The sequence below is a fragment of the Streptomyces sp. NPDC028314 genome (assembly GCF_055565795.1).
On record NZ_JBVHTP010000011.1, the window covers coordinates 1 to 112,394 of the forward strand.

Below are 112,394 nucleotides of genomic sequence, written 5' to 3' on the forward strand. Positions count from 1 at the left end.
ACCTTGGACGGGTCCTTGCCCGAGAAGGCGCCGCCGCCGTGACGGGCCATGCCGCCGTAGGTGTCGATGATGATCTTGCGGCCGGTGAGGCCGGCGTCGCCCATCGGGCCGCCGATCTCGAAGCGGCCGGTCGGGTTCACCAGCAGCCGGTAGCCCTCGGTGTCCAGCTTGATGCCGTCCTCGGCGAGCCGGTTCAGGACGTGCTCGACGACGAAGGTCCGGATGTCCGGCTCCAGCAGCGACTCCAGGTCGAACTCGGTGCCCAGGCCGATGTCGGGCGCGTGCTGCGAGGAGACCACCACCGTGTCGAGGCGCACGGGCCGCTCGTCCTCGTACTCGATGGTCACCTGGGTCTTGCCGTCGGGGCGCAGGTACGGGATCGTCCCGTTCTTGCGGACCTCGGTGAGGCGGGCCGACAGCTTGTGCGCGACGTGGATCGGGAGCGGCATCAGCTCGGGCGTCTCGTCGCAGGCGTAGCCGAACATCAGGCCCTGGTCGCCGGCGCCCTGCTTGTCGAGCTCGTCCCCTTCCTCATCCGCGGCGGCCCCCTCGACCCGCTTCTCGTACGCGGTGTCGACACCCTGCGCGATGTCGGGGGACTGCGCGCCGATGGACACCGACACGCCGCAGGAGGCGCCGTCGAAACCCTTCTTCGAGGAGTCGTAGCCGATCTCGGTGATCTTCCGTCGGATCAGCTGGGCGACCGGCACGTAGGCGGTGGTCGTCACCTCACCCGCGACGTGCACCAGACCTGTGGTGATCAGGGTCTCCACGGCGACGCGGGACGCCGGGTCCTGGGTCAGCATCGCGTCGAGGAGGGTGTCGCTGATCTGGTCGGCGATCTTGTCGGGGTGGCCCTCGGTCACGGACTCGGAGGTGAACAGGCGGCGTGACATGGTGTGTTCGCTCATTTCTGGGTGGTGGTCCGGTCATGGACGAGCGCGGCGAGGCGGGCCATGCCGAGATGGATCCGGTCGGGGTCCAGGACGCTGAAGGAGAGCCGGATCTGGTGGCTGCCGGCGGCGCCCGCGTAGAAGTGGCGCATCGGCGTCCACAGGACCCCGAAGCGGGAGGCGGAGTACTCCAGCATCGCGTCGTCGGCCTCGAAGGGCAGGGTGAGGACGACGAACATGCCGCCGCCGGGTACGTTCCACGTCACCGCCGCGCCGGGGCCGGGGAAGTGGCGGTCCAGGCCGTCGAGTACGGCCCGCAGGTTGCGGGCGTACACCGCGGCCTCGCGGCGGGTGGCGGCGGCCATGCTGTGGTGGTGTTCGAGGAGCCGGCCCCCGATGACCGCCTGCGAGACGGTCGAGGTGTTGAGGGTGAGGAAGCTCTTGAGCTTGGCGAGCTGGTCGCAGAGCAGGCCCCCGTCCGTGCCCGTCGCCCCGTCCACGGGCTGGTCGGCGACGATGTAGCCGACCCGGGCGCCGGGGAAGGCGGTCTTGGCGAACGAGCCGATGTAGACGACGTTGCGGTGCCGGTCCAGGGACTTCAGGGTCGGCGGCCGCTCGGCGCCCGCGCCGAAGAGGGAGTACGGGTTGTCCTCGATGACCAGGACTTCCTCGGCGGCGGCGGCCTCCAGCAGCCGCTCCCGGTCGGCCCGGCTCATGCTCAGGCCGCTGGGGTTGGCGAAGTCGGGCACCACGTAGCAGGCGCGCGGCCGCAGCCCCTCGGCCCGCGCCGCGCGGATCTGCGCGACGAGGTCGTCCACGTCCATGCCGCCGTCGCCCTCGCGGACGGGACGCACCGGCATGTCCATCAGCCGGGCGGCGCCGAGGAACCCCACGTAGGTGGGGGCGGGGGCGAGGACGACGTCCCGCTCGTCGGTGCGCAGGGCGCGCAGCAGCAGGACCATCGCCTCCTGCGCGCCGGTGGTGACGAGCACGGCGTCGGGGTCCGCGGTGATGCCCTCGTCGACGGCCAGGTAGCGGACCAGCAGGTCGGTCAGCAGGCCCTTGGTGTGCCCGTACTGGAAGAGGGCGGTGCGGATCTGCGCCGGGGTGCGGCCGAGGTCCTGCTCCAGGTGGCGGGTGAAGCGGGCCAGGTGGTCGTGGAGCTGGTCCAGGTCGTAGAAGTCCTCGTACGGGCGGCCCGCCGCGAACGAGACGGCGTCGGGATAGCGGCCGGCGATCTCGTTGAGCTGGGTCATCGAGCCGAGCACCGGGTCCGCCAGCGAGGCGTGCATCTCGTCGAGCCGCAGCCCGGCCGCGGGCGGTACGGGTGGCGGTACGGCCGGCGTTACGGGTGGGGGTACGACGACCGGGGCGGCCGACGGCAGTACGTACGGCAGGGTTTCGGTCATGGGGCAGCCCCTTCAGCTGAGGTCGACAGGGACAGGCCGGGCGCGGCGGGCGGCTGCGCCGCGGCCGGGTGGAGGCCGAGCACCAAGGGCACCGCGAGCAGGTTCAGCGCGCCCAGCACCAGCCAGGGCCAGGCCGGCCCCTGGGCGAGGAGCAGGGTGAGCAGGGCCGGCGCGAGGGCGTTGCCGAGGGTCCAGGACAGCTGGAAGGCGCCGAGGTAACGGCCCTGGATGTGCGCCGGGGCGAGCGAGACGCTGAGCTCGTTGCTGGGCGGCAGGCTGAGCATCTCGGCGACCGTGAAGATCACCATCGCCAGCATCAGCCCGGCCGCGACCATCCAGCCGGGCAGCGCGAGCAGCGATCCGAAGACGGCGAAAGCGGCGGCGTTGACCACCCCGGCGAGGGCCAGGACCCGGGCGGGCCTGTGGCGTTCGGCCCAGCGGGCCACCAGGGTCTGGGCCACCGCGACGAGGACCATGTTGCCGACGACGCAGATGCCGATCAGCCAGGCGCCCGCGCCGAGCACCTCGGTGGTGTAGACGGCCAGGAGCACCGGGAGCACGCTCGCGGCGAGCACGAAGGCCAGGTTCGCGACGACCAGCCGCAGGTAGCGGCCGTCCCGCAGGACCTGCGCGTAGCCGCCGCGGCCGCGGCCCCCCGCGGCGGCCTTCGGAGCAGGCGCGGCGGGGCCCGCGGCCCCGGCGGCGGGCGCCGGGGCCGGCCGCCACCTCGCGATCAGCCAGGCGGCGACCACGAAGGTCAGGGCGTTGACGAGCACCAGGGCCCGCACCCCGGTTCCGCTGCCGAGGGCGACCGCGACGGACGCGACGGCGGAGCCGAAGCCCGCGCCGATGTTGCGCAGGGCGCCGATGAAGCCGAACCAGCGGGCCTGGTCGCCCTGGCGGGCGGCCGCCAGCATGACCAGGGCCCGGCTGGACGTCCAGTACACGCTGGAGCCGGCCTGGACGACCAGCTGTACCAGCACGATCGACCACGCCGCGTCGGCGAACAGGAAGCCGGTGAACCCCAGGGCCGAGACGACATTGGCACCGAGCACCACCCGGCGCGGCCCGAGCCGGTCGATGAGCGAGCCCGCGAGGACCGGGGTGGGCAGCGCGAGCAGCTGGCCGAGGGAGAGCGCGGCGCCGATCACGCCGAGCGAGAGGGAGGTCGTCGCGGTGAAGTAGACGACGGTGAAGGCGAGGACCAGCCCGTTGCCGAGGCTGTCGAGGACGTTCGCGCCGACGAACCGGCCGTTCCCGGTGACGTCCGGCAGGCCCCAGCGCGTCAGCAGGCGCCGGGCGTTCACGGCCGCTCGAGACTGCCGTGGAAGCAGGTGCCCATGGCGGCCCCGTTCGCCTGGCTGATCACGCCGCCCTGGAGGTCGGTCGTCCCCCGGATGAAGGCGCCGCCGTAGCCGTACCCGGCCAGGAAGACGCCCCAGTTGAGCACCATGGGGACCGTCGTCGCGGTGCCGTCGCCGGCCGGGAACTCCTCGACGACCGGCCTGACCCTGCGCTGCACGATGTACGGGCCGCCCGCGCAGGAGTCCACGGTGTGCTCCCACTGTGCCCGGCCCGTTTCCCAGCCGGGCACCACGTCGAGTCCGCCGTGCGAGCCGGTGGCCTTGATGACGAGCTCCTCGCGGTGCTCCTTCGCGTACGGCACCAGATCGACGAGGGCGCCGTCGACGTGCACCTTCTCGTCGCGCAGGATCCGCGTCCAGGGCAGGAAGCGGTCGATGGTGTCCAGTTCCGCCGCTGTGAACGCGGCCCGGTTGCGCTCGTTGCTGAGGACGGCGAAGCATCCCTTGCTGCCGTACACCTCGGGTTCGAGCGGGGTGAACAGCAGCGTCCTGCCCGCCGCGGCCGCGTCGTGGATCGGCTGGAGGAGCGCCGCGTCCTCGGCGGTGACCACGTCGTCGATGCAGTAGAACCGGTGCACGGCATCGAGCCGGCGCCCGTTCACCCACAGTCCGTCGGGGCGGGAGTCGACCTGGCCCGCGTGGCAGGGGATCGCGTCGATGCCGTAGGGCCGCAGCAGTTCGGCCATGGCCGTCAGCCGGTCCCGCAGGTACGGGAAGCTCCCGGGCCAGTCGACCAGCCCGATCACCGGGCCGTTGCCGGAGACGGGGGCGGCGTCCGTGCCGAGGCCGAGGGCGGGCAGGGTCTCCTGGAGCATCTTGACGAGGACCCAGGTGGTGTCGGTGGTGTCGAGCCGGTGCTCCTGCGCGAACGCGGCGACGTACGGGTCCGCGAGCAGCACGTCGTCGATGAGCGGGGTGTCGAAACCGCCCAGCGGGCTCCCGACGTTCAGCTCCAGGATCCGGAAGCCGGACTCCTCCATGTAGAGGTCGGAGCGGGCGAACCGGGGGACCGGGCGCGCGGTGCCGTCCGGGCTCAGGGCCGTGGCGATCTGCAGCTCGGACCAGCCCACGGCGCGGCCGAAGGCCCGGATGTCCCCGTCGAACAGCCGGCCGGGCAGGGAGAGCAGCAGGTCGAAGAGTTCGCTGAGGCGGCGCCCCGCTTCCCGGGCCTGGGCGGCCTCCAGGAAGACGGGACGGCTCAGGAAGCGCTCCCCGAGGGCGGTGCGCAGCAGCGGCGACTCGGCGCAGGCCCGGGCGAGGGCGCCGCCGGGCCGGGCCCCGGCGAGATAGGCCCGGGTGGGTGCGTTCGGCATCAGCTGACCTCCACCGTCACCCGGGCCATGACGGCTTCGGCGGCGGCGTTGACCTGGCCGGCATCGTCCGCGATGAGCAGGGCGTGCCCGGCCCGCGCGTCGTTGCCCTTGTCGCGGACGCTGCCGACCGCGGCGCCGATCTTGGCGGTGACGGCCTCGACCAGGTACGGCGAGGTGCCGAGGCCGGTCAGCCCGCGGAAGGTGCCGGCCTCGTAGGAGGTGAAGAAGCGGATGGCGGCGGCCCGGTCGAGGAGCGGGAGCGTCTGCGGCTCGGCGCCGGTGGCGGCCTGGATGTAGGCGCGGGCCTCGTCGATGCCGCGTGCCTCCTTCATCAGGCGGACCACGTGGTCGCCGGGGAGCCGGGCGCCGACCTCGATGATCCGGGCGCTGCCGTCGGGCTGGATCTTCAGCTCGATGTGGGCGACGCCGTTGTGCACGCCGAGGGCGCGCAGCGCCTGCTCGGAGGTGTCGCGGATGGTGTCCAGGACGGATTCCGGCAGGACCGCGGGCACCGTGTGCCCGGTCTCCACCCGGTAGGAGTCCTGCGTGGTGAACTTCTCCGTGACCGGCAGCATCGTGACCCGGCCCCGGGAGACGATCGCCTCCACGCTGTACTCCACGCCGCCGACGTACTCCTGGACGATCACCGTGGTGTCGAGGGCGATGTAGTGCGGAGTCTCCACCGGCCAGGACTGGGCCAGCTCGAAGGCGGCGGCGAGCTGCTCGGGAGCGCGTACGACCGACACCCCCCAGGAGGCGGACTGCTCGGCCGGTTTGACGACGAGCGGGTAGCCCTGGCCGCGGGCGGAGATCTGCTCGACCGCCGAGTCGTAGGTGGTGGCGCGGATGGTGCGCGGCGAGGGCACGTCGTGCTCGTCGAAGAGCTCGGCCATGACCCTCTTGTTGCGACAGCCCAGGGCCCGCGCGGGGTCGTTGCCGGGGAGGTCCAGCGCGGCGGCGAGTTCCGCGACGAGGGGGCTGAGGAACTCCCAGCCGCAGAGCACCCCGGAGACCTGGTGGGCGCGGCCGTACGCGGCGAGCTGCTCGCGGCAGGCGTCGGGGTCGGAGAAGTCGGTGAAGAGGACGTCCGCGCCGATGAGCTCCTTCAGTTCCGGCGCGTAGAACTTCTCGTAGATGTCCTCGTGCGTGACGACGGTGACCTTCAGACCGAGGCCGGCGGCGGCCCGGATCAGGTACGCCCCGGTATTGCCCATGGCCTCCAGCAGCAGGAGCCTGCTCATGCCGCCACCCGGCCCTGCTCTGCGCCGGCCTGCGAGGGGACCCGCGCCGGGAAGAAGTCGACGAGCATCATGTCGCGGACCGCGGAGGGCATGGCCGGACCGGGTTCGACGGCCGAGACGCCGTGGAAGACCCGGCGGTCGTCGATGACGACCGCCTCGAACGGCTCCGTGAGCAAGGTGCTGAAGATGGGGTTCCGGTCGCGGTCGTAGAGCTGGGAGTGGCCTCCCTCGACGTTGTCGCGACGGATCAGCACCTGCGCGACGAAGTGGTGGCCGTCCTCGTGGACGCCCTCCGGGGCGGGCTGGCCGGCGGCGTCCCGGGTCGCGGTGATCCGTATCTGGTGGATCCCGACGGCGCCGCCGGCCAGGTCGAAGCTGCCGGGCAGCCGGTCGGCCAGCGCCCGGACCAGCGAGGCCAGCACGGGCGAGGACGCCACGGCCTCCTCGACGGGCTCGAACTCCCTGGCCACGCCGCCGTGCAGCGGGTTCACGTCGAGCGACTGGTGGAAGGCACCATGCGCGCTGCGTACGAGGCCTTCGCGGGTCAGCCGGAACTCGCTGTAGCGGCGACGGCGGTAGTCGGCGCCGTCCGCGAGGTAGGCGTCGACGGGCAGGTCGTGCCAGGACTCTCGGAGCAGCTTCAGCTCGCTCTCGGCGTGCTCACCGAGCGCGCCGAGGACTTCCGCCGCGGGCAGATGGACGTACGGCTGGGACATGGTGGATCGACCTTTCACTTGCGCGGGGTATCGGTGCGCGGGGACGGGCCGCCCGCGCCGGGCGTCAGCGGACGGCCTGCGCGGCCGGGCTGGTCAGCAGCTGCTTGAGCTGCTGGGTCATGTCCTGCGAGAGCACGTCGTACCGGGCGTTCAGCGAGACCATGGACTCCAGGAAGGCGGACTCGGAGCCGAACTCGCACGTCGCGATCATCAGACCGCCGTACTCCCTGCCGTCGACCACGAGGTTCGGCGTCACCTGGACCACGTCCACCCGCTCCGAGACGGCGGCGACGAACGCGTCGGTGACGTTGTTCACCGGGAACTCCAGGGACCAGCGGCGCCGTTCCAGGACCGGCTCCGGCTGGGGCTCCCACTTGCCGAGCAGGATCTCGGTCATGCACAGATAGGTGTTGCGCCCGGAGGCGGCCACTCCCAGCGCGGTGGCTCCCGAGACGCGCGGGTTGATCTCCAGCACGTAGTAGGTGCCGCCGCTGTAGATGATGTCCAGGTTGATCACGCCGGTGATGCCCACGGTCGCGCACAGCTTCTTCAGCTTCTCGGCGACCGGCAGGAACGCCGCGTCGTCGGCCGCGCGCGGGGCGGAGGAGCGCAGCTCCCAGAATGCGAACGTCGGCTCGCCGCCGGTCGGTCCGGTGAAGCACAGCGGCTGTACGGCGTACTCGCCGTCCGAGCCGACCAGCTCCACGGTGCACAGCTCGCCCGTGATGCACTGCTCCATCACGAAGTTGCCCTCGTCGGGGTCGGCCAGGTACTCCTCCAGGCCGGCCCGGTCCCGGATGAAGCGGATGCCGTTGCCGGAGCTGCCCCACACCGCCTTGGTCAGCAGCGGGTAGCCGATCTGCTCGGCCTTCCAGCGGATGATGTCGGCGTACACGGGGACGTCCGCGCCGCCGTTCTTCAGCAGCGTGCCGTCGATGAGCATGCCGTCCGGGGTGTCCAGGCCGTGGTCGGCGAGGATCTTCTTGGTCTCCCACTTGTCGGCGAGCAGCCGGCCCGGCTCCAGCCCGTTGGTGACCATCGGGATGCCGTGCCCGGCCAGCTTCTCCTTGACCACCGCGTCGCGCAGCCCCGCTTCGTCGGGGAAGGACAGGGAGACCACGCCGTCGGCGCCCCAGGCCAGGATCCGCTCGACGATCTGGTCGGGCCGGGCGTCCTCGGGGAGCTTCTCCCAGCTGCCGCCGGGGAAGTCCTCGGGGCCGCAGTCGCCGTCGGTGAAGAAGATCCGCGCCTCGGTGCCGTCGGCGGTGACGGTGCGGGCCAGCTCGGGGATGTACGGTCCGGCGCGCGAGATCGGGATCGACCGGATGTACGCGATGCGCTTGATGTCCGACTCGGTCATGTGACTACTCCAGTTCGACGGTGAGGTTGGCGACGGCGGCGTCGGCGGCCTGGTTGACCTTCCCGGGGGTGCGGGCGCGGAGCATCACGTAGCCGACGCGGCCGTCGTTGTCGCCCGGACCGCGCACCTCGTCGTGCGGGTTCGGGTAGACGGCGATGCGGTGCACCTGCGGGGACCGGACCAGACCGTCGATGCTCTTGAAACGGCCCGCCCGGGGCGGCACGAAGAAGCGGATGGCGGCGGCCTCGTCCTTGGTCGGCGTCAGGTCGGGGGTGATGCCGAGGGCGACCTGGATGAACGCCCGCGCCTCGTCCACGCCGCGGGCCAGCCGGATCAGCTCGGGGACCCGGTCGCCGGGCAACCGGGCACCGACCTCGATGATCTTCGCGCCGCCCTCCGGCAGCAGCTTCAGCTCGGTGTGCGCGACACCGTCGGTGATGCCGAGCGCGGTGACCGCGGCGATCGTGGTGTCGTACAGGGTCCGGGTGTCCTCGTCACCGAGGGCGGCGGGCACCGTCTGGCCGGTCTCGGCCCGGAACGCTCCGTCGGTGGTGAACTTCTGCACCACTGTCAGGGGGGTGACCCGGCCCCGGTGCACCACGCTCTCCACGCTGTACTCGACGCCGCCCACGTACTCCTGGATCAGGACGGTGGTGTCCAGCGGGAAGCCGTGCGGGGACTCGAACGGCCAGCCCTGCGCCCCGGCGAAGGCCTCCGGCAGCTCGTCCGGCCCGCCGACGACCGACACGCCCCAGGAACCGGCCTGTTCGGCGGGCTTGACGACGACCGGGTACTGAAGCCCGCTCGTGGCGATCGCGGAGACGGCCGACTCCAGGTCCGTGGCCAGCAGGGTGCGTGGCGCCGGGACGCCGTGTTCCTCGAACAGGCCCGCCATCACCCTCTTGTTGCGGCAGCCCGCGGCGCGCGCCGGGTCGTTGCCCGGCAGGCCCAGCTCGGCCGCGAGCCGCGCGGCGAGCGGGGTCAGGAACTCCCAGCAGCCCACCACCCCTTCGATGCCCTCCGCACGGGCGTAGGCGGCCAGTTCCTTCAGGGCGCGGTCCTGGTCGGAGAAGTCGGTGAAGACCGTCCCGGCGATCTTCTGCTTCACGGCCTCGGAGTACCCCTCGTAGATCTCGCGGTGCGTGGCGACGACGACCTCCACACCGAGTTCGAGGCCGGCGTCGAGGAGGTCCTCCGCGGACCCCATCGCCTCGATGAGCAGTACTTTCGTCATGCCTGTCCTCCTGTGGTCAGGTCGTGCGCGCGACGGTCGCCCAGGGCGATGTCGTGCGGGCGAAGGGGGATGCGGGTCAGGGCCAGTCCGGTGGCGGCCCGGACCGCCGCGACGATGGCGGGGGTGGCCGAGAGGGTGGGCGCCTCGCCCGCGCCCCGGACCCCGTACGGGGAGTGCGGGTCGGGGTGCTCGACGATGTCGAGCTTCATCCGGGGCACGTCCAAGGCGGTGGGGATCAGGTAGTCGGTGAAGGACGCGTTGCGGACCAGCCCGCCCTCGACGACGATCTCCTCCATCAGCGCCAGGCCCAGGCCCTGTACGGAGCCGCCGTGCATCTGCCCTTCCAGCCCGACCCGGTTGATGATCCGGCCGACGTCCTGCACCGCGTCGAGGGCCACCACGCGGACCAGCCCGAGCTCGACGTCCACGTCGACGACCGCCCGGTGCAGGCACATGATCAGCTGGACGTGCGAGTCCCCGAGGCCGGTGAGCGGGTCCACCGCACTGGTGGGGCGGTGGTGGTACTCCCGCGTGACGTCGACCCGCTCCCCGTCGAGAACGTCCGCGAGGGTCGCCAGTACACCGTCCTGCTCGGAGAGCAGCTTGCCGTCGGTCACGGAGAGGTCCCCGGCCGGCCGCGGCCCCAGGCCCAGGCGCCGGACCGCCAGGCCGAACAGCCCCTCCCGGGCCGCCTCGCAGGCGGTCTTCACCGCACCGCCGGTCATGTACGTCTGGCGGGAGGCCGAGCTGCCGCCCGAGTCCCCGACACTGGTGTCCGCGGGCAGCAGCACGATCCGCTCGATGCCGAGCTCGGAGCGGGCGATCTGCGCCTCGACGGTGTTGAGGCCCTGCCCGACCTCCGCGGCGGAGGTGTGGACGTACGCCGTCGGCTCGCCGTCGGTCAGCGTCACGATGACGCGGGCCGTGGAGTAGTCGTCGTCACCGCCCGAGAAGCAGGCGTTCTTCATCCCGGCGCCGTAGCCGACGCCCCGTACGACGCTGTCGGCGCGGGTGGAACCGGAGAGCCCGCCGGGCAGGTCCCGCGGATCGGCCTGCGCCGGCAGCGGCGCGGGCAGCGGGATCGTCTCGATCCGGTCGAGCAGCTCCCGGAACGGCTGAGGCCCGTCGACCACCTGGCCGTTGGCGATCCGCGAGCCCGGTCCGATGGCGTTGATCCGCCGGATCTCCAGCGGGGACAGGCCGAGCTCGGCGGCGAGCCGGTCCATCATCGACTCGTACGCGAAACAGCCCTGCACCCCGCCGAAGCCGCGCATCGCCCCGCACGGCGGGTTGTTGGTGTAGACCCCGTACACGTCGACGGCGATGTTCGGGAACTCGTACGGACCGAGGCACAGGGACGACCCGATGCCGACCACTCCGGGGGTGGCGGAGGTGTAGGCGCCGCCGTCGAAGACGATGTCCACGTCCGCGTAGACGAGCTTGCCGTCGCGGGTGGCCCCGTACTCGTAGCGCAGCTGCGCGGGATGCCGGTGGACGTGGCCGACGAACGACTCGTCCCGCCGGTACGACATCTTCACCGGCCGGCCGGTGGCCAGCGCCAGCAGCGCCATGTGGATCTGTACGGAAATGTCCTCGCGGCCTCCGAAGGCCCCGCCCACCCCGGCCAGGACCAGTCGCACCCGGTCCTCGGGCAGGCCCAGCACGGGCACCACCTGCCGCTTGTCGTGGTGCAGCCACTGCGTTGAGACGTACAGGTCGAGGCCCCCGTCCCCGTCGGGCACCGCCATGCCGGACTCGGGCCCGAGGAAGGCCTGGTCCTGCATGCCGATCTCGAACTCGGCCCGGATGACGACGAGGTCGTCCCGGACGCGGGCGCTGCCGGTGTCGCCGAGCCGGATCGGCTGGTGACGGACCAGGTTGCCCTCGGGGTGCAGACGCGGCCGGCTCGTGTCGAAGGCCGCGAGGCGGGGGTCGGTGAGCGGCTCGCGCACCTCGAAGTCCACCTCGATCAGGGCCAGCGCGCGGCGGGCCGTCTCGGGGTGGTCCGCGGCCACCAGCGCGATGGGCTCGCCCTCGTAGCGCACCTCGTCGATGGCCAGGACGGGCTGGTCACGGCGCTCCAGGCCGTAGTACTTGCGGCCCGGCACGTCCTCGTGGGTCAGGACGGCGGTGACGCCGGGCAGGGCCCGGGCCCGCGTGGTGTCGAGGGCGCGGATCCGGGCGCTGGGGTGCGGGCTGCGCAGTGTGGCGCCCCAGAGCATGCCGTCGGCGGTCAGGTCGGAGGAGTACGCGAAGGTCCCGTCGACCTTCTGGGCGCCGTCCGGGCGTCGGGTGCGGCCGCCGATGCCGACGGTCTGGCGCACGGTGACCGCGTCGGGGGCGCCCGCGGGAGTGGGACTCATGGAATACCTCATCCACGGAGTTGGCGGCTCGGATCTGCGCATGGCTGCGCCCACCTCACGGGCATGCGGTGCCCGGAGGGGAAGGGAGGGATCAGAGCCGGTGCTCGGAGTTGATCAGCCGGACGGTGCCGGTCTTCGCGCGCATCACGAGGGACTGGGTCCTGGCGGTGCCGGCGCCGAAGCGCACACCGTCGAGCAGTTCGCCCCGGGTGATGCCGGTGGCGGCGACGAACACGTTGTCGCTCCTGACCAGGTCGTGCGTGGTGAGGACGCGCTCCAGGTCGTGGCCGGCGTCCAGGGCGCGCCGGCGCTCGGCGGCGCTCATCGGGTGCAGCCGGGTCTGGATGACGCCGCCGAGGCACTTGACGGCGCAGGCGGCGATGATGCCTTCGGGGGAGCCCCCGGTGCCCAGCAGCAGATCGGCGCCGGAGCCCTCGCGGGCGGCCAGCATCGCTCCGGCCACGTCCCCGTCGGAGATGAGTCTGACGCGGGCGCCGGTCTCGCGGATCTTGCGGATGAGGCCCTGGTGGCGGGGCCGGTCCAGCACGACGACGGTGAGCTGTTCCGCGGTGCGGCCCTTGGCGCGGGCGACACGGCGGATGTTGACCGCGACGGGTGCGCTGATGTCGACGAACTCGGCGGCCTCGGGGCCGGTGACGAGCTTGTCCATGTAGAACACGGCGGAAGCGTCGAACATCGCACCGCGGTCGGTGATCGTCAGGACCGACAGGGCGTCGCCCATGCCCATCGCCGTCAGGGAGGTGCCGTCGACCGGGTCGACCGCCACATCGCATTCGGGACCGGTGCCGTCGCCGACGCGCTCGCCGTTGTGGAGCATGGGGGCGGCGTCCTTCTCGCCTTCGCCGATGGCGACGACGCCGTCCATCGAGACGGTCGCGAGCAGGGACCGCATGGCCTGCACGGCAGCGGCGTCCGCGCCGTTCTTGTCACCGCGGCCGGCCCAGCGGGCGGCCGCCATGGCACCCGCCTCGGTGGCACGTACCAGTTCAAGTGCCAGATTTCTGCCCACAGTTGATGGACTGTCGGATGGGCGCTCGGATGGGCCGTCAGATGGGCTGGAGGCATGCGGTTGCGGATGCGCCGGAGGGGTGTGCCGCCGTCCGGGCATGGCTGTGCTGTTCATGTGCTGTGTGGCTCTCTTCTGTGCCGGCCGGGCGAACTCGGCCGCGCCCCTGTGGGGCAGTACCGGCGGGTCGCATGGGTCGGTCACGGAGTGACTGATCATCAGCGGCGCGGGCGCGCACCGCTGGGACGGGTTCATCCGCCGCGTGTGGCCCCTGCGAGTGCGGGGCGGTCGGGTGCGGCGGACCCGGGCAGGTGTCTAGCGCGGGAATCCGGTTCGGCCGGGTCTTCCGTCGGTGGGCCGGCCCGTCCGGGTGCCGGTCGGAAGCGGCACTCCTCGGAAGAGCTGACGGTGCATCAAAACGGAACAAGGCATGCCGGTTGACACTTCATTGCTCACTTGAACCCCCCGTGGTTCTGGTGCATGAGCCGATGACGCTAGCCGCATGAGCCGTCTTGAGCGGGTCTCGAGGGGGGCGATCTCAGTCATCAAGACAGGACTGGGGGATCCTCCAAGCGATCTCGGAGCGTGGTCTTCGACTTTGTGGCTTCCGGGCCTGTTGCCCGGCGTCGAATTACCCATCTACTTAATGGAGCATCCATCCCGGGTCACGTTTTCGCGCCGCTGTAGTGCGAATGACCCAGGGGACCATCTATGGATCGCTTGCCATGAGGGGTATCGGCCCGGGGGCATGGCCACTCCGTTCTCACTTTCTCGGTCCAGGTCCGGCAGGACGTCCTGTCGGAGCCGTCCCTTGGATGCGCCGCGTCCCGACCTCGCACGCTGTAGTAAAGGAAGAGCACGTGAGCGCAATTCGCGATGAACTCGCCAGCCACATCCGGCAGGGAGTTATTCCGCCATTCAACTACGCGTATCCTTCGCGCAGTGCCTACCGCCCTCTGAATGGGGCGTGGAACATCAAGGACATCTGGGATGAGGACCTGAAACGTCATCCCGTGCCGGAGCTCAACCTCTACCTGCACGTCCCGTTCTGTCGGTACAAGTGCGGTTTCTGCAACCTCTACACCGTGATCTCCGAGGACATGGATGTCTACGACGCGTACATGGACGCGCTGTGCACCCAGATCCGCGACCACGCCGAGATCATCCAGGCCCGTCGGCTGCGCACCATCTACATCGGCGGCGGCACGCCCAGCCTGCTGAGCCTGAAGCACTTCGAGAAGCTCTTCGCCACCCTCGACGAGGTGTACCCGAACTGGCGCTCGACAGTGGAGGAGGTGGCCATCGAGGCCACTCCCGACTCCATCGTCAAGGAGCCGGGCACCCTGGAGGGGCTCATCGCGATGGGTCTCACCCGCGCGAACATCGGCATCCAGTCGCTGGTCCCGGCGGAGATCCGCGAGGCCGGCCGCGGCCAGGCCAACGAGCAGGTGATCCGCAAGGCCATCGAGATCACCCGCGAGAAGCAGCTGCCGAACCTCAGCACCGACCTGATCATGGGATTCGCCGGCCAGAGCCCGGAGAGCTGGCGGCACTCGGTGGACGAGCTGACGGCCCTCGCTCCCGAGACGATCAGCACGTACTTCCTCACCGTGCGGCCCGACGCCTGGTTCTCCAAGACCGGTTCGTACCAGTACATGTGGAATCCGGACCTCTACGAGCGCTACGACTACGCGAACGCCACGTTCCGCGAGGCGGGCTACATCCAGGAGTCGAACGTCCGCTACAAGAAGCTGGGCCGCGGCGGCTACCAGCAGAAGGTGCTCACCTTCCACGGCGTGCCGCTGCTCGGCCTGGGCGCCGGCGCCCGCAGCTACACCAGCTCGGTCGACTACATGGTCGGCAGCGTCAAGCCCAGCCTCACCGAGGTGGCGGACTACATCCAGAAGGCCCGCAACCACGAGCTGACCCCCCAGACCGGCTTCGTCCTGGACGACGAGGAGATCATCCGCAAGCGCCTGGTCCTCGACACCTTCGACCTGGACCTGCACGAGCTGGACCGGTTCGGCTACCAGGAGAAGGCGCACCTCTTCGAGCCCGTACTGGCCGCCGGAGAGGAGCTCGGCCTGCTGCGCCGGCTGCCGACCGACCGCATCCAGCTCACCGCGGACGGTTTCAAGTACCGCGACATCCTTTCCTGGATGTTCTTCTCCAAGAACGTCATCGAACTCGACCGCGAGTACTACGAAAAGCTGCACCAGCAGAACAAGCGCGCCCAGAAGCACATGGGCGGCGAGCCGATCCGTATCTCCGGACTGAAGACGGCCGCGGTCTGATCCCGCCCGCCTGATCACGCAACCCCCGATCCACCACTGCCCCAGGTCCACTCCGGTATCCGATTTCCGGGGCCCGCCGGGGCAGTGGTGGCTCACGCGTGCCCGCAGGGGCCCGCATTCCGCTTCCCACTCACGCACGACGACGGACCAGGTAATTCCATGCGATTTCTCTCCGACCGCCCGATACCGCACGAGCTGACGTACAACGATCTCTTCATGGTTCCGAGCCATTCGGCCGTGGGTTCGCGCATGTCGGTCGACCTAGCGAGTTCCGACGGAACCGGAACGACGATTCCGCTCGTTGTCGCCAATATGACGGCGGTGGCCGGCCGGCGAATGGCGGAAACCGTGGCGCGGCGCGGCGGAATCTGTGTGATACCGCAGGACATTCCCGCCGAGTACGTGGCCGAGGTCGTCCGGTGGGTCAAGAGCCGCCACCTCGTGCACGACACCCCGGTGGCCCTCACCCCCGAGGCCACCGTGGCCGAGGCGCTGTCGCTGCTCCCCAAGCGCGCCCACGGCGCCGTCGTCGTCGTCGAGGCCGACCGGCCGGTGGGCATCGCCACCGAATCCGACCTCCAGGGCGTCGACCGGTTCACCCAGTTGCGCGAGGTGATGTCCACCGAACTCCTCACGCTGCCCGAGGACATCGAGCCCCGCGACGCGTTCAACCTGCTCCACGAGGGCCGCCACCGGCTGGCCCCGGTGACCGACGGCGACGGCCGGCTCAGCGGCATCCTCACCCGCTCGGGCGCGCTGCGCGCCACCGCCTACCGGCCCGCGGTCGACGGCAGCGGCCGGCTTCGGATCGCCGCCGCCGTCGGGATCAACGGCGATGTGGCCCTGAAGGCCAAGCGGCTGCTGGAGGCGGGGGTGGACGTACTCGTCGTCGACACGGCCCACGGCCACCAGGACAAGACCCTCGACGCGCTCCGCACGGTCCGGGCCCTCGACCCGCAGGTGCCCGTCGTCGCGGGCAACGTGGTGACGGCCGCCGGCGTCCGCGACCTCGTCGCGGCCGGCGCCGACATCGTCAAGGTCGGCGTGGGCCCCGGTGCGATGTGCACCACCAGGATGATGACGGGCGTCGGCCGGCCCCAGTTCTCCGCCGTCCTCGAATGCGCCGAGCAGGCCCGCGAGCTCGGTAAGCACGTGTGGGCGGACGGTGGCGTGCGCCACCCCCGGGACATCGCCCTCGCCCTCGCCGCCGGCGCCTCCAACGTGATGATCGGCTCGTGGTTCGCCGGTACGCACGAGTCGCCGGGGGACATCCACCTCGACCTGGACGGTCGCCGCTACAAGGAGAACTTCGGGATGGCCTCGGCGCGGGCGGTGGGCCACCGTACCGCCGAGGAGTCCTCCTTCGACCGCGCCCGCAAGGCGCTGTTCGACGAGGGCATCTCCACTTCCCGCATGTACCTCGACCCGCAGCGTCCCGGGGTCGAGGACATCATCGACGAGATCGTGGCCGGGGTCCGCAGCTCCTGCACCTACGCGGGCGCGGCCACGCTCGACGAATTCCGCGAGCGCGCCGTCGTCGGCGTCCAGGGCGCGGCCGGCTACGCGGAGGGCAAGCCCCTGCATACCAGTTGGTAGGCAGGCAAGCCGGCTGACCCGGCCGGCTGTGTCTTCCGGAAGGAGATCGCTTTGTTGAGTGCGCTTGGCCTCGACAGCGAGGCCGAAACCGTCTATCGCACGATGTTGTCCCACCCGGGCCTGGGCGTTTCGGGCATCGCATCGGAACTGGGAGTTCCGGTCGATCGGATCCGTCGGGTGCTCGATGAGCTCGCCCGCATGGCACTGATCGCCCAGGGCGGCAGTGGAGGGTCCAGCGGCTACGCGGTGAGTCCTGATGTCGGCCTGACCAGCCTGTTGGCCAAGCAGGAAGAAGAACTGGCGGAACGCCAGAGAGAGATGGCGGTCACCAAGGCGGCCGTCGCGCGGCTCCTCGCCGACTGGGATCAGCTGCAGACCACCCGGCGCCGTCCGGACGTCGACCAGCTGAACGGGATCGAGGAGATCCGGTACCGGATCGGCGAGCTGGCCCGCGTGTGCAAGGGGGAGCTGATGGCCTTCGCCAACGGCGGCCCGCAGACCGTACAGACCATGGAGGCCAGCAAGCCACTGGACCGGGAGCACCTGGAGCGCGGTGTACAGATGCGCACCGTCTACCTCGCCAGCATCATCAACTCGGCTCCGACCGTGGAGTACGCACGATGGCTGGTGACGATGGGCGGGTCCGTGCGGACCAGCACCTCGCTCCCGATGCGGATGACGATCTACGACCGGCAGACCGCCGTCGTGCCGACGGACCCCGACAACGCCACGGTCGGGGCACTCGTCCTGCGCGGATCAGGTCTGGTGGCCGCGCTGTGCGCACTGTTCGAACACGTCTGGCAGGAAGCCATCCCGCTGGACGCACACAGCCAGAAGCACTCCGGTTCCGGGCTGTCGAGCCAGGCCCACGCCGTACTCGGACTGCTGGCCCAGGGGCACACGGATGACGTGGTCGCCCGCAAGCTGGGGGTTTCCGTACGGACCGCCCGGCGGATCACCGCCGAGCTCATGGACCACCTGGGCGCCCGGAGCAGGTTCCAGGCGGGAGTCATCGCCGGTGAGCGCGGCTGGCTTCAGGGAGGGAACGAACCGGCACACCGCTGAGAGCAACAAGAGCAGTAGGGCCGACGAGGCCAACAAGGCCGACAAGGCCGACAAGGCCGACAAGGCCAACAACGACAACAGCTGAATCGACTCGTGCCTGTGGCCGGACACCGCGTCCGGTCGCGGGCACGTTTTCGTCTGTCCGCGAGGACCCGGCAGCCGTCATCGGCCCGGGGTCACACCGGGAGTCAGCAGCACGCGCTCGGCCAGTGCGGGGACCAGGTCCACACCGCAGCGCCGGACGTGCCAGCCGGCCAGTTGCCGCGCGCCGTTCAGGCAGCGCCGCGCGAGCCGTTCGGCCGCGACCTCCGCCAGCGCGAGCCGGGGCTTGAGGAGGAACATCACCACGTCCGCGCCCTGGGTGTCGCACGAGGAGTAGACGTGTTCCAGACCGTCCTGCGGGTCGGCATGCGCCCAGAAGAGGTCCGAGAGCAGGGCCGCGTCCATCGGCGGCGTCGCGGAGCTGCCACCGGAGTCGAAGCGCGCGGTGACGATGTACACGGCTCAGCCCCAGCCGTTGGTGAGGGTGGAGACGGTCGCCGGGGTCGAGGCCGGGGCCTCGGTGGCCTGGGCGGTGCCCACGGAGAGGGTGACCGAGGCGACCAGCGCGAGCAGGGAGGCGGAGAGGGTGCGGCGGGCGGCGAAAGCGGTGTTCTTGCTCATCGGAATTCCCTTTCGATGCGGAGGACGAGAAGCAGCATCTGCTGCTCTGTTCGCGTTTCGGTCGGGCTTTTCACCGGCCCTCCCTGATGCATTGAATTCTTCCCCGCCGGGGTCTCCGTGTCAGCAATCTGAGCTGTCAGGGTCCTGCAATGGCAGTGTTATGCCTCGTTCCGCTTCCGCGCCACAAGCCCATGGAACCCACATCTTCGCAGGTCAGGTCCTGTATCTGCGTGGCAGCAGACTGCATCGGACCGCTCCGCTCCGAGCCCTGGCGCGGGCTCCGCAGGGCGTCGACCGCGGCCCCGGAGTGCAGGGTCCTGCCAGGGCAGGACCCTGACAGCGGCGCCCGTCGACTTTCCCCCATCTCACAGACAAGACTCGTCGGCATCGGAACAACACGGCCTCGAATTACCGGAGCCGGCGTACTCGGACCATTTGCCAGGGGGAAAAGCCATGACTCAGCTTCTGATTGCGGCGGGCGGCGGCGGCGACGTCATCGGCACGACGCTCGTGCACAGCGCGCTCCACGGCGACGAGCCGGCCGTGGTGCTCAGCTACTCGTGGGAGCGGCTGGTGGTCGACCCGATCCCCGGCCCGCGCTCGGACCGCGACTTCTCCGGACTGCGCGCCCTGACCCCGCACCTCGCGGAGATCACCGCGCAGAGCGCCCCGATCGCCCCGGCCGGCTCCACGCTCCCCCGGCTGGCCGGTGAACTCCCCATCACCCTCGGCCTGTTGAACCCGTACGGCGGAGTGCGGGGGCTCGCCCGGCAGATCGCGGAAGCGGCGCAGCGCTACGGGGCCGACGAGGTGAAGGTGGTCGACATCGGCGGCGACGTCTTCGCCCGGGGCGACGAGCCCACGCTGCTCAGCCCCCTCCCGGACGCCCTGGTGATGGCGGCCTGCGCCACCGCCGGCGTCAACGCCAACCTGTACCTCGCCGGCCCCGGCCTGGACTGCGAGATCCCCGAGCGGGACCTGCTGCCCGACATGGGCCACGACTGGTTCGCACTGACCGACGCGGACACCCGGAGCGTCGACCACGTCTTCGACTGGCACCCCTCCGAAGCCAGCGCCCTGCTGGCCGCCGCCGCACGCGGCCTGCGCGGCAGCTGCGTCGTCCGCGACACCGGACTGCCGGTGGAGCTCTCCGACGCCAGCGCCCGGGTCTACCGGATCAGCACCGAGCGGGTCCTCCGGCGCAACCGACTGGCCCGCGAGCTGTACCTGTCGGGCAACGCGAGCCTGGACGCCGCCGAGCGCATCAGCCTCGACGTCTGCGGCTTCTCCGAGCTCCAGCGGGAGCGCGACCGCGCGCTGCGACTGCACGAGGCGGGTTCCCCGGACGGCTCGGTCGAAGAAGCCCTGCGCCACATCGACGCCTGGCTGGAGCGCCTCCAGGAGCAGCACCAGCAGGCCCGCTACGTCACCTACCGGGCCGCCGCCGAGGGCCTCGGCCTCACCGGCGGAGCGGCGCGGCGCCTGCGCAACCGGCTGATCGTCGAGCGCCCCGCCCAGTACGCGGCGCCCCTCCTGTCCCTCGCGGCCTGACCCGCCGCCGAGGGCTACCCGAGGGCGCTGCCGGGGTCATCGCCCTGGGTCCAGCAGATCCGGATCTCCTGGCGCTTCAGCAGCCAGCCGCCGGAGCCCCTGACGAACTCCCAGTCGTAGGCACCGCCCATCGCGTACGGAGCGTTGGTCTGCCCGGGGCGGGTGACGGCGACGAACCACATGTAGCCGACGCCGGTCGCCCGGTCACCCGCCACGGTGAAGTGCATGTTCAGGATGTGGTGCTGCATGCCCGGATACGGGGACTCCGCCTCCTCCACCTTCGCACGGACGGCCTCCCTGCCGTGGACCCGCCCCCAGGGGGCGAATTCCAGCACGGCGTCCTCGGTCCAGCACTCGATCCAGGTCCGCCAGTCCTTGCGGTCCAGCGCCCTCCAGCCGTGCACCATGAGGGCGCGCAGGGCTTCCTTGTCCTCCAGGTCCCGCAGCCGTCGCAGCAGCGTGCCGTACTCCACGGCGCTCACTGGGCGCTCGCGGCGGGCCGGACGACGATCTCGTTCACGTCGACCTGTGGAGGCTGCGCGAGCGCGTAGGCGATGGCGTCCGCGACGGCCGAGGCGGGCAGCGCGACGGAGCGGTAGGTCTTCATCGCGGCCCTGGCCGCGAGGTCGGAGATGGAGTCGGCGAGTTCGGACTCGGTGACACCGGGGGAGACGACGGTGACCCGGATGTCGCCGCGCGACTCCTGGCGCAGCCCCTCGGAGAGGGCGCGGACGGCGAACTTGGTGGCGCAGTAGACGGCGGCCGTGGGTGAGACCTCGTACGCCCCGACCGAGGCGATGTTCACGAAGTGCCCGCCACCACCCTGGGCTCGCATCACCGGGAGAGCGGCCGCGATCCCGTGCAGGACGCCGCGTACGTTCACGTCGATCATGCGGTCCCACTCATCGGTCAGCAGGGCCTCCAGCGGGGAAAGGGGCATCACCCCCGCGTTGTTCACCAGGACGTCGACCCGCCCGAACTCACGCCGAGCGGCATCGACGAAGGCCCTCACGTCCGCCGCGTCGGTGACGTCCAGCTCCTTGAAAGCCGCGGCGCCGCCCTCCCGGGTGATCTCGTCGACCAGCTTCTCCAGCAGCTGGGTGCGGCGGGCGCCGAGAAAGACCCGGTGTCCCTCGGCGGCGAGGCGGCGAGCGGTCGCCTCCCCGATCCCGCTGCTGGCCCCAGTGATCGCTACGGCCTTGATGGTTCGCGTCATGCCTGTTCTCCCTACGGATGTGTCGCCGGTGGCAGTCCTGAACTCTGTCCGGCGGCAACGGCTCGGACCAGGACGGGCTCTGCCTGGGCACAGCACACCCAGGCTCGCCGTCGCGCCCGCCCGTAGGCTGCGTGCGTGACCGTCAACGACCTCGGAGACTTCCTGCGCGCACACCGCGCGCGCCTGCGGCCCGACGACGTCGGACTTGCCTCCCACGGCCGGCGCCGGGTGGCAGGACTGCGGCGGGAGGAGGTGGCCGTCCTGGCCGGCATGAACTCGGACTACTACGCCCGCCTGGAACAGGGCCGTGAACGCAGCCCCTCACCCCAGGTCCTCGAATCGCTCGGCCGGACCCTGCGCATGGACGACGAGGCGCGCGGCCACCTGTACCGCCTGGCGAACGCGGTGCCGGAGGACCACGCGGCGCAGCCGGACGAAACGGCCGCCCCGATGCTGCGTCAGCTGCTGGACGGCTACGCGCACACGCCGGCGTTCGTCCTCAACCCCGCCCTGGACGTCCTGGCGGCGAACCCGCTGGCCGACGCCCTATTCTCCCCGTTCGAGCAGGCGGACAACCTGGCCCGCATGACCTTCCTCGACCCGGCGGCCGCAAGCTTCTACGCCCAGTGGCACAGGGCGGCCGAGGCGGTCGTCGCCGCCCTCCACCGGGCCACCGGCCTGGACCCGCACTACCCCCGCCTGCGCGAACTGGTCCGCACCCTCACCGCGGCGAGCGGGGAATTCGCCGCCCTGCGCTCCTCGCACAGCGTCTACGCAAAGACCAGCGGCACCAAACACTTCGTCCACCCCGACGTCGGACCCCTCGCCCTGACCTACCAGTCCTTCGACGTGCGCGGGGCCCACGGCCAGGAACTCGTGATCTACCACGCCGAACCGGACAGCCCCACCGCGCAGGCCCTCACCCTCCTCGGCTCCCTCCACGCCCCGCGGCCACGCGGACACGGAAGGGCGGGACCTCCCCGCCCGACGGGGGAGGGCGGGGAGGTCCACCCGATGGGATTCCGGAGCTAGCCTTGCGTAGGGTTGCTACTGGGAATGATGTGACAAGTGTGAGGGGGAACGCGTGGGTTCGTTCGAGGACGAGTGGGCTCGCCTCAAGGGCGGCCCTTCGGGTGCGCCCGACATGCGGCTGGCGGGCGCCGGGGACGGTGGCGGCGAAGAGGACATCAAGACCAGCAAATCCGCGTGGACGGCGGCGGGCACCGCGGTCGGAGGCCTCGCCGGCGACGTGAAGAAGGCGCTGAGCTCCCTCGAAACCGGCCAGGAAGGCCTCGCGGCCGGCGGCGGGGTGGAGACCGCGGGGGCGCAGTCCGAGGTGTACCAGAGCTGGAAGACGTACCTGGACAGCCTGTCCGGTCGGTGCACCGCCCTGCAGGGAAGGCTGCAGCGCGCGGGGAACGACCTGCTCCTCACCGACGAGTACCTCAAGGGCCTCTTCACGGAGCTGGGCAAGCAGTACCAGGACACGCCCGCCGCCGGTGGCCAGGGGAAGTGACCTGAGCCATGGACATCAAAGCACTGAAGACGCTCAAGCTGAACGAGTTCGAGGAAGCGGCGACCGGGTACCGCTCGGCCAGTGACGCGGCCAGCCAGGCGAAGGACGCGCTGGAGCAGCGGATCACCGCCCAGATGCAGAAGTCGCTCAAGGGGGTGGCGGTCGACGCCGCGGTCATCGAACTGCGCGAGGTGGCGAAGGACTTCCACTACGTCCAGGTCGAGTGCGGTCTGGTGGGCACGGCCCTGAACGCCTTCGCGGCCGACGTCCGCCCGGCGCAGAAGAAGCTGGAGCGGGCGCTGTCGGAGGCGGCCGAGCACAAGTTCACGGTGGGCGACGACGGGTCGGTGTCCTATCCGGCCGCGGGGGAGAACCCGGGCGGGTCCCCGCCGAAGCCCGGTTCGGCGAGCGGCACCATGTCCGAGCAGGCCCGCGCCCTCCAGCGGCAGGCGGGCAACTTCGACCCGAACCCGAACTACGCGATAGCCCAGGACATCGCCAACCGCATCGCGGAGGCCGTGAAGGAGGCCGGCGACGCGGACCAGAAGTGGGCGCCGCAGCTGCGCAAGCTCAAGGCGGACGACGACCTGGTCGTCTCCGACGGGGACTGGGCGGACGTCGACAAGGACGCGGAGGGCGTGCGCGGCGCGGGCCAGCACTACCTGGACTCCCTCCCGCAGCCCCCGAAGGACGGCAGCCCCCAGGCCAACGCGGACTGGTGGAAGGGGCTGGACGCCGAACAGCAGGCGGCCTGGCTCTCGCTGCGGCCGGACACCGTCGGCGGACTCGACGGCCTGCCCGCCACGGCGCGGGACGAGGCCAACCGCGCCGTCTTCGACGAGAAGCGGGGTACCTACCAGATGACGCTGAACGGCATCCCGAAGCCGCCCGCCAACGAGTGGACGTGGATCACCGCCGGCATGTACCCCTCCAAGGTGCACACCGACGAGTGGATGGCGTGGGACAAGAAGTACGGTGACCAGTACCGGCACCTCACGTCCTCCCTCAAGGGGATGGAGAGCATCCAGAAGCGCTTCGACGCGACGGGACAGAACAAGTTGCCCGAGGCGTACCTGCTCGGTTTCAGCCCGGAGGGCAACGGCCGCGCGATCGTCGCCAACGGAAACCCGGACACGGCCGCGCACCAGGCCGTCTACGTGCCGGGCACGACCGCGAACCTGGAGAAGATCGGCGGGGACATCGGGCGCATGGAGAGCGTCTGGCGCTCGGCCACCGACGCGGCGGACGGCAAGCCGGTCTCCACGATCACCTGGCTCGGCTACGACGCCCCGCAGGACATCGTCAAGGACTCGCCGTTCAGCCACTACGCCAATGACGGGGCCCCGGCCTTCAACCGGTTCATGGACGGCCTCGACGCGTCGCACACCGGCGACTCGGACCCGCACCGCACCGCGATCGGACACTCGTACGGTACGACCCTCATCGGGTCGGCGGCCCGACAGGGCACCCTGAACGCGGACGACGTCATCACCGCGGGCAGCCCCGGTGTCCAGGTTCCCAAGGCGGAACAGATGGACGTGCCCAAGGGACACGTCTGGAACCAGGAGGCCGACGGGGACCCGGTGCCCGACATCGGTCGCTTCGGCCACGGCGGCACCGACTGGGACGGTCCCTGGCGGATCCCCAGCGACGAGGTGTTCGGGGCCAATCAGATGACCACCGGCAGCAACGTCTCCGGCCACAGCGAATACTGGAAGGAGGGGTCGGAGAGCCTGCGGAACCAGGGTTTCATCGTGGCGGGCCGCAGCGACGAGGTGACCTTGAAGCCGCCGCCGCAGCACTGGGAGCACATGAGGTAGAGGTAACAGCCGTAAGCAGCCCTTCCCTGGCCCGAACGACGATTGAGACCCACTGACTTGAAGATCAGACCGGGCGCTCCGGCGCTCTTCCTGTCCCTCGCCCTCATCACCCTCACTGGATGCAGCATGAATGACTCCGCAGGCTCGGACGAAATCCCCGTCGTGGGCACCAGCACCTCGCGCGATGCCGCCGACGCGGTGGAGAAGGTGTCGAGCGGGCTCTACGACCTGATCGGAGTCAAGGGGAAGGCGTCCGATACCCGTTCCGGCGTCACGGAATGCGGGGGCAGGGACCCGGCCAAGTACTTCCAGGTCTTCCACCCGTGGAGCTTCTACCCCGACTCTGCCGACCAGCTCGACGAGGCGATGGAGCGGCTCAAGGCCGAACTCCCCAAGCACGGCTGGAAGATCGTCCGGTACGAGCCCGACACGAGCAAGTCCAAGAACCTCAACCTCACCGCCGACAACAGCGAGAAGAAGTACAGCGTCAGCATCGTCCAGATGAAGAAGAACGACCCGCCGAAGCTGAGCCTGACCGTCGTCTCCGGCTGCTACCAGGCCCCGGACGGCAAGGAAGTCGACAGGTTCTGACCCCGAGGGTCCTCGCACCGCGGCCGGGCTCGCCGGAGCCCGGCCGCCGGCGGGTCATGGCCATGACCCGGGGCCGGACGGGCGGGCTCCGTCTTTGGGCATCGCGCTGCGTCCCACTGGTCCCCCCATGCTCGGCGTCCTCGGACGGCCACACACTATCGGCGGCCCTGCCCGGTCTCCCGGGCGCAGGGCACCTCCTCAGCAGCCCGGGCCGACCGGTGGAGACGATGTCAGGGCGAGCGCGGCGGTCCGCAGCTCGGCCGCCCACGTCCGCTGGTCGAGCCCCAACGTGTACGTGATGCAGCACCCGCATTGCGGGATCAGCGAGACGAACGACCGCTCCTCCGCCGTTTCGGCCTGCGTCTCCCACCAGTCGTCCGTCGCCAGGTCGGCGGGGGCGATCTCCCCGTCGAGGAGCCTCGCCGCCAGCCGGCGCAGAGCGTGGCGCCGCGCCAGGCCCCGATCGGGCAACGCGACCCCGGACTCGGAGAGTGCCTGCTCGAACGCATCGCGGATGTCGCGGGTATCCGCGGTGCGCGGCAGGCCGGCGAGCTCGCACAGCGTCGGGGTGTCCACCCCGGCCGCGAGCGCCTCGGCGGCGATCATCGGCAGATCCTCCGGGAGGATCTCGTCCGCCTGATAGCGGCACGCCACCTCACCCAGAGACGTGAAGCCGCGCCGGGCCCGGGCATCCGGTTCCGGTGTCGTTCCCGCTGTTCCCATGGCTCCTACGATGCCAGCCCCCCGGCACCGACCGGACACGGCCTGATATCAAGATCCGAACTCGCCCCCACGGCGTGGCAGTTGATGGTTGCATGGACCCTCCATCGTCGCGGTGAAGGAGTCGAGAATGAGTGGAATGGCGCCCACGGATCCGGGTGGAGGACCTCCCGCGTCGACGGATCCCGGCAGGGGCCGGTCGAGTCGTGCCGGGGAGCTCGCCGCCCTGATCTCCGCGGCCACCGGCGTCGTCGGCCTGCTGCTGGGCTTCTTCGGACTTCCGACCTTCGTGAACTCGCCCACGGCCCGCGCCGTACAGCCCACGGTCACGGCGACCGTCACCGTGACCGCCGCCGCCCCGTCGAGCGGTTCCGCGGGGCAGGCGCCCAGTGCGGCGCCCTCCACGGGCCAAGGCACCCCGGTGACCAAGACCAACATACAGATGACGGACGGCTACGCGATCCTGCTCTCGGACGACTCCCTCACCCCGAAGAAGGGGGTCAAGGAGGGGCTGGGGTACAGCTACAACTGGGGGCTGATGTCCGACGGCGGAGGCGAACAGCTGTCCAGGCTGGACCCCGGTCAAGCCGGCTCTCTCGACGTGTGCCGCGCCGAGACCCGCCTCAGCGACAAGATCGACGAGGAGAAGCTGACCAAGGGGACCCAGATCTGCGTCCGCAAGAGCGGACACGTGGCGCTCGCCACCATCCAGGCGGCGCCGCAGCAACGCGACGGAAGCCACTACATCACCCTGGACCTGACCGTCTGGCCGTAGGAGCCCCTCTCATCGGACGAGCCGAGCAGTCCTGGGCTGTCGAGGATCACCGTCGCGGCGGACCCTCGCAGCGCGGGCGGCTCAGAAGCTGGATGTCGTCGTTTGGCGCATCCGTGGTTTAAGTGGCGCCCGTCTTGTCGTTGATCTGGAAGGTGATGACGTCGACTTCGTCGGTTCCCGCCAGATCCGGGTAGTGGCCCTTGAGGCCTTCCCGGAGTTCGGCTGCGGTCGTCAGCCCCTCGGCTTGGGCGTCCTGGTCGGTGAGGTCGCTGACCAGGCAGTGCCTGATGCCGGTCACCTCTGCCGACAGGACGACTTCGGGGTCGCTCTCGAACACCAGCCGTGCCGGCCCGAGCTGGGCCGGGTCACGGAAGCGGGTGGTCTTGGTCTTGGCGCCGGAGCGGACGACTTCGAGGTAGCGGGGGTTGAACCGAATGATCGGGGGACCGGCCGTCTCGGGGTCTTGGCAGAGCGATGGGTCGAGACCGTTCATGCCCGCCTCCGGGGTCCATCGCTGAGCCAGCGGCATCAGCTCGGCGGCGAGGACGGACCTGAGCCCCGCGGGCGTGGGCACGATGACGCGCATGGTCGGGTAGTAGTCCACGAAGACCTGCCGATCGCGCCCGCACGGGCCGATGACCCCGCGTCCGTGGTTTCCCATGGCGACGATGCAGCGCATCTGGCGGGCGCCCTGGGCTCGCGCGGCCGCCAGAGCCACGAGTTCGGCGCAGGGTCCGCCGGTGAAGTGGTAGAGGTTCACGCCGGCGAACATCCGGTAGTCGGCGGCCATGACCGCGGCGCCCACCGTGTGGATCCCGTCTTCGTCGGGCCCGGCGTCGGTATGCGCGTCTATGGTGCGGCGTGCCAGATCCACGAGCTCACGCTCGTCATCATCGAGAGCTCGGGCAGATGACGGGACGTACACCTTTTTGACCTTCCCTTCCGTCAGCAGTCGCCCAAGATCATTCCACGCCATGCAGGTGGACTCCACAGGGTTTCGACCTACCTTGGCCGGACCCCTGTGGCGGTCCCGTGGGCAGGGATGGAGCGCCCCGGCTGAGGCTGCGCGGTCCGCCACCCGCTACGACGCCGGGAACCCCCGCGGGAGCCCTGGGCATGGACCGCTCAGGTCACCCTCGCCACCGGAACCGAATCTGCCCTGCCGGACTCCGAAGGTTGAATCGCAAGCTCAGGCCTTCAGGTCCAGCAGGAGCGCCATCACCCCGACCAGGGTCGCGCTGCTGACGATCTCCCGTCGGGTGATCATGCCGGGGAGGTCGGCCAGCGGGATCCACTCCAGCCGGTCCGACTCGTTGCGTTCCGTGGGCTCACCGACGCGCCGCGCCCCCTCCGCGCGGAACACGAAGTGCCGGGAGTCGGTGATACCGGCCGCCGGCTCCGCGTAGATCAGCTCCCGCATGGCCTCCGGACGCCACCCGGTCTCTTCCTCCAGCTCCCGGGCGCCTGCCGCCTCGGGGCTCTCGCCGTCCTCGACCAGGCCCATGGGCAGCTCCCAGGCCCAGGTGTCCGTGACGAAGCGGTGGCGCCACATCATCAGCACCCGCTGCCGCTCGTCCACGGCCGCCGCCACGGCGAGGTCCCGCAGGCGTACGACGTCGTAGGCGATACGGGCGCCGTCCGGCTGCTCCACGTCCAGCGAACGCAGCCGCACCCAGGGGGTGTCGAGAATCGTCCGCTCGCCGTGAACGGTCCATCGCATGTCGTGCCTGCTCTCGGTCGGGGCAACGGGTCCGGCACCCGTAGCCTCGCAGCCTGCGCGGCATTCCGTGAAACCTGTCGCGGAGGGGGTCACCGCCGGCCGACCGGTTGTTTTGACCCGCGGGTGTGCCGCGCGCTTAGATCTTGCCGGTCGGCCTTCGGCTGTCCGGACGAGAGAACGAGGGTGTGCCGATCATGGTGGCTGGGCGGTCGCTGGGTCGGCAGTTCGGGTGGCTCTGGGCGGCGTACGCGATCAGTACGCTCGGCACGTGGCTCGCCTTCGACGCGTTCCCCTTGATTGCGATCCTCGTACTGCACGCCGGGACGGCCGAGGTGTCGGCGCTGGCGGCCGCGGGGCTGGCGATCGGCGTGGTGGTGGCGCTGCCGCTCGGCCCGTGGGTGGAGTTCCGCCGCAAGAGGCCGGTGATGGTCGCGATGGACCTGGTCCGGTTCGCGGCGCTGATGACCGTGCCCGTCGCGTACGCGCTCGGCCGGCTGAGCTTCACCCAGCTCCTGGTCGTGTCGGTCGTCGTCGGCGCGGCCGACATCGCCTTCACGGCGGCCAGCGGCGCATGCCTCAAGGCGCTCGTGCGGCCTGAGGACCTGCTCGTGGCCAACGGACGGTTCGAGTCCACGACCTGGACCGCCACCATGCTCGGACCCCCGCTCGGCGGGGCCGCGATCGGACTGTTCGGCCCGGTGATGACCGTGGCGGCCAACGCGGTGAGCTTCCTGCTCTCGGCGATGGGGATCCGCGCGATCGGCGGGCGCGAGCCGCACCCCGCGCCCGCCAAAGCACCGCCACGGCTGCGGGTCGGCGACCTGTTCGAAGGATGGCGGTACATCCTGAGCGACTCCGCGCTGCGCCCGCTGTTCCTCAACACGGTCCTGGTCAGCGGCCTGGTCATGGCGACCGTGCCGGTGCTCGCCGTCCTCATGCTCGGCCGCCTCGGCTTCGCGCCCTGGCAGTACGGCCTCGCCTTCGCCGTACCCTGCGTCGGCGGCCTGATCGGCTCACGGCTGGCCCCCCGGCTCGTCGCGCGGTTCGGGCGCCACCGGGTCATGCTCACCGCCGGGGCGCTGCGGGCGTGCTGGTCGCTCGGGCTGGCCTTCGTCGGCCCGGGCACGGCCGGGCTCGTGCTCGTCATGGCCGTGGAGCTCGGGCTGATCACCTGCATGGGCGTGTTCAACCCGGTGTTCGCCACGTACCGCCTCGAGCGGACCCCGGCGGACCGCGTCGCCCGCACCCTGTCCGCGTGGTCGGTCACCAGCAAGTCCACCATCGCCGCGCTGACCGCCCTGTGGGGCCTGCTGGCCGGCGTCACCAGCCCCCGCATCGCGATCGCCATCGCCGGTCTCCTCCTCATGGCGACCCCGCTCCTGCTTCCGCGACGGGACCGCACGCCGCAGCAGGAGCGGGAGGAGGCCCGCGACCACACCCCGAAGTCGGACCGCGGCTGATACGCCCGTCCGTCCGCATCCCGTCCGATCAGCCGGTCCGCCCACCGGAAGGAACCCGCCCGTGCCCGTCCCGCAGTTCCCCACCATCACGCAGTACGCCAGCCCGGACCTGATCACCGCGTTCATCTACGAGGGCCGCGACTGCGGGGACGATCCCCGCTGGGCCGAGACCGGCGCCCCCGACCTCGACACGTACCGCCGGTGGTGCGGCCACATGTGCGGCATCGCCTGCCTGCGCATGGCGCTCCTCGCCCGCGGCGGCGACGCGCCCACCATGTTCGAGCTGCTCGACGGAGCCCGGAAGTACGGGGCCTACACCGAAGACCCCGACACCGGAGAGATCCACGGCCTGATCTACGCCCCGTTCGCCCGGTACGTCGCAGACGTCCACACCCTGGCCCCGGAGGTGCACCCGCGTCTGACGGTGCCCGGACTCCTCGCCCTGCTCGACGCCGGGCGGCTCGTGATGGCCTCCGTGCACAAGGAGATCCGCCGCCCCGAGAACCCCGCCCCCGGCCAGGGCGGGCACCTCGTGCTCGTCACCGGCCGCCGAGGCGACACGGTGCACTTCCGCAACCCGTCCGGCCACACCGGTCAGGCCCGCACCGCGAGCCTGGCCGTGGCCGGGTTCGCCGAGTTCTTCGCCGGCCGAGGGGTGTCGCTGGCCTGACACCGCCGGGCGCCGCTCCGGCCGCCACCGGGCCGTTGCGGGCGTGGGGGGCTGGACCTCAACCGAGGCGGTCATCCCCTGTGATGCCGGTTTGGAGGGGTGTCATGGCGATTTGAGTTTATTCCGAGGCGGAATTGTGGCTTCCGTCACAGCGTGGTGCGCGTGGGGATGGTGAGGTGAGGGGTGATCAGCCGGTCGCCCGGACAACCTTCTGACCAGAGGGTTCGCGCACCGGCAGCATGTTCTTGAACGGGGGTTGTCGTGCAGCGCAGGGGGATCATGCGGGAGGTCGGCGGTTCAGGGGACCACGTCACGGCGGATCGCCTTGACGGCATGAGACACCTCGACGCCGTGTAGCGCTGCACAGGGCTGTTCGCCTGCGGTCCGGCGGGACGCCCGCCGGGCTCGGCGGGGGTGACCTGCCGAGGGCCCGCCGAGGCGCCGACCGTCCTGCCCGGCCCGGCACCTGTCGCTCCGTGGACCCGTTTCGCGCCCGGGCCCGGAGCCGGTGCCCCCACTGCCGCCGCCACCTTCACCGGCCTACCCGGTCCCGGAAGGTGTGCGGCGGCAACGAATGCTCCCCGAGAACGGCCGGTGCGCCGACCCGTGTGGTCCGGCGCCGGTGAGTTCCTGCAACACCGTGCCAGAGGAATGACCCTTGCGTTCGTTATCGTTCAAACTGTTGGGGCCGCTCACGGTGGAAGTGGACGGCGATCCCGTCCCCCTCGGTGGGCCCCGGCAGCGTACTGTCCTGGCGACCCTGCTGCTGTCGCCGGGAACCCCCGTGCCCGTGGACGTCCTGATCGAAACGGTGTGGGACGGTGCGCCGCCCGCCACCGCCCGCAACCAGATCGCGGTGTGCATCAACTCGCTCCGGCGGATCTTCCGTGACGCGGCCGGTGACGACCGGCTCATCGTGACCGGCCACCGCAGCTACGCTCTCGTTCCCGGGCAGCACGGGGTCGACGTCCGCGTGCTCGACGAGCTGGTTTCCGGAGCCCGGAAACTGGCGAGAGCCGATGAGTACACCGAGGCGGCCGAGTGCTTCCGGCAGGCGCTGGCGCTGTGGAACGGCACGGCACTCGAAGGGCTGTCCGGCGGCTGCCTGGACGCCGCGCGGGCCCGGCTCACGGAACTGTGGCTCGACGTGAGCGAAGAACACGCCGGCCTCCTGCTCCGGCTGGGGCAGCACCGGCCGGTGGTGGCCCAGATGACCACCGTGGTGGAGAAGTGGCCGCTGCGGGAACAGGCGCGGTTCCACCTGATGGCCGCCCTGCGCAGATCCGGCCGCAGGGCGAGCGCGCTGGAGGTCTACCGGTCCGGACGCAGGATCTTCATCGAGGAGATCGGCGCGGAGCCCGGCCCCGCGCTCCAGGAACTGCACCAGTCCATACTGCGGGACCTGGCCGCGGCCGAGCCCGCCGAACGCGGCGCCCCGTCACCCTCTCAGGCGACCTCCCCCGCGGCAGCCGCGCTCCCCGCCCAACTCCCGGCGCCCGCAGCCGCCTTCACCGGTCGCACCGCGGAGGTCGCGCGGCTCGACCGGCTGCTCGACGCCGCGAAGGGCGACGTGCCCCTGGCCGTCGCGGCGATCTCGGGTACCAGCGGGGTGGGCAAGACGGCGCTGGCCGTGTACTGGAGCAACCGCGTCGCCGGCAACTTCCCCGACGGGCAGCTCTTCGTCGACATGCGCGGCCACGACGGCCACGAGCCTCCGCTCACGCCGATGCGGGCGCTGGACCGCTGCCTGCGGGCCCTGGGCGTTCCCAGCGAGGACATCCCCGACGACCTGGACGGGCGCTCCGCGCTGTACCGCAGCGTGCTCGACGGAAAGAGGGTGCTGGTCCTGCTGGACAACGTCCGCTCGGTGTCCCAGGTCCTCCCGCTCATCCCGGGGGAGGGCCTGTCCTGCGTCGTGATCACCGGCCGCGATTCCTTCGACCGCCTGGCGGGCGACTACGCGACGATGAAGCTCGCCCTCCAGCCGCTCGATCCCGAACACTCCGGCCGGATGCTGGCCGCTGTCGCCGGACGCGCGTACACCGAGGCACATCCGGACCACGCGGCGCGGCTGGTGGAGCTGTGCGGCGGGCTGCCGCTCGCCCTGCGCATCGTCGGTGCCTCTCTGATCACCAAACCCTTCGGCTCCGTCGAGCTGGTGGTCAGGCGCCTGGAGGACAGGCGCCGCCGGCTGGACGTGCTCAGCCCCCACGAGGGCGGGGTGCGCGGCGGGATCTGGAACAGCTACCGGGAGCTTCCGGCCGAGGCGGCACGGCTGTTCCGCCTGCTGGGGCTGCTGCCCGTGGAGGACTTCGCCGCCTGGGTGGGCGCCGCCCTGCTGGACGTGAGCCCGGAGCGTGCCGAGGATCTGCTGGAACGGCTGGTGGAGGCACAGCTGCTGGACGTCAGGCCGGGCGCGTCCGGGATGCCGCCGCGCTTCGGCCTCCACAGCCTGCTGCGTCTGTTCGCATGGGAACGCGGCATGGCCGAGGAGCACCCGGAGGAACGACAGGCCGTGCTGGGGCGGGCCTTCAGGGCATGGCTCACCCTGGCCGACCGTGCGCACGAGCAGCTGCGCGGCCCGGGCCATGTCGCGGCGCTCCGGACGTGGGCGGGGAAGAAGCAGCCCCTGTGGCTCACGGCCGAGGAGCCCTGGTCCGATCCGATGGCGTGGTTCGAGTCCGAGCGGCAGGCCACGGCGGACCTGATCGGCCACTGGCGGGACGCGAACCAGCAGGGGCATCCCTGGGAACTGGTGGTCCGCATGGTGCCGTTGTTCGAAACGCACAGCCACCTGGACGCATGGCGGGCCGTCGCCGACACCGCGCTGGAGGCCGCCCGTGCGACCGGTGACACCGAAGGCGTCGGGGCGATGCTGAGCTCCCTGGGCACGCTGGAGATCTACCAGCGCAACTATCCGCAGGCCCGGTCCCTGCTCCTGGAAGCGAAGTCCGTGCTGGAGGGCGGCGGGAACGCCCGTACGCGGGCCACCGTGCTGCGCAACCTCGCGCTGTGCGCCCGGTTCTCCGGTGAACTCGACGAGGCAGGCCTGCTGTGCCGTCAGGCGATCGACTGCTTCCAACAGGACGGTGACCACACGGGGCGCTCCCATGCGATCGGGCTGCTGGCCCAGATCGAACTGGAGCGGGGCGAGAACACGCTGGGCATCGCGCTGATCAGGGAGGCCATCACCGCCGGCCGGGGCAGCAGCTCGCTGCGCGTCGAGGCCCAGAACCTCTATCGGCTCGCGGAGGCGCTGCTGCGGGAGGGGGAGGCCCACGAGGCCGAGCAGACCGGCCACGACGTGGTCGTGCTCTCCCGGGCCGAGGCCGACCGCCTCGGGGAGGCACACGGGTTGCGCGTGTGCGGGGAAGCCCAGTGGCGCCAGCAGCGGACGGACCGGGCCCAGGCGTCGTTGGACCAGGCCTTCCGGGCGGCCGTAGAGGTAGGCGATACGTTTCTGCAAGCCCGCGTCCACCTCGATCTGGCCTGCGCCGCAGCACTGCGGCAGGCCCCCGCGGAGGCGCGCGCGTACGCCGAGTCCGCCCTTTCCCGGCTCCGGGGCCTGGCCAGCCCCCACTGGGAGCAGCGCGCCGAGCGGCTCTACCGGTTCCTGGGCTGGATCAAACCGGACACCCCCGTCTCGCCGGCCGAGCTCGTAGGACTGCTCGACGGCTCGGCCGCGCCCGACGGCCGCGCCACCCCCTGACGACGGGCGGGCGGCACGGCGCGTCGGGCCGGGGCCGGCGCTACTTGGCGGACACCCCCTCGTACGACGTCACCGGGTCCAGGGCAGGTCGCCGAGGTCAGGGGGTGTGTCGGTCTCGTCCGTAGGCCCCTCGGCGCCGTGCTCCGAGGCGCCGACGGACGGGGCCGGCGCCGCCAGGGAGAGGGAGGCCCCCGACCCGGCCGGGTACGCCGTCGTGATTCCCAGCCCCACCGTCAGAGCCGCGGCAGCGGCAAGGGACCAGGCGGTCAGTTTTTCGGGCATGCGCACGGAGCTCTCCTCATGTTTCTCGCACAACTGCCGCCGATCCTAAGCGGAGCGCGATTTCCTGGAGGTTCTGCTTTTGTTCTCACGCCCCACGCGACGGAAAAGGGTGGGAAACACCCGGTCGTTACGCTGCCCGCAGATGGTTGGTTTTAGGACGTCCGCGGGCGGGACCGCTCCGCCGGCGGACGTCTCCGTCACATGGGGGAATCATGCAAGACGACCTGGCCGTGCTGGAGCAGCGACTTGAGAAGTGTCCGGTAAAAGACGTTCCCATCGACGCGCTGAAGCTCGCGGATTCTCCGCGGGTCGTCGGCGAGGACGACGCCCACATCCGCGCGCTCGCCGAATCGGAAGAGGAGTTCCCGCCGATCGTCGTGGACGCCGACACGATGAAGGTGATAGACGGGGCTCACCGCGTACGGGCCGCCGCCCTGCGCGGCTGGCGGGAGATCCGCGCCCGCCTCTGCTCGACGGCCGGGGAGGAAGCGTTCGTCCTCTCCGTGCTGCTGAACTCCCGTCACGGACTTCCGCTCACGACGGCCGACCGCAGGGCCGCGGCGACACGGATCATGGCCGGCTGCCCGCAGTGGTCCGACCGGCGGATCGCCCGCCTCGCCGGCCTGTCTCCCGCCACCGTCGCGGGACTGCGCGGCCGTTCGACCGTCCGGAATGAACAGTCGGACACCCGTGTCGGCGCGGACGGCCGCACCCGGCCCGTCAGCGGGGCCGCGGGCCGGCTCCAGGCACGCGAACTCATGCTCAGCAGGCCCGAACTGTCCTTGCGGGAGGTCGCCAAGGCAGCCGGCATCTCCCCGTCGACCGCAGCCGATGTGCGCGCCCGCCTCAAGGCGGGCGACGACCCGCTGCCGCCGCGCCAGCGCCGGAGCGCGCCCGCTCCCCGCCGGATCGGCAGCGCCGACGCCGATGCCCCCGCGCCCGCACCGCACCCCGGACCACACGCCGCACCGCACGCGTCACCGCACCCCGCGCCGCGCGAACGGGCGGTGCTGCTGCAACGGCTGCGCAGCGACCCCTCGCTCCGGTTCAACGAGAGCGGGCGCAGCCTGCTGCGCTGGCTCAGCCAGCACCCCGCCCACTCCGCCGACCTGGAGACGATCGCCGAGCACGTTCCCGCGCACTGCGCCTCGGCGGCGGCAGCGCTGATCCGGGCGAACCTCGCGGTCTGGGCCGAGTACGCGGAGGAACTCCAGCGCCGGGCGGATTCGACCGCCGGCTCCGGCGGCGTGCTGTGTGTGAGTTGAGTTTGCCGATCGTTGACCTCCCATCCGAACTGCCATAAGTTCACAACCAATTCGGGAGGCGCCGCAGAGAGGCGCAAGGGAAACTGTCGGGGGGCGAAGTGAGTCATCAAAAAGAAGTGGACGTCGAGTTCATTCCGGTGCTCACCGAAATGGACGAGAGACTTCTTGACGAAGCGCTCTCCCAGGTGTTCTCCTACGTTTCGACGGACGGACCGGTATGGCGGACCGCCGCACAGCGCCAGCGCATCGTGCGGGACGAGCGGAAATCCCACCTCGTGGTCCGGAATTCCGGCCGCACCGTGGGAGCGATCAGCTGGTGGGCAGGCCAGACCCCTGGTTTCTTCCAGCTGAGCGTCTCCTCCAGTGACGACCGGGAATGGACGGTCCAGCTGGTGGACGACTCCCTGCGGGAGGCGGTTTCCCTGCTGACCCGCTCGTCCGAGGTGAAGCGTGTCGAACTCCTCGTTCCCACCTATAGTGAAGTTCTCGTCGAATACCTCACGGAACGCGATTACTTCGAGGTGGAAGGCGTTCTCCGGAATCGCTTCTTCATCGACGGGGAGTACTGGCCGGCGGTCATCTGCTGTGCGTACCTCCCGGCATTCCCCGCTCGTGACCGAAGGCAGCCCGGCGACCGCCAGGAACTGCTCGCCGCGCTGCGGAAAAAGACGCTGGAGGATCTGACCAGCGCACACGACGGTACGTCGTGGAGCGCGTGAACCCGGATTCTCGCGTCACCCCCATGAACCATCGCCGGTAACGGCGGTGTTCCCACCCGTGTCTAGCTTTCGAGAGGAGGAAAAACCATGGACCTCACCAATGTGATCGACCTTCAGGGCACCGAGATCATCGCCGACGGCGTTGAGATGCCCGTCAGCACCAACAGCGACGGCTGCTGAATCGGTGGTGCGGGCCGGCTGCCCGAAGAGGATCGCTCTCGGGCAGCCGGCCCGCCGGCCTCCCCGCGCCATTCCATCCGGTCAACCAAAGTGAGAGGGGACCACTGTGCCGACGTGGGAACTCGCCCCGGTCAGCCTGCGGAGCGTGGGTCTGGCCCTGCCCGAGAGGGTGGTTTCGAACGCCGAACTCTGCGAGAAGCTGGACACCACTCCGGAGTGGATCGAGGAAAAGACCGGAATTCGCGAGCGCCGCTTCCTCGCCGCCGACGAGACCGTGACGAATCTGGCGGTCCAGGCCGCGGAGAAAGCCGTGCGGCTCGCGGGAATCGAAGCGCGCGACATCGACGTGCTCATCGTCACGAGCAGCTCGCCCGAGTGGATCGTCCCGTCCCTGGGGGTCATCGTCGCGGAGCGGCTCGGGATCGAGACGCCCCGCATCCTGGATCTGGCCCAGCACGCCTGCGCCTCGATCGTCTACGCCCTGCACACCGCCTCCTGCATGCTGCAGGAGCCGGGTCTGCGGAACGCCCTGGTGGTGTGCGCCGAAGGCGCCTCCCGGCTTCCCGATCCGCTCGACCGCACCGTGAGCATCTTCTTCGGTGACGCGGCGGGCGCCACGGTGCTGAGCAGGACGCAAGGCCCGGGCGGTCTTCTCGCCTACGACCTGGGCAACGCCTATTCGCCGGCCGTCGCGCTGGCGGGGCCGAGCCTGCTGAACCACGCGCGCAACACACCGGGCCACGAGGCGGTCGACCCCTACTTGCAGATGGACGGCCGCGTGGTGTGGCAGGAAGCCACCACCCGCCTGCCCAAGTCCGTCAGCGAGACGCTCGCGGCCGCCGGTGTCGAGGCGTCCGAGGTCAACGGGTTCGCCCTCCACCAGGCCAACGTCCGGCTCCTGCGCTACATCGCCCGCACCATGGGCGTGGCCCCCGAGAAGGTGCCCATCACCGCCGACGTCCTCGGCAACACCGGTGCGGCATCGGCGATGACCGCACTGTGGCGCCTCGCGGCCGACGGGCGGGCCAAGGCCGGCGACGTGATCGTCCTCGGAGCCATCGGAGCCGGGTTCCTGTGGGGCTCGATGTGCTTCCAACTGCCGAACGACATCAAAACGGAGGAGTGACCCGTGGACGAACTGCGCAAGGTGTTCTTGGAACTGTTCGCGGACAGGTTCGACGGCGAGTTTCCGGACGACGAGGCCGTCGTCTTCGGCTCGGGCAACAAGTACGGTCTGGAATCGATGGACACCATGCGGTTCGCCTCGGCTCTCCTGCAGCCCTTCGGCGACAAGGTGTACGACCTCAAGGTCGAGAACTTCACCACGCTGCGGGGTATCCACGAGCAGCTCCAGAACGGATAGCGACCGGCTTGTGAAGGGTCTGCTCTGCCACATCCTGCCCGTCTCGGAGGAATCTCTCGGAGCCGTGGCCAAATGGCTCAGCGCAACGGAATGCGAGACCCTGTTGCGCGGGACGTCGAGCCGGCTGGTCCGTGAGTCCCAGTACGCCTCCCTGGAGAACGAACACAATCGCGCGGCCCTGATCGCGGACTCCCACGGCAACGTCATCGGCCTGGCGCACTTCTGGCGGCTGAGCGAAGGGGTCTACGAGCTCGGGGGCGCCGTCGGGGACGCGAAACTGTGGCGCTCCGGTATCGGCCTGGAGGCGGCTCTGCTCCTGATCGACTACCTCTTCGAGGTCCTGAACTGCCAGCGCGTGCAGTTCACGACGGGAGTCCACAACGAAGCCACGGTGAAGCTGGGGCTGGCCGACGACATGTCGTTCGAAGCGGTCTGCCGGGACTATCTCCAGACGCCCGACGGCACCGTCCCGGCGCTGATGTCTTCGCTCACCCGGGCGGAGTTCTACCAGCCCTATCCCCACTACCAGCCCCGTGTGGGGCGGCGCACCGACAGACAACGTCTGACGGTGCTCAACAAGAAACTGGCACAACGCATCGACATGAGCGCGATCGCGGGTCATCTGGGCGGAGGGCAGTGATGAGCGGAACCCACACGCCGGGCTACCGGAACGTCCTGGTCATCGGCGGCACCGGCGGCCTGGGCCAGGCGGTGGCCCTTGAGTTCGCGCGGCACGCGAAAACGGTTCACCTGACCTACCACGGCCGTCGGGCCGCGGCGCAGGAGACCGCGGCGGCGATCACCGAACGCGGCGGTACGGCCGAGATCCACCAGCTCACCCTGCCCGACCCGGACCCCAAGGGCCCGTCCATCCGCAAGCTGCTCATGCAGGTCACCCCCTGCGACGTCGTCGTGAACTGCGCCGTGGCCGGCCAGGCGGCCGTGGCCACAGTGTCCAATGCCGAGACGTTCAAGTCGATCATCGACGCCAACGTCTTCGGGGCCTACCAGGTCAACTCGATCAGCGCGCAGACCATGGCGGGCACCGGCGGCGGCAGCGTCGTCAACATCTCGTCGGTCATCACCAGGCGCTACATCGTGGGCGCGGTGGGGTACGTCGCCGGCAAGGCGGCGCTGGAGGCGATGACGCGCGGCTTCGCACGCGAGTGGGGTGCCGCGGGCGTGCGCTTCAACACGGTCTCCCCGGGCCCGATCCGGGACACCCAGCTGCTGGACATGGTTCCCGCACGCGTGCTGGACGGCATGACGGCCCCCGGCTCCGAGGAACAGGCGGTGCCGGCGCAACAGGTGGCCTCGGTGATCCGGCTCGTCGCCGGCGCCGATTTCGCGGCCATGAACGGTGAAGTAGTCGTCGTCGACGGAGGATTCTCGCTGTGAGCAGGACCGGGGCATACATCTTTCCCTCCCAGGTGCACGTGGACGACGAGCTCCGCCGACGCGGTCTGTCGAAGTCGATGGACGTCCTGCTGGACCTGGCGAGCGACACCCTGGCGATGGACTTCAGGTCCATCCTGAAGAACGGCACCGAGGAGGAGGTCAACGACCCCCGCTTCCGGCGTCCGCTGATCAACATCATGGGAGTCGCCGGCTGGCAGCAGGACCTGCACACCCGGGACGTCCAGCCGGTCTGCGTGGCCGGGATGAGCCTGGGATACCTCTCGGCCGCCGCGGCCCTCGGCTGGGTGTCCCTGGAGGACATGGTGCGCATGTCCAACCTCATGGCCGCCATCGAGACCGAGGTCTTCGCGGAGACGGACTACGTCAGCGTCTTCTTCTACAACTGTGACCCCGGCAGGGTGTTCGAAGAGCTGCGCGCCCAGGGCCTGGACTCCCTGCTGCACCTCGCCGCCAAGGTGTCGAGCAACCAGTTCCTCGGAGCCTGCCGCCTGTCGGACCTCGACGCCATGAAGCCCGCGCTGATGAAGGCCGGCGCCTTCTACCGGGCGATTCCCCACAGCTTCCCCGGGCACTGCGCCCTGATGGAGACCGTACAGAAGCGTTTCGCCGACGAATGGGAGTTCCACGCCCCCTACGGCAACACCTCCCTCCCGCTGGTCAGCATCAACGACTGCCGCCCGTACACCAGCGGTGAGACGATCTGGAAGCACATGATCGACCAGTTCACCACGGTCCTCGACTGGCGCGGGATCATCGGCTACCTGGCAGGCCTCCAGCTGGACACCTATGTCGTACTGGAGCCCTCGGCCTTCGTGGTCAAGTCGATGACCCTCGATCCGGAGTGCGCACTGGCTCCCGTCACGGGCGGCGTCACCGGTGACCTCTGACCGAGCGCTCGTCGTACCGGGGCTGCTCCCGCTGACCGAGGCCGAGCTCACGGCGATCCTGCGCGTACAGGACGAACACCTGCGACGGGCCGCGCGGATCTGCCGGTTCGACCCGGCCGGGGTCGACCCGGCCCAGGGCAGTTCCGGGCTGCTCTCCACGGTGCACGAGGCGCTGCTGGCCGTCGGCCTCATCAGGCGGCTGGCGGACGAACCCGCCGGCTGGCGGGCGTACGGCGGGCTCAGCGCCGGCTGTCTGACCGCCCTGCTCTTCGCCGGTGTGATCACCGAGGAGACCTGCTTCCGGCTGATCCGGGAGACCAACACCCGCCAGATCGAGGCCAACGCGGCCCGCCGGAGCGGAACGTTTCTCTCCGTGCTGCCCTCGTCGGAGGGCGACGCCTACCGCCTCGTCGACGTGCTGCGCGCATTCGACCCGCAGCCGTGGCTCTCCGTCGACCTCGGGGCCGGCGTGATCGCCATCAGCATCACCGGCAGCGACACCGAAGCGGTGCGACGCGTCCTGACCAGGCTCGGCGTCGCCGTCCTGGACGTGCTCGACCGGGCCGAACACTGCCCCTACGCCGCCCCCGGCCGGGCCGCCTTCCAGGACATGCTGGCCGACGTCGAGTTCCTGCCCGCGACCGCGGCCGTCATCTCCCCGTGCACCGGCAAGCGGGTGGACGACACCCCGCAGGCGTACCGGGACATGCTGACGGAGCAGTGGTTCGACACGGCGAGCCTGCCCCTGCTGATCGACGGCCTGTGCGCCGTGGACGAGGTCGCCGCCGTCGATCTGGCCGGGCCGGCCAAGTCGTTCCTGGTGACCCGGGTGCGCGAGCTGCTCGACGGCCGGGCCGGTCACCGGCACCTGGCCGCCCCGAACCCCGTCGCCGACCGAAACAGAAGGAAAGCTCATGCGGACAGTCGCTGATACCCCCGTGGTCAACGCGTGGAACGAGTGGGACACCCTGCGCGAAATGGTCGTCGGCACCGCGGCCGGCGCGGCCTTCGAACCGACCGAGCCCGGCAACAGGCCGCAGATCCGCGGCCGGGCCGGAGCGCCCTTCCCGACCGGCCCCAAGCCGGCCGAGGCCGTGGCCCGCGCCGAGGAGGAACTCGACGGCCTGGCCGCCCTCCTGGAGGCCCAGGGGGTGACGGTCCGCCGCCCCACGGTGCCCGACTTCTCCCAGCCGCTGCGGACGCCCCACTTCGAGGTCGAGAACCAGTACTGCGCGGTGTGCCCGCGGGACGTGATGATCACGCTCGGCAACGAGATCGTCGAGGCGACCATGTCCCGCCGGGCCCGCTACTTCGAGTACGAGCCGTACCGCAAGCTCGTGTACGAGTACTGGGAGGCGGACCCCCGCGTGTCGTGGACCGTCGCCCCCAAGCCGACCATGGGCGACGGCATGTACCGGGAGGACTTCTGGGCATGGCCGCTCGAAGAGCGCCACGCCCGGATGCACGCCTCGGAGTTCTGCATCACCCAGGACGAGATCGTCTTCGACGCCGCGGACATGAGCCGGCTGGGGCGCGACATCCTGGTGCAGGAGTCCATGACCACCAACCGCGCCGGAATCCGCTGGCTGAAGCGGACCCTGGAGCCCAAGGGGTTCCGGGTCCACCCGGTCCACTTCCCGCTGGACTACTTCCCCTCCCACATCGACTGCACCTTCGTCCCGCTGCGGCCCGGGCTGATCCTGACGAACCCGGACCGGCCCCTTCGCGACGACGAGCTGCCGATGTTCGTCAGGAACGGCTGGAAGCTGATCGAGGCTCCCGAGCCGATGCTGTCCAACGACGAGATGCCCGACTACTGCCAGTCGTCCAAGTGGCTCTCCATGAACGTGCTGAGCCTCTCCCCGGACAAGGTCGTCTGCGAGGAGCAGGAGAAGCCCCTGCAGGACCTCCTGTCCAGCCTCGGCTTCGAGGTCCTCACGGTCCCCTTCCGCAATGTCTTCGAGTACGGCGGCTCCCTGCACTGCGCCACCTGGGACATCCGCCGGGACGGAGCCAAGGAGGACTACTTCCCCTCCGTCTCGTACCAGCCGGTGGGCTGAGGACGGCCGGGCGTACGGACCAGGGCGCGAGCCGAACACGAAGAGGAACGATGCCGAACCAGCTTTCCGAGGATCCGGCGACCGGAGTGCACCACCTGGTCGCCCGGCACGGCCGGGGCCCGCACGCCGACACCACCGCCGTGGTCCACGGCGCCCGCGAGGTCAGCTACCGCCGGCTCGACGAGATGACGGCGCGGGTGGCCGCCGCGGTGCGGCACGCGGGCGTCCGTCACGGCGACTTCGTCGGGGTACGCATGGCACGCGGCCCCGAGGCCGTGGCGGCCATGCTCGGCATCATGCGGGCGGGCGCGGCCTACGTACCGATCGATCCGGCCGATCCGGCCGAGCGGACCCGCCACGTGATCGACACGGCCGGCATCTCCCTGGTCGTCACCGACCGCACGGCCCTGCCGTCCGGCCCGTCCACCGCGGTCCTCGCCCTCGACGAGGACTGCCGGCCGCTGCCGGGCGCGCCGGTGCAGGCCGCGGCCGGCACGTCCGACGAGCCCGGACCGCACGACACCGGAGCGGACGACACCGGACCGCACGACACCGGACCGCACGACACCGCAGCGGACATCCCCGACGCCCCCGCGTACGCGATCTTCACCTCCGGCTCGACCGGGGTGCCCAAGGGCGCCGTGATGACCCATGCCGCGCTGCTCAACCTCCTGCACTGGCACGACCGCACCCGTCCGGGCAGCTGCCGCATGCGCACCGCCCAACTCTGCGCCGTGAGCTTCGACTTCTCCTTCCACGAGATCTTCTCCACCCTCTGCTTCGGCGGCACGCTCGTCGTCGCCGACGACGAGGTGCGGCGCAACCCGTTCGCCCTCGTCGCATTCCTCCGCGAAGAGCGCATCGAGCGCCTCTTCCTGCCCGTCACGCTGCTGGAACACCTCGCACGGGCGGCCGCGGAGACACCGGAAGGGCTCCACCTGCGCGAGGTCGTCACGACCGGCGAGCAGCTGCGGATCGGCCCCCACATCCGAGGATTCTTCTCCCGCACGGGCGCGCGCCTGCACAACCACTACGGTGCGACGGAGTTCCAGGACGCCACCTCCCACACGCTGGACGGCGATCCCGGCAACTGGCCCGCGACCGCCCCGATCGGGCGGCCCATCGACGGAGTACGGGTCCACATCCTCGACCAGGACCTTCTGGAGGTGCCCGAGGGCGCGGAGGGCGAACTCTGCGTCGCGGGCGCGGGGGTGTCCGCGGGCTACCTCGGCAGGCCCGAGCTGACCGCCCGGAAGTTCGTGGACGATCCGTTCGGTGACGGCCGGCTCTACCGGACCGGGGACCTGGGCCGTCGCCTGCCGGACGGCACGATCGAACACCTCGGCCGGATCGACACGCAGGTCAAGGCCCATGGCGTACGCGTCGAGACGGGCGAGATCGAGACGCTGCTGCTGGAACACCCCGGTGTGCGGGCCGCGGTGGCCGTCGCCCACGAGATCGACGGCCACCGCCGCCTCGTCGCCCACATCGTCCCCGGCCCCTCCCTCGAACCCGAGGGCGCCGCACGCGTGCTGCACGCGTACCTCGTCACGAAGCTGCCCCCGCTCATGCTCCCCGAGGCGTACAGCCTGCTGCCCGAGCTGCCCCTGACCACGAGCGGCAAGACCGACCGCGCCCGGCTGCTGCCGCCCGCCACCTTCGAGCGGCTGTCGCCCCGGGCGACGGCCGCGGCCCGCACCGCCACCGAGCGGCTCCTCGCCGATGTGTGGCGCGCCGTGCTGCGCCTCGACGAGGTGTCCGCCGACGACCGGTTCTTCGACCTCGGCGGCACGTCCCTGATGCTGGTCGAGGTACGGGCGGAACTCGTCCGCAGGCTGGGCCGCGACGTATCGATGACCGACCTGCTGCGCCATCCGACGATCAGGGCCTACGCGGCCCACCTCGACCGGGGCGGCCGGGCGCCGGACGAGGGCGCGCCGCGCACCACCCCCGCCCCCCGGCGCCGGCGCCCGCGCGGCGGCGGCGGCTCCGAGGACATCGCGATCATCGGGATGGCGGGCCGCTTCCCCGGCGCCCCGGACATCGAGACCTTCTGGAACAACCTCCTCCAGGGCGTGGAGTCGGCGGGCAGACTGCCGGGTACCGGCGAGGGCCAGCGCGACCGCGGCATCGCCACGCACCCGGACTTCGTTCCGGCGGGCGCGGTGCTGGCGGACATCGACCGGTTCGACGCCTCGTTCTTCGGCATCGGAACCAGGGAGGCCGAACTCCTCGACCCGCAGCAGCGGCTCTTCCTGGAGTGCGCCTGGGAGGCACTGGAGCACGCGGGGCACGCTCCCGGCGACGACCGGGACGGGCGCGTCGGGGTCTTCGCCGGCGCCGGCATGAGCACGTACCTGCTCAACAACCTGATCCCGCACTTCGGCTACGGACCTGCCAAGGCCCTGACCGAGTCCGACCTGGAACAGTTCCAGCTCCAGCTCGGCAACGACGGCGGCTACCTCGCCACCAGGGTGTCGTACGCCCTCGACCTGCGCGGTCCGAGCGTGGGGGTCCAGACGGCGTGCTCGACCTCCCTGGTCGCCGTCCACCTGGCCTGCCGGAGCCTGCTGGAAGGGGACAGCGACCTCGCGCTGGCCGGCGGGGTGCACATCGTGGTGCCGCAGGAGGCCGGCTACCTCTACGAAGAGGGCATGATCATGTCCGCCGACGGCCGTACCAGGGCCTTCGACGCCGACGGGACCGGAACCCTCTTCGGCAACGGCTGCGGCATCGTCGTACTGAAACGGCTCGACGAGGCGGTCGAGGACGACGACCGGATCATCGCCGTGGTCAAGGGCTCGGCCATCAACAACGACGGCGCCGAGAAGGCCAGCTTCACCGCCCCGAGTCCGGCGCGCCAGGCCGAGGTCGTCCGGGAGGCGCTGGAGGCCGCCGGAGTCGACCCCCGGGACGTGGGATACGTCGAGGCACACGGCACCGGAACCGTCCTGGGCGACCCGATCGAGCTGACCGCCCTCACCGAGGTGTTCGGATCCGCGGCGGAACGCGGCGACACCTGCGCCATCGGCTCGGTGAAGACCAACGTCGGGCACCTGGACGAGGCAGCCGGAATCGTCGGCCTCATCAAGACGGCGCTGTGCGTCGAGCGCGGCACGCTCGTGCCCAGCCTGCACTTCACCACGCCCAACCCCGAGATCGACTTCGCCCGCTCCCCCTTCCGGGTCAGCACCGGCACCACACCGTGGACCACCGACGGACGTCCCCGCACGGCCGGTGTCACCTCGCTCGGCGTGGGCGGCACCAACGCCCATGTGGTGCTCCAGGAAGCTCCCCCGCGGGCTGCGGCCCATTCGGAGCCCGGCGGGGCCGCCGCGGAGCAGGACGCGCAGGTCCTCGCACTGAGCGCCCGCAGCGAACGGGCCCTGGCCGACCTCACCCGCCGCTATGCCGACTTCCTCGCCGCGGCCCCGGACACCACCCGCTTCGCCGACATCTGCTTCACGGCCGGCGCCGGCCGCCGCCACTTCCCGCACCGCCGCGCCGTGGTCGCCGCGACCGCCCCGGAGGCCCGGGAGAAGCTGCTGGCGGAGCCCGGCGCGGGGACCGCCCCCGCACCCGGCCGGCTCGCGTTCCTCTTCGCCGGCCAGGGTTCCCAGTACGCGGGCATGGGCCGGGAGCTGTACCAGCGGCAGCCCGTGTTCAAAGCCGCCCTGGACCGGTGCGCCGAACTGCTCGGAGCGCGCTTCGGCCTGCCCCTGCTGTCCGTGCTCTTCCCCGCGCCGGATGAGCCGTCCCCCATCGACGAGACCAGCCACGCGCAGCCCGCGCTGTTCGCCTTCGAGTACGCCCTGGCGAAGCTGTGGGAGTCCTGGGGGGTACGCCCCGACGTCATGGTCGGACACAGCCTCGGGGAGTACGTCGCGGCGTGCCTCGCCGGAGTCTTCTCCCTGGAGGACGCGCTGACCCTGGTGCACACCCGCAGCCGGCTCATGCGGGACCGTACCGAGGCGGGAACGATGGTCACGGTCGCCGCCGACGAGGCGACCCTCCTTCCGCTGCTGCGCCCGAACACGTCCATCGCCGCCGTCAACAGCTCCACGTCCACGGTGATCTCCGGCCGCACCGGCGAGATCGAGGAGATCCGCGCCCGGCTGACCGCCCGGGGCATCCGGCACCGCACGCTGGAGATCTCCGTCGCCTGCCACTCGCCCCTGATGCGACCGACCCTCGCCGAGTTCGAGGCCGTCGCCCGGACCGTCACCTACCACCAGCCCCGCGTGGAGATCATCTCCACCGTGACCGGCAAGGACATCGGCCCGGAACTCGCCCACTGGCGCTACTGGGTCGAGCAGACGACCCGCCCCGTGCGCTTCCTCGACGCGGCCTCGACCCTGCGGGGGACCGGTGTCCGCACCCTGCTGGAGATCGCCCCGAAGCCGACACTGCTGCAACTCGTCGAGGAGGTCTTCGACGAGCCCGGTACGGAACTGGTCCCCAGCACGCGGCCGGACCACCAGTGGACCTCGCTCCTCGACGCGGTCCGCCGCCTCTACGAGAGCGGCATCGACCTCGACTGGCACGCTCTCAGCGCGGAGCCGGCCCGGCGACGGCTGCCGCTGCCCACCTATCCGTGGCAGCGCGAGCGGTACTGGATCCCCGCCCCCGGCCCGGCGACGGCGGCCGCCGCCCCGCACACGGCACCGCTGCTGGGACGGCGGCTCGACCTCGCCGACGAGGGCGGCGTCCGCTTCGACTCGGTCGCCGGGGTGGACACCCTGCCGTGGCTGCGCCACCACCGCGTCTTCGACTCCCTGGTGATGCCCGGCGTCGCGTACACGGAGATGGCGTTCGCCGCGGCCCGCGAGGTCTTCGGGCCGGTCCCCGCCGAACTGCGGGACTTCCACATCCACCACGCCATGGCCTTCCCGGACGAGGACGCCCCGCGCCAGACGCAGATCGCCCTCAAGCCGGAGGAAGAGGGGGCCTACGCCTTCGAGGTCCACTCCCGCCCCCTGGCCACGGGTCAGGAACCCCGGCGCGCCCACCACGGCTGGACGCTGCACGCCTCCGGCAGCCTGGCGGCGGCCGCTCCCGGCACCACCCGGTCGTACGGAGCCGCACGGCTGACCGCGGAACGGAACGCACTGGAGGGCCACGAGCTGCGGCCGGAGGAGATCTACCGGCGCGAGCGCGAACGGCAGATCGACCTCGGCCCGCTGTTCCAGGTCACCGAACAGCTCTGGGCGCACGGCCCGAACGCCCTGTCGAAGGTGCGCCTCGGCCCGGAGCTGCGCTCCGAAGCGGCTCGCCACCGGGCCCATCCCGTACTCATCGAGGCGTGCTTCCTCGCGCTGACGGTGACCTACCCGGAGAAGCTGGGCCGCAGAACGTACGTACCCCTCGGAGCGGACCGCATCCGCATCGAGAGCACGGCCGCGGGAACCGAGGCCTGGTGCCACGCACGACTGCGTCCGACCGACGAGGAGGACCCGGAGGTACTGCGCGCCGACATCGACCTGATCGCGCCGGACGGAACCCTGGTCCTGGCCCTGGACGGCGTCCTGCTCAAGCGCGCCGCGCGGGAGACGATGATCCCGGCACGCCGCGAGCGCTGGAGGGAATGGCTCTACTCGACCCACTGGACCCCCACCGCGCTGCCGGAACCGGCCACTGCCGCGGCCCACCGGTGGCTGGTGATCGCCGACGGCCCCCTGGGCGGCGAGGTCGCCGCCATCGCCCGGCTGCACGGAGTCACCTGCGAGGTCGCCGACGGCTACGCGCAGGACGTGGACCTCGCACCGTACGACCTGGTCGCCGTGTGCCGCAGCGGCCACGGGGGCCCGGACGACGCCGGCGCCGAGGCCCTGGCGGAAGGCGGCCGGATGCTCCGCCTCACCCAGCGGCTCGCCATGCTCGACGCGGCCGCGCCCCGGCTCTGCCTGGTCACCAGCGGCGCCCAGCCCGTGGCCGGACGACCCGTCGACTGGCCTGCGGGCGCCGGGCTGTGGGGCCTGGGGCGGGTGACGGCCGGCGAACACCCGGAGCTGTGCATCACCCAGATCGACCTCGATCCCCGCACCGACATCCCGAGCAGGGCCGCCCTGCTGTACGCGGAACTCGCCCTGCTCAGCGGCACGGTCCAGCAGCCCGAGCAGCACCGCGTCGGCTACGAGGGCCACCGCAGGCACGTCGAGGTCCTCGGCCGCACGCAGCCGCCCGGCGCGCCGGGCGCCGCGCTGCCGATCGAGCACCCGGTACGCCCCGACGCCACCTACCTGATCACCGGCGGACTCGGCGGACTCGGTCTGGAGGCGGCACGGATGCTGTGCGACGCCGGAGCGCGCCACCTCGTACTGCTCGGCCGGACCCCTCCGGGGGAGCCCGCGCGCCAGGTGATCGAGCGGCTGCGCGCCGACGGCGCCACGGTGACGGCGTTCACCGTCGACGTCGCGGACCACGACGCGCTGTCGGAGGTGTTCGCGCGGATCGACGCCGATCCGGCGCTTCCCCCGCTGGGCGGGCTGCTGCACCTGGCCGGCGTCCTGGACGACGGGGTCCTGCTGTTGCAGTCACCCGAGCGGTTCGCACGGGTCATGGCGCCCAAGGCCCAGGGGGCCTGGCATCTGCACACCCTGACGGCCGGCCGGCCGCTGGACTTCTTCGTCCTGTTCTCCTCGGCGTCGTCCCTGCTCGGCACACCGGGCCAGGCCACCTACGCGGCGGCGAACGCGTTCCTCGACGGCCTGGCCTCCCACCGGCGCGGCCTGGGACTGCCGGGGCTCGCGATCCAGTGGGGATCGTGGGGGGAGACGGGCATGAGCGCGCGGGCGGGCCTGAACGCCCTTCTCGTCGGCAAGGGCGAGCACGTCATCGCGACTTCCGACGGCCTGGCCGCCCTGCGGCGCCTGCTCCGCGCGGCGGGCCCCGATGCCGGTCCCGATTCCGTCGTCGCCGTACTGCCGGCCGACTGGCACCGGTTCGAGGACCGCAACGCACCCGCGCTGCGCGGCCTCCTGGCCGACATGCCGGGCGGCCGGCGTGCCGAGGCCGAGGCCGGGAAGGGCGTACGGGCCGTACTCGACGGGTCCCCGCCGGAAACCCGCCGGGCCCTGCTGCTCTCCCACGTACGGGACCAGGTGGTGCGCGTACTCGGGGACGGCACCGGCGGTCTGACGGACGAACACGATCTCTTCGCCCACGGCCTGGATTCGCTCAGGGCCATCGAACTGAGAAGTCATATACAGCGGACTCTCGAATGCAAGGTGCCGCCGTCGATCGTGTTCGACAACCCGGCCATCGGCGCCCTTTCGGATCGGCTGTTCGACGTGCTGAGCAGCGGGGGAGGTGTGCGGTGACGAAACTGCTGTGCCTCCATCACGCGGGCGGGAACGCCTCGGTGTTCCGCCCGTGGGCCCGGTACGCGCCGCCAGGACTGGAAGTCGTACCGGTCGCCATTCCGGTGCGTCCGGACTCGGGCCGCAGACTCCACCGCAGCACCGAAGAGCTGATTCCGGCGCTCGCCGCCGAACTGGAGCCGCATACGGGCGATGATTTCGTGTTGTTCGGAAAGAGCATGGGCGGGCTCCTTGCCTATCTCCTCACCCGGCACTTCGAGCAGCACGGCGAGCGGCGGCCCAAAGCCCTGGCGGTTGCCGCGTTCGGCGCCCCGCACATGGCGTGGGGGAGCTTCACGGCCGAGGACGACGAAGACGCGCTGCTGGCCCGCCTCCAGGCCATCGGCGGCCTTCCCGACTGGCTGGTCCGGCATCCCGCCTGGGTCCGGCCCTTTCTCGGCCTGCTGCAGGACGACACGCGCATGTGCGCCGAGTACCGCCACCGACCGCAGGAGCGCCCGCTGTCCGTGCCGGTCAGGGTCTTCGCCGGTGATCGGGATCCGCTCGTCCCCAGGGACGCATTCGCCGGATGGAAGGATCTCGGCGAGGACGTGGACGTGAGTTTCATTCCTGGCGGGCATTACCTGGTATCGCAAGATTTCGGCCTGCTCAGACGGGCGGTTTTCGGCCTCGCTCTGCACGATCCATCTCAGGCATGTAAAATTCCGGCCGTCAACTGACAAGCTGTGCGGCCCGGTTCGGTTCGGAATCCGGTTGCGACGGGCAGAGGAAGGGTCGGTCGATTGTGTCGACAAATCTGAAGAGGGTTCTCGGGATTGCCCTGATCGTGGCGGGCGTGGTGCTCCTCGCCGCCTTCCCGGACACCAAGTTCATCTGGTTCGAAGGCAGGCCTTTCGGTATTGCACTGGTCCTCTTCGGAGGTCTTGAATTCTTCGAGAGTTATCGGCGCACCAAGCCCCGGGGAATCGTCGAGGAATTGCGCAGTGACTTCGGCCTGAAGTCCGCGGAGGACCGCCGGAGGGACGAGGACCGCAGGCGGGACGACGACCGCCGGCGGGAGGACGACCGGTGGCGCGAGGAGGACCGCAGGTACGGCGACGACCGCCGACGGGACGACGACCGCAGGTACGGCGAGGACCGCGGCCGGGACGACGGCCACCGGCGGGACGACGACCGCCGGTACGGCGACGACCGCAGCCGGGACGAGGACCGCCGGTGGGACGAGGGCGGCAAGCGGCGCTGGGACTCGCGCGACGACTGACCGCAGCAACGCAAGCAAGGGAAGGAACGTGAAAACGATGCCCCGGCTCGACACGAGTGAGGCGGCGAAGGCGCGACGGGCCAACCTGTTCCTCGTCGCCACCGGCACACTCTCCACCGCACACCTGCCGTTCTGGCTCAACTGGCTGTCGGCCAACCGCCCCCACTACAAGGTGACCGTGGGGCTGACCGACTCGGCGGAGTACTTCGTGAGCGCGTCGGCCCTCGCCGCGATGACGCAGACCCCGGTCGTCTCCAACACCTGGGAAACGGCCACCGGCCGACGGGAGCCGGTGCACACCCGGATCGCGGCCGACTACGACGGCATCATCGTCTTCCCCGCGAGCGTCGCCTTCCTGTCGGGGCTGGCATCGGGCGCCGGCACCTCGCCCTTCTTCCTCGCCGCCCTCGGCACCCGTGCCCCCGTGGTGATCGCCCCGTCCTTCCCGCCCGGGGTCGCACAGAACCCGATCATCGCCGACGTGCTGGGCCGCCTCACCGGCGTCCCGAACTATCACCTCGTCGATCCCCAGAAGGGCACGAGCCGTTCCACGGGCGCCGACACGGAGGTGACCGCTCCCTTCTGGGACGTGATCGCCACCTTCGAGGAGGCCACCACAGTGGCGCCGGATACACAGACCGCAACCGAACCCGTGAACGCGTAAAGAGGCCGGGCATGGAGCACTTCTTCTACACCTTCGCCGACCCCGACTCGTACGACGAGATCGCCCGCTGGAAGGCCGACCCCGACGACACCAGGTTCCGGGAGATACGGCGCGGGCTGGTGCCGGTCGTCCACGCCGACGGATGGCAGTACGCCCAGCACGGGATCTGGACCGTCTGCCGGCCCGGCGGCGAACCCGTCACCGGCCAGGGGTGGAAGATCCACATCGCCGTCACGCCCGACACCTTCGAGGCACTCCGGGAGAAGGTCTCGGCGTTCTGCTTCGCGCGGGACGTCCCCTTCAAGTTCCTGGCACGGTACGAGTACGCGTGGCTGATCAACGCCAAGTACGCGCCCCGGCAGGTCAGCGGCAAGGGGTTCGTCCTCTACCCGGCGACCGAGGAGCAGTCCACAGCCCTGTCCCGCGAGCTGGTCGGCCTGCTCGCCGATGCGCAGGGCCCGCGCATCCTGTCCGATCTCCAGGTCGACCGGAGCGTCGTCCACGTCCGGTACGGCGCCTACACCCGCCGGTACTGCCGAACCGGCGAGGGCAAGCCGATCCTCGCCCTGGAGCACCCCGACGGACACCTCGTCCCCGACCGCAGGTCCGTGCCCTTCAAGGCGCCCTCGTTCGTGGACATCCCCGACGCGTTCAAGCCGGCGGCGCCCACCGCGGACGGACCGGTACCGCCCTACCGCATCGACAAGACGCTGCACTTCTCCAACGGCGGCGGCGTCTACCTCGCCACCGACGGGAACACCGGCCGGCAGCTGGTGCTCAAGGAGGCCCGGCCCTTCGCCGGGTACGACCTGTTGGGCGGCGACTCGGTCGCCCGGGCCGCCAAGGAGTACGAGGCGATGCGGACCCTGTCCGCACTGCCCGGGATCCCCGAGGCGTACGACCAGTTCAGCTGGCAGTCGCACGTCTTCACCGCGATGGAATACATCGAGGGGACCACCCTCCAGGAATGGTGCGCCGCCCGGGTGCCCTTCCTCGTCCGCCCCGACCCCTTCGAACCGCCCACCCCCGAGGACATCAGGGCCTACCGCGAGGACGTCGAGGCCATCCTGGCGAAGGTCCGTGCCGCGCTGGACGCGATCTGGGACCGCGGCTACGTCTTCGGAGACCTCCACTCGGGGAACGTCATGGTCACCCCCGGCCTCGACATCAAACTCATCGACCTGGAAACCTGCCTCCCACAAGACGCTCCCCGGCCCTTCCCCGGCGCCCCCGGCTTCACCGACCTGACCAGGACCGGGCGGGCCGCGGACGAGTACGCCCTGTGCATGCTCGAACTCTCCTGCTACATGCCCCTCACCCACCTGATCCGCATGGACGGCACCAAGCTGCGCCAGATGGTCGAGACCTGCCGGACGTGGTACGACCTGTCCGAGGAGTGGGCGCAGCGGATGCTGAGCGCCGCCCGCCGCGCGGACACCGCACCCGACGGCCCGGTGGGGATCGCCTCCGGCCACCTCGACGACGCGCTCGGATTCGAGACCTGGGCGTCGCAGATCGTGACCGGGCTGCGGGCCACCATGGACCAGGACCGGACCGACCGCCTCTTCCGGGGGGATTTCACCGGGTTCTCCCTCTCCCCGGTCTCCCTGGCCACGGGAGCCTCCGGAGTGCTCTGGTCGCTGCTGGGCACCCGGGGCCTCGCCGCACCCCGGCTCACGGAGCAGGTGGCCGACTGGATCGCCGTCCGCGGCCGGGCATCGGCCGCCAGGCTCGAATGCGGCCTGTACGACAGCGAGCTGGGCGCCGGCTACGCCCTGTGGCAGGCCGGGCTGCACGACCACGCCGGGTGGCTGGTGGAGACGGCCCTGGCGAAGGACCGCCGCGGCATCGGGCTGAGCATCTTCAGCGGCCTCGCCGGCGTCTTCCTGGCGGCGTCCGAGATGGCGTCCGGTCCCGACCCGCTGGTGCCGGAGGGACTCGCGCAGGAACTCGGCGCCGAACTCACCCGGCGGGCACGGGCCCACCTCGACCGCCTCGGGAAGAGCGGCCAGCCGGACGTGTCCCACTTCGGCCTGATGCACGGCGCGGGGGGCATCGCCCTGGCCGTCCACCGCCACGGTCTGCGCACCGGCGACGCCGCCGCCGTGGAACTCGCCCGGGAACTACTGGAGTTCGAGCTCTCCGGCTACGTCCGGTGCGCGGACGGCTCCCTCCAGTTCAACGAGGCCGGACGCAGAAGCCTCGGCTACGTCGAGGTGGGGTCCTGCGGCGCCGCCCTCGTCCTGGCCGAGCTCACCCGCCACGAGGGCTGGACCTCCGCCCAGGCCTCGGTGCTGGACCTGGTACGGGCGACCGGACCCGAACTCATGGTGCAGAGCGGCCTGTTCCGCGGCCGCGCGGGCTTCGTCGCCGCTCTGGCCACACTCGCCCGGGACGGGATCGTCGAAGAGCAGGCCCGCGCGTTCATCGCCCGGCACACGCAACAGCTCGGCCTGCACGAGATCCGGCCGCGCGAGGGTGAGCTGCACTTCCCGGGCTCGCGCAACTTCAAGTTGTCGAGCGATCTGCGCACGGGCAGCGCGGGTGTCCTCACCGGCATCGCCTTCGCCGCCGGCCGCCGCGACAGCTGGCTCCCCGGGGTCTTCTAGTGGGTGTACTGGGCCACATCATTCCGCTGGCCTTGATGGACACCCTGAGCGTGTCCACCCTGGCCATCCCGGTCTGGTTCCTGCTGACCCCGCGTGCGCTGCGCATGGCGAACGTCTTCGGCTACCTGCTGATCGTCGCCGTCGGCTATCTGGCGCTGGGCCTCTTGATGCTGAGCGCGCTGTCGGCCGTACGCGAGCCCTTGCGCTCCGCACTGGACTCGCCGGCCGGGGACGCGGTGACGGCGGCGAGCGGCGTGGTGCTCATCCTCATCGGGCTCTGGTACGGCCTGCTGCGACGCGACAAGCCGGGGGAGGGGCGCTTCACCCGGTGGCGGGAGGCGGCGGTCGGCGCGTCGGCCACGGCCCGCGGTGTGATCGCCGTGGCGCTGATGGCCGTCGCGCTGGAGATCGCCACGATGTTCCCGTACCTCGCGGCGATCGACGCCCTCGACCGCTCGGGGCTCCCGTGGTTCGCGCAAGCCGGCCTGCTGGCGTTGTACTGCCTGGTCATGATCGCCCCCGCCGGGCTGATGGCGCTCGGCCGGCTCGTCTCCCAACGGGCCGTACAGCCCGCCCTGCGCCGGATCGACCACTGGCTCAGGGTCAACGCGCGGGAGAACACGGCGTGGCTGTTCGGGCTCGTGGGCTTCCTGCTCCTGTCCGGCACCACTGTCTACGAGCGGGGCATGGACCTCCTCACCGGTTAGGTCCGGCTCCCACCACCTCCGGAACACGACCACCAGGTGCTCCCGAACACGACCACCGGGTGCTCCGGAACACGACCAACAGGTGCTGCGTCACATGACCACCACCCAGACACACGGGAAGGACAGCGACATTGATCGAGCCGCGACCCACCACGAGCCGGGGCCCGGTATGAGCCGCACCGCCGTACTGGTCGGCCTCGGTGCCATGGTGCCCCCGCGCGTGGTCGGCAACGAAGAGCTGGCGCACCGGCTCGGCACCGACGACCAGTGGATACGCACCCGGACCGGCATCACCCAGCGGCACTGGGCCGACCCCGGCACCGCCACGAGCGACCTCGCGGTGACCGCGGCCCAACGCGCCCTGAGTTCCGCCGGATCCGGCCGGGTCGACATGGTCATCGTGGCCACCAGCACCCCCGACCACCCCATGCCGGCCACCGCCCCGGACGTCGCCGCACGCCTCGGCCTCGGGCCCGTCCCCGCCTTCGACATCTCGGTCGCCTGCGCCGGCTTCGTCTACGCCCTCGCCTCGGCCGCCGGTGCCATCGCCGCGGGGATCGCCGAGCGCGTCCTGGTCATCGGCGCCGACCTCTGGTCCACCCGGCTCAACCCGCAGGACCGCAGTACGGCGATCATCTTCGGTGACGGCGCGGGCGCGGCGGTCCTGCGGGCCGGCGAGCCCTCCGAGCCCGGCGCGCTCGCCGGCTTCGACCTCGGCGGCGACGGCACGCTCAAGGACCTGGCCGTCGTCCCCGGCGGAGGCTCGCGCCAGCGCTCCGCCCCCGAGGCCGGGAGCGAGACGGACGAGTACCTCGCCATGCGGGGCAAGGAGATCTTCACGCACGCCGTGCACCGCATGGGCGAGTCCTCGGCCAAGCTGCTCGGGCAGATCGGCTGGTCCGCCGCCGACGTCGACCGGGTCGCGGGACACCAGGCCAACGTCCGGATCCTCCACACCCTCGCCGACCTCCTGGAGGTCGACCGGGACCGGGTGCTCGTCCACCTCGATCGCGTGGGCAACACCTCCGCCGCCTCCGTCCCCCTGGCCCTCACCGACGCGGCGGCCAACGGACGCCTCGGCCCGGGGGACCGCGTGCTCATGACCTCCTTCGGCGGCGGCCTCAGCTGGGGCTCCGCCGCCCTGACCTGGCCGCCGATCCAGGTGTCCGACGTCCTCGCCTGACCTTCCACCCGCCCTCACGCGAAAGGCACCACACCATGACCGCCGACGCCCTCAAGGACCAGCTCGTCACCCTTCTCACCGACAAGCTCGAGGTCAAGGGAGAGATCACGCCCGAGACCCCCTTCGGCGAACTCGAACTCGACTCCCTCGTCATGCTCGAGTTCTCGGTGCTCCTCGAGCAGCGCTACGGCGTCGAGATCCCCGAGGAAGACCTCCTCGACGCCGGCGACGCCGCCGGGGTCGCCACCCTCGTCCTCGCGCGGCAGGGCTCAGCGACGACCCCGGCGTAACCGCCCCACCAGGGGCGCAACGCCCCCGGACACACCCCCCCCACCACCGGCCGTTTCCCTGTACCGGCCCCCTGGACCGGCCCGCCCACGCGCGGCCACCCGACCGCCGGAGCCCATCGCCACCCCCGTCTGCGGTGGGCTCCGGCCGCCCCGCTCCCCGAACACCCGCACCAGCTGAGAAATGGAGTGGCCGCCATGGAGACGGCAATATCGGCGGAGGGTCTCCGCAAGTGCTACGGCGACCACCAGGCGCTCAGCCGCGTCGACCTCTGCGTCCCGGCGGGCACGATCCTCGCCGTCCTCGGCCCCAACGGAGCGGGCAAGACCACCACCGTGCGGATACTCACCACGCTCCTGGAGCCGGACGAGGGGCGCGCCACCGTGGCCGGGTACGACCTGGCCACCCAGGCCCGTGAGGTGCGCGCCAGCATCGGTCTGGCCGGCCAGTACGCGGCGGTGGACGAGCGGCTCACCGGACGCGAGAACCTCCGGCTGATCGGGGTACTGCTGCACCTCGGGCGGCGCGCGGCAAAGGCCAGGGCCGGCGAACTCCTGCGGCAGTTCGGCCTCGTGGACGCGGCCGACCGGCCGGCGAAGACGTACTCGGGCGGCATGCGCCGGCGCCTCGATCTCGCCGCGAGCCTCGTCGGCCGGCCGCCGGTGCTCTTCCTCGACGAGCCGACGACCGGCCTCGACCTCACCGGCCGGCGCACGCTCTGGGACATGATCCGGAACCAGGTGGCCGAGGGGGTGACCGTGCTGCTGACCACCCAGTACCTGGAGGAGGCCGACCAGTTGGCCGACCGGGTCGCGGTCATCGACCGAGGCGCCGTGATCGCGGAAGGCACCCCCGACCAGCTCAAGCGGAAGGTCGGCGGCGAGCGGCTCGAAGTGTCGGTGGCCTGCGCCGCCGACCTGGCGGCCGCGGCGCGGACCCTGTCCGGTCTCTCGCCGGAGGAAGCGGTGACGGATCCGGAAACCCGGACCGTCTCGATACCGCTGACCGACGGTGTGAGCACCATCGCCGCGGCGGCGAACGGGCTCGAACTGCTCGGGATCGAGCCGCAGGACTTCGCCGTACGCAGGTCCACCCTCGACGACGTGTTCCTCGCCCTGACCGGACAACAGGGCCGGCCCGCGCGCGAGCCGGCGGCGGCCGGTGCCCCCGCCGCGTCCGAGGAGAAGCAGCCGGCATGATCGAGGCAGTCAGCGACTCGCTCGCACTCGTCGGCCGCCGGATGCGGCACATCCGCCGCATGCCCGAACACCTGCTCGGCGTCACCGTGATGCCGGTGGCCTCCGTCATCGTCCTCGGCTACCTCTTCGGCAGCGCCATGCGGGCACCCGGCCCGGGCGGCTACCAGGAATACATCATGGCGGGCATCTTCGCGCAGGTGATGCTCACCAACATCACCACCACCGGGGTCGGCGTGGTCAGCGATCTCGACAACGGCCTGGTGGACCGGTTCCGTGTGCTGCCCATCTCCGGTCCCTCCGTCCTGGTGGGGCGGACCGTGGCGGACGGCGTGCTCGTCGCCTGGAGCTGCGCGGTGATGACAGCCGTCGGATACGCCATCGGCTGGCGCGCGCACAACGGCCCGCTCCGGACGCTGGCCGCCTTCGGGCTGCTGCTCCTGATGGGCTTCGCGATGTCCTGGCTCGGCGCCCTGCTGGGACTCGTGCTGCGCAACGTGGAGACGGTGAGCGCGGTTTCCGGCGTCATCATGATGCCCCTCGCGTTCCTGTCCAACGCGTTCGTGCCGCTGGACGGGCTGCCGGGGTGGGTGCGCGTACTCGCCGAGTGGAACCCGGTCAGTGCGGTCGTCTCGGCGAGCCGGGACCTGTTCGGCAACGAACGGGGCCCGACCAGCGGGGCGTTCCCCGCGGAGCACCCCCTTCCCACCGCGCTGGCGGTGCTCGTGGCCCTGCTGGCCGTGGTGGTTCCGCTGGCCGGACGGGCGTACCGGAAGGCGGCCGCGCGGCGCTGACGCGGGCGGAGCGCGCCGGACCGGCGAACGAGACGGGACCGCGGCCGGTGACCGGCCACACCTCAGGGAAAAGGAGAGCACCGCGGATGGGACACCTCGGCAGCCGACTGCCCGGCACCGGAGCCGTCCACGTGTGGCACGGCCGTTCCCCGGCCGTGCTGGACCCGGCCGACCTCACCGTCCTGGACGGCGACGAGCTCCGCCGCGTGCACGGCAGACTCGCCCCCGTCCGCTCGTCCTAGGCCCACCCGCACGCCATGCTCCGCCGCATCCTGGCCGGCTCCTACCTCGGCGGACGGCCGCAGGCGATCCGGAGGCGGTGCTGAAGGCGGTCGGCGTCGGTCTCGCCGGGGATCTGAGAGAGCTGGAGGTCCGGCCGTCCCGTGGTGCTGCGCACCGCCCGGGCCGACGGGTCCGGGGCGCTCAGCGCATAGGCCGTCGCCCACGCGGGGGTCCTGCCACTTCCGGCCCGTCGAGACGGTCGCGGAGGTGCGCCACGGCCTCTTCCGGCCGGCCTTGGCGCACGAGGTGCTCGGCGTGCGCGATGGCACCCTTCAGCGTCCCGTCATGGGCCTCGTCGCCGGCGCGGTCGACGGGTCCGGCGCGGCGAAGTTCGGCCGCGGCCTCTTCGGGGCGCCCGCGGTAGGCGTGGACTTCCGCCCGTTCCAGGAGCCGCTCTTGAGGTGTGCCGCCGTGGCGGGCGTAGAAATCGTCGATGTAGGCGAGGGCTTCGTCGCAACGGCCCTCGTCGACGAGGAAGCGGCACAGGGGGCGCATGATCCACTCCGGATCACCGCCCATGGTGTGCGGGACCGGGCGCAGGACCTCGACGGCCTCGATGCGACGGCCGTGACGGGCCAGGAGCTCAGCCAGGTGAAGAGCCGCGTGGGGATTGCCCTGCCCGGCGGCCGGGCGCAGGGCGTCGGCGGCCTCGTCGACCCCGTGCCGCTGCTCCAGGCAGTCGGCCAGGGCCGTCAGGGCGTACTCCTCGCCTCCGTCCGCGGCGAACGCCCGCAGTTCGGCCTCGCGCCCGTGGCGGGCGAGGAGGCGGGCGAGCTGATCCGCGTGGTCGGCGTACATCACACCCTCGACGCATACGTGACGGCGCAGCAGGCCGACGGCCTCGTCGACGCGGCCCTGGCGTTCCAGCAGGGTGGCGTGCAGCGGGACGGTGTCCCAATCGTCCAAGGCCCATGGCTCGAAGGAATACATCGGGCCGAGGCCGACGGTGGGGAGCAGCTCCGCGATCTCCGCGTCGCGGCCGTGGCCGGCCGTCAGCTCCACCAGGCTCTCGGCCAGCGCCTGGTCGGCGGCACGCGGTCCCAGGAGGGCGATGACCTCGTCCACCCGTCCCTGGCGGGCGAGCAGGGGCGCCAGCTGACGGACGGCCTCCCGGTGCCCGGAGTCGGCGAGCGGGCGGACCAGGGTGATGGCTTCGCCGACGCGATCCCATGCGGCGAGCAGCCCGGCGACCGTACCGACCGCCTGCCTCCAGCCCGTGGCGACGAACGGTTCGAGGAGCGCCAGCGCCGCCTCCTGGCCCGCAGGCCCGGGGTCGTCCGCGACCGCGGCCTGCGCGAGCTGATGCGCGCAGAACCAGTCTCCTCCGTCGGCCTGCTCACGCAGAATGCCGAAGTGGCCCTGTTCGATGAGCAACGAGGCGACGGTGGGCGGTATCCAGCCGTCGTAGGTGCGGTGGCGGCGGTCCAGATCAACGGCGTCCATGATCGCGAAATTTAGCGCGGCCTCTGGATCAGGCTCTGGCCGGGTTCGACCGTCAGCCTCCCGCCGCTCGTCCTTCCTGGTTCCGGGCCGTTCGAGGCCGCCGTTCTCCGCGAGGAGCTGATCGGCGCCCTCGACAGCGCCGGCTGCCGCCATGTGGTCAACAGCCGCCTCACCTTCGACGAGCAGTCCGGCATCCTCACCCGGCCCGCCGACGTCTGCGCGGTCTTCGGCCTGCCCGGACGCGACAACCACGTACCGCACCGCGACCGGCACTACCTCGACGTGATCCACAAGCACACGGCGTGAGGTCCCCGACGCGCCGCTCCGGGCCGCCCCCCGTACCCGATCTGATCGGGCACAGGATGTCGGGTCCGGCAGGGTGCCTGCCGCCTAGCGTGGTGATCGCGAAAGAGGAAGGAGACCGGGAGTGCTGGAACGGCTCAATCAGTCCCTGGAGTACATCGAGCGCCGCCTCGACCGGACCATCGACGTGGGCGAGATGGCGCGCATCGCGGCCACCTCGGAGTACCACCTGCGCCGGATGTTCTCCGCGCTCGCGGGCATGCCGCTGTCGGAGTACGTCCGGCGCCGTCGGCTCACCGTCGCGGGAGCCGAGGTGCTCGCGGGGGACGGGCCGCTGCTGGAGATCGCGGTGCGTTACGGGTACGGCTCGGGCGAGGCCTTCGCCCGGGCGTTCCGTACCGTGCACGGCGTCGGGCCGGGCGAGGCCCGGCGCAACGGGACCGCGCTCGTCTCCCAGCCCCGGCTGTCCTTCCGCCTCACCGTCGAAGGGAGCAGCAGTATGCGTTACCGCGTCGTGGATCGGCCGGCCTTCACCGTCGTCGGCTTCAAGGCCCGGGTGCCGCTGGTGTACGAGGGACCCAACCAGCCGATGATCGACTTCATCCGGGGCATCGAGCCCCAGGCCCGGGAGCGCCTGGGCACGTTGTCGGACCAGGAGCCGCAAGGCATCGTCGCCGTCTGCGACGACCTGGACCCGAACCGGGCCGAGGGCAGCGAACTCGACTACTACCACGGGGTGATCACGTCCGCGGCGCCGCCGGAGGGCACGACGGCCCTTGCCGTCCCGGCCGGCACCTGGGCGGTCTTCACCACCTCCGGGCCGGTACCGCAGGCCATCCAGTACCTGTGGCGGGACGTGTTCACGCAGTGGTTCCCCGCCAACCCGTACCGCAGCCGCCCCGGCCCCGAGATCCTGAGCACCCGCCCGTCGAAGGACGGCACCGAAGCCGACGCGGAGCTGTGGCTGCCGGTGGAGCGTGAGCAGAGCTGAACACGCCCGGTCGTCCGGGCGGCGCGTGCCGTGCCCCGGTGGATGGCAGTCGGCGCCGCCCGCGCGGGCTGCGGCCGCCAAGGGCGGGAAACCGTTCGCGGGGGCTCCGGTGCGGCCGTGATAATCCGGGACGGAACCGGGGAGGGGGCCTTCTTGACCGATGTGTTCGTATGCGCGCGTTGTGACGCCGAGCTGACCGTGCCGCTGTCGCGGGTCGCGCTTCCGGTACACGCGCACCAGCGCTACGGGAACGGCGTGTCGATGCCCGTGCTGATGGAGCAGGGGACGTACGCCGTCGAGCCGGAGCCGAGCGGCCCGCCGTGGCAGCGCTGGGACGAGGTGGGGGAGGCCGCCGCCGAGGCCCGGGGGGTGTACGGCTGGCAGTACAGCCTCTCGTCCGGGCCGGCCGGCGCGGTGCTCATGGCACCGGGAGACGTGTGTGGGACGGCCCTCATCCCGGCGCGGTGCGAGGGCTACTGCTGCGGTCTGGACGGCCACGGCGGGCCCAACCTGGCCTGCGAGGGCTGCGGGGAGCCGGTGGCGACGCGGGTCGACGACTGCTCGCTGTGGCAGGCGGTGTGGCTGTACCCGCCGGCCGTCCGCCGGGTGGCCGGGCCGGAGCGGTCCGAGGACCGGATCGCGGACTGGGACGCGCTGGTCCGGGCCGGGAAGACGCTGCCGCCGGTGGACCAGCGGGGCCGGTGGAGCCCGGTGTGGGAGGGGGCTGCGGGGGCCGCGCTGGCCCATCTGCTGACGGCTTCAGGGGGTCGTCCGGTGGCCCTGCCCGGCGGGATGACCGGCCAGCTCTTCCGGGGTTCCCTCGGCTGGCTGTGGGAGCCGGGCGGCCGACCGCTCGTCCTGGCCGGGCCCGCGCTTCCCGGACCGGGTCCGGCGGACGCCATCCTCCTGGTGCCCCGCCATCCGCAGACCGGGCGGCCCTGGCAACCGGCCACAGGCAACCGGCCGTTGGTCCCGCTGGCGGTCGAGGTGTGGATGCACCTGGCGCTCCCCTCCGAGCGCACGACCCTGCCCGTGACCGGAGGCCTGCCCGCCGGGGTCGAGCGGGACGATCCACTGCCGCTGCGCCCCGGATGGGGCTTCAGTCTCGACGGGAGCGTCTTCCTGCACACCCTGGTCCGCCTGCCGGCCGTCCGGGAGCCGTGGCTGGCGGACCTCCATGACGCGATGACCCCCGACCGACGGGGGCCCGGCTAGGACTCCCCGCCACCAGGTCCGTCGCCGGCCGCATCCAGGTGCTGGAGGGGTTGGCGGTCGTCCGGAAGCGGCCCGGGATGTACGCCGACTCGACGGGAGAAAGCGGCCTGCACCAGCTGGTGTTCGAGGTCGCCGGCCGGCGAACGAGGGTCGGGCCGGCCGCGCCGGCTCCGTCGACGTCACCCTCACGCCTGACGGCGGCGTACGTGTCGCCGACGACGGGCCGCTGCCTCGAGCCGCCTCGGCGGCGGCCAGACTGTTCCCGGGGAGTGGGTCGGCGAGGGGGCGGGGTGGGCGGTACCCCGGCCTCCTCGCAAGGCCGGCCCCCTCGGCGCGGGTGCGTCGAGGGGGCCGGATCGTTCCGCCGGTCCCGGTCCGGTGTCGCTTACGCGGCTACGCGCTTACGCGGTTACGCGGTCGGGCGGTTACGCGGTCGGGCGGCGACGGCGGCCCGTGCCCGCCGCGAGGGCGACACCCATGGCGAGTGCCACGCCGGAGGCGCCGAGGGCCCAGCTGGTGGCCGAGTCGGCGCCGGTCTGGGCCAGCTGGCCACCGGTGCCGGTCGTGCCGGTCGTGCCCGTGGTCGTGCCGGTCGTGGTGCCGGTGGTGGTGTCGACCGGCTTGGCGCCGCCGTCCGGGGTCGGCTTGTTGCCGCCCCCGGTGCCCGTGCCCGTGCCGGTACCCGTGCCGCCGCCCGTGCCCGCGGCGTGCACCGACGTGGACTTGACGACCATGTCCGACTCGACCGGGTGCTCCGAGCCGTTGCTGTCCGCGTACAGGATGACGGCGATCGGGCTGTCCGGGGTGTCGGCCGCGGCCCGGACCCGGAGCTTGATGTCGAACTTCGCGTCCTTGCCGACGGCCCAGTCGAAGACGGCCAGCGGGGTGTGGCCGATCGGGTCCTTGGCGAGGGGTACCCACGCCGTGCCGTTCCAGGCCTCGATGTCGAAGTGCTTCGCCCGCAGCACGTCCTTGCCGTCGGGGAACAGGAAGAAGTAGAAGGTGTACTCGTCGATCGCCTCCCTGCCGGAGTTGTCGACGTGCAGCGCGAGCTGCTGCCAGTCGCCACCGGCCACGAAGCCGCCCTGGGGCAGGCCGTCGAGCCCGAGCTTCGGGCCCTGGCGGCCCGTCTGCCGATCGGCCGCGGCGAGGTTCGTGCTGTGCTTGACGCGCGGCGCACTGCCGCCCTCGGCCGTCGTGTCCAGGGAGAGGCGCGTGGCCGGAGCGTCCTTGGCGAACTTCATCCGCAGCTTGAGGTCGAAGACCTCGTTCGGGTCGACGTCGACCTCGGCGAGCGAGAAGCTCCAGGCCTCCTCCGAGCCGTACGCCTCGACCTTGTGCCAGCCCCAGGTCCCCCCGGCGCCCGGTGCGTACACCTCCAGTTGGGCGTCGCCGTCCTTGAAACCGGTGGTGTCGAGCGTCCACATGGCGATTTCGAGGTTGTAGTTGTCGATGCGCGAGCGGCCCGAGTTGTCCACGTGGAGGGAGAACTCGCTCCAGTCGGCCCCGGCCTTGAAGCCCTTCTTCGGCAGGCCGTCGAGGGTCAGCTTGGGCACGCCGGCCGTGGTGCCGTCGCCGCCACCGGTCTGGTCGTGCGTGACCTTCGAGGCGTACGAGGCCACCTTCGAGTCGACGTCCCGGTGGTCCGTACCGCTGACGTGGACCTTGATGGCCGCCGCGGGTGCCTGGGCCGTGGCGCGCATCCGCACCTTGAGGTCGGTGACCGAGCCCGCTCCGTACGACAGGCCCGGCGTCGCGTCGTACACCGGGGCATCGAGGCCGGGCATCGGCGGCGCGTCGTGCCAGGCGCCGGCGTAGAACACCTCGACGTCGAAGTACGAGGCGTGCAGGTTGCTTCCCGTGACGCGGAGTTCGAGGGCGTAGTCGGCGACCGACGCGCCGCCGCTGTTGTCCACCTTGAGCGAGAACTCGCTCCAGTCCGCTCCGGCGGCGAAACCGGCAGCGGGCAGGTTCGCCAGCGAGAGCGCGGGCCCCCAGGGGCGCTCCTGGCCCGCCTGGCTCGCCCGGGCGGCCTGCGGCTGGGCGGCCTGCGGCTGGGCGGTGTCGTCCTGCGGCGCCGCGTCCGGGGTGGTCACCGCCGGGTTCTTGACCTCGTCGGCCATCGCCGGCGTGGCCATCAGGACCGTCGGGCCGACCACGGCGGCCGCAGCCACGACGGCAATGCGCTTGAGCTTCACTGAAAAATCCCCCTCCATGTGGCCCCGCCGTGTGCGATCACGGGCGCGGCCACCCCCCTACATGATTTTGAACATGATCAGATTAACCGGACGCGATCACCAATATCGACTCGGCAGGTCACGAATTGACACCGACCGGGTCCCGGATGAGGGCGACCTGCCGCCCGACGCATCGTGCGGGCCACGATCCGCCGGCAGACGCACCAGTCGGGTTCGAGCGGTACGAGGTGGCCGGTCGTCGAGCGGAGGTCGCCCGGGAGTCCGGCGCGGGCGCGCAGGGCCGGGAAGTGCGCTGCGAGGTAGCGCTCGTGGGCGGCACGGCCGGACCGGAGGGTGGCGACCAGGTTCCGGTGCGGGTCGAGCCGGGTGACGACGCCCGCGAGCATGCCGCCGGCCGCGGCCATCCCGGGCGCGGTGTAGCCGTCCCCTTGGCGGCTCTCGGCGCACACCTCGTCGTGCCGCTCGCGCGTGAAGCGCCCGTACGCCTCGGCGTCGCTCCACAGGCCCAGGACCCGGGCGCGCCCGGTGTCGGCTTCCCAGCCGTCACCCGTCGGCCCCTGCGGGAGTCGACCGGTCCGAGGAATCAGAGCGCGCCGACCGAGGCGCAGGCCACCGCGCCCAGCGGTACGGCTGGACCGGCACGGGGTGTCTGACCAGCGATAATGACCCCGACACGCCGGGCGAGAAGACCACCGGGGCAGCTCCCGACCGCTGCCGTACGGCCTCGTCGGGCCCGGGCAGGGCGATCGGAACACCAGGAACAGGGGCACATCGTGCGGGGGCGGAACGCGGAACGGGACCGGATCGAACAGTTGCTCGCCGACGCCCGTCAGGGGACGAGCGGCGCCCTGCTGGTGCACGGCGAGGCCGGGATCGGCAAGACCGCGTTGCTCGACTACGCCGCCGCACGGGCGGACGGCGCGCGCGTGCTGCGCGTCGAGGGCATCGAGTCGGAGATGGAGCTGGCCTTCGGCGGCCTCCACCAGCTGTTCCTGCCCGTACTGGACCTCATCGACGCCCTGCCGGAACCGCAGGCCGCGGCCATGCGGGCGGTCTTCGGGCTGACCGGCGACGGCGTGCGCGACCGCTTCACCGTCGGCCTCGCGGTCCTCACGATGCTGTCGGAGGCCGCGGCCGACGGCCCGCTGCTGTGCCTGGTCGATGACGCGCAATGGCTCGACCAGCCGTCGGTGGACATGCTGACGTTCGCCGCGCGCCGACTGCGCGCGGAGGGCGTCGTGATGCTCTTCGCGGTCCGCGACGGGGCGCCCGGCGCCGCCGTGAAGGGACTTCCCCGGCTGCTCGTCGAAGGCCTCGACCGCGCGGCCGCCGCCGAATTGGTGCCGGGCCTGCCGCCCTACGTCGCGGACCGGATCATCGAGGAGGCCCGCGGAAACCCGCTGGCCCTGGTCGAGCTGTCGGCCGCGCTCACCCCGGCCCAGCGCGCCGGACGGATGGGCCTGCTGGCGCTCCCCGAGGCCGCCGCCGGGCTGCCGAGCCGGATCCAGGACGGCTTCCTGGAGCAGATACGGCGGCTTCCCGAACCCGCCCAGGCGGTACTGCTGGTGGCCGCCGCCGACGACACCGGGGACCTCACCGTGGTGCTGCGGGCAGCGCAGCCGCTCGGCGGAGCGGTCGAGGACCTCGAACCCGCGGAACGCTCCGGATTCGTGCTCCTGTCCGGGGCGGTGCTGCGCTTCCGGCATCCGCTGGTGCGGTACGCCGCCTACCAGGGCGCCCCGCTCGCCCGGCGCATCGCCGCGCACCGGGCACTGGCGGAGGCGCTGGGCGCCGCCGGCCAGGCGCACCGGCGGGCCTGGCATCTGGCCGCCGCGTCGACGGGCCCGGACGAGCAGGTCGCCGAGGAGCTGGAACGGGTCGCCGAGTGGGCCGGGAGCCGGCAGGCGATGGCGTCCGCGTCCGCCGCCTACGAGCGCGCCGCGCAGCTCACCGCGGATCCTCAGATGCGCGCGCGCCGCCTGGTCCGGGCGGCGCAGAAGGCCGCCGACGCGGGGCAGGACGAGCGGTGCGAGGCGCTGGCCGACCAGGTGCCGCTGCCGCTGGAGGACCCGGGCGTGGCGGCGGACTTCGCGCGCGCCCGGGCGGTGGTCGAGCTGGGCTACCGCAGGCCGGAGACGGCCGCCCGGATCCTGGCCGACAGCGCGGACCTGACCGGAGACGCCCGCCCGGACACGATGGCCTCGCTGCTCACCGACGCGGTCCACGCGGCCTTCTCCGCAGGGAACGCCACGCTGATCGAGGAGATCGCGTCCCGCGCCCCGGACCTGCCCGTACTGGCCGTGCCCGCCCGGCTGTTCGGCGGTGACGTGCCCGGCACGCTCGACGTGCCCGGCACGCTCGACGCGCTGCGCGCTCTCGTGGAGAGCGGCCGGGACCCCGCCACCGGTGTCATGGACCGGCTGATGACCGGGATCTACTGCCAGCTGACCGGCCACCACGAGGCCGCGCGGCAGGCCGCCGCCGGAGCGGTCGCCCACTGCCGCGACCAGGGCATCAGCGGATGGCTGCCCACCACGCTCCACCTGCTGGCCCAGACCGAACTGGCACTCGGCCGCCATGACGAGGCGTCCGCGCACGCCGCCGAGGGGCTCCAGCTGGCCGAGTACCACGACCTGGCCCACCGGGCCGCCCATCTGCGCGCCGCCCTGGCGATGCTGGCGGGCGTCCGGGGACAGCAGGAGCAGGGCCGCGCCCTGGCCGGCGAAGCCCTGGAGTACACGCGACCGCGCGGAGTGGGACGGGGCACGGCGGACGCCCTGTGGGCGCTGGGCCTGCTCGAACTCGGCCTGGGCCGGGCGGAGGCGGCGCTGGAAGCACTGGAGTCGGCGCGGCGCGAGGCGGCCCACCCGCTGCTCTCCCTGCCCCTGCTGCCCGACCTCGTCGAGGCGGCGGGACGCGCCGGGCGCCCGGAGCGGGCGGCGGAACCGGCACGGCTGCTCGGGGAATGGGCCGCCGTACTGGGGCAGCCCGGCCTCTCCGCCCTGGCCCGCCGATGCCAGGCCCTGACCGGCTCCGACAGTGCGGCCGAGGAACACTTCACCGCGGCACTGGCCCTGCACGAGGGCGGCAGCGACTACGACCGGGCGCGCACCGCGCTGCTCTACGGGGAATGGCTGCGCCGCCTGCGGCGCAAGATCGACGCCCGGGACCGGCTGCGCGCCGCACTGGAGGCCTTCGAGCGGCTCGGCGCCCGGCCCTGGGCCGACCGCGCCCGGGCGGAACTGGGAGCCGCGGGCGGGGAAACCGGTCTGACCGTCCGCCACGACGGGCCGATCAGCCTGCTGAGCCCGCAGGAACGCGAGGTCGTACGGCTGGCGGCGACCGGTGCGAGCAACCGGGAGATCGCAACCCAGCTGTTCCTGAGCCCCCGCACGGTCGGGCACCACCTCTACCGCGCCTTCCCCAAGCTGGGCGTCAGCTCCCGCACCGAACTCGCCACGCTGCTGGCTTCATGAGGCCGGAGCCTGCGCCACCGGCGCGGTCTCCGGCACCGAGTAGATCATCCGCGTCTGGGCGGTCCGGTAGCCGGCCCGCGCGAAGGCGGCGGCCATCGGGGCGTTTTCGGTGTCCGTGGTGGCCGTGATCAGCTCGGCGCCCGCCTCCACCTGCACCCGGGTGATCTCGGCGAGCACGTCGTCGATGTACCCCTGTCCGCGCAGCTCGGGGACGATACCCAGGTAGCCGACGTTGCGGTTGTACGGGGTCGCCGACGGGAGGGCCAGCCCGGCGACCTGCCCGTCGGGAGTTCGGGCCAGACGCCACCACGAGCGCTCGCCCGGGCAGCCGAGGTAGAAGTCCACCTCCTCCTGGGCGGCGGCCTCGGCTCCCATGGTCGCCACGTTCCGGCGCGTCTCGCCGTCCAGGCTGCCCACCGCGATCCGCCGGAAGACGTCGAGGAACTCCTCGTCCGAGCCCTCGGTGAAGGTCAGGCGCCCGCTGGAGGCCGGGAGTCCGGCGTCGGGGGTCCACTCCAGGCGCAGCCGTTCCACCTCGTCGGTGAGCCCGGCCGCCCGTGCGGCCTCCTGCCGCCAGTTCAGGGCGTCGACGACGGCCGGGTCCTCGCGCCAGCCGTTCGGCAGCGTCACGTTGTACAGCGGGAGCTTGGTCGCGCCCTGCTCGGCGAAGGCCCGGAGGCCCGCGGTGATCAGCCCGGTCGCGACCGCCGCCCGGTCGGCGACCGAGGGGTCGACGTACAGACAGTCCAGTGCGACCGGGTGCTCGCTGGAAGCCTGTCCCCACCACAGGGCGCGGGCCACGACCCGGCCGCCGTCCTCGGCGATCCAGGTCCACTCCGGCCGGTACATCCCCTCCTTCAGTTCTTCGCGGTAGCGGTCGGCGTCGATCCAGCTGACGGGCTCGTCGACCGTCACGGCGGTGACGCGGTCGAGGTCGGTCTCGGTCGTGGAACGGAACAGCATGTGCATGCTCATTTCTGGTGCGTCGCGTAGGTGGTGATGGTCGCGCCGGTGTTGAAGACGCGGGAGTCGGTCAGCTCGAACCTCGCCGGGAGGAAGGGCGCCTTGAAGAGCGGGATCCCGGAGCCGATGACGACCGGGTAGCGCTTGATGACGAGTTCGTCGATCTCTTCCAGCAGCTGGCCGGCGAGATCCGCCCCGCCGCACAGCCAGATGCCCGCCCCGTCCTGCTGCTTGAGGTCGCGGACGAACGCCACCGGGTCTGCGGAGACGATCTCCACGGCGGGGTCGAGCTGCTCCATGGTGCGGGAGAAGACGTACTGGCTGAGGTGCGGATAGGGGCTGGTGACGCCGACCGACAGACCGGGCTCGTAGGTGCCGCGGCCCATCAGGACGGTGTCGAACCTCAGGTTGGCGGCCCCGTCGAGGCCCAACGGCCCGCGGCCGTGGGCCGGGATGGTCTCGGGGTACTCGGCCACCAGCGCGGCGGCGAGGTCGCCCTCGAAGGGGAAGAAGTCGAACTGGCCGTCGGGACCCGCGATGAAGCCGTCGAGGCTGGTGCCGACGTAATAAGTGAGCTGACGCACACGGACCTGCTTTTTCGTTCGGATGAAGCGGGGTGACGTCATTGACGGTAGGCGGGCGGCCACCGGGTCGGCATCAGTCATCCCGACGTAACGTGACCGGTCATCGGCTGCCGGGCATGGGTCGCGCGCCGGCAGGGCATCCCGGTCGACGGCGAAGGCGGCGGGCTCTCCGGTCGGCGATCCATACTCTGGTGCAGCGTGTGGGGGCACCTGGGCACCTGGGCGCCTGGGGCGTCGGGCGTTGGAACCGTCGAAGGGAGCGATCTCGTTGGACACACCGCACTACCCGAGCGATGAGGAGGACCCGATGAGCACGGCCGACGAGGGACACCGGTGGCCGGACGAGGTCAGTGTCGACAACGCGAGGACGACACTGCTGCAGCTCCTCGCGCGGGCGGGGGTCCCTTCCGGTGACGCGCGGCAACTGATCGGGCTCCTGGAGGCGGGAGCGCTGGCTCTCGCACACGAGGAGCTGAGCGGCGGCGGCCGCAGCGCGCCGGGCGACAAGGGCGAGGCGTACGAGTCGGGCTGGCTCGACGGCGCCGGGGTCCTCCTGGAGGAGCTCGGCGCGGTCGCCGAGCGGACCCTGCTCCAGGTGGTGGGGGCGGACGGGCAGCAGGGCCCGGCCGGGGAGCGCCCGCGGGCCGGACGCATGGAGGTGGAGCGGGCGCGGGTGGCGCTCACCCCTCTGTACCTGTCGTTCACCACGGACTCGGAGCTGGATCCGGAGGTGACCGAGGAGGTGCTCACCGCGGTCCTCGGCACGATGAGCCCCCGGCAGCGGGCCGGGTACGCCGGGCGGCTGACGGAGTTCGCCCGTACCCACCGCGCCCGGCTGGAGCGGCTGTTCGCGGCGTTCGGGCCGGGCAGCGCCATCACGGTGCACGGCCGCTATTCGCTCGTCCACTCCGCCACGAGCATCGCCGTACTGGAGCGGCTCGTCGCCGCGCCGCAGGAGCTGCGGGAAGAGTGGGACGCCGCGGAGCTGCCGCCCGCGTGGCTGGACGGCCTGACGACGGCCTGGAGCGCCCCGCGCGGTTAGCATGCGGGAATGGAGATCCGAGTGGGCCGGGTGGCGGTCCACTGCGTGGAGCACGGGACCGGTCGGCCCGTGCTGGTGCTCCACGGCGCCGGCGTCGACCACCGCGAGGCCGAGGCTTGCTTCGAGCCCGTGTTCGACGGCGTCGCGGGGCTGCGGCGGGTCTACCCCGACCTCCCCGGAATGGGCCGGACCATCGCTCCCGCGACACTGCGCAGCGCCGACGACGTCCTCGACACGCTGCTCGACTTCGCCGACGAGGTCACCGGCGGGACCGCGTACCTCCTCGTCGGCCACTCGGCGGGCGCGTACTTCGCGCGGGCGATGGCCGCGAGGCGCCCGGCGCAGGTCGCCGGCCTGGCGCTCGTCTGCCCGTTGTCGCCGGGACTGCGCGACGTCCCGGCGCACCGCGTCGTCACCGGATCGGGCGAGATCGGTGACGAGGTCTTCCGGAGCTACTTCGTGATCCAGACGCCGGAGATGCTCGAACGGTACGAACGCCACGTCGCCCCCGCCGCCGAGCTCGTCGACCAGGCGGCGATCGAGCGGATCGGCGAACGGTGGGCGCTCACTCCCGATCACGCGCCGGCCTACGCGGGACCGACAGTGGTCGTGGCGGGGCGGCTGGACTCCACGGTCGGGTATGCCGCCGCCACCGACCTCGTCGACCACTACCCGCACGCCACGCTCGCCGTGCTCGACGACGCGGGACACGCCCTGCCCCACGAGCAGCCGGAACTGCTGCGCGCCCTCCTCACCGAGTGGCTCGCGCGCGTCGAGCGGTCGAGCTGACCCGCATCGGGCTCGGCCGGCGGTGGTGGGTCGTGCTGTTCCGCTGTCGTTGCTTTACGTGCTGCTGTACGGTCGTGGTATGTCGAAGACGGTGACGATCCGGGTCGAGGAGCAGCTGCACGCGCTCCTGAAGGAACGCGCGGAGGCGGAGGGCACCACGGTGACCGCGCTGATCACGCAGGCCGCCCAGGACGCGGTCCGTGACCCGCGCCTGGAAGAGGCCGGCGAGGTGTTCCGGGCCTTCCTCACCGACCAGGCGAACGCGTTCGACTCGGCGTTCCCCGACGACACCCCGTCCCGCCAGGACGCGTCGGGCCGGGCAGCCTGAGCCGTGGAGCTGTACGTCGACATCCGCTGGCTCCTCGAGCGCCAGGCCGAGGTCCTGCCCAAGCAGCCGTCCATCCACGACTTCTCCGCCCTGGTCGCCGCCGTCGGCCGCCACCGCGTCAACACCCCGCAGATCGGCGCCACCGTCGACAGCGCCTGGCGCGCCGCCGCCCTCATGCACGCCGTCATCCGCCTGCGCCCCCTCCCGGCGCGCAACGCCCTGTTCGGCGCGGGCCTGGTGGTGGCGTACATGCACGCCGCGGGAGAGGGCATCGACGCGCCTTACGGGGCGCTGGTCGACCTGGCCGGCGACATCGACTCGGGCCGCAGCGACGCCTACGACGCGGCAGACCGGATCCGGTCCTGGCGCATCTGAACGCGCGCCCCGGGAGGGGCGGAACCGCGGCCGGAAGCCGCCGTCGGAGCCGCCGCCGCGGTCAGCCGAGCGCCCCGGCCAGCCCGCCCTCGGACGCCCCCACGGGCACGGGGACGGGCACGGGCACGCGCACGGGCGCGGCCGTGCGGCCGAAGTACGCCGACAGGGCGAGCGCCAGGCCGTCGCCTCCCGGCGCCCAGGCGACGTAGCCGTCGGGCCGGACCAACAGGGCGTCGCAGGGCAGGTCCTGGCTGGGCAGGGCGTGGACCACCCGCAGGGTCCCCGCCCACTCCCGCGCCTCGTCCGCGTACCCCGCTCCCTTCTCGCCGAACAGCAGCAGCAGGGGACGGCCCTCCCGCAGGAGCCCGGTCACATCGGTGCTGCCCGCCTCCGTGGTGAGCGCCAGGTTCCGCAGAAACGTTCCTTCCCAAGGAGAAGGACGCCCGGTGTACGCCGGGAGCACCGTGTCCTGGGCGCTGACCAGACCCCCGAGGTACCCGTCGGTGCCGTCCGCGGCCAGCATCCCGGTGAACACCGCACGCAGCGCGTCGGATTCGGCCCCCTCCCGCATCAGGGCCAGCTGGGCCTGCGTGTTGTCGACGACGCGCCGGGCCGCGGGCCGCCGCTCCAGGTCGTAGGTGTCCAGCAGCTCCGCGCCCGCCGCGCCGTGCACCGCGAGGGCCAGCTTCCAGCCCAGGTTGAGCGCGTCCAGCACCCCCGTGCTCAGCCCCTGCCCGCCGATCGGGAAGTGCACGTGCGCCGCGTCCCCGACGAGGAACACCCGCCCCGCGCGGAAGTTCCGGGCCAGCCGTGTGAAGTCGCTGAACCGGCTGAGCCAGCGCGGATCCTCCATCGCGATCTCGCGCCCCGCGATCCAGGACACCTCCCGGCGCAGTTCCTCCAAGGTGGGCGGCCTGTGCCGGTCGGCGTGCGCGCCCGTGCAGTTGACCGTCCGGATGTGCGTACGGCCCGCGGAGCCGGCCTTGGCGACGATCCATCCCCGGGGGGTGCGGTGCCAGCCCGCGGCCAGCACACCCGGCTCCGGGAGCGTGACGGTACCCGCCATCGCCGCGACCGACGCCGGGTACGTCTCGGAGGCGATGCCCGCCTGCGCGCGCACCGTGCTGCGCGCACCGTCCGCGCCCACCGCGTATCCGGCGGCGCAGGTGACCGGCCCGTGCGGCCCCTCGGCCGTGATCCGCACCCCGTCCCGCTCCTGCACGACCCCGGTCACCCGGTGCTCGCGCAGGATCCGGGCGCCGGCCCGCAGGGCCCGTTCCTCGAAGCACCGCTCCAGCTCGGCCTGGGGGCGCTTGAGGATCGGCTCCGGTTCGCCCTCGGGAGCCGTGATCACCAGTCCGGGCAGACCGCCGAAGTGGAAGGCGCTCGCGCCACCGGCGTACGGGGACACCCCTGCCGGCAAGTGGCCGCGCCGGGCCAGGCACTGCACCGCCCGGGCGTGCAGCGTGGTCGCCTTGGGCTGCTCGCCGACGGTGGCCGCCGCCTCGATGACGACGGTGTCGACGGCGCGGGAGGCCAGTTCGGCCGCGACGAGCAGGCCGACCGGCCCTCCCCCGACCACGACCACCTGCGCCCGGATCCCGCCGTCCCCCGCCGCGACAGCACTCTGCACAGTGATGGCCTTCCCCCCGGTCCGACGCCTCTGACGAACGACGGCAGAAATATACCGTCCGGGCCGTTCTTTTTCCGGGCGGGGCGGGAATCCGCCCGGTCGGGAGCGCACCAGGACGCGACGCCCTCCCGGCCATCTCCGGCAAGGGCTCGGCCATATCGCCCGTGCGCGTTGCAATGCCGCGATCCCGCTGGCCATGTTGGGCAGGCAAACGCGGGCTGTCCGAGTGGGGGGTTCATGGCGTTCACCGAGTTCAACACGGCGTCCTTACCGAAGGAGCAGCGCTTCGACTGGTGGCGCGAGGTCGTCGGCCGGGGCGTGGCTCCCACCCGGATCACCAGCGACGAGGCCTCGGACTTCACGGGGAGCACGGGGTCCCTCGGCCTCGGACGCCTCCAGCTGACGACCATGGCCTTCCCCGCGCTGCGGTCGGAGCGCACCGCGGAACTCGTCCGCCGCGGGGACCCGGAGACCTATGAGCTGACCTTGGTCCTGGGCGGGGCCATGGAAGTGTCCCAAGGCCGCAACAGCACCGCCCTGTCCGCGGGCGACTTCGCCCTCTGGACGTCCTCGCGGCCCTACAGCGGCCGGGCCGTCAGCGGGCCGGGGACCGGCGCCTCGCGGGCGATCATCCTGCACCTGCCGAGAACGCTCGTCCCCGTACCCGAGGCCGAACTGGACCGGCTGTTCGCCTGCGCCCTGCCCGCCAGGTCCGGGATGGGCCGGATCCTCGCCGACCACCTGATCTCGGTCGCCCGGGAGGCACCCGGACTGGACGAGCCGGAGAGCGAACGGCTCGGCCTGGCGAGCCTGGACCTGGCCGCGGGGCTGCTCGCCGCCCGGGCCGGCGCGCAGGACCGCGTGCCCCCGGAGACGCGGCACCAGGTGCTGCTCGCCCGTATCGACGTCTTCATCCGGGACCACCTGGCCGATCCTCAGCTCGGACCAGGCGCCATCGCGGCCCACCACCACATCTCCGTACGGCTCCTGCACCAGCTCTTTCGCACCCGGGGTGAGACGGTGTCGGCCGCGATCCGCCGGCGCCGCCTGGAGCGCTGCCGCGGGGACCTCACCGACCTGCGGCTGCTGACCCTCCCGGTGCACGCGATCGGCGCGCGGTGGGGCCTGACCAGCCCCGACCGATTCAGCCGCGCGTTCCGCGCCGCGTACGGCGTCCCGCCGGGCGAGTACCGCCGTACGGCGCTCGGCGCAGGTGGCGGGCGGGCCGTGCATCCGTCCGCCGACTGACGACGGATTCCCCGCCCGTGCACTCAGGGACAAGCCTTCCTGCGTCGCGGGGCAATGACGTACGCACCGGCCGGCGGCCAGACTCGTCGAGCGGGCGACGGGCCGGAACAGCGCGCCGCCCACACGGCGGCAACGGGGGGCTGCCGGCCCGCCGACCCCTCTCGGACGCGATGCGTCCCGGTCCGAGGAGTTGACGGTGCGCCACGTTCGGAAGCTCTGCCGCGACGTCGTGACGTCACGACGCCGCGACGCGCTCACACACGAGGGGAATCATGAACAAGACCATCAGGTTCCAGACGTTCGCCGCAGCGGCGGTGATCGCTTTCTCTTCTCTCGGCCTGGTATCGGCCCCTTCCGCCCAGGCGTCCACGGAGGGGGCGTCCACCTGCCGGAACATCGATGCGCGCCGCACCGCCGAGGGGTACGGCGACGGCCGGGTGTGCGACGGGTACATCACCGGCACGGTGCACGACACCAAGGCCGACGGCCGCTGCCCCTACATCACCGTGTACTTCACGGAGGGTTCATGGGACTCGCCGTGGGCCGGGGGGAACGGCAAGGCCGTCAACTTCAGCGGTTTCCACCCGGGCGAATACACGGGGGCGAAGGTGAACTACATCTCCTGCTGAGAACGCGAGCCTCCGCCAACAGCTGAAAGGGATGAGGATGAAGAAGAAAATGATCGCGGTGGCCGGCGTGCTGGGGGCTCTCTGTTCCCTCGGCCTGACATCGGCCCCCATGGCTCAGGCGTCCACTGACGGAGTGCTCACCTGCGACGTCTTCGACACGGGCGGCCCCGGGTCACGCCCGGAGGGGTACGGCGACGGCCGGGTGTGCGACGGGTACATCACGGGCACGGTCCACGACACCAAGGCCGACGGGCGGTGCCCCTACGTACGCATCTTCTTCAGCGACGGGGGCTGGTGGGAGTCGCCCTGGGCCGGGGGCAAGGGCAAGGCCGTCGACTTCAGCGGTTTCCATGCCGGTCGACGGACCTCGGCAGTGCTGGACTACATCTCCTGCTGAGGGCACGGCTCCGGGGCCGGCCGAGTCCGGCCGCCGGAGCCCGCACGCTCGTCGTCATCGAGGCGCGGTACCACCGCCCGCGCCTGTCCGGCGCTCCCCGGAGGACCGGCAGCGGTCGTCACACGTCACGGCGCCGTACGACGACCACCGCGAGTGCGACGGCGACCAGCGGCCAGAGCCCGTACACGGCCCAGGAGCCGGAGACCGTGGCGTCGCGGACGGGACTGCCGGGGAGATCCCCCCAGCTCTGGACCAGGCGCTTCCATGCGCCGACCACCATCATGTGGTTGACGTCGGCGGACCACTGCCTGGACTGGGAGAAGAGCGGCGGCAGCATCAGCAGGGTGAAGAGGGAGGCGACCAAGCTGGCCGCGGTGTGCCTGATCAGCGCTCCGAGGCCCAGGCCGACCAGTGCGCAGACCGGGGCCACCAGCGCGGCCGCCAGCACGGCCCGGGCCACTCCGGGGTGCGTGATCGAAACCCCGGCCTGCCGCTCGCTCAGGATCGCCTGGGAGACGAGGAACGCACCGATGGAAATGACCGCGCCGACGACCGTCCAGAGCGCCGCGACGACGACCGCCTTGGCCAGTACGACCGCGTGGCGTGCGGGAACGGCCACGGTGGTGGTGCGGATGAGGCCGCTGCTGTACTCGCCGGCGACGGTGAGGGCGCCGATGCTGCCGGCGACGAGGATCAGCGTCATGTAGCCGGCCGCCGGAAAGGCGTCCCAGCTCGCGAACTGGCGGACCTGCGAGGCGTCCGGGCCGGATTTCCCGAGGTTGTCGAGGTCCGCCAGCGACGCCACCGCCGACGAGCCGATGACGAACAGGGCGGTGACTGCGAGCGTCCACGTGGTCGAACGCAGGGACCGGATCTTGATCCACTCGGAGGCGAGCAGGTCGCCGAAGCGGGCGGGCGGCTCGGTCGTGGCGGCGGGCTCGGCCGAGGTGGTCGGGGGGACGGAGCTGAGTGTGGTCATCGGGGCTGTCCTGCCAGGTATTCGACGCTGTCGGCGGTGAGTTCCATGAAGGCCTCCTCCAGCGAGGCGGTCCGGGTGGCCAGTTCGTTCAGCAGGATCCGGTTCTCGAAGGCGAGCGCTGCGATCCGGTCCGCAGGCAGCCCGGTCACGGTGAGCTTCTCGGCGCCCGCCGATCCCTGCGGCTCGACCGACGCGCCCGCCGCGGTCAGTACCGCTGTCAGCTCGGCGGCCTGCCGCGTGCCCACCACGACGCTGCGGCGGGTGCCGCGGGCCGCGAAGTCCTGTACCGACTCGGCGGCGATGAGCCGGCCCCGGCCGATGACGACGAGTTGGTCGGCGGTGTTCTCCATCTCCGACATCAGGTGGCTGGAGAGGAAGACCGTACGGCCCTCGGCGGCCAGACGCCGGAAGAGGCGGCGCATCCAGAGCACGCCTTCGGGGTCCATGCCGTTGACCGGCTCGTCGAACATCAGCACGGGCGGGTCGCCGAGGAGCGCGGTGGCGATCCCGAGCCGCTGCTTCATGCCGAGCGAGAATCCGCCGATGCGTCGGGAGACCGCATCGGCCAGCCCCACCTCCTGCAGCACCTCCTCCACCCGGCGCCGCGGGATGCTGTTGCTGCGGGCGAGGGCGGACAGGTGGGCCAGGGCGGTGCGTCCGCCGTGGACCTGGCCGGCGTCGAGGAGGGCGCCGACGTGCCGCAGTCCACGCGGGTGGCTGCGGAAGGGGACGCCGCTGACGGTGGCGGTGCCGCCGGTGGGCGCGTCCAGGCCGAGGATCATGCGCAGGGTGGTGGTCTTGCCGGCTCCGTTGGGGCCGAGGAACCCGGTGACCCGGCCCGGCCGCACGGTGAAGGACAGATGGTCGACGACGGTCCTGCCGCCGTAGCGCTTGGTGAGTTCGTTGACTTCGATCACAAGGGCAACCCTGCCGGGAGGGCCGCTGCCGGTCATGGGGCCGTGGACGGCAATCGCGCGGCCGGGCCCACCCAGGGGCGTACGTCCCCGGGCCAATGCCGCGCGTGCAGCCGCAGGTTAGTCTCGCGGCATGGACGCCACACCGACCACCCCGTTGCCTGCGCGCCCTTCGCGTGCCGGCCGCCCGCTCGAAAGGGCACACCGCCGATGACGAGAACGAAGGTCATGGCCTGGTCCGGGGGCGTCCTGTACCTCTTCGCGTCGGTTCTGCTGGTCTACGGCGCGCCCCGGGCTTCGGGCACGGCCCACGCCCTCGGATCGCTCCTGGCGGTGACCCTGCTCGCCGGTGTGCTGCGGCGGTCGCCGCTGACGGCGCTGGCCATGACGCTCCTCGTATCCACCATCGTGGTGGGGGGCCGGCAGAGTTCCGGCCCGCCGAGCCTGTCGGTTCCGTACCAGGGCGAGTTCCTGTCGTACCTGGCGGTGGACCTCGTCCTGTGCTTCATCGTCGCCACTCGCACGCGGCGGGCTTCGATCGTCGCCGTGGCCGTGTCCCTCGTCATGGAGCTCCTGGCGATCGGCGCCTTCGCCGACGGGGACAACCTGACCGTCAACGTCGTCATCGCCGTCCTGGCGATGGCCGCGTCCTGCACGGTCGGTCTGCTGAGCCGCGAGCGCCGCGAACACGCGGTGGCGCTGCGTTCGCAGGAGGTGGCCGAGGCCGTGACCGCCGAACGGCTGCGGATCGCACGGGAGTTGCACGACATGGTCGCGCACAGCATCGGCATCATCGCCATCCAGGCCGGGGCGGGCAGCCGGGTCATCCGGACACAGCCCGCGCAGGCCGCGGAGGCGCTGCGGGCCATCGAGGCCACCAGCAGAGAGACCCTGTCAGGCCTTCGGCGCACACTGGTGGCGCTCCGTCAGGCCGATCCGGACGCGCCGGCCCCGGGGCGGACACCGAGCGCGCCCTCGCCCGGCCTGGCGGACATCGAACGGCTGGCGGCAGCCACGGCCGACGCGGGAGTACGCGTCCACCTGCGCCTCAGCGGGGAGCAGCGTCCCCTGCCCGCCGACATCGACCTTTCCGCCTACCGGATCGTGCAGGAGGCGCTGACCAACGTGGTCCGCCATGCGGGCACCCGGAGTTGCCGGGTGACCATCGACTACGGGGACGAGGAGCTGTCCGTGGAGGTCGTCGACGACGGGCGCGGCGCCACCGGGAGCCGCTCGGCCCACGGCTTCGGTCTCGTGGGCATGCAGGAGCGCGTCGGCCTGCTCCACGGGCACCTCAGCGCCGGACCGCGCCCCGAGGGCGGCTTCCGGGTGACGGCCCGAATACCGCTGCCCGAACCGGTCGGAGTCCCGGTGATGGCCCGATGACCGACGGCCCCGTACGCGTCCTGCTCGTCGACGACCAGCCCCTGGTGCGGTCGGGCCTGCGCATGATCATGACCGATCACCCCGACCTGGAGGTCGTCGGTGAAGCCGCCACGGGCATCGAGGCGGTCCAACTGGTCAGGGACATCAGCCCCGACGTGGTGGTGATGGACATCCGGATGCCCGGCATGGACGGGATCGAGGCAACCCGCCTGATCACCGCCGGGCCGGCCACGGCCCGCGTCCTCGTCCTGACCACCTTCGACGAGGACGACCACGTCTACGGCGCGCTCCGGGCCGGCGCGAGCGGCTTCGTGGTCAAGGACATGGCGCTGGACGACATCCTCACGGCGATCCGCGTGGTCGCCGCCGGCGACGCCCTGATCGCGCCGGGTGTCACGCGCCGCCTGATCGCCGACTTCGCCCGGCGCCCCGGCACGGCCCCGGAGCGCTCACCCCGGTCCGTCGAGGGCATCACCGAACGGGAACAGGAAGTCCTGACCCTCATCGGGCGCGGCCGGTCGAACACCGAGATCGCGGAGGACCTCTACATCACGGTGGCCACCGCCAAGTCGCACGTGTCACGCCTGCTCACCAAACTGGGCGCCCGGGACCGGGTGCAGCTCGTGATCACCGCCTATGAGGCGGGGCTCGTCACGCTCCCCCGCTGAGCCGACGGCCCGCCCCGGCGGTCGCCGCGGTTGCCGCGGTGCGCGGCCTCGGGGCCAGTGCCGCCCGCAGCGCCGGGGTGAGGACGTGGCGCGTCTCGGCCCGGGTGAGGGCGGCGGGGGTGGGCAGGGGGTTGAGGTAGCGGGTGTAGATCAGGCCGCCGAGGATCGTCACCACCGCGGTGGCCCGGGCGGTCGCGTCCCGGCCGCCGAGAAATTCAACAAGCCGGGCCAGCAGCTCGTGTTCCAGGTACTCGCGGAGCACCTCGGCGGCCTCGTCGCCCTGGGTGGTGAGCTGGAGGAAGTCGGCGTCCTCCCACAGGTCGGTCACCGCGTCGATCAGGCGGTCGGGGAGGGTGACCGGGTCGCCGCCGAGGACCTCGTCCACCGCCAGTGCGTTGGCGCACTGGAACTGCATGACGTCCGCGAACAGGCCCTTCTTCGAGCCGAAGTGGTACGCGATCAGCGCAGGGTCCACTCCGGCTGCTCCGGCCACCGCGCGCACGGTGGTGCGCCGGTAGCCGCGTTCCAGGAACAGGGCACGGGCCGCCGAGACGATCGACTCGCGGGTCGGCGGCTTGCCGCGGGGACGGCCCCGGGTGCGGGCGGAGGCGGGGGAGGGCGAGGGGGCGGCGGATGGGGCGGCGTTATTCATCAGCGTTGAGCCTGCGTTTCGTGATCGGCACAGTCAAGGGCGTTCCGGGAACCACACGAAGGGATGACCCGACACCATGCGTATCGCAGTCTTCGGCGCCAACGGACCGACCGGCCGCCACCTCACCGACCAGGCCCTCGCGACCGGCCACGAGGTCGTAGCCGTGACCCGCCGCCCCGGCTCCCTCCCCGCACGGCCCGGTCTCACCGTCGCCGTCGCCGACGCCACCGACCCGGCCGCCGTCGACGCCGCGATCGACGGCACGGACGCGGTCCTCTCCGCGCTGGGCGCGCGCTTCAGCAAGGAGACCGTCACCACGTACTCGGCGAGCGCCACCGCCATCACCGGGGCCATGGCCCGCCACGGCATCGAGCGGCTGCTCACCGTCAGCTCCAGCATCGCCGACCCGAACTGGCGCCCCACCGGCGCCCACTTCTTCAACCACGTCCTCGACCCGCTGGTGAACCGGCGCCTCGGCCGCACCCTCCACGAGGACATGCGCCGTATGGAGGCCGTGGTCCGTCGTACGGACCTCGACTGGACCCTCGTCCGGCCCTCGGGCCTCTTCGAGTACCCCGTCGTCACGGACTACCGGACGGCCGAAGCCAGCGCGGACGGCGTATTCACCGCCCGGGCCGACCTCGCCGCGAGCATGCTGCGCGAACTGGGGGAGCGGCGGTACGTCCGTCAGGCCATGGGCGTCATCACCACGGCTGTGAAGCCGAACATCGCCAAGCTGATCTGGAACGAGGGCGTGAAGAAGAAGTGAGCGGGGCGACCGTCGAACTCGACACCGCCGTACGGGCGTTCCTCGCCCGCCCCCGGACGGCCACCCTCACCACCCTCCGCCCCGACGGAACCCCGCACGTCACGCCCGTCCGCTTCACCTTCGACGCGTCCACCGGCCTGGCCCGGGTGACCACCCGGGCGGGGGCCCGCAAGGCCCGGAACGTGGCGGCCGGCGCCCCGGCGGCCCGGGTCGCGCTCTGCCAGGCGGACGGCTTCCGCTGGGTCACCCTCGAAGGCCGGGCCGCCGTCACCGACGACCCCGCGCGCCTGGCCGAGGCGGTCCGCCGCTACACCGCCCGCTACAGCGCCGCCCCGCCCGCCCCGCTGGACCTGGTCGTCGTCGAGATCGCCGTCGACCGCGTCCTGAGCCTCAACCTCTGAAACCCCCGCAAAAACCCCGCCGGATCCCCCGCCGAACCCCCCGTACCGAAAGCGACGTGACACCGCGATGCCCACCCTTGCCGTCCTCGACTCCACCCTCCACTACCGCGAGTCCGGCGACCCCGACGGGCTGCCGTTCGTCTTCCTGCACGGCAACCCCACCTCCTCCCACCTGTGGCGCAACGTCCTGCCGGGCGTCGCCGCGCCCGGCCGCCGCCTGCTGGCCCCCGACCTCATCGGCATGGGCGACTCCGGCAAACCCGACCTCGCCTACTCCTTCGACGACCACGCCCGCTACCTCGACGCCTGGTTCGACGCCCTCGGCCTTGACGAGGCCGTCCTCGTCGGCCACGACTGGGGCGGCGCCCTCGCCTTCGACCGCGCCGCACGCCTGCCGGGCACCGTCCGGGGCCTCGCCTTCACCGAGACGATCATCAAACCGCTGGTCGGCGACGAATTCCCGGCGGCCGGGCGGGAGTTGTTCACCCTGCTGCGCACTCCCGGAGTGGGCGAGGAGATGATCCTGGAGAAGTCCCTGTTCATCGAGGGCCTCCCGGACACGCTCGCCACCCCGCTCGACCCCGCCGACCTCGAGGTCTACCGCCGCCCGTTCCCGACCCCGCGCAGCCGCCGCCCGGTACTGGCGTGGACGCGCATGATGCCGCTGGACGCCGAGCCCGCCGATGTCGTGGCCCGCATCGAGCGCTACGACGCCTGGCTGGCCGCCAGTCCCGAAGTCCCCAAGCTGCTCGCCGCGTTCGAGCCGGGCCCGGGTGCGATGACCGACCGCGGGGCGGTGGCCTGGTGCGAGGAGAACATCGCGGGCCTGGAGGTCTCCCACCACGGCCCGGCCGGCCACCACTCCCCGGAGGACCGCCCCGAGGAACTGGCCGCGGCGATCAACGCCTGGGCCGACCGCCACGGGCTGGCCCGCCGACGGTCACAGCTTGCTTGACCCTACCCAGAGCCACCTCTAAATTTAGAGCACTCTCTAAGTTTTGGCGAAGGGGTGTGCGCGTATGCAGACGGTCGAAGGGGGGCTGCGTGAGCAGCACAAGGCCCGGCGACGACTCCGGATCCTCGACGCGACGCGCGAGCTCCTGCGGGACGCCCCGGAATCGGTGCTCAGTACCGAGCGGATCGCCGAGCGGGCGGAGGTCGCCCCGGCCACCGTGTACAACCTGATCGGACCGCGCGAGAAGATCTGGGAGGCGCTCGCCGCCGGGTTCACGGACGAGCTCGACCGCCGCCTGGCGGTGCTGGGAGCCGGTGACCCGCGGGAGGTCGTCAGCTCGACCGTCCAGCTGTTCGTGGGCGACCCGGTCGTGTCGCGTCGCATGGTGCGCGGGTGGGAGGAGAGCGGCCTCGTACTCGACCGCAGTCCGCTCACCCAGCTCCGCCGGGCGATGGCGGATGCACGGATACGAGGCTTCCTGCGCGCCGACATCGACACCGACGCGTTGGCCGCCGTGGTCGCCGCCTCGTGCGTGGGTGCGCTGCATCAGTGGGTCGCCACCCTGATCGACGACGACCGGTTCCTCGCGCGTGCTCTGTTCGCGGTGGACGTCGCGCTCGCCGCGGCGGCTGCGGATCCCTACCGCGACCAGTTCCTGGCGCCGCTGCGAACCCGAGGCGCGGTATGACGGGCGGCGGCGCACCGCCGCGAACCCGCAGCTTCGTGGGCCTCGGCGGAATCCGGCTCACGGCGGACGTGTGGGGCGAGGAGTCCTCGCCACCTCTCGTCCTGCTGCACGGCGGCGGCCAGACACGACGCGCCTGGGATCGGACCGGCCCCCGACTGGCCGCGCTGGGGTGGCGGGTCATCGCCCCGGACCTGCGTGGGCACGGCGCCAGCGAATGGTCAGCCGACGGTGACTACGACCTCGGCCTGTTCGCGGAGGACGTCCGGGCGCTCGTCACCGAACTCGGCGACAGGCCGGTGCTCATCGGTGCCTCGCTCGGGGGCCTGAGTTCGCTGCTCGCCGCCGGGGAGGCACCCAAGGCGGCGGTCCGCGCTCTGGTGCTGGTCGACGTAGCCCACCGACCGGATCCCGGCGGGGTGCGCCGGATCGTCGAGTTCATGCGCCGCCATCCCGACGGGCCCTGGGACCCCCGGATCCTGGACAGCTTCGCGGGCCGGATGGACCCGCCCGGCATGGCGGAGCGTCTCCTCGACGCCGCGCGCCACGCCGACGTACCGATCCTGCTCGTCCGCGGCGGGATCAGCGACGTGGTGCGCGAAGACATCGCCGAGCAGTTCTGTGACCGGGTTCCCCTCGCGCGGCGCGTGGTTGTGGCCGGGGCGGGGCACATGGTGGCCGGCGATCGGAACGAGCACTTCATCGATGCCGTCGTCCCGTTCCTGGAAGGCGGACTGTCACCCGGCGCAGGCGCTGGCGAGGTCTGAGGTGATGTTGAGGACCGTATCGGTGCCGGTCACCTCGAAGAGCCTCGCCATCTGGGCCGAGAGGGGGCCGGCCAGGACGAGATGCTGCCGGCGGTGGGCGACGATCAGTGTGTTGAGCATGGACGAATCGCCGAAGGAGACGTGCTCCAGGTCGAGGACGGTCCGTGTGACGCCGTCGCGGCAGGCAGCGTGCAGAGCCTGGCCCAAGGCGGCTTGGGAGTCGATGTCGAACTCCCCGGAGCAGACGATGATGCGGGTGCCGTCCTGATCGGGCAGCGCCTGCACGCGAGCCGCGTCTCCCACGTCTTCTCCCTCGTCGCCTCACTCCCTCCCGGCACCGGGAGGAGGAGGCCTTGTCGAAACCCAGCCGCACCCCTCGGCGACTGTGGCGAAGAAAGTTATATCACCCTCATGGGTGTGAAAACCTACTGCGGCTGACATAGAAATTGCTGCCTGGGTGCCCTCGGGTTCAACGCGGCGGCGCTGGTCCAGCGCGGGGGCTCCGGTGGCAAGGTGGAGCTATGGCCGTCGCGTGCGGCTGATTCCTTTGCTCCCGGACGCGTGAAAATCTATGTCGGCCGAAGTAGACATTGGGTGGTGGCCTGATTGCGGTTTCACCCATGGCCGAGATCGGGCGGGCACTCCCGTCTGCGAGCCGCCGGACATCGCGCTCGGGCGGTACGCGCGTCAGCGCGGCTGGTCGTGCGCGCGGGCTTCGGCGGCGGACTTCAGGTCGCGCAGCCATCCTTCGAGGCCCTCGCGGAGGATCTTGGTAGCGGTGGGGACGTCGGCTTCGACCTGGGCGCCGGTGTGGGTCTCCTCGGTGCTCACGCGGACGCCGCCCCTGACCTCCGTGAAGTTCCACACGTGGACGCCGTCGATGCGCAGTCCCTCGCCGACCGCGGGGCCGGTCCAGCGGATGCACGCGTCGTGCTTGATCTGCCGGACGGTCGAGGCGTTCCGGACATGGCTTCTCCTACGGATAGATGCTCACGCCGGCACCTATCTGGAGGGCCACCGGGACTGGGCCGCCGTCCACCCCGCCCCGCCCGAGGCTCTCCACCGGCTCCTGACCTTCTGGACCCGCTTGCACGGCGTCCTGTCGTTGGAGCTCGCCGGCCACTTCGCCGGTATGGACCTCGACCCCGGCCTGCTCTTCGCGGCCGAACTGGACGCCCTGCTGTCACCCCGAGCCTGAGGCCGCACGCGGCCTGACTCCGGCAGTCACTTCGTCCAAAGTGTCTCAACGCTAATTCACTTGACGTTGAACTAGTTGGGATGATTTTATCTCAACGTTGAGATTCTCGCTCTTGAACGGATGGAGTCCCCATGTCCACGTCGCCCTTCCTCGCCCTTGACGCCGCCGCCCAGGACCTCCTCTTCCGTGAGGCCCGCACCGCCAACACGTTCACCGACGAGCCCGTGACCGACGAGCAGATCCAGGCGGTCTACGACCTGGTCAAGTTCGGCCCGACCGCCTACAACCAGTCACCGCTGCGCGTCGTCCTGGTCCGTTCCCCCGAGGCCCGCCTGCGTCTGGTCGAGCACATGGCAGGGGGCAACCAGGCCAAGACCGCCGCCGCCCCGCTCGTCGCGATCCTGGCAGCGGACAACGAGTTCCACGAGGAGCTCCCGTCCCTGCTGCCGCACTTCCCGCAGGCCAAGGACATGTTCTTCGCCGAGCGCCCGGTCCGCGAGGAGTCGGCCCTGCTGAACGCCGTCCTCCAGGCTGCCTACTTCATCGTGGGCATCCGCGCGGCCGGCCTGGCCGCCGGCCCGATGACCGGCCTCGACTTCGCCGGCGTCCAGAAGGAGTTCCTCGACGACGACCACACCCCGCTCATGGTCGTCAACATCGGCAGGCCCGGCGAGGACGCCTGGTACCCCCGCTCCCCGCGCCTGGCCTACGAGGAGGTCGTCACCACCGTATGAGCCCGGGGGAGCGAGCGTCCGGGCAGACCAGCGGGGGCTCTGCCCGGCGGCGGGAGGCTACGAGAAGTCGTCACCCCCCCGGTTCAGCCCCGGGCGAGTTCCGCCAGGGCGTCGAGGCGGGTGGGCGTCCAGCCGAGCTCGCGACGCGCCCGGGCGCCGCTGAACCGCTGGTCGAGGGCGAATGCCTCGGCGATCGGGCCCATCCGCCGCACGGCCTCATCAAGGGTCAGCGAGTCGATCCTGCCCGGACATCCGGCGGCGTGGCTCAGGGCTCGGGTGACGCGGCTCAGCGGAAGGTTCTGGCCGCTGACCCCGGCGTACACGGAACCGGCCGGGGCGACCAGGGCCAGGACGTACAGCTCGGCGATGTCGTCGACGTGGACCAGCGCCCAGTGGTTGGAGCCGTCCCCGATGCAGGGCACGGCCCCTGCGGTGCGCCCAGGCTCGACGAAGAACGACTGCACCAGCCCGCCGGAGCGGCCGTAGACCAGCCCCGGCATCACCACCACCGGGTGCTCTCCGGTGGCGGCCCGGGCGAGCACCCGCTTCTCGTTCTCCAGCCGCCAAGCGGTGATGCCCGGCGGGCTCAGCGGGGCGTCCTCGTCGACGACCCCGTCGGTGTCGCCGTACACCCACACCCCGCCCGTGTGCACGTAGGGGCCGCTTCCCACGCCGTCCTGCAGTGCCGCCGCCGGTGCCCGGTCGACGTCCGCGGTGCCCTCGGCGTAGTCCACCCCGAGGTGGATGACCCCGTCCGCCCCGCGGGCCGCCTCATGGAGGACATCCGTATCGGTGAGCGACCCCGCAACCGGGGTCGCACCGAGCTCCGACACGGTGCGCGCCGCGCGCTCGCTGCGCGCCAGCGCCGTCACGCCGATGCCGCGCCCGGTCAGCGCCCGGATGGTGGAGCGGCCGATGTAGCCGGAGCCGCCTGTGATGAAGATCTGCATCGCTCTCACGGTCCTTGCCGATGGCGGCGGCGGAATCCGCCGCTCCTCCACCCTGGCCCCGCGCCGCGGCCGGCGTCCAAGACCTCTTCCGTCAGCGGTGATGCCCCCGGGGCATCAGTGCTGGGCAGCGGCGATCTCGGCGATCTCGGCGAACTCCGCGAGCAGAGGGGAGCGGCGGCCGGCGCTCCAGGCGAGGCAGACCTCGCCCGGGCCGATGTCGTCGACGGGCACGTGCGCGACACCGGCATGGGTGTAATAGACCGCGGTGGACAGCGGAAGGACGAGGACGCCGCCGGACGTCGCGACGTGTTCCAGCTTCTCCTCGACGGTGGCGAACGACGGCCGCGGCCCGCCCCCCGCGTCGCCCGTCCGCTCGGGGAGGTCACGCCACTCGGGGACGGCGTCCGGGTCCTGCAGCAGCCGCTCGGACGCCAGATCCGCGATGACGACGGACTCCTTGCCCGCCAGCCGGTGGTCCGCCGGCAGTACGGCGACGCGGGGCTCCCGGAAGAGCGGGCGCAGCTCCAGACCACGACGGTCGACGGGCAGTCGTACGAAGCTCACGTCGAGAAGGCCCTCGTGCACCCCTTGGACCTGGTCGCCCCACGAAGTGCGCACCACCCGCACGCTCAGCTCGGGATGCCGGGCGGAGAAGGCGCGCACCGCGCCGGTCACGGTGATCCCGGGCATGAAGCCGACCGTGAACGCCGGAGATCCGTGCGCGGCCTGCTGGACCCGGCGGCACAGAGCCTGTGCGCCGGCCAGCAAGGGGCGCGCGTCCTCCAGCAGTTGACGGCCGGCCGCCGTCAACTCGGTGGTCTGCTTGTTCCTGGTGAACAGCTGCGCGCGCAGCTCCTGCTCCAGCGCGCGGATCTGCCGGGAGAGCACCGGTTGCGTGATGTGCAGCCGCTCGGCGGCCCGGCCGAAGTGCAACTCCTCGGCCACGACCACGAAGTAGCGCATCTTGCGCAGATCGACATCCACGACATCTCCCACCGTGCAGACACCGTGTCCCAGCCTAGTTCTTCACCAGGTGCCTTCCCTGCCGGCCGGCTCGGGCCGTCTCGGGCCGTTTCAGGCCGTGGCGGGCGCTGCGGCCTCGGGAGACTCCGGCGACTCCGGCGACTCCGGCGGCTCGGTGGGCTCGGTGGGGGCCGCGGAGTCGGGTTCGGCATCGGGGTGGGGGATGCGGTGCAGCCCCCTGAGGTCGTAGAGGCGGGTGACGGCGAAGCCGAAGGCCAGCGCGGCGACAAGGGCGACACCCATCGAGGCCCACGCCCGGGTCAGGCCCGCGTCGGCCTGGGCTCCGTAGTAGAGCAGGGAGCGCAGCCCCTCGGTGATCTGGCGCAGCGGCTCGAACTCGGCGAGGGCGCGGAAGAACCCGGGCAGCGCCTGGACGGGCACGGTGGCGCCGGAGGAGGGGACGGCCATCGCGACGAAGACGATGGTGGCCAGCAGCATGCCGGGCGTGCCGAAGGCGGCGAACAGGGCCAGGCTGCCGATGCCGACGACCGCGATGGTGGCGACCGAGTAGAGCCACAGCAGGCCGAGGTGGGAGGCGTCCATGTCGAGGATGCCGACCGTGGCGACCTCGACCAGGGTGCCCATGACCAGTGACAGGCCCAGCATGAGCGCCATGCCGATGGCCAGGGTGCGGACGCGGCTGGTGTGCTGGACGGGTTCGCGCTTGCGGAAGGGGCCGAAGTCGGTGTGCAGGTAGCCGAGCGCGGTGTCGACCTGGGAGTTGACCACGTTGGCGCCGAGCATGCCGCAGACGACCAGGACCAGTGCGTAGTAGAAGGCGCTCAGGCCCATGGCGCTGCGGGAGCCGACGGGGTGGCCGTCGGTGACGTTGACGGTCACCGGGTCGGCCAGCTTGAGCTGGGCGGCCGTCGGGAGCGGGGTCTTCTCGGCGCCGGCCTGCTTGAGGAGTTCCTGGCCGAGCTGGGCGGAGGCGGCGTGGGCGGCTTTCTGGGCGGCCTGGGAGGACATGGAGGAGCCGATGCTGCCGGCGGCCTGGTTGGTCAGCACGGTCAGGGTCGGCGGGGCGGCCTTGCCCTGGGGCGCGGGCTGCGGGGCGCTGAGCGCGGTCACCGTGGCGGAGAAGTCCTGGGGTATGACGAGGGCGCCGAAGACCTTGCCCCGGCCCAGCAGCTTGTCGGCCTCCTCGCGGGTGACGACCTGCCAGTCGATGCTCTTGTCGCCCTCGGCGGCCTTCTGGATCCCGCCGACGACCTGCTCGCCGAGGTTGAGGTGGCGGCCGCCCGCGTCGGCGCCGCTGTCGGAATTGACCAGGGCCACGGGCAGGTCGCGCAGGTTGCCCCGGGGGTTGACGTTGCCGCCGACGTAGAGCAGGGCGAACAGCATCGAGACCACTGCGGCGATGAGTCCCGTTCCGATCCACAGCTGGGGTCGGCGGAGCACGGAGGGGGGCGTGGGATGAGGCATCGATTCTCCGGTGCGGTGCGGTGCGGTGCGGTGCGGTGCGGTGCGGTGCGGTGCGGTGCGGCTGTGTTTCCTGAGCTGGATACTTAAGGTATCCAGCTACTGGATAGTGGCAGTATCTTGTAGTGGTGTCCAATCGCCGATGACGGATACCGGACGCATGACCAGCAGGGAAGCCGTATGAAGATCTCGGAGCTCAGCCGGCGGACCGGTGTGCCGGTCGCCAGCATCAAGTACTTCCTGCGGCAAGGGCTGTTGCCGGCAGGGCGGGCGACCGCCGCGACCCTGGCCGAGTACGGGGAGGAGCACGCTCAGCGGCTGCGCCTGATCAAGGCGCTGACCACCCTCGGCGGCCTGTCCATCGCCGCCACCCGTGACGTGCTCGGGGCCGTCGACCAGGCCCACAGTTCCGAGGGCGCCCTCGGAGCGGTCAGCTACGCCCTCCCGGTACCGGTGGCGGCCCAGCGCGCCGCGGGCCCCGAGGAGGAAACCGAGGCCGACGCGACCGCCGGGGCCGAGGTGGCGGAGCTGCTCGCGGCCCTGGACTGGCAGGCGCCCGGCACGTCACCGCACGTGAAGGGGCTGACGGCGGCGCTGAAGGAACTGCGGCAGCTGGACGCGCAGTACGCCCCGGGCGAGCTCGCCGCCTACGCGAGGCTGGCCGAGTCGGTGGCCCGGCTGGACCTTGAGCGCGCGGCCTGCCTCGACGACCCGGTGGCTCTGGCCGAGCGGGCGGTCATAGTCTTCGCGATCTGCGCCCCGGTGTTCGAGCTGCTGCGGCGTCTCGCCCAGGAGGACCAGGTCCGACGCCGGGTCGCGGGCGACGGCACCGAGTCCGCAGCGCCCCGGTAGCTCGGTAGCCCCTGGTAGCGGCCCCGGCAGAGCCCCGGTGGCGTCGCGTTCGCCGGCCCGGTCGGCCTACCGGGCCGCGGGTTCGGCCGTAGGACCGGGGTCGCGCCACATCGGCCAGAGGGTCGGCCCGCCCCCCGGGAGCCGGAGCTCACCGGTGACGCGGAAGCCCAGCCGTTCGTAGAAGGGGACGTTGGTGTCCTTGCTGGACTCCAGGTAGGCGGGTTGCCCGAGCCGGTCGCAGTCGGCCAGCTGCTGGCGCAACAGCGCCGAACCGACTCCCGTCCCCTGGAGCCGCGGGTCCGTCCCCACGGACGGCAGATACCAGTGCGGCGTGTCCGGATGGGCCTCGTGCATGGCGTTCTGGACCTCCCCGGCCCGCGGCATCCCGCGCAGGCCGAAGATGTGCGCGTAGTGGGGGAGGGTCGCCAGCTCCTGCACCGCGGAGGCCTTCCAGCGCCCGGGCCCGGACCACAGCGCGGCCGCCAGCAGCTGCCCATCGCCCGTCGCGGCGACCCGGACACCGCCGGCGCGCGGCCGCTGCTGCCGCTGGGCCAGCTTGAAGAAGCGGGCGATCCGGCGTTCCCGGTCGGTGGCGCCGGTGAACATCCACGCCATGACCGGGTCGTCGGCGAAGGCGCGTGCCAGGAGCTCGGCGATCGCCCCGGACTCGGCGGCCCGGGCGAACCGGATCCCGTACCCGGCCGACGGCAGTGCTGGGCGTGTGCTCATGAGGCCACGGTAGGCAGCGCGACCGGGTCGCCCCTGCCGTCGGCGCTGGACACGCCGTAGGGGCCACCCGCTCACCGATCGGCCGCAGAGGGCTGCCTATAGCGTTCACTTCCAGTTCATTGCAACGGTTTGATGGCCTTCGTTGCATTGATCTTGAGGCTCGTTGCAATGATTTCCTGGCTTTGAGCTGCATGAATGAAGATTGGATGCAACGGACGTGTTGATGGTTCTTTGAATGCAACGTAGCTTTTCGTTCATCAGAAACGACGAGTCGCAGGAGAGCACGATGCAGAAGTTCGACACCCCCGCCCTGGTCTCCACCGTCCTGGACGTCCCCGCGGGGCGTATCCGGTTCATCGCCGCCGACCGGTCCGACACCCGGGTCGAGGTCCTGCCGGCGGACGCTTCGAAGAGCCGTGATGTGAAGGCGGCGGAGCAGACGAAGGTCGTGTACGCCGACGGTGTGCTGCGGATCGAGGGCCCGGAGGCGAGGAACCAGTTCCTTGGTGCTTCCGGTTCCGTTGAGGTGACGGTCCAGCTGCCCGCCGGCTCCCACGTCGAGGCGAAGGTGGCCAGTGCAGAGTTCCGGGGTGTGGGACGGCTTGGTGATGTTGTCCTCGAGGGCGCGCACGGCTCGGTCAAGCTCGACGAGACGGCGAGTGCGCGGCTGGCCCTTCAGGCCGGTGACATCTCGGTCGGCCGCCTGGGTGGCCCTGCGCGGATCAGCACCTCGAAGGGCGATATCCGGATCGCCGAGGCCGTGCGTGGCACGGTCGAACTGCGTACCGAGGCGGGCGAGATCGCGGTCGGTGCCGCTCGTGGGGTCTCGGCCTCGCTGGACGCGGGCACCGGTTACGGCCGGATCCACAACGCGCTCAAGAACACCGACGGCGCCGGCGCCCAGCTCGACATCCACGCGACCACCGCCTACGGCGACATCACCGCCCGCAGCCTCTGACGAACCTGACGAGCGCGGCGGCCCGGCTACGCAAGACCCACGGTGACAAGAGCGCCTACCGAAGAAGGACAGGAAGAATGAGCACCACTCAGGACTACCAGGCCGCGGAACAGCTCCTGCGCCGACCCGCACGCCCCGGCGAGCTCGTCATCGGCGACAAGGTCAGGCCGCAGTGGATCGACGGAGGCGCCCGCTTCTGGTACGCGGTGAGCAACGGTGTCGGCAGGCGGTTCGTGCTGGTCGACCCGGCGGCGGGCACCCGCGAGCCGGCCTTCGACCACGCCCTGCTCGCCGCCGCGCTGGCCGCCGCCTCCGGGCAACAGGTCGACCCCGAGGCCTTGCCGTTCATGGCCGTCGAACTGGCCGGCAACGCCGTGGAGTTCGGCGCGTTCGGCGAGTACTGGCGCTGCCGCCTGGACGACTACACCTGCGAGCGGGCCGAGTTCACACCGCCGGGCAACCCGCTGGAGGTGCCGTCACCCGACAAGAAGGTCGCCGTGTCCCTGCGGGGGCACGACCTGTGGGCGCGCTCGCTGTCCGACGGCCGCGAGTGGGCGCTGACCACCGACGGCGAGCCCGACCACCGGTACGGCTCCGGCCCGGACTGCACGGGCAACACCACCCTGCTGCACAAGATCGGCCTGCCGCACCTGCCGCCCGCAGTGGCCTGGTCGCCCGACTCGACCAAGGTGCTCGCGCACCGGACCGATGAGCGCGACGTCCGGCAGACCCACCTCGTGGAGGCCAGGCCCGCCGACGGCGGCGCGCCCCTCCTGCGCACCCAGCGGTACGCCTACGCCGGGGACGAGAACATGCCGAAGGCCGAGCTGGTCGTGCTGGACGTCGCCGCGGGCACGATGGTCCGCGCGCAGGCCGAGCCGCTGCTCATGCCGCAGCTGTCGCCGATCACGGCCAAGTGGGCGTGGTGGGCTCCGGACGGCTCGGCGGTGTACTACCTCGGCCGGCCCCGCGATCTGCGCACCCTCACCCTGTACCGGCTGGACCCGGCCACCGGCGAGGTGACGACCGTGCTCAGCGAGACCGGGGCCACCCGTGTGGAGCCCAACCAGTGGATGTACGAGCCGCCGATCGTGCGGGTGCTGGCCGACGAGGTGCTGTGGTACTCGCAGCGGGACGGCTGGGGCCACCTGTACCGGTACGACCTGCACACCGGCGCGCTGCTCGGCCAGGTCACCTCCGGACAGTGGGCGGTGCGCCAGATCCTGCGCGTCGACGAGACCGAGCGGGTGGTCTACTTCACCGCCTCCGGGCTGGTCGACGAGGACCCGTACCGGCGCACGGTGTGCCGCGTCGATCTGGACGGCTCCGGCTCCGGCCCCGGCTCCGGCTCCGGCTTCGCCAAGCTCACGGACGACGACCTGGATCACGTGGTCACCATGCCCGATCACCAGGAGTACTTCATCGACTCCGCGTCCACCGTCGACACCCCGCCGGTGACCCGCGTCCGTGACTGGGCCGGGCGGGTGCTGGTCGAGCTGGAACGCGCCGACATCAGCAAGCTCACCGCCACCGGCTGGACGCCGCCGGAACGATTCCGCGTCAAGGCGGCCGACGGCGTGACGGACATCTACGGGGTGCTGTACCGGCCGCGGGGGTTCGACCCCGCCCAGCGCTACCCGGTGGTGGACAACGTCTACCCCGGCCCGCAGGTCGACCGGGTCGCCCCGTGCTTCGACCCCGGCGGGATGGGCCTCGACGCGGAACCCCTCGCGGCGCTCGGCTTCGTGGTGGTGGCACTGGACGGGCGGGGAACCCCGGGGCGGAGCAAGTCCTTCCACGATGCCTCCTACGGCCGCCTGGCCGACGCGGGCTGCCTGGCCGACCACGTCGCGGCGCTGCGGCAGCTGGCCCGGACCCGGCCGTGGATGGACCTGGACAGGGTGGGCGCCTTCGGCCACTCCGGAGGCGGGTTCGCCGCAGCGCGGGCGATGCTCGACTTCCCCGAGGTGTACAAGGCCGGAGTCGCGCTCGCCGGGTCGCACGACGCCCGCTACTTCAACCTGGGCTTCGTGGAGACCTACGACGGCGCGGACCATCCCGAGGCCTGGGCCCGTACCTCCAACGTGGACCTCGCGGACCGGTTGGCGGGCAAGCTGCTGCTCATCCACGGCGAAATGGACGACCAGGTCCACCCGCAGCACACGCTTCGGCTGGCCGACCGGCTCATCGCTGCCGACAAGGACTTCGAGCTGCTCATCGTGCCCGGCGCGGAGCACACGTTCATCGACTGCCTGGCCTACGTCCGCAAGCGCTCCTGGGACTTCCTGGTGCGCGAGCTGATGGGCGCGCAGCCCCCCGCCTACCGCCCCGCCCCCATCGCGATCGGCCCCGAGCTGCTCGGCGAGCTGTTCGTCTGAGCGCACCACCACGCAGGGCAGCCTTCGGGCCCCTTCGAAGGGGTACGACCGGTCACGCTGGGTGTGTTTCGGGCGCTCCGGGGGTGACCCGCCCCATAGGGCCCACGTCACATACGAGCCGGGCTAGTAGCTTCCGCGGGCCCGATTCCGGGCTGGGGGAACGTGCTCCCACCTGCACGGATCCGTGCCTGGTCACCGGTGGGTCGTGGGTCCCTGGCTGCGATGGCCGCTAGTAAGCGGGCTCGTTGCCAGGCCCCTGGCCAGTCGGTAGAACTGGATGAGTCGCCGGGCGGCACGGGTGCTTCACCCGCCGCTGACGAACCCCTCTCCTTCGCGTGAGTGGCTCACGCATGTCTTCGGCATGCCGCGACGGTCCTTGTCCCCTTCGGAAGGTTCATCCGTGTCCAACGCTGTCATCCGCCGCATCGCCGCCTCGAAGAAGACCCTTGCCGGCAGCATCGTCGCCCTGGGCGTCGCCGGCTCCATGCTCGCCACGGTTCCCGCTCAGGCGGCCCCGACGAGCGCCAAGGCGATCGCGCAGCAGATGATCAAGGACCCGGCCCAGTTCGCCGCCTTCGACAAGATCATCTCGCATGAGAGCGGCTGGGACCACACCGCGACGAACTCCTCCTCGGGCGCGTACGGCCTGGTCCAGGCCCTGCCGGCCTCGAAGATGTCCTCGGCGGGCTCGGACTGGAAGACCAACCCGGCCACCCAGATCAAGTGGGGCCTGGACTACATGAACTCCCGCTACGGCAGCCCCGTCGGCGCCTGGAACTTCTGGCAGTCCCACCACTGGTACTAAGCCACCAGCGGGCAGCACACACAGACACACCAAGAACGCCCGGCCGGGACATCCCCGCCGGGCGTCTTTGCGTACCCGGCCACCCCTGGTCGGCCGAGCGGAGTCGTAGCGGCGGCCGTCACTGCTGCGGGATGCCGATGCCGGCTGCGCGCAGCTTCGCCTCGACCAGTGTGTTCAACCGGGCGATGGCAGGTGCCTGGTCTTCCCGGTGGTGGTTGACCAGTCCGTACCGAGAGGCGGTGTCGGACCGGCCCCTGGACCCGGTCGGCATCGTCAGCAGCGCGCGGTTGGTCAGCAGCTTGTCGGCCAGCGCGGAGGCCAGCTCCTCGATCCGCGGGTCGTCGGGATCCCAGGACGCCGCAGCCAGGCCGCGCTTGGTCAGCTCGACGAACCCGGCATCGTCGAGCCCGTGTTCAAGCGTGGTCAGGAAGGTGTCGAAGACCTCCGGGACCAGCGCCCGGGCCAACACCATTGCCTCCCGCTGAGTGGCCACGTAGTCGGGGCTGAAGCCGAGACCGGCGAGCCGGTCCAAGACCGCGCAGGCCCGGTCGGGTAGCAGGGCCCGGTCGCCATGGGCCAGCCGGTGCAGTGTGTCGCGTCGCGAGATCAGATCCTCGACCTGTTCGGTGAGCCGGCGGTGGACGTCGTCCAAGGCGGCGGCGAACCGCTCGGGATCCGCGTCGAGCAGCTCACCGACCTCGGCCAGCGGCACGCCGGCACCGGCCAGGGTCCGGACCTGAACCAGCCGGAGGAGGTCGGCCGACCCGTAACGCCGGTAGCCGGAACCATCACGTTCCGGCTCGGCGACCAGAGCGAGCCGGTGATAGTGCCGCACGGTCTTGATCGTGACGCCGACGAACGCCGCCGCCTGACCGATCGTGAGCCCGGCTGCCATCGGCTCAACCCACCTTCAGGTCGCGCGCGGCCGCGGTCTCGCGGGACGCGTCGTCGACGGCGCGGAAGTCCTCGCGCAGGATCGAGCGGTGGCCGCAGGCGACCTTCGCGCTCACTTCGAGGTGGGGGCTGCGGGTGATCACAGGGGTGAGGGTACCGGGCATCTGTTCGCGCACCGGCGGCCAACTGCGGTTCCAAGCCGGCGAAGCCGGCGATCGGTGCGGGTCGGTCCATACCCGCGACAGAGGTTGACCTTGACCTTGACCTTGGGTCAGGGCACACGCTCATCCCATGGCCGCCGCGAAGGGGGCTCGGTCCCCTCCTCCCCGCGGAGGTTTTCAGGGGATCGAATACATGTGGACAAGGACATTCATGATGAGCGAAGGCAACAGCGGCTTCTCCGAAGCAGGGCTCCGCCGACTGCGCGAGGTGCTGGCCCGGCACGTCGAGTCCAAGAAGATTCCCGGGCTCGTCGCCCTGGTCAGCCGCGGCGGCCGGACACACGTGGAAGCGATCGGGACGATGCGCCATGACGGCGGCGCGCCGATGCGCCGGGACACGATCTTCCGGATGGCGTCCACCTCCAAGCCGGTCACGACGGCGGCGGCCATGGTCCTGCTCGACGAGTGCCGGATGCGGCTGGACGAGCCGGTGGACCCGTGGCTGCCCGAACTCGCCGACCGCCGGGTGCTGAAGCGGCCCGACGGCCCGCTCGAGGACACCGTGCCGGCCCAGCGGCCGATCACAGTACGGGACCTGATGACCTCCACCTTCGGCCTCGGACTGGATTTCGAGTTGTTGGACTCCCCGATCAGGGCCGCGACCTTCGAGCGTCTCGACTACAGCGTGGTGTCCGGGCCGGCGCCCGGGCCGGACGAGTGGATGCGCCGCCTCGGCGAGCTGCCGCTGTCGTACCAGCCCGGCGAGCGGTGGCAGTACGATCTCAGCAACGAAGTGCTCGGCGTGCTGGTCGCCAGGGTTTCGGGCCGGCCGTTGGAGACGTTCCTGCGTGAACGGATCCTCGATCCGCTGGGGATGAAGGACACCGCCTTCCACGTGCCGGCCGGCAAGATCGACCGGCTGCCGCCCCTCTACGGGCCCGATGCGCAGACCGGGGAGTTCCTCGTGTGGGACGAGGCGGAAGGCGGAAGGAGCAGCCGGCCGCCGGTGTTCCAGGGCGCCGGCGGAGGGCTGGTCTCCACCGCCGACGACTACCACGCCTACTTCCAGATGCTGCTGAACCACGGCATGCACGGCAGCGAACGGATCCTGTCCCGGGCCGCCGTCGAACTGATGACCACCAACCGCCTCCGCCCCGAGCAGCAAGCCGCCCGGGACACCATGTACAGGAACATCGCCCCCCTCACGGTCGGCCAAGGGCAACAGGGCGGCTGGGGCTTCGGGATGGCCGTGCGCACCCATCGGGCCGACTACGCGCCCATCGGCCAGTTCGGCTGGGACGGGGGAACCGGCACCACCGCCTACGCCGACCCGGACAACCAGCTCACCGGAATCCTGCTCACCCAGGTCGGGATGTCCACCCCGGACTCGGCGCGGCTCATCCACGACTTCTGGACCACGCTCTACCAGGCCAACGACAACTGACACCGAGATCGGTGCGGCCGATCCGCGTACGGCGTTGAACAGGGCCCTTCGGGTCGGACGACGAAGGGTCTGGCGCTTGCGCCGGCCCGACCCCTGAATCGGAGCGGGTCTGCGAGCAGAACGGGGGGACTCTGGCAACACGACGTCTCCGGCCCGTGGGCTCGGGGGAACCAGCCATTCCGCCCTCGGTACCTGGCTGGAACGTCAGTTCCTACGTTTACTGACAGTGCTTACCCACCATCAGGAAGGAACGCCCTCAATGACTCCCTTACGCACCCGCCTCGCTGCAGTGACCACAGTTCTCACCCTGGGAATCGGCGCCGTCATAGCGACGGCACCAGCCGCCAGCGCCAAGTCGAGGTGCTGGGGGGACGTGGTCACGGCGATGGACTACACCGGAGAAGCGGCCTCGTACGCCGGCCGCGGCAACCTGTACGCCGCACTGGACCTCTCCAACGCCGCCCTGAGCCGGACCACTTCCGGAAGTTGTGTGGACTCACCCGTCATCTCACTTGTCGAGGACGCCACACAGGGGCTCCGTTTCGGCCAGGAAAATCTGTGGGCTTCGGACTGGGACGGAGCCAGCAGCGCCTTCCGGAGGGCCTACGCCACCTTGGAGCAGGCGAGCTACACCGCGTGACCCGTCCGGCTCGACCGGCCGCATTCGCAACCGACAACGTCCACGCACGCGTCGCACTCCACATGGAACGCGAATGGCTCTTCTCGCTCATCCCGCTGACGATCGGGGCGCTTTTCCTCAGCTTCGGCGTGTACGGACTCCGCCGCGCCCGCGCGCTCCGTCGCACCGGTGTCACCGCAAAGGGGCGGATCGTCCGCCACGCCGTCATCCGGAGCGACGAAGGAGCCACGTTCTACCACCCGGTCGCCGCCTGGACGACCCGCGACGGCCGCGAGTGCGAGTACTCGGCCAGGTTCGGCCGCGGTTCCGTCGGAGCCGGCTTCGGTCCGGGGGCCGGTGTCCTAGTCCGATATGACCCGCGCGACCCCAGCCGGTTTGCGATCCAGGGCTGGGACGTAGGCACCGTGGACCTGCTGTTCACCGTGCTGGGGGCGGTGGTCACCACGGGCACGCTGACGGTGTTGCTCGTCCGCCTGCTCGCCTTCTGACCGCATCCGGCCAGCGGCGAAGACGGGTGGGCTTCCGGGGCCACCGGACCTCCGCGATCCTCGTCCCGAAACGCGTCTGCTCATCATGCTCTGAAATCGGCCGACGACGCCCCGAGGCGTTGCGTCAGATCGAGCCGACGACCTTGCGCGGGGTGATGCGGACGACGACACGGTCGGCGTCGTCCTTCGACGCCGGGTTGAAGTCCGCGTAGTCCTTGCCCGTGTACTTGCGCGACAGCGCGTTGATCAGTTCCTGCCCGCCCTCCGTGGTCAGCGTGGCAGAGCCGCGGACCTCGGCGTACGAGTAGGGCGCGTTCGCGGGGTTGATCATGACGGTGATCCGCGGGTCGGCGCGCAGGTTCTTCTCCTTGCGGCGGCCGACGGTCGTGGAGACCAGCAGGTCGTCGCCGTCCCGGGTGAGCCAGGTGATCGACAGCTGCGGGCTGCCGTCCGGCTGGATCGTGGCCACGGTCGCGAAGACCGGGCTGTCGTCGATGAGCTTCTTCAGGTCGTCGGAGAGTTCGGCTGACACGGAGCGGGTTCCTTCCCTCGGCTGACTGCCGTCCCCGGACCGACTGCCGTCAGGGGGGATCAGCAACGGACAGCCTGCGCAACCGCGGCTGTCCCGGGCAAGTTCCGCCGCCCCGTGCCGCGCCCCGCGCCGCGGGTCCGACACCCCCGATTCCGGGACGTGGCCGGGCCCGCCGCATCCGGACACCGGGTCGGGGGCTCTTCGGACAGTCCACCCGCCCGGCCGAATCCGCCGCGGAGGCGGCCCTGATGCGGCCCTGACGCAGCCGACGCGCTGGCCCACATCGCGCTCTCGTCCGGCTCACGACCCCTGGCGGTCTCCTGAGGTGTCGAGGGTGGTGCCGTCCGGGGTCGTTTCGGCTTTCGTGTGAAGGATCTCGCGGGCCTGCTCCGCGGCGCGGGCGATGCTCTCGGAGACGAAGTCGGTGAAGCGGGCGATGTTCTCGAGGCGGGTGCCGGCCGGGGTGTTGGGGCCGAGGACGGAGACGCCTTGCCGTGCGGTCTGGACGAGATGGGCCGTGGCGCGGGCGCTTGCCATCATCGACTGGTACCAGATGTCGTCGTCGACGACGTAGCGCTCGCGGCGGCGGTCGTCGCGTTCCCGGCGGACGAGGCCCTGGTTCTCGAGGAACGTGATCGCCTTGGAGATGGACGCCGGGCTGACCTGGAGGCGCTGGACGAGTTCGGCCGCGGTGAGGCTGCCGGCGTCGGTGAGGGTGAGGCAGGCCAGCACCCGGGACATCATGTGGGGCATGCCCGACGCCACGACGACGCTGGTGAACGTTTCCTCGTACTCGCGCACGGCCTCGGCGTCGCGCCCGTGGGCCTGCGGGGGCGTCTGCGGCCCGCGGGGGGCGGGCTGCCGGCGCCGGTGGGCGCGTTGTTCGGTGGCGCGGTGGGCCAGGTCGGCGCGATAGGCGGTGGGGCCGCCGTTGCGCATCACCTCGCGCGTGATGGTCGAGGTGGGGCGGTCGAGGCGTCTGGCGATCTCGGCGTAGGCGAGGTCGTCGGCCAGCCCCAGCGCGATCTGCTGGCGTTCCTGCTGGGTGAGCCTGCCTCCCGGCATTGCGGTCTCCTTCGTCGTCCTTGGTGGGCCTTGATGCCTGGAGTATAGCGTTCATCGTCAATTCATTGCAACGGCCACAGGGTCATCGTTGCGTTAACTCAAAGACCCAATGCAATGATTTCCTGGCTTTGACCTGTATGAATGACGGTTGGATGCAACGGATGTGTTGATGGTTTTTTGAATGCAACGTAGCTTTTCGTTCATCAGAAACGACGAGTCGCAGGAGAGCACGATGCAGAAGTTCGACACCCCCGCCCTGGTCTCCACCGTCCTGGACGTCCCCGCGGGGCGTATCCGGTTCATCGCCGCCGACCGGTCCGACACCCGGGTCGAGGTCCTGCCGGCGGACGCTTCGAAGAGCCGTGATGTGAAGGCGGCGGAGCAGACGAAGGTCGTGTACGCCGACGGTGTGCTGCGGATCGAGGGCCCGGAGGCGAGGAACCAGTTCCTTGGTGCTTCCGGTTCCGTTGAGGTGACGGTCCAGCTGCCCGCCGGCTCCCGGGTCGAGGCGAAGGTGGCCAGCGCTGAGTTCCGGGGTGTGGGACGGCTTGGTGATGTCGTCTTCGAGGGCGCGCACGGCTCGGTCAAGCTCGACGAGACGGCGAGTGCGCGGCTGGCCCTTCAGGCCGGTGACATCTCGGTCGGCCGCCTGGGTGGCCCTGCGCGGATCAGCACCTCGAAGGGCGATATCCGGATCGCCGAGGCCGTGCGTGGCACGGTCGAACTGCGTACCGAGGCGGGCGAGATCGCGGTCGGTGCCGCTCGTGGGGTCTCGGCCTCGCTGGACGCGGGCACCGGTTACGGCCGGATCCACAACGCGCTCAAGAACACCGACGGCGCCGGCGCCCAGCTCGACATCCACGCGACCACCGCCTACGGCGACATCACTGCCCGCAGCCTGTAAGAGGGCACCCCTCAGCCGCGGCGATCCCTCCGTCCAGTCGAAATTTCGTGACAGTTCCGAAGGAGCACACCACCATGTCCCTCACCCTCACCGACCAGGATCGTCCGGAGCTGCAGAAGGCCATCGAGGAGATGGTCGACTCCGGTTTCACCGGGGTGACGATGCGCGTGCACGACGAGCGGGGCGAGTGGGTCGGCAGCGCCGGGGTGCGCAAGCTGGGCGAGGCCGCCGAGCCGCCGGCCGACGTACGGGTCCGGATCGGCAGCAACACCAAGACCTTCACCGCGACCGTGGTGCTGCAACTGGTGGCCGAGGGCAGGATCGGGCTCGATACCCCGGCGGATGACTACCTGCCCGAGTTCGGGCTGGACCGGCGGATCACGGTGCGGATGCTGCTGCAGCACACCAGCGGGGTGTTCAACTTCACCGGCGAGTACTACGACGACGGGACGTTCGCGCCGGGGATCCCCGCCACCACCGCGGGCCGGGAGTGGGTGGACAACCGGTTCAAGACCTACCGGCCGGAAGAGCTGGTACGGCTGGCGTTGTCCAAGCCGGCGCGGTTCGAGCCGGGGACGGACTGGAGCTACTCCAACACCAACTACGTGCTGGCCAGGCTGGTGGTCGAGAAGGTCACCGGCCGCTCGCTGGCCGAGGAGATGCAGCGGCTGATCGTCGGTCCGCTCGGGCTGTCGGGCACCGTGGTGCCGGAGACCCGGCAGGAGGTCCCCGAGCCGCACGCCCACGCCTACTACCGGTACGACGACGAAGCCGGCCGGCAGCAGACGGTCGACGTCACCCGCCAGAACCCCTCCTGGGTCTCCACCGGCGGAGACATGATCTCGACCACCCAGGACCTCCACACCTTCATCTCCGCCCTGATGGGCGGCAAGCTCCTGCCGGCCCCGCTGCTGGCCGAGATGCGCACGCCGCACCCCAAGGTCGGCTACGGCCTGGGGGTGTTCGTACAGGACACGGGCGAGAACGGCGGCACGGTCATCACCCACAACGGCGGCATGGCGGGCCACGCGGCGCTGATGTACAGCACGCCCGACGGCAGCAGGACCCTGACCGCCGCGCTGAACTACGTCGACGACGCCGCACTGTCCCTGGCCGGGGCGTTCCAGCAGGCGACGCAGCGGCTCGTCAAGGAGGTGTTCGGCGGCGGGCGGGCCGAGCCGGGCGACGAGCCGGGCGACAAGGCGGCCGAGCCGGCCGACGAGGCGGCCGGGCCGGCCCGGCCGACGGGCTGAGCACCTCGCACCCGTACGCCACCGGTTTACCTCGGTGACCTCCGGCCCGCGCCGCGACGCGTACGGGCTCTGCTGCCGGTCTACCCTGCAGATCCATCGTCCCGGAGGAGCGGCAGATGACCGATACGACGACCCTCGACCTCGGGCCACAAGCCCGGATCGTGGCCCGTCTCGCGGCGGGCGTCCCGGACGCCCGGCTCGCCGCCCGGACGCCCTGTCCCGAGTACGCGGTCAGCGACCTGCTGGGTCACCTCGCCGGCCTCGCCGTCGCCTTCCGAGACGCAGCCCGCAAGGACCTCGGTCCCACGACGGACACGGCCCCCGGCTCAGCCGTCCCCGTACTGCCCGACCGCTGGCGCGAGGACCTGCCGCGGGTCCTCGGCGAACTGGCCGAGGCGTGGAAGGATCCGGCCGCCTGGACGGGCATGACCCGCGCGGGCGGCGTGGACCTGCCCGGCGAGATCGCGGGTGTGGTGGCCGTCGACGAACTGGTGATCCACGGCTGGGACCTGGCTCGGGCCACCGGCCAGGAGTACGCACCCGATCAGGCCGCCCTGCACGCCTCGCACGCGTTCCTGCTGGCGGCCGCCGAGGACGAGGACCGCGGCGGGGGCATCTTCGGCGCCGTCGTGCCCGTACCGGACGGCGCCCCGCTGCTGGACCGGGCGGTCGGGCTGAGCGGGCGCGATCCGGGCTGGGAGCCGCCGGCGTCCCCGTGAACGGTCTCCCGCGTGCGGCGGACCCGGGCCGCCTGCCCCCGGCGGGCCACGAGGTCGGCCCTCGAAGGGGTACGACCGGTCACGCTGGGTGTGTTTCGGGCGCTCCGGGGGTGACCCGCCCCATAGGGCCGACGTCACATACGAGCCGGGCTAGTAGCTTCTGCGGGCCCGATTCCGGGCTGGGGGAACGTGCTCCCACCTGCACGGATCCGTGCCTGGTCACCGGTGGGTCGTGGGTCCCTGGCTGCGATGGCCGCTAGTAAGCGGGCTCGTTGCCAGGCCCCTGGCCAGTCGGTAGAACTGGATGAGTCGCCGGGCGGCACGGGTGCTTCACCCGCCGCTGACGAACCCCTCTCCTTCGCGTGAGTGGCTCACGCATGTCTTCGGCATGCCGCGACCGTCCTTGTCCCCTTCGGAAGGTTCATCCGTGTCCAACGCTGTCATCCGCCGCATCGCCGCCTCGAAGAAGACCCTTGCCGGCAGCATCGTCGCCCTGGGCGTCGCCGGCTCCATGCTCGCCACGGTTCCCGCTCAGGCGGCCCCGACGAGCGCCAAGGCGATCGCGCAGCAGATGATCAAGGACCCGGCCCAGTTCGCCGCCTTCGACAAGATCATCTCGCATGAGAGCGGCTGGGACCACACCGCGACGAACTCCTCCTCGGGCGCGTACGGCCTGGTCCAGGCCCTGCCGGCCTCGAAGATGTCCTCGGCCGGTTCGGACTGGAAGACCAACCCGGCCACCCAGATCAAGTGGGGCCTGGACTACATGAACTCCCGCTACGGCAGCCCCGTCGGCGCCTGGAACTTCTGGCAGTCCCACCACTGGTACTAAGCCACCAGCGGGCAGCACACACAGACACACCAAGAACGCCCGGCCGGGACATCCCCGCCGGGCGTCTTTGCGTACCCGCCCTCGACGCGGCGTTCATCGAGGCCCCGATGGACCGCCGGAGCGCCGATGAGTTTTGCGGCGCCCGGCCGTCTACCTCTCCGTAAGGCCGAGAAGTCCAGCAGCCGCCCCGGAAGGGTGAAGAACATGAAGTACATGATCCAGATGAACGTGCCTGCCGCTGAGTGGGACGCCATCATGTCGGCGTACTCCAAGGACGACATGGAGGCCATGTTCGCCCACATGAACGCCCTGAACGACGACATCACCTCCGCCGGCGAGTGGGTGGACGGGCAAGGGCTCGGCGGTCCCTCGCTGGTCAAGACGGTGCGGGCCGGGAGCGACGGACGGCCGCAGGTGACCGACGGGCCGGCCGAGGCAGGAAAGAACATCCTGGCGGGGTACTGGGTCGTCGACGTCCAGAGCGAGGCGCGGGCCCTGGAGATCGCCGCACGGGCGTCGGCGTGCCCCGGCCCGGGCGGGGCGCCCGGCAGCGACCCGGTCGAAGTGCACCCGATCTCCGAGAGCCCGACGCAGGCCTGAGCCCGTATCCCGACGGTCGGCCGCCGCGCCGGCCGTCCCGGCGCCCGGCCGGTGGGACTCAGGCGATGTCCAGGACCGCCTTGCCGTGGAGTCGGCGCTGGAGAAGGGCGTCGATGGCGTCGGCGGCTCCGTCCCAGCTGCCGCGCCATGAGATCTGCGGGTCGAGGTCGCCGGCGGCGACGCGGTGGGCGAGCCAGGTCAGGTCGGGCGCGAGGCCCGTGCAAGCGGGCAGGGAGAACGAGACGATCGAGCGGTCGTGTCGGCCCTGGTCTCCGAAGAGAGCGCCGAAGGGAAGGGTTTCGCCCTGGTGGGCGGAGTGCCCGACCGCGACCAGGGTGCCGCCCTGGGTGAGCATGCCGTAGGCGTCGACGAGTTGCTGTCCACCCACCATGTCCACGACGCCGTCCACCTGCTCCTTGAGCTCGGACGGCCCGGCCACCACCTCGTGTGCCCCGTTGGCCAGCAGGCTGTCACCGTGCCTGGCGGGATCTCCGGTGGACGCGATGACGTGCGCCCCGCCGAGGCGGGCGAGGCGCACGGCGTACCGGCCGGTGCCGCCCGTGGCGCCGGTGACCAGGATGCGCCTCCCCAGGATCGGGCCCGTACGGTGCAGGGCGCGCAGGGCGGTGGTTCCGGCGACGGGGACCGTACTGACCGGCCCCGGATCGGCTCCGGGCGGGACCGTGCCGATCCAGTCGGTGTCCACGGCGCGGAGTCCGGCCCAGGCGCCGTCGATCCCGAGCGTGACGACGGGTGTGCCGGCCGCGGGGCCGGTCCCGTCGGCGGCGGGCCGTTCCACCACGCCGGCCGCGTCCCAGCCGAGGACGGCGCCGTCGGGTGCTTCTTGCAGGCCGAACCGCACTTCGCCGTAGTTGAGGGAGGTCGCCGTCACCCGGATCAGCGCCTGGTGCGGGGTCGGTTCGGGATCGGGTACCCGGCCCAGGCGCAGGCCGGTGGCAGTGGAGCGGTCAACGATCAGAGCACGCACGGGGGTGCACCCTTCGACAAAGGATCAAGAACCACAGTTATGCCACTCAGTGGCATAAGCGTGCAAGCGGCGCTTGCCCCTCGGCTACGATCGGGTCATGACTGCTGAGCTTCCGCCGGCCGGCGACGGCCGACTCCCCCTGCGCGAACGCAAGAAGCTGCGCACGCGACAGGCGCTGATCGACAACGCCCTGGAGTTGTTCACCGCGCGCGGCTTCGGCGGGGTGACCCTCGACGAGCTCTGCGATACCGCAGACGTCTCCAAGCGCACGTTCTTCCGCAACTTCGCCAGCAAGGAAGACGTGGCCATGGCGCCGACGCAGGACTTGTGGCGGACCTTCCTCGCCGAACTGGAAACCTGCGAGCCCGACGGCCGCCCGCTGGCGGAGATGCTTCAGCAGACGCTGTTCGCCGCGCTCGGAGCGATGACCGAAGAAGGCTGGGCACACCGCGTCCTGCTCAGCCGACGGCTGTCCGGCACGACCCCGTCCATGGACGCGCACGGACTGCACTTCTGCCACGAGACCAGCCGCACGGCGCTGGACACCCTGCACCGCCGGCTCCGCTTCGCCGCCCCCGGCGACCTGCGACCGCAACTCGCCCTGGACTTGCTGGTCGCCGCTTTCCACCGCGCCCTCGACAGGTGGACGCACCGGCCGGACACCCCCACCCGCACCGACCTGGCCGCCGACATGCGGGACGCGTTCGCCGCGCTCCCCGGCAGCCTCACCCTGACCGTCGGCCTGCGGACCCGACAGGACTCCTGAGGGGCCGGACCCCGCTCGTGGAAGGCGGCGCGTGAGTGGGCAGGCCGCCGTCCACCGGGGTCCCCGGCAGTTCGCCGGGCCGTCTAACGAGGGCCACCACCGGCTGCTTGCCAAGGGGCCGGCGCCAGCACCCGCGCCAACTCCCTGTGGATCTGCTCCGCCTCCCGACGGACCTGGCCGGGTACATCCCCGCGTTCCCTTATCAACTGGGCGTAGATCGGGGCTTCACTGACGGTGGTCAAGGTCCGGTTTCCCTTCTCGGTCCGGGCGAGCCCGCCCGGGCTGAACGAGTGTAGGCCGGTGCGCCGGGTGGTCGCGTAGATCGCCGGGATGCGGACGGGGCGTCTGTTCACGGGCCGACCGGCCCCTCGACGCGGACAGGGCGTCTGTTCACGGGTCAACCGGTCCCTCGATGCGGACAGGGCGTCGGTTCATGGGCCGACCAGCCCCTCCGCTTCGCGGACCTCAGCGGCACAGGGCCGTGTCCACGACGCTCTCGACACGCCGCGTGCCCGCCATGTCGGTCGGGATGCCGGTCACCGTGACGTTGGCGGCGCGGCCGTCGTCGGTGACTCCGCCCCGGGTCTCGTATCCCACGATGTCACCGCCGTGGCCCCAGTAGACGCCGCCGCACGACAGCGGCCGGCTCATGATCCCCAGTCCGTAGCCGGCGCCGGTGTCCCCGATCGGGACGGTGGTGCGCATCTGGGCGAGCTGGGCCGCCGGGAGGAGGCGGCCGGCCAGGAGCTCGGTGAAGAACCGGTTGAGGTCGGAGTTGGTGGAGATCATCTGCCCTGCCGCCCAGCCCGCGGAGGGGTCGATCTCCGTGAAGTCGCGCAGAGGCGCCCCCGCCGCATCCCTGTGGTAGCCGTGGGGATGGGGTTCTCGGATGGTCTTGTCACCGGGGGCCGGGAAGTAGGTGTGGCGCAGCCCGGCGGGCTTGATGACGCGCCGGTCGATCTCCTCGCCGAGGGGCCGGCCGGTGATCTTCTGGACGATAAGGCCGGCCACCACGTAGTTCGTGTTGCTGTACGCCCATTTCTTTCCGGGGTCGAATTCGCCCTTGTGCTGGAGAGCGATGTCCAGGAGGTCGCGGGGTTCGAAGTACCGGTGCTGGAGGTCGTTGTCGGGGACGTACGTTCCGTAGTCGGGAAGTCCGCTGGTGTGCTGGAGGAGCTGACGGACGGTGATGCGGCTTCCGTCGATCCCCTCCCCGCGCACGAGGCCCGGCAGGTAGGTGTCGACCGGGGTGTCGAGGCCGATCCTGCCCTCGCCGACCAGCTGCAGCACGACCACCGCGGTGAAGGTCTTGGTGTTGCTGCCGACCCGCACCTGACCGTCGACCGGCACCTTCGAGCCGGTGGCCACGTCGCCCACCCCCGCGGTGTAGGTACGGGTGCGGCCCTCATGGTCCCTGACGCTCGCCAGCGCGCCCGGCAGGCCGTCGGACCGGAGTAGCGCGGTCAGCCCCTGCTGGACGGCGTCCGGCTTGGCGGCGGCGTACGCCGCGGGCGGCGCCAGTGCACCCATCGTCATGACGCCGACGGCAACGGCGGCCGCTACGGCCACGGCTCGTCGCCGACCGCCCTGCTGCCGCCCGGAAGAGCGGGGCCCTTGGTATTCCTGCTCACGCATGAGTCAACTCCTGTGGAATCGTTGGGAGACCAGCGGTACGTACCGGTCGTCATTGCCACCGGCCGCCGGTCGACTGCTCAGGGCACGATCCTGGCTGCCGGGGTCTTTGACGCGCATCGCGGGAAGGGAGGAGAAAACGCTCCCTCGATCGGGGGAGGCCGCCGATGAGGTCCCTGGCCATACTGGCGATCATGATCACGGGACTCCGGCCGCTGCTGCGCGGCTCCACGTACGCGGGTGTGCTGTTCGGCTTTTGCGGCGCGCTGGCGAGCCTCCCGCTGCTGCCCTTCGCACTCCTGCCGGCGTTGATGTGGCAATCGGCTCCGGAAGGGGTGCGGATCGCTCTGGTCCTGCTGGTCTGGGCGGCGCTGATCGGCGTGGCCGGGCTGGCCGGCACCACCCGGCGGGTGCTGGTCGTATCCGCCCGTCGACTGCTGGGGCTGCCGTTGCCGGATCCGATGGCCGCCCGTCGGACCGCGGGTTCACCCGGCAGCGGGCCGACTCCTCCCGCACCGGCGCCGGCTGCGGCGGCCCGCGCCGAGGCGTCCGGCGCCGGGCGCTGGCGGACCCCTCTCTGGCTGCTGCTGCATGTTGCGCTGGGGTGGGCGGGGGCGCTGGTGAGCGGTGTGCTGCTCCTCATGGGCCTGACCCTCCCGGGAGGCTGGCTCCGCGCCGAGGCGGAGCTGAGTCTGTTCGGCTGGTCGGTACGGGCGCAGGGCGGCTGGGGCAGCTGGGTGGTGGCGCTCGGCTGCCTGTTGCTGGCGGCGGCCGTGTGCGCGGGGCTGACGAGCGCTCTGCGCCGGCTGGCCCCCAGGCTGTTGGGGCCGTCGCCCGCCGAGCGGCTCGCACTGGCCGCCGAAAGGGAGCTTCGGCTGGCTGAACGCAACCGGCTGGCCCACGAGTTGCACGACTCGATCGGGCACACGCTGACCGCGGCCACGATCCAGGCGGCCGTGGCCGGCGAGGTGCTCTCCGCCGACCCGGCGGCGGCGCGGGATGCGCTGCGCAGCATCGAGGAGTCGACCCGGGCCGCGCTGGAGGACCTGGACTACGTGCTGGGGGTGCTGCGCGAGGAGAAGGCCGAGACGGCGCCGACCCGGACCCTGGCCGATCTGCCCGGGTTGCTGGAGCGGTTGCGGCACGCGGGCGCGGTGGTGGAGACGGAACTGTCGGGAGAGCCGGCACAGGTGCAGGGGACGGTCTCCCGGGCGGCGTACCGGATCCTCCAGGAGGGGTTGACGAACGCGTTGCGGCACGGGGCGGGCGGTCCGATCGAGCTCCGGCTGGCGGCCGCACCGGACGGGCTGGAGCTCAGCGTGGTCAACCGCACCGCGACGGGCACCGGCACCGGCAACGGTACGGGAGCCTTCCCCACCTCCGGGCGCGGCCTGCCCGGGCTGGCCGAGCGCGTCCGGCTGCTGCACGGTGAGATCGAGGCCGGCCCGGACGGGCCGCAGCACTGGCGGCTGGCCGTCCGGCTGCCGGTACGGACGTCGGGATGACGGGCCGCCGCAGGCCGGGGCGGAACCGCCTTTCTATATCCAACCTGCGTTGTTCCTAGAATGGCCGGATGGAGGACATCGACGCGATCGCGGTGTTGCAGGATCCGGTGCGCCGCCGCCTGTACGAGTACGTGGTGGGTCAGGGCCGTGAAGTCGGCCGCAACGAGGCCGCCGAGGCGGCCGGGGTGGCGCGCACGCTCGCCGCGCACCATCTGGACAAGCTGACCGAGGCCGGGCTGCTGGAGAGCGGTAGCCGCCGGCTGACGGGCCGCTCGGGGCCGGGGGCGGGCCGTCCTGCCAAGGTGTACACGCGGGCGCGGGCCGAGTGGTCGGTGTCGCTGCCCGCCCGCGACTACCGCACCGCCGCTGAGCTGCTCGCCGAGGCCGCCGAGCAGGCGGGGCTGGACGCCGGGCTCTGCGCCGCCGCGCGCCGCCGGGGGGAGGCCCTGCGCGGTTCGGCGGCGCCCTGCGGCGGCCTCGAAGAGGCCGTGCGGGTGCTGGCCGCTCGCGGCTACGAACCGCACCTGGAAGGCATCGAGGGCGTCGAGAGCGCCGAGAGCCCGGCGAGCCCCGCGAGCCCCGAGGGCGTTCACGGCGTTCAGGGCGCCGAAGGCGCCGAGGGGAGGACCGGGGCGGCGGCCGCACGCGTCGTCCGGATGCGCAACTGCCCCTTCCACGCCGTCGCCGAACGCTTCCCGCCGCTCGTCTGCGGCATGAACCTCGCGCTGCTGGAAGGGCTGCTCGGCACGGACGGCCCCGTCCGCGTTCGCATGGACGCCCGACCGGGGGAGTGCTGCGTGGTGGTCGAGACTTCTAAAAACAATGAAGATTGACATAGAAAAGCCCGCCGTGCTGCTATGAGGCCATGACCGCATCCGCGCCTGCCGCCCACCTCGCCCAGCTCAACGTCGCCACCCTCCGATACCCCTTCGACGATCCGCGCATGGCGCCGTTCGTCGAGTTGCTCGATCCGGTCAACGCCGCCGCCGACGCCGCGCCCGGCTTCGTGTGGCGGCTCGTGGAGGAGGGGGCGGCCGACGCCACCGGCCTGCGTCCCGCGGGCGAGGACGTCATCGTCAACCTGACGGTGTGGCAGACCCAGGAGGCCCTGTGGGACTTCGCCTACCGCAGCGGGCACCTGGAGGTGATGCGGCGGCGCCGTGAATGGTTCGAACGGCACGTCGAGGCACACCTGGTGCTCTGGTGGGTGCCCGCCGGCCACCTCCCGACCGTTGGCGAGGCGTTGGAGCGGCTGGCGGACCTGCGGGCGCACGGGCCGTCCCCGCGCGCGTTCACCTTCGCTTCCTCCTACACCGCCGCCGAGGCCGCCCCGCACCTTCAGGCCGTGCCGCCGGCGCTGCCCGATCAGGCCGCCCGGAACGCACGGCCGACGCCGGCCGGGGAGCCGTCGGGGGTCTGAAGCCGGGATGCCCAGCCGCCCCGGCCGACGCGTCAGGCGGCATCGACCGGGCCGGAGTCTTCACCCGTGCCGTGCGGTGGCCACGGTCGTGCGGTCAGCTCACGGCGCGAGCCCCGGATACATCGGAAGCGGCGCCAACCTGGTGGAGGACGGGACCGATCGACCGACGGCCCGGTCCCGTACGGCGTCCGCAGAGGCGTCAGGTGCCGGTCGGACGGCGGTGCGCCGGTTCCGGCCCGGGCCTCATGGGCTGCTCCCGTCCCGGGGCCCGCCCGGGCCGGCGCCGAAATCGGGCAGGGTCAGCGAGCCGTCCGCGGCGAGGGCGAAGCCCGGGTTGTGGGCGACCTCCCAGGCGTGCCCGTCCGGGTCGGTGAAGGCGCTGGAGTAGAACCCGATGGCGTTGACGGCGGCGGGCTTGGTGACGGTTCCTCCGGCCGCTCGCACGGCGGCGAGCAGCTCGTCCACCTCGGCCCGCGAACGGACGTTGTGGGCCAGGGCGATCCCGCCGAACCCGCCGCTGTCCGGGCCGTCCGGGCCGTCCGGGCCGTCCGGGCCGTCCTGCCTCGGTGGTCCGGACGGCAGGCCGCAGTCCGCAGCCAGGAGGTCGCGGTCCCACAGGACCAGGGCGAGGCCGCCGGCCTGGAAGAAGACGGTTCGCTCCACTTCCTGTCCCCGCCAGCCCAGTGCCTCGTAGAAGCGCCGGGCGCGGGCGAGGTCGCGGACGCCGAGGGTGACGAGGGTGATGCGCTGTTCCATGCGGTCACGCTAAGGGCTGTCCCGTAATCCCCGGTGGATCAGCGCGCGGCGTCAGATGCGGTGCATCGCAAGGCGGAGGAGCGTCCTCATACTGGGCGTATCCGGGTGCTCCGACAACGCGGCGAGGTGCCGTAGCTGTCGTCGTGCGCCCGCCGGGGATTACGGGACAGCCCTTAGGCCGTCTCTTTCGGA

Annotated in this window: 104 protein-coding genes and 3 pseudogenes; 68 read left to right on the forward strand and 39 right to left on the reverse strand. The window is 71.6% G+C overall.

Features of this window, described 5'->3' with window-relative positions; all coding sequences use genetic code 11:
* The 10 genes from metK to glpX all read right to left on the reverse strand — a co-directional run.
* A partial coding sequence (metK, locus tag ACZ4TG_RS24230) for a methionine adenosyltransferase (RefSeq protein ID WP_468166816.1) occupies positions 1-896 on the reverse strand: 896 nt, incomplete at its 3' end.
* An 11-nt stretch (positions 897-907) separates the two neighbouring features.
* Positions 908-2,302: an aminotransferase-like domain-containing protein gene (locus ACZ4TG_RS24235; protein ID WP_468166202.1), complete on the reverse strand. Its 1,395-nt coding sequence runs from the start codon at positions 2,300-2,302 to the stop codon at positions 908-910.
* On the reverse strand, positions 2,299-3,609 hold the full coding sequence (locus tag ACZ4TG_RS24240) for an MFS transporter (protein WP_468166204.1): 1,311 nt from the start codon (positions 3,607-3,609) through the stop codon (positions 2,299-2,301). The genes ACZ4TG_RS24235 and ACZ4TG_RS24240 overlap by 4 nt, the downstream gene beginning before the upstream one ends.
* Positions 3,606-4,979, reverse strand: coding sequence for a hypothetical protein (locus tag ACZ4TG_RS24245; protein ID WP_468166205.1), 1,374 nt, complete (start codon positions 4,977-4,979; stop codon positions 3,606-3,608). Before ACZ4TG_RS24245 ends, ACZ4TG_RS24240 begins: the two co-directional genes overlap by 4 nt.
* Positions 4,979-6,220 carry an ATP-grasp domain-containing protein gene (locus tag ACZ4TG_RS24250; RefSeq protein WP_468166207.1) on the reverse strand — a complete coding sequence of 414 codons (1,242 nt, stop codon included), beginning with the start codon at positions 6,218-6,220 and terminating at the stop codon, positions 4,979-4,981. Before ACZ4TG_RS24250 ends, ACZ4TG_RS24245 begins: the two co-directional genes overlap by 1 nt.
* Complete coding sequence (locus tag ACZ4TG_RS24255) at positions 6,217-6,936, reverse strand: 2OG-Fe dioxygenase family protein (RefSeq protein ID WP_468166209.1); 720 nt, start codon at positions 6,934-6,936, stop codon at positions 6,217-6,219. The genes ACZ4TG_RS24250 and ACZ4TG_RS24255 overlap by 4 nt, the downstream gene beginning before the upstream one ends.
* Positions 6,937-7,000: 64 nt before the next feature.
* Positions 7,001-8,296 (reverse strand): ATP-grasp domain-containing protein, encoded by a 1,296-nt coding sequence (locus ACZ4TG_RS24260; RefSeq protein WP_468166211.1) that lies wholly within the window; start codon positions 8,294-8,296, stop codon positions 7,001-7,003.
* 4 nt (positions 8,297-8,300) lie between these two features.
* Positions 8,301-9,530, reverse strand: a complete 1,230-nt coding sequence (locus ACZ4TG_RS24265; protein ID WP_468166213.1) for an ATP-grasp domain-containing protein — start codon at positions 9,528-9,530, stop codon at positions 8,301-8,303.
* Positions 9,527-11,893: a xanthine dehydrogenase family protein molybdopterin-binding subunit gene (locus ACZ4TG_RS24270; protein WP_468166215.1), complete on the reverse strand. Its 2,367-nt coding sequence runs from the start codon at positions 11,891-11,893 to the stop codon at positions 9,527-9,529. Before ACZ4TG_RS24270 ends, ACZ4TG_RS24265 begins: the two co-directional genes overlap by 4 nt.
* A gap of 91 nt (positions 11,894-11,984) precedes the next feature.
* Positions 11,985-13,022, reverse strand: coding sequence for a class II fructose-bisphosphatase (gene glpX / locus ACZ4TG_RS24275; protein WP_468166818.1), 1,038 nt, complete (start codon positions 13,020-13,022; stop codon positions 11,985-11,987).
* Positions 13,023-13,933: 911 nt separating this feature from the next.
* On the opposite strand from glpX, the gene ACZ4TG_RS24280 reads away from it, so the two are divergent.
* The 3 genes from ACZ4TG_RS24280 (at position 13,934) to ACZ4TG_RS24290 (ending at position 17,875) form a co-directional block, all read left to right on the forward strand.
* Positions 13,934-15,214, forward strand: a complete 1,281-nt coding sequence (locus ACZ4TG_RS24280) for a coproporphyrinogen-III oxidase family protein (RefSeq protein WP_468166217.1) — start codon at positions 13,934-13,936, stop codon at positions 15,212-15,214.
* 159 nt (positions 15,215-15,373) lie between these two features.
* Positions 15,374-16,810 (forward strand): GuaB1 family IMP dehydrogenase-related protein, encoded by a 1,437-nt coding sequence (locus tag ACZ4TG_RS24285; RefSeq protein ID WP_468166219.1) that lies wholly within the window; start codon positions 15,374-15,376, stop codon positions 16,808-16,810.
* 177 nt (positions 16,811-16,987) lie between these two features.
* The gene (locus tag ACZ4TG_RS24290; RefSeq protein WP_468166221.1) at positions 16,988-17,875 is read left to right on the forward strand and encodes a helix-turn-helix transcriptional regulator; all 888 of its coding nucleotides are present in this window, start codon (positions 16,988-16,990) and stop codon (positions 17,873-17,875) included.
* 162 nt (positions 17,876-18,037) lie between these two features.
* Here ACZ4TG_RS24290 and ACZ4TG_RS24295 read toward each other — a convergent pair whose 3' ends face one another.
* A complete protein-coding gene (locus ACZ4TG_RS24295) occupies positions 18,038-18,376 on the reverse strand; it encodes a hypothetical protein (RefSeq protein ID WP_468166223.1) in 339 nt (112 codons plus the stop codon).
* Positions 18,377-18,379: 3 nt separating this feature from the next.
* Positions 18,380-18,538, reverse strand: coding sequence for a hypothetical protein (locus tag ACZ4TG_RS24300; protein ID WP_468166225.1), 159 nt, complete (start codon positions 18,536-18,538; stop codon positions 18,380-18,382).
* 453 nt (positions 18,539-18,991) lie between these two features.
* Here ACZ4TG_RS24300 and ACZ4TG_RS24305 point away from each other — a divergent pair, with 453 nt between their 5' ends.
* Positions 18,992-20,089 carry a DUF1152 domain-containing protein gene (locus tag ACZ4TG_RS24305; protein ID WP_468166227.1) on the forward strand — a complete coding sequence of 366 codons (1,098 nt, stop codon included), beginning with the start codon at positions 18,992-18,994 and terminating at the stop codon, positions 20,087-20,089.
* 14 nt (positions 20,090-20,103) lie between these two features.
* Here ACZ4TG_RS24305 and ACZ4TG_RS24310 read toward each other — a convergent pair whose 3' ends face one another.
* Complete coding sequence (locus ACZ4TG_RS24310; RefSeq protein WP_468166229.1) at positions 20,104-20,571, reverse strand: nuclear transport factor 2 family protein; 468 nt, start codon at positions 20,569-20,571, stop codon at positions 20,104-20,106.
* Positions 20,568-21,305: an SDR family oxidoreductase gene (locus ACZ4TG_RS24315; protein ID WP_468166231.1), complete on the reverse strand. Its 738-nt coding sequence runs from the start codon at positions 21,303-21,305 to the stop codon at positions 20,568-20,570. The genes ACZ4TG_RS24310 and ACZ4TG_RS24315 overlap by 4 nt, the downstream gene beginning before the upstream one ends.
* A gap of 135 nt (positions 21,306-21,440) precedes the next feature.
* Between ACZ4TG_RS24315 and ACZ4TG_RS24320 the strand changes: the two genes are divergently transcribed.
* The 4 genes from ACZ4TG_RS24320 (at position 21,441) to ACZ4TG_RS24335 (ending at position 25,232) form a co-directional block, all read left to right on the forward strand.
* A complete protein-coding gene (locus ACZ4TG_RS24320; protein WP_468166233.1) occupies positions 21,441-22,337 on the forward strand; it encodes a helix-turn-helix transcriptional regulator in 897 nt (298 codons plus the stop codon).
* A 52-nt stretch (positions 22,338-22,389) separates the two neighbouring features.
* On the forward strand, positions 22,390-22,821 hold the full coding sequence (locus ACZ4TG_RS24325; RefSeq protein ID WP_468166235.1) for a hypothetical protein: 432 nt from the start codon (positions 22,390-22,392) through the stop codon (positions 22,819-22,821).
* Positions 22,822-22,829: 8 nt separating this feature from the next.
* The gene (locus tag ACZ4TG_RS24330; protein ID WP_468166237.1) at positions 22,830-24,641 is read left to right on the forward strand and encodes an alpha/beta hydrolase; all 1,812 of its coding nucleotides are present in this window, start codon (positions 22,830-22,832) and stop codon (positions 24,639-24,641) included.
* A gap of 126 nt (positions 24,642-24,767) precedes the next feature.
* Positions 24,768-25,232, forward strand: a complete 465-nt coding sequence (locus ACZ4TG_RS24335; RefSeq protein WP_468166239.1) for a hypothetical protein — start codon at positions 24,768-24,770, stop codon at positions 25,230-25,232.
* A gap of 198 nt (positions 25,233-25,430) precedes the next feature.
* Here ACZ4TG_RS24335 and ACZ4TG_RS24340 read toward each other — a convergent pair whose 3' ends face one another.
* Positions 25,431-25,955, reverse strand: coding sequence for a hypothetical protein (locus ACZ4TG_RS24340; RefSeq protein ID WP_468166240.1), 525 nt, complete (start codon positions 25,953-25,955; stop codon positions 25,431-25,433).
* A 127-nt stretch (positions 25,956-26,082) separates the two neighbouring features.
* Here ACZ4TG_RS24340 and ACZ4TG_RS24345 point away from each other — a divergent pair, with 127 nt between their 5' ends.
* On the forward strand, positions 26,083-26,727 hold the full coding sequence (locus tag ACZ4TG_RS24345) for a hypothetical protein (RefSeq protein WP_468166242.1): 645 nt from the start codon (positions 26,083-26,085) through the stop codon (positions 26,725-26,727).
* A 118-nt stretch (positions 26,728-26,845) separates the two neighbouring features.
* Here ACZ4TG_RS24345 and ACZ4TG_RS24350 read toward each other — a convergent pair whose 3' ends face one another.
* Positions 26,846-27,601 (reverse strand): ASCH domain-containing protein, encoded by a 756-nt coding sequence (locus tag ACZ4TG_RS24350; RefSeq protein WP_468166244.1) that lies wholly within the window; start codon positions 27,599-27,601, stop codon positions 26,846-26,848.
* A gap of 315 nt (positions 27,602-27,916) precedes the next feature.
* Positions 27,917-28,447: an NUDIX hydrolase gene (locus ACZ4TG_RS24355; protein WP_468166246.1), complete on the reverse strand. Its 531-nt coding sequence runs from the start codon at positions 28,445-28,447 to the stop codon at positions 27,917-27,919.
* A gap of 194 nt (positions 28,448-28,641) precedes the next feature.
* Here ACZ4TG_RS24355 and ACZ4TG_RS24360 point away from each other — a divergent pair, with 194 nt between their 5' ends.
* The 3 genes from ACZ4TG_RS24360 to ACZ4TG_RS24370 all read left to right on the forward strand — a co-directional run bounded on the left by ACZ4TG_RS24360 (position 28,642) and on the right by ACZ4TG_RS24370 (position 34,286).
* A complete protein-coding gene (locus tag ACZ4TG_RS24360) occupies positions 28,642-29,907 on the forward strand; it encodes an MFS transporter (RefSeq protein WP_468166248.1) in 1,266 nt (421 codons plus the stop codon).
* Between the two features lie 61 nt (positions 29,908-29,968).
* A complete protein-coding gene (locus ACZ4TG_RS24365) occupies positions 29,969-30,577 on the forward strand; it encodes a C39 family peptidase (protein WP_468166250.1) in 609 nt (202 codons plus the stop codon).
* Between the two features lie 703 nt (positions 30,578-31,280).
* Positions 31,281-34,286, forward strand: coding sequence for an AfsR/SARP family transcriptional regulator (locus ACZ4TG_RS24370; RefSeq protein ID WP_468166820.1), 3,006 nt, complete (start codon positions 31,281-31,283; stop codon positions 34,284-34,286).
* A gap of 69 nt (positions 34,287-34,355) precedes the next feature.
* Here ACZ4TG_RS24370 and ACZ4TG_RS24375 read toward each other — a convergent pair whose 3' ends face one another.
* Positions 34,356-34,574 (reverse strand): hypothetical protein, encoded by a 219-nt coding sequence (locus ACZ4TG_RS24375; protein WP_468166252.1) that lies wholly within the window; start codon positions 34,572-34,574, stop codon positions 34,356-34,358.
* 206 nt (positions 34,575-34,780) lie between these two features.
* Here ACZ4TG_RS24375 and ACZ4TG_RS24380 point away from each other — a divergent pair, with 206 nt between their 5' ends.
* From ACZ4TG_RS24380 to ACZ4TG_RS24475, 20 genes are all read left to right on the forward strand, one after another.
* Positions 34,781-35,833 (forward strand): ParB/RepB/Spo0J family partition protein, encoded by a 1,053-nt coding sequence (locus ACZ4TG_RS24380; RefSeq protein WP_468166254.1) that lies wholly within the window; start codon positions 34,781-34,783, stop codon positions 35,831-35,833.
* A 116-nt stretch (positions 35,834-35,949) separates the two neighbouring features.
* Positions 35,950-36,552 (forward strand): hypothetical protein, encoded by a 603-nt coding sequence (locus tag ACZ4TG_RS24385; protein ID WP_468166256.1) that lies wholly within the window; start codon positions 35,950-35,952, stop codon positions 36,550-36,552.
* Between the two features lie 286 nt (positions 36,553-36,838).
* Entirely contained in the window at positions 36,839-37,858 is a 1,020-nt protein-coding gene (locus ACZ4TG_RS24390; protein WP_468166258.1) for a 3-oxoacyl-ACP synthase III family protein, read from the forward strand.
* Between the two features lie 3 nt (positions 37,859-37,861).
* On the forward strand, positions 37,862-38,095 hold the full coding sequence (locus tag ACZ4TG_RS24395) for a hypothetical protein (RefSeq protein ID WP_468166260.1): 234 nt from the start codon (positions 37,862-37,864) through the stop codon (positions 38,093-38,095).
* 10 nt (positions 38,096-38,105) lie between these two features.
* Complete coding sequence (locus ACZ4TG_RS24400; RefSeq protein ID WP_468166262.1) at positions 38,106-38,735, forward strand: GNAT family N-acetyltransferase; 630 nt, start codon at positions 38,106-38,108, stop codon at positions 38,733-38,735.
* Positions 38,735-39,493, forward strand: coding sequence for an SDR family NAD(P)-dependent oxidoreductase (locus tag ACZ4TG_RS24405; protein WP_468166264.1), 759 nt, complete (start codon positions 38,735-38,737; stop codon positions 39,491-39,493). The genes ACZ4TG_RS24400 and ACZ4TG_RS24405 overlap by 1 nt, the downstream gene beginning before the upstream one ends.
* A complete protein-coding gene (locus tag ACZ4TG_RS24410) occupies positions 39,490-40,401 on the forward strand; it encodes a hypothetical protein (RefSeq protein WP_468166266.1) in 912 nt (303 codons plus the stop codon). The genes ACZ4TG_RS24405 and ACZ4TG_RS24410 overlap by 4 nt, the downstream gene beginning before the upstream one ends.
* A complete protein-coding gene (locus tag ACZ4TG_RS24415) occupies positions 40,391-41,332 on the forward strand; it encodes a hypothetical protein (protein WP_468166268.1) in 942 nt (313 codons plus the stop codon). The genes ACZ4TG_RS24410 and ACZ4TG_RS24415 overlap by 11 nt, the downstream gene beginning before the upstream one ends.
* Positions 41,316-42,461 (forward strand): glycine amidinotransferase, encoded by a 1,146-nt coding sequence (locus ACZ4TG_RS24420; protein WP_468166270.1) that lies wholly within the window; start codon positions 41,316-41,318, stop codon positions 42,459-42,461. Before ACZ4TG_RS24415 ends, ACZ4TG_RS24420 begins: the two co-directional genes overlap by 17 nt.
* Before the next feature lie 50 nt (positions 42,462-42,511).
* Entirely contained in the window at positions 42,512-49,780 is a 7,269-nt protein-coding gene (locus ACZ4TG_RS24425) for a type I polyketide synthase (RefSeq protein WP_468166272.1), read from the forward strand.
* Positions 49,777-50,499 carry a thioesterase II family protein gene (locus tag ACZ4TG_RS24430; RefSeq protein ID WP_468166274.1) on the forward strand — a complete coding sequence of 241 codons (723 nt, stop codon included), beginning with the start codon at positions 49,777-49,779 and terminating at the stop codon, positions 50,497-50,499. Before ACZ4TG_RS24425 ends, ACZ4TG_RS24430 begins: the two co-directional genes overlap by 4 nt.
* A 65-nt stretch (positions 50,500-50,564) precedes the next feature.
* The gene (locus tag ACZ4TG_RS24435; RefSeq protein ID WP_468166276.1) at positions 50,565-51,041 is read left to right on the forward strand and encodes a hypothetical protein; all 477 of its coding nucleotides are present in this window, start codon (positions 50,565-50,567) and stop codon (positions 51,039-51,041) included.
* A 37-nt stretch (positions 51,042-51,078) separates the two neighbouring features.
* Entirely contained in the window at positions 51,079-51,705 is a 627-nt protein-coding gene (locus ACZ4TG_RS24440) for a flavoprotein (RefSeq protein ID WP_468166822.1), read from the forward strand.
* An 11-nt stretch (positions 51,706-51,716) separates the two neighbouring features.
* Positions 51,717-54,314, forward strand: a complete 2,598-nt coding sequence (gene lanKC / locus ACZ4TG_RS24445; protein WP_468166278.1) for a class III lanthionine synthetase LanKC — start codon at positions 51,717-51,719, stop codon at positions 54,312-54,314.
* Entirely contained in the window at positions 54,314-55,021 is a 708-nt protein-coding gene (locus ACZ4TG_RS24450) for a GAP family protein (RefSeq protein ID WP_468166280.1), read from the forward strand. Before lanKC ends, ACZ4TG_RS24450 begins: the two co-directional genes overlap by 1 nt.
* Positions 55,022-55,190: 169 nt before the next feature.
* Positions 55,191-56,204 carry a beta-ketoacyl-ACP synthase III gene (locus tag ACZ4TG_RS24455; protein ID WP_468166824.1) on the forward strand — a complete coding sequence of 338 codons (1,014 nt, stop codon included), beginning with the start codon at positions 55,191-55,193 and terminating at the stop codon, positions 56,202-56,204.
* Between the two features lie 35 nt (positions 56,205-56,239).
* Positions 56,240-56,494: an acyl carrier protein gene (locus tag ACZ4TG_RS24460; protein ID WP_468166282.1), complete on the forward strand. Its 255-nt coding sequence runs from the start codon at positions 56,240-56,242 to the stop codon at positions 56,492-56,494.
* Between the two features lie 195 nt (positions 56,495-56,689).
* On the forward strand, positions 56,690-57,691 hold the full coding sequence (locus ACZ4TG_RS24465) for an ATP-binding cassette domain-containing protein (RefSeq protein WP_468166284.1): 1,002 nt from the start codon (positions 56,690-56,692) through the stop codon (positions 57,689-57,691).
* The gene (locus tag ACZ4TG_RS24470; RefSeq protein ID WP_468166286.1) at positions 57,688-58,482 is read left to right on the forward strand and encodes an ABC transporter permease; all 795 of its coding nucleotides are present in this window, start codon (positions 57,688-57,690) and stop codon (positions 58,480-58,482) included. The genes ACZ4TG_RS24465 and ACZ4TG_RS24470 overlap by 4 nt, the downstream gene beginning before the upstream one ends.
* Before the next feature lie 86 nt (positions 58,483-58,568).
* Positions 58,569-58,724, forward strand: coding sequence for a hypothetical protein (locus ACZ4TG_RS24475; protein WP_468166288.1), 156 nt, complete (start codon positions 58,569-58,571; stop codon positions 58,722-58,724).
* Between the two features lie 181 nt (positions 58,725-58,905).
* Here the strand turns inward: ACZ4TG_RS24475 and ACZ4TG_RS24480 are convergent, their stop codons facing one another.
* Positions 58,906-60,207, reverse strand: a complete 1,302-nt coding sequence (locus tag ACZ4TG_RS24480) for a tetratricopeptide repeat protein (protein WP_468166290.1) — start codon at positions 60,205-60,207, stop codon at positions 58,906-58,908.
* A gap of 153 nt (positions 60,208-60,360) precedes the next feature.
* Here ACZ4TG_RS24480 and ACZ4TG_RS24485 point away from each other — a divergent pair, with 153 nt between their 5' ends.
* From ACZ4TG_RS24485 to ACZ4TG_RS24495, 3 genes are all read left to right on the forward strand, one after another.
* The gene (locus ACZ4TG_RS24485) at positions 60,361-60,513 is read left to right on the forward strand and encodes a hypothetical protein (protein ID WP_468166292.1); all 153 of its coding nucleotides are present in this window, start codon (positions 60,361-60,363) and stop codon (positions 60,511-60,513) included.
* A 121-nt stretch (positions 60,514-60,634) separates the two neighbouring features.
* On the forward strand, positions 60,635-61,501 hold the full coding sequence (locus ACZ4TG_RS24490; protein ID WP_468166294.1) for an AraC family transcriptional regulator: 867 nt from the start codon (positions 60,635-60,637) through the stop codon (positions 61,499-61,501).
* Positions 61,502-61,663: 162 nt separating this feature from the next.
* A complete protein-coding gene (locus ACZ4TG_RS24495; protein WP_468166826.1) occupies positions 61,664-62,716 on the forward strand; it encodes a hypothetical protein in 1,053 nt (350 codons plus the stop codon).
* Positions 62,717-63,141: 425 nt separating this feature from the next.
* Here the strand turns inward: ACZ4TG_RS24495 and ACZ4TG_RS24500 are convergent, their stop codons facing one another.
* Positions 63,142-64,914 carry a hypothetical protein gene (locus ACZ4TG_RS24500; protein ID WP_468166296.1) on the reverse strand — a complete coding sequence of 591 codons (1,773 nt, stop codon included), beginning with the start codon at positions 64,912-64,914 and terminating at the stop codon, positions 63,142-63,144.
* Positions 64,915-65,687: 773 nt separating this feature from the next.
* Between ACZ4TG_RS24500 and ACZ4TG_RS24505 the strand changes: the two genes are divergently transcribed.
* Complete coding sequence (locus ACZ4TG_RS24505; RefSeq protein ID WP_468166298.1) at positions 65,688-68,390, forward strand: helix-turn-helix transcriptional regulator; 2,703 nt, start codon at positions 65,688-65,690, stop codon at positions 68,388-68,390.
* Here the strand turns inward: ACZ4TG_RS24505 and ACZ4TG_RS24510 are convergent.
* Positions 68,385-69,365 (reverse strand): GNAT family N-acetyltransferase, encoded by a 981-nt coding sequence (locus ACZ4TG_RS24510; RefSeq protein ID WP_468166300.1) that lies wholly within the window; start codon positions 69,363-69,365, stop codon positions 68,385-68,387. The two genes, ACZ4TG_RS24505 and ACZ4TG_RS24510, sit on opposite strands and share 6 nt — an antisense overlap.
* The gene (locus tag ACZ4TG_RS24515; RefSeq protein ID WP_468166302.1) at positions 69,362-69,937 is read right to left on the reverse strand and encodes a dihydrofolate reductase family protein; all 576 of its coding nucleotides are present in this window, start codon (positions 69,935-69,937) and stop codon (positions 69,362-69,364) included. Before ACZ4TG_RS24515 ends, ACZ4TG_RS24510 begins: the two co-directional genes overlap by 4 nt.
* Before the next feature lie 307 nt (positions 69,938-70,244).
* Between ACZ4TG_RS24515 and ACZ4TG_RS24520 the strand changes: the two genes are divergently transcribed.
* The 4 genes from ACZ4TG_RS24520 (at position 70,245) to ACZ4TG_RS24535 (ending at position 72,471) form a co-directional block, all read left to right on the forward strand.
* Entirely contained in the window at positions 70,245-70,979 is a 735-nt protein-coding gene (locus ACZ4TG_RS24520; protein ID WP_468166304.1) for a hypothetical protein, read from the forward strand.
* A gap of 9 nt (positions 70,980-70,988) precedes the next feature.
* Positions 70,989-71,768, forward strand: a complete 780-nt coding sequence (locus tag ACZ4TG_RS24525; protein ID WP_468166306.1) for an alpha/beta fold hydrolase — start codon at positions 70,989-70,991, stop codon at positions 71,766-71,768.
* 79 nt (positions 71,769-71,847) lie between these two features.
* The gene (locus ACZ4TG_RS24530) at positions 71,848-72,096 is read left to right on the forward strand and encodes a hypothetical protein (protein ID WP_468166308.1); all 249 of its coding nucleotides are present in this window, start codon (positions 71,848-71,850) and stop codon (positions 72,094-72,096) included.
* A 3-nt stretch (positions 72,097-72,099) separates the two neighbouring features.
* Positions 72,100-72,471, forward strand: a complete 372-nt coding sequence (locus tag ACZ4TG_RS24535; RefSeq protein ID WP_468166310.1) for a toxin Doc — start codon at positions 72,100-72,102, stop codon at positions 72,469-72,471.
* A gap of 61 nt (positions 72,472-72,532) precedes the next feature.
* Here the strand turns inward: ACZ4TG_RS24535 and ACZ4TG_RS24540 are convergent, their stop codons facing one another.
* The gene (locus ACZ4TG_RS24540; protein WP_468166312.1) at positions 72,533-74,104 is read right to left on the reverse strand and encodes an FAD-dependent monooxygenase; all 1,572 of its coding nucleotides are present in this window, start codon (positions 74,102-74,104) and stop codon (positions 72,533-72,535) included.
* 237 nt (positions 74,105-74,341) lie between these two features.
* Between ACZ4TG_RS24540 and ACZ4TG_RS24545 the strand changes: the two genes are divergently transcribed.
* The 3 genes from ACZ4TG_RS24545 (at position 74,342) to ACZ4TG_RS24555 (ending at position 76,378) form a co-directional block, all read left to right on the forward strand.
* Positions 74,342-75,352, forward strand: a complete 1,011-nt coding sequence (locus ACZ4TG_RS24545) for an AraC-like ligand-binding domain-containing protein (protein ID WP_468166314.1) — start codon at positions 74,342-74,344, stop codon at positions 75,350-75,352.
* 272 nt (positions 75,353-75,624) lie between these two features.
* Positions 75,625-75,981 (forward strand): hypothetical protein, encoded by a 357-nt coding sequence (locus tag ACZ4TG_RS24550; protein WP_468166316.1) that lies wholly within the window; start codon positions 75,625-75,627, stop codon positions 75,979-75,981.
* A 37-nt stretch (positions 75,982-76,018) separates the two neighbouring features.
* Positions 76,019-76,378, forward strand: a complete 360-nt coding sequence (locus ACZ4TG_RS24555) for a hypothetical protein (protein WP_468166318.1) — start codon at positions 76,019-76,021, stop codon at positions 76,376-76,378.
* A gap of 118 nt (positions 76,379-76,496) precedes the next feature.
* On the opposite strand, the gene ACZ4TG_RS24560 is transcribed toward ACZ4TG_RS24555, so the two are convergent.
* Positions 76,497-77,357, reverse strand: a complete 861-nt coding sequence (locus tag ACZ4TG_RS24560; protein ID WP_468166320.1) for an ABC transporter permease — start codon at positions 77,355-77,357, stop codon at positions 76,497-76,499.
* A complete protein-coding gene (locus tag ACZ4TG_RS24565; protein ID WP_468166322.1) occupies positions 77,354-78,274 on the reverse strand; it encodes an ABC transporter ATP-binding protein in 921 nt (306 codons plus the stop codon). Before ACZ4TG_RS24565 ends, ACZ4TG_RS24560 begins: the two co-directional genes overlap by 4 nt.
* Positions 78,275-78,481: 207 nt before the next feature.
* Here ACZ4TG_RS24565 and ACZ4TG_RS24570 point away from each other — a divergent pair, with 207 nt between their 5' ends.
* A complete protein-coding gene (locus ACZ4TG_RS24570; protein ID WP_468166324.1) occupies positions 78,482-79,657 on the forward strand; it encodes a sensor histidine kinase in 1,176 nt (391 codons plus the stop codon).
* A complete protein-coding gene (locus ACZ4TG_RS24575; RefSeq protein ID WP_468166326.1) occupies positions 79,654-80,325 on the forward strand; it encodes a response regulator in 672 nt (223 codons plus the stop codon). The genes ACZ4TG_RS24570 and ACZ4TG_RS24575 overlap by 4 nt, the downstream gene beginning before the upstream one ends.
* Here the strand turns inward: ACZ4TG_RS24575 and ACZ4TG_RS24580 are convergent.
* Positions 80,309-80,977 (reverse strand): TetR/AcrR family transcriptional regulator, encoded by a 669-nt coding sequence (locus ACZ4TG_RS24580; RefSeq protein ID WP_468166328.1) that lies wholly within the window; start codon positions 80,975-80,977, stop codon positions 80,309-80,311. The two genes, ACZ4TG_RS24575 and ACZ4TG_RS24580, sit on opposite strands and share 17 nt — an antisense overlap.
* A gap of 76 nt (positions 80,978-81,053) precedes the next feature.
* Between ACZ4TG_RS24580 and ACZ4TG_RS24585 the strand changes: the two genes are divergently transcribed.
* From ACZ4TG_RS24585 to ACZ4TG_RS24605, 5 genes and pseudogenes are all read left to right on the forward strand, one after another.
* Positions 81,054-81,746 carry an NAD(P)-dependent oxidoreductase gene (locus ACZ4TG_RS24585; protein WP_468166330.1) on the forward strand — a complete coding sequence of 231 codons (693 nt, stop codon included), beginning with the start codon at positions 81,054-81,056 and terminating at the stop codon, positions 81,744-81,746.
* Positions 81,743-82,147: a pyridoxamine 5'-phosphate oxidase family protein gene (locus ACZ4TG_RS24590; protein WP_468166332.1), complete on the forward strand. Its 405-nt coding sequence runs from the start codon at positions 81,743-81,745 to the stop codon at positions 82,145-82,147. The genes ACZ4TG_RS24585 and ACZ4TG_RS24590 overlap by 4 nt, the downstream gene beginning before the upstream one ends.
* Before the next feature lie 61 nt (positions 82,148-82,208).
* A pseudogene (locus ACZ4TG_RS24595) lies at positions 82,209-83,102 on the forward strand (haloalkane dehalogenase); the annotation flags it as partial.
* A gap of 64 nt (positions 83,103-83,166) precedes the next feature.
* Positions 83,167-83,790: a TetR/AcrR family transcriptional regulator gene (locus ACZ4TG_RS24600; protein WP_468166334.1), complete on the forward strand. Its 624-nt coding sequence runs from the start codon at positions 83,167-83,169 to the stop codon at positions 83,788-83,790.
* The gene (locus ACZ4TG_RS24605) at positions 83,787-84,554 is read left to right on the forward strand and encodes an alpha/beta fold hydrolase (RefSeq protein ID WP_468166336.1); all 768 of its coding nucleotides are present in this window, start codon (positions 83,787-83,789) and stop codon (positions 84,552-84,554) included. The genes ACZ4TG_RS24600 and ACZ4TG_RS24605 overlap by 4 nt, the downstream gene beginning before the upstream one ends.
* On the opposite strand, the gene ACZ4TG_RS24610 is transcribed toward ACZ4TG_RS24605, so the two are convergent.
* Both ACZ4TG_RS24610 and ACZ4TG_RS24615 read right to left on the reverse strand, forming a co-directional pair.
* Positions 84,525-84,857 carry an STAS domain-containing protein gene (locus tag ACZ4TG_RS24610; protein WP_468166338.1) on the reverse strand — a complete coding sequence of 111 codons (333 nt, stop codon included), beginning with the start codon at positions 84,855-84,857 and terminating at the stop codon, positions 84,525-84,527. The two genes, ACZ4TG_RS24605 and ACZ4TG_RS24610, sit on opposite strands and share 30 nt — an antisense overlap.
* A 384-nt stretch (positions 84,858-85,241) precedes the next feature.
* Positions 85,242-85,508 (reverse strand): annotated as a pseudogene (locus tag ACZ4TG_RS24615) (SRPBCC family protein); the annotation flags it as partial.
* 46 nt (positions 85,509-85,554) lie between these two features.
* Between ACZ4TG_RS24615 and ACZ4TG_RS24620 the strand changes: the two are divergent.
* A pseudogene (locus ACZ4TG_RS24620) lies at positions 85,555-85,752 on the forward strand (TetR-like C-terminal domain-containing protein); the annotation flags it as partial.
* Between the two features lie 131 nt (positions 85,753-85,883).
* On the forward strand, positions 85,884-86,486 hold the full coding sequence (locus ACZ4TG_RS24625; RefSeq protein WP_468166340.1) for a malonic semialdehyde reductase: 603 nt from the start codon (positions 85,884-85,886) through the stop codon (positions 86,484-86,486).
* 83 nt (positions 86,487-86,569) lie between these two features.
* Here ACZ4TG_RS24625 and ACZ4TG_RS24630 read toward each other — a convergent pair whose 3' ends face one another.
* From ACZ4TG_RS24630 to ACZ4TG_RS24640, 3 genes are all read right to left on the reverse strand, one after another.
* On the reverse strand, positions 86,570-87,436 hold the full coding sequence (locus ACZ4TG_RS24630) for an NAD-dependent epimerase/dehydratase family protein (protein WP_468166342.1): 867 nt from the start codon (positions 87,434-87,436) through the stop codon (positions 86,570-86,572).
* A gap of 114 nt (positions 87,437-87,550) precedes the next feature.
* A complete protein-coding gene (locus ACZ4TG_RS24635; protein WP_468166344.1) occupies positions 87,551-88,420 on the reverse strand; it encodes a LysR family transcriptional regulator in 870 nt (289 codons plus the stop codon).
* A gap of 90 nt (positions 88,421-88,510) precedes the next feature.
* Positions 88,511-89,884, reverse strand: coding sequence for a YhgE/Pip domain-containing protein (locus ACZ4TG_RS24640; RefSeq protein WP_468166346.1), 1,374 nt, complete (start codon positions 89,882-89,884; stop codon positions 88,511-88,513).
* A gap of 177 nt (positions 89,885-90,061) precedes the next feature.
* Between ACZ4TG_RS24640 and ACZ4TG_RS24645 the strand changes: the two genes are divergently transcribed.
* Positions 90,062-90,733, forward strand: a complete 672-nt coding sequence (locus tag ACZ4TG_RS24645; RefSeq protein WP_468166348.1) for a MerR family transcriptional regulator — start codon at positions 90,062-90,064, stop codon at positions 90,731-90,733.
* A 66-nt stretch (positions 90,734-90,799) separates the two neighbouring features.
* Here the strand turns inward: ACZ4TG_RS24645 and ACZ4TG_RS24650 are convergent, their stop codons facing one another.
* On the reverse strand, positions 90,800-91,462 hold the full coding sequence (locus ACZ4TG_RS24650; protein WP_468166350.1) for a GNAT family N-acetyltransferase: 663 nt from the start codon (positions 91,460-91,462) through the stop codon (positions 90,800-90,802).
* Positions 91,463-91,748: 286 nt separating this feature from the next.
* On the opposite strand from ACZ4TG_RS24650, the gene ACZ4TG_RS24655 reads away from it, so the two are divergent.
* The 3 genes from ACZ4TG_RS24655 to ACZ4TG_RS24665 all read left to right on the forward strand — a co-directional run bounded on the left by ACZ4TG_RS24655 (position 91,749) and on the right by ACZ4TG_RS24665 (position 95,603).
* Positions 91,749-92,420 (forward strand): DUF4097 family beta strand repeat-containing protein, encoded by a 672-nt coding sequence (locus tag ACZ4TG_RS24655; RefSeq protein ID WP_468166828.1) that lies wholly within the window; start codon positions 91,749-91,751, stop codon positions 92,418-92,420.
* 77 nt (positions 92,421-92,497) lie between these two features.
* Complete coding sequence (locus ACZ4TG_RS24660) at positions 92,498-94,798, forward strand: S9 family peptidase (RefSeq protein WP_468166352.1); 2,301 nt, start codon at positions 92,498-92,500, stop codon at positions 94,796-94,798.
* Between the two features lie 400 nt (positions 94,799-95,198).
* Positions 95,199-95,603, forward strand: a complete 405-nt coding sequence (locus ACZ4TG_RS24665) for an aggregation-promoting factor C-terminal-like domain-containing protein (protein ID WP_468166354.1) — start codon at positions 95,199-95,201, stop codon at positions 95,601-95,603.
* A 118-nt stretch (positions 95,604-95,721) separates the two neighbouring features.
* Here ACZ4TG_RS24665 and ACZ4TG_RS24670 read toward each other — a convergent pair whose 3' ends face one another.
* Both ACZ4TG_RS24670 and ACZ4TG_RS24675 read right to left on the reverse strand, forming a co-directional pair.
* Entirely contained in the window at positions 95,722-96,498 is a 777-nt protein-coding gene (locus ACZ4TG_RS24670) for a MerR family transcriptional regulator (RefSeq protein WP_468166356.1), read from the reverse strand.
* Positions 96,499-96,502: 4 nt separating this feature from the next.
* Positions 96,503-96,640, reverse strand: coding sequence for a hypothetical protein (locus ACZ4TG_RS24675; protein ID WP_468166358.1), 138 nt, complete (start codon positions 96,638-96,640; stop codon positions 96,503-96,505).
* A 232-nt stretch (positions 96,641-96,872) separates the two neighbouring features.
* Here ACZ4TG_RS24675 and ACZ4TG_RS24680 point away from each other — a divergent pair, with 232 nt between their 5' ends.
* The 3 genes from ACZ4TG_RS24680 to ACZ4TG_RS24690 all read left to right on the forward strand — a co-directional run bounded on the left by ACZ4TG_RS24680 (position 96,873) and on the right by ACZ4TG_RS24690 (position 99,230).
* The gene (locus ACZ4TG_RS24680; protein ID WP_468166360.1) at positions 96,873-98,102 is read left to right on the forward strand and encodes a serine hydrolase domain-containing protein; all 1,230 of its coding nucleotides are present in this window, start codon (positions 96,873-96,875) and stop codon (positions 98,100-98,102) included.
* A 289-nt stretch (positions 98,103-98,391) separates the two neighbouring features.
* The gene (locus ACZ4TG_RS24685) at positions 98,392-98,742 is read left to right on the forward strand and encodes a hypothetical protein (protein WP_468166362.1); all 351 of its coding nucleotides are present in this window, start codon (positions 98,392-98,394) and stop codon (positions 98,740-98,742) included.
* 62 nt (positions 98,743-98,804) lie between these two features.
* Positions 98,805-99,230: a DUF3592 domain-containing protein gene (locus ACZ4TG_RS24690; protein WP_468166364.1), complete on the forward strand. Its 426-nt coding sequence runs from the start codon at positions 98,805-98,807 to the stop codon at positions 99,228-99,230.
* 124 nt (positions 99,231-99,354) lie between these two features.
* Here ACZ4TG_RS24690 and ACZ4TG_RS24695 read toward each other — a convergent pair whose 3' ends face one another.
* A complete protein-coding gene (locus ACZ4TG_RS24695; protein WP_468166366.1) occupies positions 99,355-99,762 on the reverse strand; it encodes a PPOX class F420-dependent oxidoreductase in 408 nt (135 codons plus the stop codon).
* A 300-nt stretch (positions 99,763-100,062) separates the two neighbouring features.
* Positions 100,063-100,827, reverse strand: a complete 765-nt coding sequence (locus ACZ4TG_RS24700; protein ID WP_468166369.1) for a GbsR/MarR family transcriptional regulator — start codon at positions 100,825-100,827, stop codon at positions 100,063-100,065.
* Positions 100,828-101,059: 232 nt separating this feature from the next.
* Between ACZ4TG_RS24700 and ACZ4TG_RS24705 the strand changes: the two genes are divergently transcribed.
* The 5 genes from ACZ4TG_RS24705 (at position 101,060) to ACZ4TG_RS24725 (ending at position 105,135) form a co-directional block, all read left to right on the forward strand.
* A complete protein-coding gene (locus ACZ4TG_RS24705) occupies positions 101,060-101,731 on the forward strand; it encodes a DUF4097 family beta strand repeat-containing protein (RefSeq protein WP_468166829.1) in 672 nt (223 codons plus the stop codon).
* 74 nt (positions 101,732-101,805) lie between these two features.
* Positions 101,806-102,984, forward strand: coding sequence for a serine hydrolase domain-containing protein (locus ACZ4TG_RS24710; protein WP_468166371.1), 1,179 nt, complete (start codon positions 101,806-101,808; stop codon positions 102,982-102,984).
* A gap of 116 nt (positions 102,985-103,100) precedes the next feature.
* Complete coding sequence (locus tag ACZ4TG_RS24715) at positions 103,101-103,703, forward strand: TIGR03086 family metal-binding protein (RefSeq protein ID WP_468166372.1); 603 nt, start codon at positions 103,101-103,103, stop codon at positions 103,701-103,703.
* A gap of 427 nt (positions 103,704-104,130) precedes the next feature.
* Positions 104,131-104,535, forward strand: a complete 405-nt coding sequence (locus tag ACZ4TG_RS24720) for an aggregation-promoting factor C-terminal-like domain-containing protein (RefSeq protein WP_468166354.1) — start codon at positions 104,131-104,133, stop codon at positions 104,533-104,535.
* A gap of 204 nt (positions 104,536-104,739) precedes the next feature.
* Positions 104,740-105,135: a YciI family protein gene (locus tag ACZ4TG_RS24725; protein ID WP_468166374.1), complete on the forward strand. Its 396-nt coding sequence runs from the start codon at positions 104,740-104,742 to the stop codon at positions 105,133-105,135.
* Between the two features lie 58 nt (positions 105,136-105,193).
* Here ACZ4TG_RS24725 and ACZ4TG_RS24730 read toward each other — a convergent pair whose 3' ends face one another.
* A complete protein-coding gene (locus tag ACZ4TG_RS24730; RefSeq protein ID WP_468166376.1) occupies positions 105,194-106,123 on the reverse strand; it encodes a zinc-binding dehydrogenase in 930 nt (309 codons plus the stop codon).
* A gap of 97 nt (positions 106,124-106,220) precedes the next feature.
* Here ACZ4TG_RS24730 and ACZ4TG_RS24735 point away from each other — a divergent pair, with 97 nt between their 5' ends.
* Positions 106,221-106,889: a TetR/AcrR family transcriptional regulator gene (locus ACZ4TG_RS24735; RefSeq protein WP_468166378.1), complete on the forward strand. Its 669-nt coding sequence runs from the start codon at positions 106,221-106,223 to the stop codon at positions 106,887-106,889.
* A gap of 465 nt (positions 106,890-107,354) precedes the next feature.
* On the opposite strand, the gene ACZ4TG_RS24740 is transcribed toward ACZ4TG_RS24735, so the two are convergent.
* A complete protein-coding gene (locus ACZ4TG_RS24740; RefSeq protein ID WP_468166380.1) occupies positions 107,355-108,425 on the reverse strand; it encodes a serine hydrolase domain-containing protein in 1,071 nt (356 codons plus the stop codon).
* Positions 108,426-108,715: 290 nt separating this feature from the next.
* Between ACZ4TG_RS24740 and ACZ4TG_RS24745 the strand changes: the two genes are divergently transcribed.
* From ACZ4TG_RS24745 to ACZ4TG_RS24755, 3 genes are all read left to right on the forward strand, one after another.
* Positions 108,716-110,026 carry a sensor histidine kinase gene (locus tag ACZ4TG_RS24745; RefSeq protein ID WP_468166382.1) on the forward strand — a complete coding sequence of 437 codons (1,311 nt, stop codon included), beginning with the start codon at positions 108,716-108,718 and terminating at the stop codon, positions 110,024-110,026.
* A gap of 68 nt (positions 110,027-110,094) precedes the next feature.
* Positions 110,095-110,859 carry a helix-turn-helix transcriptional regulator gene (locus ACZ4TG_RS24750; RefSeq protein WP_468166384.1) on the forward strand — a complete coding sequence of 255 codons (765 nt, stop codon included), beginning with the start codon at positions 110,095-110,097 and terminating at the stop codon, positions 110,857-110,859.
* Between the two features lie 32 nt (positions 110,860-110,891).
* Positions 110,892-111,446: a DUF3291 domain-containing protein gene (locus ACZ4TG_RS24755; RefSeq protein WP_468166386.1), complete on the forward strand. Its 555-nt coding sequence runs from the start codon at positions 110,892-110,894 to the stop codon at positions 111,444-111,446.
* A 243-nt stretch (positions 111,447-111,689) separates the two neighbouring features.
* Here the strand turns inward: ACZ4TG_RS24755 and ACZ4TG_RS24760 are convergent, their stop codons facing one another.
* Positions 111,690-112,202, reverse strand: coding sequence for a VOC family protein (locus ACZ4TG_RS24760; RefSeq protein WP_468166388.1), 513 nt, complete (start codon positions 112,200-112,202; stop codon positions 111,690-111,692).
* Between the last annotated feature and the right edge of the window lie 192 nt (positions 112,203-112,394).

What these genes read in the sequence shown, in the direction of transcription:
- ACZ4TG_RS24735 (WP_468166378.1), top strand. Translation starts at nt 106,221, where the DNA reads ATGACTGCTGAGCTTCCGCCGGCCGGCGACGGCCGACTCCCCCTGCGC.
- ACZ4TG_RS24460 (WP_468166282.1), top strand. Translation starts at nt 56,240, where the DNA reads ATGACCGCCGACGCCCTCAAGGACCAGCTCGTCACCCTTCTCACCGAC.
- lanKC (WP_468166278.1), top strand. Translation starts at nt 51,717, where the DNA reads ATGGAGCACTTCTTCTACACCTTCGCCGACCCCGACTCGTACGACGAG.
- ACZ4TG_RS24250 (WP_468166207.1), bottom strand. Translation starts at nt 6,220, where the DNA reads ATGAGCAGGCTCCTGCTGCTGGAGGCCATGGGCAATACCGGGGCGTAC.
- ACZ4TG_RS24475 (WP_468166288.1), top strand. Translation starts at nt 58,569, where the DNA reads ATGGGACACCTCGGCAGCCGACTGCCCGGCACCGGAGCCGTCCACGTG.
- ACZ4TG_RS24640 (WP_468166346.1), bottom strand. Translation starts at nt 89,884, where the DNA reads ATGCCTCATCCCACGCCCCCCTCCGTGCTCCGCCGACCCCAGCTGTGG.
- ACZ4TG_RS24330 (WP_468166237.1), top strand. Translation starts at nt 22,830, where the DNA reads ATGGACATCAAAGCACTGAAGACGCTCAAGCTGAACGAGTTCGAGGAA.
- ACZ4TG_RS24680 (WP_468166360.1), top strand. Translation starts at nt 96,873, where the DNA reads ATGAGCGAAGGCAACAGCGGCTTCTCCGAAGCAGGGCTCCGCCGACTG.
- ACZ4TG_RS24755 (WP_468166386.1), top strand. Translation starts at nt 110,892, where the DNA reads ATGACCGCATCCGCGCCTGCCGCCCACCTCGCCCAGCTCAACGTCGCC.
- ACZ4TG_RS24670 (WP_468166356.1), bottom strand. Translation starts at nt 96,498, where the DNA reads ATGGCAGCCGGGCTCACGATCGGTCAGGCGGCGGCGTTCGTCGGCGTC.
- ACZ4TG_RS24690 (WP_468166364.1), top strand. Translation starts at nt 98,805, where the DNA reads ATGGAACGCGAATGGCTCTTCTCGCTCATCCCGCTGACGATCGGGGCG.
- ACZ4TG_RS24305 (WP_468166227.1), top strand. Translation starts at nt 18,992, where the DNA reads ATGACTCAGCTTCTGATTGCGGCGGGCGGCGGCGGCGACGTCATCGGC.
- ACZ4TG_RS24600 (WP_468166334.1), top strand. Translation starts at nt 83,167, where the DNA reads ATGCAGACGGTCGAAGGGGGGCTGCGTGAGCAGCACAAGGCCCGGCGA.
- ACZ4TG_RS24560 (WP_468166320.1), bottom strand. Translation starts at nt 77,357, where the DNA reads ATGACCACACTCAGCTCCGTCCCCCCGACCACCTCGGCCGAGCCCGCC.
- ACZ4TG_RS24360 (WP_468166248.1), top strand. Translation starts at nt 28,642, where the DNA reads ATGGTGGCTGGGCGGTCGCTGGGTCGGCAGTTCGGGTGGCTCTGGGCG.
- ACZ4TG_RS24405 (WP_468166264.1), top strand. Translation starts at nt 38,735, where the DNA reads ATGAGCGGAACCCACACGCCGGGCTACCGGAACGTCCTGGTCATCGGC.
- ACZ4TG_RS24525 (WP_468166306.1), top strand. Translation starts at nt 70,989, where the DNA reads ATGGAGATCCGAGTGGGCCGGGTGGCGGTCCACTGCGTGGAGCACGGG.
- ACZ4TG_RS24545 (WP_468166314.1), top strand. Translation starts at nt 74,342, where the DNA reads ATGGCGTTCACCGAGTTCAACACGGCGTCCTTACCGAAGGAGCAGCGC.
- ACZ4TG_RS24585 (WP_468166330.1), top strand. Translation starts at nt 81,054, where the DNA reads ATGCGTATCGCAGTCTTCGGCGCCAACGGACCGACCGGCCGCCACCTC.
- ACZ4TG_RS24530 (WP_468166308.1), top strand. Translation starts at nt 71,848, where the DNA reads ATGTCGAAGACGGTGACGATCCGGGTCGAGGAGCAGCTGCACGCGCTC.
- ACZ4TG_RS24340 (WP_468166240.1), bottom strand. Translation starts at nt 25,955, where the DNA reads ATGGGAACAGCGGGAACGACACCGGAACCGGATGCCCGGGCCCGGCGC.
- ACZ4TG_RS24645 (WP_468166348.1), top strand. Translation starts at nt 90,062, where the DNA reads ATGAAGATCTCGGAGCTCAGCCGGCGGACCGGTGTGCCGGTCGCCAGC.
- ACZ4TG_RS24420 (WP_468166270.1), top strand. Translation starts at nt 41,316, where the DNA reads ATGCGGACAGTCGCTGATACCCCCGTGGTCAACGCGTGGAACGAGTGG.
- ACZ4TG_RS24605 (WP_468166336.1), top strand. Translation starts at nt 83,787, where the DNA reads ATGACGGGCGGCGGCGCACCGCCGCGAACCCGCAGCTTCGTGGGCCTC.
- ACZ4TG_RS24470 (WP_468166286.1), top strand. Translation starts at nt 57,688, where the DNA reads ATGATCGAGGCAGTCAGCGACTCGCTCGCACTCGTCGGCCGCCGGATG.
- ACZ4TG_RS24710 (WP_468166371.1), top strand. Translation starts at nt 101,806, where the DNA reads ATGTCCCTCACCCTCACCGACCAGGATCGTCCGGAGCTGCAGAAGGCC.
- ACZ4TG_RS24580 (WP_468166328.1), bottom strand. Translation starts at nt 80,977, where the DNA reads ATGAATAACGCCGCCCCATCCGCCGCCCCCTCGCCCTCCCCCGCCTCC.
- ACZ4TG_RS24440 (WP_468166822.1), top strand. Translation starts at nt 51,079, where the DNA reads ATGCCCCGGCTCGACACGAGTGAGGCGGCGAAGGCGCGACGGGCCAAC.
- ACZ4TG_RS24300 (WP_468166225.1), bottom strand. Translation starts at nt 18,538, where the DNA reads ATGAGCAAGAACACCGCTTTCGCCGCCCGCCGCACCCTCTCCGCCTCC.
- ACZ4TG_RS24455 (WP_468166824.1), top strand. Translation starts at nt 55,191, where the DNA reads ATGAGCCGCACCGCCGTACTGGTCGGCCTCGGTGCCATGGTGCCCCCG.
- ACZ4TG_RS24255 (WP_468166209.1), bottom strand. Translation starts at nt 6,936, where the DNA reads ATGTCCCAGCCGTACGTCCATCTGCCCGCGGCGGAAGTCCTCGGCGCG.
- ACZ4TG_RS24725 (WP_468166374.1), top strand. Translation starts at nt 104,740, where the DNA reads ATGAAGTACATGATCCAGATGAACGTGCCTGCCGCTGAGTGGGACGCC.
- ACZ4TG_RS24465 (WP_468166284.1), top strand. Translation starts at nt 56,690, where the DNA reads ATGGAGACGGCAATATCGGCGGAGGGTCTCCGCAAGTGCTACGGCGAC.
- ACZ4TG_RS24660 (WP_468166352.1), top strand. Translation starts at nt 92,498, where the DNA reads ATGAGCACCACTCAGGACTACCAGGCCGCGGAACAGCTCCTGCGCCGA.
- ACZ4TG_RS24575 (WP_468166326.1), top strand. Translation starts at nt 79,654, where the DNA reads ATGACCGACGGCCCCGTACGCGTCCTGCTCGTCGACGACCAGCCCCTG.
- ACZ4TG_RS24245 (WP_468166205.1), bottom strand. Translation starts at nt 4,979, where the DNA reads ATGCCGAACGCACCCACCCGGGCCTATCTCGCCGGGGCCCGGCCCGGC.
- ACZ4TG_RS24550 (WP_468166316.1), top strand. Translation starts at nt 75,625, where the DNA reads ATGAACAAGACCATCAGGTTCCAGACGTTCGCCGCAGCGGCGGTGATC.
- ACZ4TG_RS24700 (WP_468166369.1), bottom strand. Translation starts at nt 100,827, where the DNA reads ATGCCGGGAGGCAGGCTCACCCAGCAGGAACGCCAGCAGATCGCGCTG.
- ACZ4TG_RS24380 (WP_468166254.1), top strand. Translation starts at nt 34,781, where the DNA reads ATGCAAGACGACCTGGCCGTGCTGGAGCAGCGACTTGAGAAGTGTCCG.
- ACZ4TG_RS24510 (WP_468166300.1), bottom strand. Translation starts at nt 69,365, where the DNA reads ATGAGCATGCACATGCTGTTCCGTTCCACGACCGAGACCGACCTCGAC.
- ACZ4TG_RS24715 (WP_468166372.1), top strand. Translation starts at nt 103,101, where the DNA reads ATGACCGATACGACGACCCTCGACCTCGGGCCACAAGCCCGGATCGTG.
- ACZ4TG_RS24335 (WP_468166239.1), top strand. Translation starts at nt 24,768, where the DNA reads ATGAATGACTCCGCAGGCTCGGACGAAATCCCCGTCGTGGGCACCAGC.
- ACZ4TG_RS24235 (WP_468166202.1), bottom strand. Translation starts at nt 2,302, where the DNA reads ATGACCGAAACCCTGCCGTACGTACTGCCGTCGGCCGCCCCGGTCGTC.
- ACZ4TG_RS24750 (WP_468166384.1), top strand. Translation starts at nt 110,095, where the DNA reads ATGGAGGACATCGACGCGATCGCGGTGTTGCAGGATCCGGTGCGCCGC.
- ACZ4TG_RS24760 (WP_468166388.1), bottom strand. Translation starts at nt 112,202, where the DNA reads ATGGAACAGCGCATCACCCTCGTCACCCTCGGCGTCCGCGACCTCGCC.
- glpX (WP_468166818.1), bottom strand. Translation starts at nt 13,022, where the DNA reads ATGCCCGGACGGCGGCACACCCCTCCGGCGCATCCGCAACCGCATGCC.
- ACZ4TG_RS24570 (WP_468166324.1), top strand. Translation starts at nt 78,482, where the DNA reads ATGACGAGAACGAAGGTCATGGCCTGGTCCGGGGGCGTCCTGTACCTC.
- ACZ4TG_RS24745 (WP_468166382.1), top strand. Translation starts at nt 108,716, where the DNA reads ATGATCACGGGACTCCGGCCGCTGCTGCGCGGCTCCACGTACGCGGGT.
- ACZ4TG_RS24345 (WP_468166242.1), top strand. Translation starts at nt 26,083, where the DNA reads ATGAGTGGAATGGCGCCCACGGATCCGGGTGGAGGACCTCCCGCGTCG.
- ACZ4TG_RS24555 (WP_468166318.1), top strand. Translation starts at nt 76,019, where the DNA reads ATGAAGAAGAAAATGATCGCGGTGGCCGGCGTGCTGGGGGCTCTCTGT.
- ACZ4TG_RS24265 (WP_468166213.1), bottom strand. Translation starts at nt 9,530, where the DNA reads ATGACGAAAGTACTGCTCATCGAGGCGATGGGGTCCGCGGAGGACCTC.
- ACZ4TG_RS24630 (WP_468166342.1), bottom strand. Translation starts at nt 87,436, where the DNA reads ATGCAGATCTTCATCACAGGCGGCTCCGGCTACATCGGCCGCTCCACC.
- ACZ4TG_RS24315 (WP_468166231.1), bottom strand. Translation starts at nt 21,305, where the DNA reads ATGACGCGAACCATCAAGGCCGTAGCGATCACTGGGGCCAGCAGCGGG.
- ACZ4TG_RS24520 (WP_468166304.1), top strand. Translation starts at nt 70,245, where the DNA reads ATGAGCACGGCCGACGAGGGACACCGGTGGCCGGACGAGGTCAGTGTC.
- ACZ4TG_RS24425 (WP_468166272.1), top strand. Translation starts at nt 42,512, where the DNA reads ATGCCGAACCAGCTTTCCGAGGATCCGGCGACCGGAGTGCACCACCTG.
- ACZ4TG_RS24270 (WP_468166215.1), bottom strand. Translation starts at nt 11,893, where the DNA reads ATGAGTCCCACTCCCGCGGGCGCCCCCGACGCGGTCACCGTGCGCCAG.
- ACZ4TG_RS24740 (WP_468166380.1), bottom strand. Translation starts at nt 108,425, where the DNA reads ATGACGATGGGTGCACTGGCGCCGCCCGCGGCGTACGCCGCCGCCAAG.
- ACZ4TG_RS24480 (WP_468166290.1), bottom strand. Translation starts at nt 60,207, where the DNA reads ATGGACGCCGTTGATCTGGACCGCCGCCACCGCACCTACGACGGCTGG.
- ACZ4TG_RS24650 (WP_468166350.1), bottom strand. Translation starts at nt 91,462, where the DNA reads ATGAGCACACGCCCAGCACTGCCGTCGGCCGGGTACGGGATCCGGTTC.
- ACZ4TG_RS24355 (WP_468166246.1), bottom strand. Translation starts at nt 28,447, where the DNA reads ATGCGATGGACCGTTCACGGCGAGCGGACGATTCTCGACACCCCCTGG.
- ACZ4TG_RS24655 (WP_468166828.1), top strand. Translation starts at nt 91,749, where the DNA reads ATGCAGAAGTTCGACACCCCCGCCCTGGTCTCCACCGTCCTGGACGTC.
- ACZ4TG_RS24705 (WP_468166829.1), top strand. Translation starts at nt 101,060, where the DNA reads ATGCAGAAGTTCGACACCCCCGCCCTGGTCTCCACCGTCCTGGACGTC.
- ACZ4TG_RS24260 (WP_468166211.1), bottom strand. Translation starts at nt 8,296, where the DNA reads ATGACCGAGTCGGACATCAAGCGCATCGCGTACATCCGGTCGATCCCG.
- ACZ4TG_RS24285 (WP_468166219.1), top strand. Translation starts at nt 15,374, where the DNA reads ATGCGATTTCTCTCCGACCGCCCGATACCGCACGAGCTGACGTACAAC.
- ACZ4TG_RS24625 (WP_468166340.1), top strand. Translation starts at nt 85,884, where the DNA reads ATGTCCACGTCGCCCTTCCTCGCCCTTGACGCCGCCGCCCAGGACCTC.